93 protein-coding genes and 1 pseudogene are annotated in these 104,610 nt (G+C 62.0%); 36 read left to right on the plus strand and 58 right to left on the minus strand.

The features are described 5' to 3' along the window. Positions 1 to 399 precede the first annotated feature (399 nt). Positions 400 to 562: pseudogene (locus tag J2Y41_RS19820) on the plus strand (type III polyketide synthase); the annotation flags it as partial. Positions 563 to 614: 52 nt separating this feature from the next. On the opposite strand, the gene J2Y41_RS19825 reads toward J2Y41_RS19820, so the two are convergent. The 3 genes from J2Y41_RS19825 to J2Y41_RS19835 all read right to left on the minus strand — a co-directional run bounded on the left by J2Y41_RS19825 (position 615) and on the right by J2Y41_RS19835 (position 4,482). Beyond that, a complete protein-coding gene (locus J2Y41_RS19825; RefSeq protein WP_309931072.1) occupies positions 615 to 1,208 on the minus strand; it encodes an RES family NAD+ phosphorylase in 594 nt (197 codons plus the stop codon). After that, positions 1,190 to 1,918, minus strand: coding sequence for an antitoxin Xre/MbcA/ParS toxin-binding domain-containing protein (locus tag J2Y41_RS19830; RefSeq protein WP_309931075.1), 729 nt, complete (start codon positions 1,916 to 1,918; stop codon positions 1,190 to 1,192). The genes J2Y41_RS19825 and J2Y41_RS19830 overlap by 19 nt, the downstream gene beginning before the upstream one ends. An 800-nt stretch (positions 1,919 to 2,718) precedes the next feature. Continuing rightward, positions 2,719 to 4,482 carry a hypothetical protein gene (locus J2Y41_RS19835; RefSeq protein ID WP_309931077.1) on the minus strand — a complete coding sequence of 588 codons (1,764 nt, stop codon included), beginning with the start codon at positions 4,480 to 4,482 and terminating at the stop codon, positions 2,719 to 2,721. Between the two features lie 309 nt (positions 4,483 to 4,791). Between J2Y41_RS19835 and J2Y41_RS19840 the strand changes: the two genes are divergently transcribed. Continuing rightward, positions 4,792 to 5,286, plus strand: a complete 495-nt coding sequence (locus J2Y41_RS19840) for an aldehyde dehydrogenase family protein (protein WP_309931078.1) — start codon at positions 4,792 to 4,794, stop codon at positions 5,284 to 5,286. A 12-nt stretch (positions 5,287 to 5,298) separates the two neighbouring features. On the opposite strand, the gene J2Y41_RS19845 is transcribed toward J2Y41_RS19840, so the two are convergent. From J2Y41_RS19845 to J2Y41_RS19910, 14 genes are all read right to left on the minus strand, one after another. Further along, the gene (locus J2Y41_RS19845; protein WP_309931080.1) at positions 5,299 to 6,060 is read right to left on the minus strand and encodes a hypothetical protein; all 762 of its coding nucleotides are present in this window, start codon (positions 6,058 to 6,060) and stop codon (positions 5,299 to 5,301) included. Continuing rightward, positions 6,057 to 6,722: a hypothetical protein gene (locus tag J2Y41_RS19850; RefSeq protein ID WP_309931081.1), complete on the minus strand. Its 666-nt coding sequence runs from the start codon at positions 6,720 to 6,722 to the stop codon at positions 6,057 to 6,059. Before J2Y41_RS19850 ends, J2Y41_RS19845 begins: the two co-directional genes overlap by 4 nt. 341 nt (positions 6,723 to 7,063) lie before the next feature. Next, positions 7,064 to 7,540 (minus strand): heme-degrading domain-containing protein, encoded by a 477-nt coding sequence (locus J2Y41_RS19855; RefSeq protein WP_224094236.1) that lies wholly within the window; start codon positions 7,538 to 7,540, stop codon positions 7,064 to 7,066. After that, complete coding sequence (locus J2Y41_RS19860; protein ID WP_309931084.1) at positions 7,537 to 8,571, minus strand: Gfo/Idh/MocA family oxidoreductase; 1,035 nt, start codon at positions 8,569 to 8,571, stop codon at positions 7,537 to 7,539. The genes J2Y41_RS19855 and J2Y41_RS19860 overlap by 4 nt, the downstream gene beginning before the upstream one ends. A gap of 4 nt (positions 8,572 to 8,575) precedes the next feature. After that, entirely contained in the window at positions 8,576 to 9,475 is a 900-nt protein-coding gene (locus tag J2Y41_RS19865) for a biopolymer transporter Tol (RefSeq protein ID WP_309931086.1), read from the minus strand. Between the two features lie 12 nt (positions 9,476 to 9,487). Continuing rightward, complete coding sequence (locus J2Y41_RS19870; protein WP_309931088.1) at positions 9,488 to 10,489, minus strand: sugar phosphate isomerase/epimerase family protein; 1,002 nt, start codon at positions 10,487 to 10,489, stop codon at positions 9,488 to 9,490. A gap of 1 nt (position 10,490) precedes the next feature. After that, positions 10,491 to 11,699, minus strand: a complete 1,209-nt coding sequence (locus J2Y41_RS19875) for a Gfo/Idh/MocA family oxidoreductase (protein ID WP_309931090.1) — start codon at positions 11,697 to 11,699, stop codon at positions 10,491 to 10,493. 18 nt (positions 11,700 to 11,717) lie between these two features. Next, complete coding sequence (locus J2Y41_RS19880; protein ID WP_309931093.1) at positions 11,718 to 12,857, minus strand: Gfo/Idh/MocA family oxidoreductase; 1,140 nt, start codon at positions 12,855 to 12,857, stop codon at positions 11,718 to 11,720. Further along, complete coding sequence (locus J2Y41_RS19885; RefSeq protein ID WP_309931095.1) at positions 12,854 to 13,630, minus strand: sugar phosphate isomerase/epimerase; 777 nt, start codon at positions 13,628 to 13,630, stop codon at positions 12,854 to 12,856. Before J2Y41_RS19885 ends, J2Y41_RS19880 begins: the two co-directional genes overlap by 4 nt. A 74-nt stretch (positions 13,631 to 13,704) precedes the next feature. Further along, entirely contained in the window at positions 13,705 to 14,544 is an 840-nt protein-coding gene (locus J2Y41_RS19890) for a carbohydrate ABC transporter permease (protein ID WP_224094246.1), read from the minus strand. Continuing rightward, positions 14,537 to 15,550, minus strand: coding sequence for a sugar ABC transporter permease (locus tag J2Y41_RS19895; RefSeq protein WP_309931097.1), 1,014 nt, complete (start codon positions 15,548 to 15,550; stop codon positions 14,537 to 14,539). Before J2Y41_RS19895 ends, J2Y41_RS19890 begins: the two co-directional genes overlap by 8 nt. A 63-nt stretch (positions 15,551 to 15,613) precedes the next feature. Continuing rightward, positions 15,614 to 16,939, minus strand: a complete 1,326-nt coding sequence (locus tag J2Y41_RS19900) for a sugar ABC transporter substrate-binding protein (protein ID WP_309931099.1) — start codon at positions 16,937 to 16,939, stop codon at positions 15,614 to 15,616. Between the two features lie 42 nt (positions 16,940 to 16,981). Continuing rightward, positions 16,982 to 18,139, minus strand: coding sequence for a Gfo/Idh/MocA family oxidoreductase (locus tag J2Y41_RS19905; protein ID WP_309931101.1), 1,158 nt, complete (start codon positions 18,137 to 18,139; stop codon positions 16,982 to 16,984). Continuing rightward, positions 18,136 to 18,876, minus strand: a complete 741-nt coding sequence (locus J2Y41_RS19910; protein WP_309931103.1) for a sugar phosphate isomerase/epimerase — start codon at positions 18,874 to 18,876, stop codon at positions 18,136 to 18,138. The genes J2Y41_RS19905 and J2Y41_RS19910 overlap by 4 nt, the downstream gene beginning before the upstream one ends. Before the next feature lie 182 nt (positions 18,877 to 19,058). On the opposite strand from J2Y41_RS19910, the gene J2Y41_RS19915 reads away from it, so the two are divergent. Together J2Y41_RS19915 and J2Y41_RS19920 are read left to right on the plus strand one after the other, a co-directional pair. Further along, on the plus strand, positions 19,059 to 20,279 hold the full coding sequence (locus tag J2Y41_RS19915) for an ROK family protein (RefSeq protein ID WP_309931104.1): 1,221 nt from the start codon (positions 19,059 to 19,061) through the stop codon (positions 20,277 to 20,279). Positions 20,280 to 20,364: 85 nt separating this feature from the next. Continuing rightward, positions 20,365 to 21,558 carry an MFS transporter gene (locus J2Y41_RS19920; protein ID WP_309931106.1) on the plus strand — a complete coding sequence of 398 codons (1,194 nt, stop codon included), beginning with the start codon at positions 20,365 to 20,367 and terminating at the stop codon, positions 21,556 to 21,558. 192 nt (positions 21,559 to 21,750) lie between these two features. On the opposite strand, the gene aceB is transcribed toward J2Y41_RS19920, so the two are convergent. Both aceB and aceA read right to left on the minus strand, forming a co-directional pair. Beyond that, positions 21,751 to 23,403, minus strand: coding sequence for a malate synthase A (aceB, locus tag J2Y41_RS19925; RefSeq protein ID WP_309931110.1), 1,653 nt, complete (start codon positions 23,401 to 23,403; stop codon positions 21,751 to 21,753). A 91-nt stretch (positions 23,404 to 23,494) separates the two neighbouring features. Continuing rightward, positions 23,495 to 24,817 (minus strand): isocitrate lyase, encoded by a 1,323-nt coding sequence (gene aceA, locus J2Y41_RS19930; RefSeq protein WP_309931111.1) that lies wholly within the window; start codon positions 24,815 to 24,817, stop codon positions 23,495 to 23,497. A 144-nt stretch (positions 24,818 to 24,961) separates the two neighbouring features. Between aceA and J2Y41_RS19935 the strand changes: the two genes are divergently transcribed. Together J2Y41_RS19935 and J2Y41_RS19940 are read left to right on the plus strand one after the other, a co-directional pair. Continuing rightward, a complete protein-coding gene (locus tag J2Y41_RS19935) occupies positions 24,962 to 26,476 on the plus strand; it encodes a helix-turn-helix domain-containing protein (RefSeq protein WP_309931112.1) in 1,515 nt (504 codons plus the stop codon). 175 nt (positions 26,477 to 26,651) lie between these two features. After that, entirely contained in the window at positions 26,652 to 27,953 is a 1,302-nt protein-coding gene (locus tag J2Y41_RS19940; protein WP_309931114.1) for a serpin family protein, read from the plus strand. Positions 27,954 to 28,074: 121 nt separating this feature from the next. Here the strand turns inward: J2Y41_RS19940 and J2Y41_RS19945 are convergent, their stop codons facing one another. Further along, positions 28,075 to 28,716, minus strand: a complete 642-nt coding sequence (locus tag J2Y41_RS19945) for a TetR/AcrR family transcriptional regulator (protein ID WP_309931115.1) — start codon at positions 28,714 to 28,716, stop codon at positions 28,075 to 28,077. A gap of 278 nt (positions 28,717 to 28,994) precedes the next feature. Here J2Y41_RS19945 and J2Y41_RS19950 point away from each other — a divergent pair, with 278 nt between their 5' ends. Continuing rightward, positions 28,995 to 29,924: a cytochrome b/b6 domain-containing protein gene (locus J2Y41_RS19950; RefSeq protein WP_224166397.1), complete on the plus strand. Its 930-nt coding sequence runs from the start codon at positions 28,995 to 28,997 to the stop codon at positions 29,922 to 29,924. Here the strand turns inward: J2Y41_RS19950 and J2Y41_RS19955 are convergent. From J2Y41_RS19955 to J2Y41_RS19975, 5 genes are all read right to left on the minus strand, one after another. After that, positions 29,921 to 30,754 carry a hydroxymethylpyrimidine/phosphomethylpyrimidine kinase gene (locus tag J2Y41_RS19955; protein ID WP_309931119.1) on the minus strand — a complete coding sequence of 278 codons (834 nt, stop codon included), beginning with the start codon at positions 30,752 to 30,754 and terminating at the stop codon, positions 29,921 to 29,923. The two genes, J2Y41_RS19950 and J2Y41_RS19955, sit on opposite strands and share 4 nt — an antisense overlap. 64 nt (positions 30,755 to 30,818) lie before the next feature. Next, positions 30,819 to 31,784 carry a TAXI family TRAP transporter solute-binding subunit gene (locus J2Y41_RS19960; RefSeq protein WP_309931121.1) on the minus strand — a complete coding sequence of 322 codons (966 nt, stop codon included), beginning with the start codon at positions 31,782 to 31,784 and terminating at the stop codon, positions 30,819 to 30,821. Further along, complete coding sequence (locus J2Y41_RS19965; protein WP_309931122.1) at positions 31,777 to 33,192, minus strand: HAMP domain-containing sensor histidine kinase; 1,416 nt, start codon at positions 33,190 to 33,192, stop codon at positions 31,777 to 31,779. The genes J2Y41_RS19960 and J2Y41_RS19965 overlap by 8 nt, the downstream gene beginning before the upstream one ends. After that, a complete protein-coding gene (locus tag J2Y41_RS19970) occupies positions 33,189 to 33,851 on the minus strand; it encodes a response regulator transcription factor (protein WP_309931124.1) in 663 nt (220 codons plus the stop codon). Before J2Y41_RS19970 ends, J2Y41_RS19965 begins: the two co-directional genes overlap by 4 nt. Before the next feature lie 137 nt (positions 33,852 to 33,988). Beyond that, on the minus strand, positions 33,989 to 35,392 hold the full coding sequence (locus J2Y41_RS19975; protein ID WP_309931126.1) for an MFS transporter: 1,404 nt from the start codon (positions 35,390 to 35,392) through the stop codon (positions 33,989 to 33,991). 480 nt (positions 35,393 to 35,872) lie between these two features. Between J2Y41_RS19975 and J2Y41_RS19980 the strand changes: the two genes are divergently transcribed. Both J2Y41_RS19980 and J2Y41_RS19985 read left to right on the plus strand, forming a co-directional pair. Beyond that, complete coding sequence (locus J2Y41_RS19980) at positions 35,873 to 36,373, plus strand: isoprenylcysteine carboxylmethyltransferase family protein (protein ID WP_224166403.1); 501 nt, start codon at positions 35,873 to 35,875, stop codon at positions 36,371 to 36,373. 240 nt (positions 36,374 to 36,613) lie between these two features. Next, positions 36,614 to 37,324 carry a queuosine precursor transporter gene (locus tag J2Y41_RS19985; RefSeq protein WP_224094270.1) on the plus strand — a complete coding sequence of 237 codons (711 nt, stop codon included), beginning with the start codon at positions 36,614 to 36,616 and terminating at the stop codon, positions 37,322 to 37,324. Positions 37,325 to 37,355: 31 nt separating this feature from the next. Here the strand turns inward: J2Y41_RS19985 and tgt are convergent, their stop codons facing one another. The 8 genes from tgt to J2Y41_RS20025 all read right to left on the minus strand — a co-directional run bounded on the left by tgt (position 37,356) and on the right by J2Y41_RS20025 (position 45,051). Continuing rightward, positions 37,356 to 38,681, minus strand: a complete 1,326-nt coding sequence (tgt, locus tag J2Y41_RS19990) for a tRNA guanosine(34) transglycosylase Tgt (RefSeq protein WP_309931130.1) — start codon at positions 38,679 to 38,681, stop codon at positions 37,356 to 37,358. Positions 38,682 to 38,728: 47 nt separating this feature from the next. After that, the gene (locus J2Y41_RS19995) at positions 38,729 to 39,439 is read right to left on the minus strand and encodes an SRPBCC domain-containing protein (protein WP_309931131.1); all 711 of its coding nucleotides are present in this window, start codon (positions 39,437 to 39,439) and stop codon (positions 38,729 to 38,731) included. Positions 39,440 to 39,530: 91 nt separating this feature from the next. After that, positions 39,531 to 40,541, minus strand: coding sequence for a DUF6707 family protein (locus tag J2Y41_RS20000; protein ID WP_309931133.1), 1,011 nt, complete (start codon positions 40,539 to 40,541; stop codon positions 39,531 to 39,533). A 122-nt stretch (positions 40,542 to 40,663) separates the two neighbouring features. Continuing rightward, entirely contained in the window at positions 40,664 to 41,203 is a 540-nt protein-coding gene (locus J2Y41_RS20005; protein ID WP_224094275.1) for an NUDIX hydrolase family protein, read from the minus strand. 77 nt (positions 41,204 to 41,280) lie between these two features. Further along, on the minus strand, positions 41,281 to 41,889 hold the full coding sequence (locus J2Y41_RS20010) for an RraA family protein (RefSeq protein WP_309931136.1): 609 nt from the start codon (positions 41,887 to 41,889) through the stop codon (positions 41,281 to 41,283). Then, entirely contained in the window at positions 41,886 to 42,293 is a 408-nt protein-coding gene (locus tag J2Y41_RS20015; RefSeq protein ID WP_309931138.1) for a RidA family protein, read from the minus strand. The genes J2Y41_RS20010 and J2Y41_RS20015 overlap by 4 nt, the downstream gene beginning before the upstream one ends. Continuing rightward, positions 42,290 to 43,657 (minus strand): MFS transporter, encoded by a 1,368-nt coding sequence (locus tag J2Y41_RS20020; RefSeq protein WP_309931140.1) that lies wholly within the window; start codon positions 43,655 to 43,657, stop codon positions 42,290 to 42,292. Before J2Y41_RS20020 ends, J2Y41_RS20015 begins: the two co-directional genes overlap by 4 nt. Before the next feature lie 182 nt (positions 43,658 to 43,839). Next, the gene (locus J2Y41_RS20025) at positions 43,840 to 45,051 is read right to left on the minus strand and encodes a CdaR family transcriptional regulator (protein WP_224166410.1); all 1,212 of its coding nucleotides are present in this window, start codon (positions 45,049 to 45,051) and stop codon (positions 43,840 to 43,842) included. 137 nt (positions 45,052 to 45,188) lie between these two features. On the opposite strand from J2Y41_RS20025, the gene J2Y41_RS20030 reads away from it, so the two are divergent. Genes J2Y41_RS20030 through J2Y41_RS20050 form a run of 5 tightly spaced genes read left to right on the plus strand, consistent with a single transcriptional unit; the run spans position 45,189 to position 52,539 of the window. Beyond that, positions 45,189 to 46,520, plus strand: coding sequence for an MFS transporter (locus tag J2Y41_RS20030; RefSeq protein WP_309931142.1), 1,332 nt, complete (start codon positions 45,189 to 45,191; stop codon positions 46,518 to 46,520). Further along, positions 46,517 to 48,139: a thiamine pyrophosphate-dependent enzyme gene (locus J2Y41_RS20035; RefSeq protein ID WP_309931144.1), complete on the plus strand. Its 1,623-nt coding sequence runs from the start codon at positions 46,517 to 46,519 to the stop codon at positions 48,137 to 48,139. The genes J2Y41_RS20030 and J2Y41_RS20035 overlap by 4 nt, the downstream gene beginning before the upstream one ends. A 14-nt stretch (positions 48,140 to 48,153) precedes the next feature. Further along, positions 48,154 to 49,560, plus strand: a complete 1,407-nt coding sequence (locus tag J2Y41_RS20040; RefSeq protein ID WP_224166413.1) for a gamma-aminobutyraldehyde dehydrogenase — start codon at positions 48,154 to 48,156, stop codon at positions 49,558 to 49,560. A 7-nt stretch (positions 49,561 to 49,567) separates the two neighbouring features. Further along, positions 49,568 to 51,271 (plus strand): amidohydrolase, encoded by a 1,704-nt coding sequence (locus J2Y41_RS20045; RefSeq protein ID WP_224166414.1) that lies wholly within the window; start codon positions 49,568 to 49,570, stop codon positions 51,269 to 51,271. 11 nt (positions 51,272 to 51,282) lie between these two features. Next, the gene (locus J2Y41_RS20050) at positions 51,283 to 52,539 is read left to right on the plus strand and encodes a M20 family metallo-hydrolase (RefSeq protein WP_224166415.1); all 1,257 of its coding nucleotides are present in this window, start codon (positions 51,283 to 51,285) and stop codon (positions 52,537 to 52,539) included. 97 nt (positions 52,540 to 52,636) lie between these two features. Here the strand turns inward: J2Y41_RS20050 and J2Y41_RS20055 are convergent, their stop codons facing one another. Beyond that, complete coding sequence (locus J2Y41_RS20055) at positions 52,637 to 54,316, minus strand: collagen binding domain-containing protein (protein WP_224166416.1); 1,680 nt, start codon at positions 54,314 to 54,316, stop codon at positions 52,637 to 52,639. A 368-nt stretch (positions 54,317 to 54,684) separates the two neighbouring features. After that, on the minus strand, positions 54,685 to 55,404 hold the full coding sequence (locus J2Y41_RS20060; protein ID WP_224166417.1) for a hypothetical protein: 720 nt from the start codon (positions 55,402 to 55,404) through the stop codon (positions 54,685 to 54,687). Between the two features lie 99 nt (positions 55,405 to 55,503). On the opposite strand from J2Y41_RS20060, the gene J2Y41_RS20065 reads away from it, so the two are divergent. Next, positions 55,504 to 56,109 carry a YdeI family protein gene (locus J2Y41_RS20065; RefSeq protein WP_224166418.1) on the plus strand — a complete coding sequence of 202 codons (606 nt, stop codon included), beginning with the start codon at positions 55,504 to 55,506 and terminating at the stop codon, positions 56,107 to 56,109. Here J2Y41_RS20065 and J2Y41_RS20070 read toward each other — a convergent pair whose 3' ends face one another. The 4 genes from J2Y41_RS20070 to J2Y41_RS20085 form a co-directional block, all read right to left on the minus strand. Continuing rightward, positions 56,110 to 57,276 (minus strand): ABC transporter ATP-binding protein, encoded by a 1,167-nt coding sequence (locus tag J2Y41_RS20070; RefSeq protein ID WP_309931151.1) that lies wholly within the window; start codon positions 57,274 to 57,276, stop codon positions 56,110 to 56,112. Beyond that, the gene (locus tag J2Y41_RS20075; protein ID WP_309931152.1) at positions 57,273 to 58,874 is read right to left on the minus strand and encodes an iron ABC transporter permease; all 1,602 of its coding nucleotides are present in this window, start codon (positions 58,872 to 58,874) and stop codon (positions 57,273 to 57,275) included. The genes J2Y41_RS20070 and J2Y41_RS20075 overlap by 4 nt, the downstream gene beginning before the upstream one ends. Before the next feature lie 4 nt (positions 58,875 to 58,878). Further along, positions 58,879 to 59,940 (minus strand): iron ABC transporter substrate-binding protein, encoded by a 1,062-nt coding sequence (locus tag J2Y41_RS20080; RefSeq protein ID WP_309931154.1) that lies wholly within the window; start codon positions 59,938 to 59,940, stop codon positions 58,879 to 58,881. Between the two features lie 189 nt (positions 59,941 to 60,129). After that, on the minus strand, positions 60,130 to 61,287 hold the full coding sequence (locus J2Y41_RS20085) for a glycoside hydrolase family 76 protein (RefSeq protein ID WP_309931156.1): 1,158 nt from the start codon (positions 61,285 to 61,287) through the stop codon (positions 60,130 to 60,132). A gap of 90 nt (positions 61,288 to 61,377) precedes the next feature. Between J2Y41_RS20085 and J2Y41_RS20090 the strand changes: the two genes are divergently transcribed. Together J2Y41_RS20090 and J2Y41_RS20095 are read left to right on the plus strand one after the other, a co-directional pair. Next, entirely contained in the window at positions 61,378 to 62,211 is an 834-nt protein-coding gene (locus J2Y41_RS20090; RefSeq protein WP_224094298.1) for an SDR family NAD(P)-dependent oxidoreductase, read from the plus strand. Next, the gene (locus J2Y41_RS20095) at positions 62,211 to 63,482 is read left to right on the plus strand and encodes an acyl-CoA dehydrogenase family protein (protein WP_224095130.1); all 1,272 of its coding nucleotides are present in this window, start codon (positions 62,211 to 62,213) and stop codon (positions 63,480 to 63,482) included. The genes J2Y41_RS20090 and J2Y41_RS20095 overlap by 1 nt, the downstream gene beginning before the upstream one ends. 29 nt (positions 63,483 to 63,511) lie before the next feature. Here the strand turns inward: J2Y41_RS20095 and J2Y41_RS20100 are convergent, their stop codons facing one another. The 3 genes from J2Y41_RS20100 to J2Y41_RS20110 form a co-directional block, all read right to left on the minus strand. Beyond that, entirely contained in the window at positions 63,512 to 64,339 is an 828-nt protein-coding gene (locus J2Y41_RS20100; RefSeq protein ID WP_309931158.1) for a DUF1684 domain-containing protein, read from the minus strand. Between the two features lie 160 nt (positions 64,340 to 64,499). Beyond that, a complete protein-coding gene (locus tag J2Y41_RS20105) occupies positions 64,500 to 66,002 on the minus strand; it encodes an Ig-like domain-containing protein (protein ID WP_309931160.1) in 1,503 nt (500 codons plus the stop codon). Between the two features lie 90 nt (positions 66,003 to 66,092). Further along, on the minus strand, positions 66,093 to 66,788 hold the full coding sequence (locus J2Y41_RS20110; RefSeq protein WP_224094302.1) for a hypothetical protein: 696 nt from the start codon (positions 66,786 to 66,788) through the stop codon (positions 66,093 to 66,095). Between the two features lie 209 nt (positions 66,789 to 66,997). Between J2Y41_RS20110 and J2Y41_RS20115 the strand changes: the two genes are divergently transcribed. The 8 genes from J2Y41_RS20115 (at position 66,998) to J2Y41_RS20150 (ending at position 76,677) form a co-directional block, all read left to right on the plus strand. Continuing rightward, positions 66,998 to 68,587 (plus strand): sigma-70 family RNA polymerase sigma factor, encoded by a 1,590-nt coding sequence (locus tag J2Y41_RS20115; RefSeq protein WP_224166423.1) that lies wholly within the window; start codon positions 66,998 to 67,000, stop codon positions 68,585 to 68,587. A gap of 111 nt (positions 68,588 to 68,698) precedes the next feature. Further along, positions 68,699 to 69,613 (plus strand): PIG-L deacetylase family protein, encoded by a 915-nt coding sequence (locus tag J2Y41_RS20120; protein ID WP_309931164.1) that lies wholly within the window; start codon positions 68,699 to 68,701, stop codon positions 69,611 to 69,613. Positions 69,614 to 69,708: 95 nt separating this feature from the next. After that, positions 69,709 to 70,536: an ATP-grasp domain-containing protein gene (locus tag J2Y41_RS20125; RefSeq protein WP_309931166.1), complete on the plus strand. Its 828-nt coding sequence runs from the start codon at positions 69,709 to 69,711 to the stop codon at positions 70,534 to 70,536. Then, positions 70,533 to 71,810 carry a glycosyltransferase family 2 protein gene (locus tag J2Y41_RS20130; RefSeq protein ID WP_309931169.1) on the plus strand — a complete coding sequence of 426 codons (1,278 nt, stop codon included), beginning with the start codon at positions 70,533 to 70,535 and terminating at the stop codon, positions 71,808 to 71,810. Before J2Y41_RS20125 ends, J2Y41_RS20130 begins: the two co-directional genes overlap by 4 nt. Continuing rightward, on the plus strand, positions 71,807 to 72,934 hold the full coding sequence (locus tag J2Y41_RS20135) for a hypothetical protein (RefSeq protein ID WP_309931171.1): 1,128 nt from the start codon (positions 71,807 to 71,809) through the stop codon (positions 72,932 to 72,934). Before J2Y41_RS20130 ends, J2Y41_RS20135 begins: the two co-directional genes overlap by 4 nt. 43 nt (positions 72,935 to 72,977) lie before the next feature. Continuing rightward, positions 72,978 to 73,307 (plus strand): hypothetical protein, encoded by a 330-nt coding sequence (locus J2Y41_RS20140; protein WP_309931172.1) that lies wholly within the window; start codon positions 72,978 to 72,980, stop codon positions 73,305 to 73,307. Positions 73,308 to 73,424: 117 nt separating this feature from the next. Beyond that, on the plus strand, positions 73,425 to 76,223 hold the full coding sequence (gene ppc, locus J2Y41_RS20145) for a phosphoenolpyruvate carboxylase (protein WP_309931174.1): 2,799 nt from the start codon (positions 73,425 to 73,427) through the stop codon (positions 76,221 to 76,223). Between the two features lie 148 nt (positions 76,224 to 76,371). Continuing rightward, the gene (locus J2Y41_RS20150) at positions 76,372 to 76,677 is read left to right on the plus strand and encodes a hypothetical protein (protein WP_216921592.1); all 306 of its coding nucleotides are present in this window, start codon (positions 76,372 to 76,374) and stop codon (positions 76,675 to 76,677) included. 7 nt (positions 76,678 to 76,684) lie between these two features. Here J2Y41_RS20150 and J2Y41_RS20155 read toward each other — a convergent pair whose 3' ends face one another. Beyond that, positions 76,685 to 77,317, minus strand: coding sequence for a DedA family protein (locus tag J2Y41_RS20155; protein ID WP_224094316.1), 633 nt, complete (start codon positions 77,315 to 77,317; stop codon positions 76,685 to 76,687). Positions 77,318 to 77,370: 53 nt separating this feature from the next. Between J2Y41_RS20155 and J2Y41_RS20160 the strand changes: the two genes are divergently transcribed. Further along, positions 77,371 to 77,907: an O-acetyl-ADP-ribose deacetylase gene (locus tag J2Y41_RS20160; RefSeq protein ID WP_224094318.1), complete on the plus strand. Its 537-nt coding sequence runs from the start codon at positions 77,371 to 77,373 to the stop codon at positions 77,905 to 77,907. Here J2Y41_RS20160 and J2Y41_RS20165 read toward each other — a convergent pair. Beyond that, a complete protein-coding gene (locus J2Y41_RS20165; RefSeq protein ID WP_224094319.1) occupies positions 77,904 to 78,164 on the minus strand; it encodes a hypothetical protein in 261 nt (86 codons plus the stop codon). The genes J2Y41_RS20160 and J2Y41_RS20165 overlap by 4 nt on opposite strands. Before the next feature lie 36 nt (positions 78,165 to 78,200). Further along, on the minus strand, positions 78,201 to 79,130 hold the full coding sequence (locus tag J2Y41_RS20170) for an NAD(P)/FAD-dependent oxidoreductase (RefSeq protein WP_309931179.1): 930 nt from the start codon (positions 79,128 to 79,130) through the stop codon (positions 78,201 to 78,203). 77 nt (positions 79,131 to 79,207) lie between these two features. On the opposite strand from J2Y41_RS20170, the gene J2Y41_RS20175 reads away from it, so the two are divergent. Then, a complete protein-coding gene (locus J2Y41_RS20175) occupies positions 79,208 to 79,804 on the plus strand; it encodes a helix-turn-helix domain-containing protein (protein ID WP_224166431.1) in 597 nt (198 codons plus the stop codon). Between the two features lie 45 nt (positions 79,805 to 79,849). Here the strand turns inward: J2Y41_RS20175 and J2Y41_RS20180 are convergent, their stop codons facing one another. Then, on the minus strand, positions 79,850 to 80,779 hold the full coding sequence (locus tag J2Y41_RS20180) for a pseudouridine synthase (protein ID WP_224095132.1): 930 nt from the start codon (positions 80,777 to 80,779) through the stop codon (positions 79,850 to 79,852). A gap of 95 nt (positions 80,780 to 80,874) precedes the next feature. Here J2Y41_RS20180 and J2Y41_RS20185 point away from each other — a divergent pair, with 95 nt between their 5' ends. Both J2Y41_RS20185 and J2Y41_RS20190 read left to right on the plus strand, forming a co-directional pair. Continuing rightward, positions 80,875 to 81,510: a helix-turn-helix domain-containing protein gene (locus tag J2Y41_RS20185; protein WP_224094320.1), complete on the plus strand. Its 636-nt coding sequence runs from the start codon at positions 80,875 to 80,877 to the stop codon at positions 81,508 to 81,510. Next, positions 81,503 to 82,195, plus strand: a complete 693-nt coding sequence (locus J2Y41_RS20190) for an SRPBCC domain-containing protein (RefSeq protein ID WP_309931182.1) — start codon at positions 81,503 to 81,505, stop codon at positions 82,193 to 82,195. Before J2Y41_RS20185 ends, J2Y41_RS20190 begins: the two co-directional genes overlap by 8 nt. A gap of 78 nt (positions 82,196 to 82,273) precedes the next feature. Here the strand turns inward: J2Y41_RS20190 and J2Y41_RS20195 are convergent, their stop codons facing one another. Then, a complete protein-coding gene (locus J2Y41_RS20195; RefSeq protein WP_224094322.1) occupies positions 82,274 to 82,849 on the minus strand; it encodes a TetR/AcrR family transcriptional regulator in 576 nt (191 codons plus the stop codon). Between the two features lie 79 nt (positions 82,850 to 82,928). On the opposite strand from J2Y41_RS20195, the gene J2Y41_RS20200 reads away from it, so the two are divergent. Beyond that, a complete protein-coding gene (locus tag J2Y41_RS20200) occupies positions 82,929 to 83,432 on the plus strand; it encodes a DUF4188 domain-containing protein (protein WP_224094323.1) in 504 nt (167 codons plus the stop codon). On the opposite strand, the gene J2Y41_RS20205 is transcribed toward J2Y41_RS20200, so the two are convergent. Continuing rightward, positions 83,429 to 84,883, minus strand: coding sequence for a PLP-dependent aminotransferase family protein (locus J2Y41_RS20205; protein ID WP_224166435.1), 1,455 nt, complete (start codon positions 84,881 to 84,883; stop codon positions 83,429 to 83,431). The two genes, J2Y41_RS20200 and J2Y41_RS20205, sit on opposite strands and share 4 nt — an antisense overlap. Before the next feature lie 60 nt (positions 84,884 to 84,943). On the opposite strand from J2Y41_RS20205, the gene J2Y41_RS20210 reads away from it, so the two are divergent. Continuing rightward, positions 84,944 to 85,636, plus strand: a complete 693-nt coding sequence (locus tag J2Y41_RS20210) for a YitT family protein (protein WP_224166436.1) — start codon at positions 84,944 to 84,946, stop codon at positions 85,634 to 85,636. A 33-nt stretch (positions 85,637 to 85,669) separates the two neighbouring features. Here J2Y41_RS20210 and J2Y41_RS20215 read toward each other — a convergent pair whose 3' ends face one another. The 3 genes from J2Y41_RS20215 to J2Y41_RS20225 all read right to left on the minus strand — a co-directional run bounded on the left by J2Y41_RS20215 (position 85,670) and on the right by J2Y41_RS20225 (position 88,930). Then, entirely contained in the window at positions 85,670 to 86,614 is a 945-nt protein-coding gene (locus J2Y41_RS20215; protein WP_224166437.1) for a carbohydrate ABC transporter permease, read from the minus strand. After that, positions 86,598 to 87,539: a sugar ABC transporter permease gene (locus tag J2Y41_RS20220; RefSeq protein ID WP_309931187.1), complete on the minus strand. Its 942-nt coding sequence runs from the start codon at positions 87,537 to 87,539 to the stop codon at positions 86,598 to 86,600. Before J2Y41_RS20220 ends, J2Y41_RS20215 begins: the two co-directional genes overlap by 17 nt. An 80-nt stretch (positions 87,540 to 87,619) precedes the next feature. Next, positions 87,620 to 88,930: a sugar ABC transporter substrate-binding protein gene (locus tag J2Y41_RS20225; RefSeq protein ID WP_309931189.1), complete on the minus strand. Its 1,311-nt coding sequence runs from the start codon at positions 88,928 to 88,930 to the stop codon at positions 87,620 to 87,622. Positions 88,931 to 89,260: 330 nt separating this feature from the next. Here J2Y41_RS20225 and J2Y41_RS20230 point away from each other — a divergent pair, with 330 nt between their 5' ends. Beyond that, the gene (locus J2Y41_RS20230; protein ID WP_309931191.1) at positions 89,261 to 90,313 is read left to right on the plus strand and encodes a LacI family DNA-binding transcriptional regulator; all 1,053 of its coding nucleotides are present in this window, start codon (positions 89,261 to 89,263) and stop codon (positions 90,311 to 90,313) included. 8 nt (positions 90,314 to 90,321) lie between these two features. On the opposite strand, the gene J2Y41_RS20235 is transcribed toward J2Y41_RS20230, so the two are convergent. From J2Y41_RS20235 to J2Y41_RS20260, 6 genes are all read right to left on the minus strand, one after another. Beyond that, positions 90,322 to 91,152 (minus strand): DNA-formamidopyrimidine glycosylase family protein, encoded by an 831-nt coding sequence (locus tag J2Y41_RS20235; protein ID WP_309931193.1) that lies wholly within the window; start codon positions 91,150 to 91,152, stop codon positions 90,322 to 90,324. Beyond that, positions 91,145 to 96,055, minus strand: coding sequence for an ATP-dependent helicase (locus J2Y41_RS20240; RefSeq protein WP_309931194.1), 4,911 nt, complete (start codon positions 96,053 to 96,055; stop codon positions 91,145 to 91,147). The genes J2Y41_RS20235 and J2Y41_RS20240 overlap by 8 nt, the downstream gene beginning before the upstream one ends. 55 nt (positions 96,056 to 96,110) lie before the next feature. Next, positions 96,111 to 96,740, minus strand: a complete 630-nt coding sequence (locus tag J2Y41_RS20245; RefSeq protein WP_309931196.1) for a DUF4232 domain-containing protein — start codon at positions 96,738 to 96,740, stop codon at positions 96,111 to 96,113. 114 nt (positions 96,741 to 96,854) lie between these two features. Then, complete coding sequence (locus J2Y41_RS20250) at positions 96,855 to 97,592, minus strand: YcnI family protein (RefSeq protein ID WP_309931197.1); 738 nt, start codon at positions 97,590 to 97,592, stop codon at positions 96,855 to 96,857. Between the two features lie 100 nt (positions 97,593 to 97,692). Then, positions 97,693 to 98,313: a hypothetical protein gene (locus J2Y41_RS20255; RefSeq protein WP_309931199.1), complete on the minus strand. Its 621-nt coding sequence runs from the start codon at positions 98,311 to 98,313 to the stop codon at positions 97,693 to 97,695. Positions 98,314 to 98,446: 133 nt separating this feature from the next. Beyond that, entirely contained in the window at positions 98,447 to 98,998 is a 552-nt protein-coding gene (locus J2Y41_RS20260; protein ID WP_396133571.1) for an SRPBCC family protein, read from the minus strand. Positions 98,999 to 99,460: 462 nt separating this feature from the next. Here J2Y41_RS20260 and J2Y41_RS20265 point away from each other — a divergent pair, with 462 nt between their 5' ends. Beyond that, positions 99,461 to 100,741, plus strand: coding sequence for an MFS transporter (locus tag J2Y41_RS20265; protein ID WP_309931201.1), 1,281 nt, complete (start codon positions 99,461 to 99,463; stop codon positions 100,739 to 100,741). A 260-nt stretch (positions 100,742 to 101,001) separates the two neighbouring features. Next, complete coding sequence (locus tag J2Y41_RS20270; RefSeq protein ID WP_309931203.1) at positions 101,002 to 101,649, plus strand: hypothetical protein; 648 nt, start codon at positions 101,002 to 101,004, stop codon at positions 101,647 to 101,649. A 94-nt stretch (positions 101,650 to 101,743) separates the two neighbouring features. Here J2Y41_RS20270 and J2Y41_RS20275 read toward each other — a convergent pair whose 3' ends face one another. Next, positions 101,744 to 101,896: a hypothetical protein gene (locus J2Y41_RS20275; RefSeq protein ID WP_309931204.1), complete on the minus strand. Its 153-nt coding sequence runs from the start codon at positions 101,894 to 101,896 to the stop codon at positions 101,744 to 101,746. A 226-nt stretch (positions 101,897 to 102,122) separates the two neighbouring features. Between J2Y41_RS20275 and J2Y41_RS20280 the strand changes: the two genes are divergently transcribed. Further along, positions 102,123 to 103,820, plus strand: coding sequence for an FG-GAP-like repeat-containing protein (locus J2Y41_RS20280; protein ID WP_309931206.1), 1,698 nt, complete (start codon positions 102,123 to 102,125; stop codon positions 103,818 to 103,820). Positions 103,821 to 103,854: 34 nt separating this feature from the next. Continuing rightward, a complete protein-coding gene (locus J2Y41_RS20285) occupies positions 103,855 to 104,286 on the plus strand; it encodes a hypothetical protein (RefSeq protein WP_309931208.1) in 432 nt (143 codons plus the stop codon). Positions 104,287 to 104,610: the final 324 nt, after the last annotated feature.

The raw sequence follows: 104,610 nt of genomic DNA on the forward strand, positions 1-104,610 counted from the left end.
GTCATACGCGGCTCAAGGCGCTTCCGACCCTCAGGCATATTCGGAGCCTACAGCCGGAGGAGCTTTCTGTCATGAGCTAACACCGGCCCCGCCACCGAGCAGTATGAGTGCCGTTCACCGTCGGCAAATCACGGAGGCGGCTACTCCCGTCCCATGAATACCCGTGCATGCCAGTTTAAAATGACGGGGGAGGAGCCTGGAAATGCGACCGGAAGCACCGGCCAATAGGGTCTCTACCGGCCCCAGATCTACCATGTTGCTCCGATCCAGGCCCAGCACTTTTGGCTCTTGATGCCCGAGGCTGCTTTTCGAGGCCAGGTGCCTCCCCCTATTTTGCTGCAACTCGCACCTGCTGTAGGGAAACCTGCGGGACTTGCCATTCCGGCTTTAGTCCCGCGGATGGTACACGCGCGTTCACTAGAAACTGCAGTTCCGTCAACCCGGGTGATCCAAGACCGAAGCGCGTGATGTCTTTGTCACTCAGCCCGGGCTGAGTCGGCTTGGGTCGTGGCTCTTGACCTTCTGTTTCGATTCCGCAGCACTCGATACTCCGCTAGCAGCTCGTTGACTAGCTTGCATAGGCTAGATCAAGAAGGGCGACGGCGAGTGATCGTTTAACTCTCAAGGAGCTTGTCTAATGCATCCGCTGCATCGATGACGGCAGGATGATTTACAGAAAGCGCTTCAACGCTGATCGGTATCGGGTTGATGTCCCACAACCCCAGAATTCTCCAATGAGGACGATGGAAACTCCACCACTGGACACCGCTCCAAAGCCGATCGCCAGCATGGTTGGTCTCATTGAAGATTCTCAGAGCCCAACTTTGAGTTGCTGGCCGATTCCTTTCTATTACGGACGTGGGCTTCATGCCCCGTTCATGTAATGCGAAGGCCTGGTCCAGATCAAGTACCGGAAGATCATCGGGAAGGCGAAAGGTCACCAGGGAGCGGGTAGCACCCCGATAATCGGCACCGCTAGTGCCAAATTTGAACATTTCAGAGTTCCATGTAGGCCATTGTCCAAATATCTCTGCAACCGCGGCTGATGGCTCCCGCGCCAAATACCAGGCTCTGTACCTGCGGGGATTGTCGATACGACCTCGTCCTTCTGGGGCCGGGAGATACGTAGCGCTAAAACGCTCTCCTTCCTTCGCTTCCTCCTTGTACGGAATTATCCTGTAGGTAAGCATCAGGCAAAGGTTCCCCATAGCGAGGCGTCCAAGGCGGCAAGGACTTGCTCAGGCCCGTGCTTGGGAAGAAATTCGACAGGCGTGGCGCCATCGAGGTGTTGGTTGGGCGACCTTAGCCAGATTACGGCTGCTGATCGCGGCCAATACTCCACTGCGCGGGATACAACAGTTGCGACCTCGTCGGGAAAGTTACGCGCATCCCCGTCACGCTGGCCGGCGGTCATCATCCTAGTTACGGCATCGGTCCGGCTTCGACTGCCTAAAGCTTCCCCATAAATTTTCCAGCCCTCGGCGTATCGGACTTCATCGGGTAATGTCCCGACTAGATTAACAAATTCCTCTTCGTAGAAGGCTTCATCAAGTTCATATCCCGGGGTATTAGTGAACACGACTGAATCCAGCGCAAGCCCAGAGCTAGTAAGGATTTTCTTGCACTGCGCTTCAAACTGATCGACCATCTCCTGGTTTTCAGCATCCTTCGTGCCCACGAGGATTGCAGAAAGAATAGGGATGTTTTTCTTCTTGATACGCTGAGCGTGCGTGGACGTAATACTTGTAGGGCCGCTCATCGCTTGGATTACTAAAACAGCAGCATCAACGCCCGGAGTCTCGATTGTCGGCGCAAACAAGAGGGGCCTGCGCATGGATGCGGGAACCGGCGTTCGATCAAGGGCATCCTGGACTGCTTCAACAGCGAACTGGCCGTCCGCGAGTAAAGCGATGCTCAAGGCACCTCCTAGTGAACTGTAAGCTCCCCGCCAAGCTGATGATCGGACTTCCTCCATGTTCGGCTGACGCATCCAGCCTGTCAATGGACTCATGCGCTAGGCAGCATGTGGGTTGGGCAAAGGAACGCCCGAGGCTGTTGCTAGTACTGGCAGAAGCACGATTATCGGCGTTTAAGTAGGACGAGTGGAGGTAGGTGCGAGAATTCCCGTCCCATGACGAATCCGGCCTTTCCGGCATGGGCCGGTACGGCAAAGCCGGAGCAGAATAAAGTGGAACGTGCCAGCCGGATCGAAGCTGATGTCGGCACATGAATGTTCTACATAATGAGAGGTCGGGTCGGGTTTCGTGAGCGAAGAAGAGAACTCTGGCATCATGACGCCTCCGAAACAGCCGTGGAGCAAATGAAGGCTTCCTCTGACTACGCAGCCACTTTCAACAACCCAGTCAACAACGCTACATGATCGCCCGAAGCGCTGGGATAACGATCGGTGCTTTGATCGGAGGCCTAGGGCATCCTGCTCGACTGGCCGGGGGCTGGTGCTTGGGTGGGTGATGACCGTAGCTGCGATCACTTCGGCGGTGCAGTTGTTTGACGTGCCGCTTTGGCTCGTGCGCAGGAAACGCTGGTGGGCGGCCGGCGTCTTTGGAATGGCTCCAGTTGTTTTGCTGCCTGAGGGTAATCGGGCTCCGGCAGGTGTGATCATGATCGCTGGACCGGCAGGATTCCTGTCGATGATTCTGTTGAGTCATCGGCGGGCATCAGCGTCCAGCTCCTGGCCAGGTCGAGTCTAGGTCAAGCCTAGATAAGCCGCTGCACCTGTCCAAGGGAGTCGAGACAGCTCGTCGCTGTGTGACTGCCCAGGTCGCGATATGCTTCCATGCGCTTCTGGCCGTACCATTGCAAGGGCGTCGGATGGAACGGGAAAAGCGGGTGTTCTGCCCTGTATTTTCGAAGCTTTTCCGGAGCCTCGTTCGTCAACCCCAGTTTCATGACGTGAAGGTCGGCAGTCTTGCCGTTTGGATAAGTCAGGTTGCCGTGGACGTGAGTCGCGCGGTACGAGCCAGATGGAAGCGCCTTGAAAACGTCAAGATCGATCGTATGGCCGAGAATGTGCCCTTCCTTGACAGCAAGGTCAAGTACGCGCCGTAACTCGTCCGCAGACCCGGATTTGTCGGGGCTTGCGTCGACGCTCCAAATTTCGGCGCATCCGGATCGGATTAGTGCACTAAGACCAAGATTGTCGTAGTGACCGCCGTCCGTCACGTACATGTTGGCACCGGCCACACCGAACATTTCGGGGAGCAGGTCGTCATATCCTCGACCGAAAACCCGTCGATACTTGAACCGACTGGGCCCGTTCATGGCTTCCACTTCGGATCGACGGGACTTCAGGAAGGCATTAGGAAGCCACCAGCCGAGCCTCACGTTCACGGCCGCGAACAACGGGCGGAGGCTAGGTTGCGTACCTCGTCCCATGCTGGGCGCCAACGCTGCGCCCGTGGCAGCAACCGCCATGGAAAGGCTCACTGCGGGATCCAGGTCCTTCGACCATGACCGCCTCACTCGGCCATTTTCCAACTTCGATGTCTCGAACCGTGCATCAGTGCCGGGCACTCCACATACATCGTGCGAGAAGACGAACGGGGCGAACGCGTGACTACCTGCCGTGCGCGTCCGATGCCACACATTAGCTGTCGCGCAGATGAGGAGCTGAGGGTGGGAAAACGGCCGATGTTCACTGCCGACTTCGGACAGTAGCGCCGACGAAGCAGGCACCCCTGCCGAGTTTGGCCCATTGCGCACGACTCCAAAGCAGGTCCTGATACGGTCCTGATAGAGCCGCTGCACCGACGAGCGCTGCAATATTGGGTCGAGCACTAGCGGGGCGATGAGCACGGTAAAGAAAATCAAAATGTCGACTTCTGAGGATTCCCCGCGGAACCACGCTGCCAGGATCGGGTAAGTGGAGGATCCCGCGCAGAGTGCCATACCCGCGAAGAGCGCGCGCGTTGCCCAGCGTTGTGACCAGTTGGCTGCCGCGCTCAATCGGCCGTAGACCTTCAATTTGATTAGCACCCCCGTCACAGCAAGGGCCACGACCATTGCGCCGAGTGCTGCGATTAGCACCGGCCACCATCCGCTGATTGTGCGGAGCGAGGGAACGTCGGAGAGGAAGCGAAAGGTCGGTGGCCCGAAGAACCAAATACCAGCAAGGCCGAGCAACACGTAGAGTGTTTGCCTGACCGCCCCCACCGCGTAAATACCGCGTCCGAGCGCAGTCACGGACGCTAAAACCAAAACAGAGAAGGGTAGAACAGGTCCGAGTTCTGCAATGTCGCCCCAGCCGTCAAACGAAAAAGTCGTGCTCGTGCTAGGCCACAACCTCAGCTGTGTGACTTCGAGAGGGCGAACCAACTCGGCGACCGCCGCGAAATTCCCAAGCATCGTTCCGATCCAAACGACGATCGCGACGAGCGCAAGAATGTTAACCACGAAGAGCCCGACGATCGGCACGATCGTACGGCTCAAAGGTTTGATCAGGTAGTCTCCGTGGGTAAGCACATGCCGTTCCTCTGGGCTGCCCAGTGAAAGTGGACACGGCGTATCGCTTCCGCGCAACATCGAAGGATCAGTCAGCGCATTAGCATTCGCGACATATGCTGAGGCGATATAAGAACCGCCGGAGACCGCTGATAAATACCGTGCAGGGGCGCGGCCGAACAAAAGTCCGCGCCTTTCTTGGAGTACTTGGAGAACCCCTAAACCGAATGACGCTGCTCGCAGTCCTCCGCCCGAGACGCTGATTCCAACGCCCTCTGGGGAGGAACCATCGGACCGTTCCCACGGCAAGCCTGTCATCGCGCCAACCTCATGCGTTCAGTATGGCCGCAGTGCTCGGGTTTCAGAAACCACGTACAGCGTTCCTTACGAGCTCGGCGAAAAGACGAGCTGATCGCGCCAACAGGAAGGCATCGCCCTGACCAAACAGCGCGGCGCCTACAATTTGTCTTTGGAAGCGGAGCGATCGTAGGGCAGGCAACTGCCTCGCATCCGGATGTGGCTGCCGTGTCATTCACTGGTTCCAACAGTGTTGGAACAGTTGTTGCGCAAGCGTGTCACGCACGGGGAGCCCGCGTTCAAATGGAAATGGGCGGCAAGAATGCCTTGGTGGTCTCGCCATCTGCGCCGGTGGCCACAGCGGCGTCGATCGCTGCCCGCGGAGCCTTCGGGCTGACCGGCCAGGCATGCACAGCAACCTCCCGCGTGATTCTGCTTCCCGGCAGTGAGGACGCCTTCATCGCCGCGTTGCTTGAGGCAGCACGAAATTACACCCCCAGGAGACGGCTTGGACCCTCGCACCGGTGAACAGCGAGCCCTTTAGTCCTTGCTGGCCTGTGGAATGTACGGCTGCCCCTCAGCCCACAATCGCTCCAACTGTGCCTCGAAGTGGTTGAACCATGCGCGGTCAGCACCAGTCAAATATAAGATGGGCGCCCTTTCACTTCCATCTTCAGGAGAGAACTCGTTCATTTGCACCATAATAGATTTTGATGGATGCCCCAGGTCCATTGCATTGATACCGATACTTGGCAGGACTTGAGTTGTGCGTATCTCAAGTGACCCCTTGTCCGCCAATCGGAGTTGTTCCGCGCTTTTTAGCGCATACTCAATATCTGACCGAATATCTTCGGGTCGCTTAGGTGCGCGCGTAGCCGCAATCATCTCAAGCAGGGGCTTATATGTTGGATCTGGCAAGATTATGCGCACCAGACCGTCGCGTTTGAGAATTCGCGTGATATTTTCCTTCATCAGCGGCAGCGTCCGGTTCATTGTAGTGCCCGCGAAGAAATAGTTATGAGCAACCGTACTCTGAGCTGCTTTGTACTCAGGAGGAAAGTTCCATAACAAGAGGTCCGTCCTTGAACGATGCCACTTTTTTGTCACGTCTGAAACTTGTATCCGGCTCTTGAGCTGCGAAAACGCTAGGATGCCAAGCATGGCTACGATGGCGGGACTAAGGAGATTATCCGCCACTCCTGTGAGGCCGAGTACAGTCAGGGCCAAGGCTACGACAATCAGGGATACGACATCGGGGTCACTCTTGGCATACTTTATGACCCTGGTGAAGAATTTTTTCATTTTCCGCACCCTGTCTGGCCTCTGAGTTCTTGCTCAAGTCGGCCGAGGAGATTCATCTTCTGAGCCTTAGTCAACAACGGACGCTCATAGGAACTAGAGTGAATAACTTCTGATGAGTACATGGTCGCCTGAGCTGATCTGGGGTCCGATGTAACGAGGAGAGTCGCCACAAATGAACCTTCTCCGACATGCGTTTCGTGCGGTACGTCGGCAGCAACGGCGTGAACCCCACCATTGGTGGCATGCGTTGTTTTGACCATTCTTAAGAAGGCCCTACTAGGCGCAGTGAAGGAATCCTTGTCGACGAGGTAATTGATGGCCGCACTATTGTACTCCTTGCTTCCCGCCACTTCAGGGTCCGACAGCTCGTAAATCGTTTCCGAGTACAGCCCTGTCAAGATGCGGCTATAGAGATGCCACACATGGGTATGGATTGGTGCATCGTCGGGCCTAACAACCCTTCCGCTGTCCGGCCAAATGTGGAGACGTAATTTACCGAGCTTGTGATAATCGTCGAGATGGAAGACGGCGAACCCGTTGGGATGCCACCGGCTCTCCAAAGAAATCAGGCGATCAAGTGGAGTGGTTCCTAGGAGGTGTGCCTCTTGTTCAAGTGCGGCACTTGCCGCTTCACAGAATGCTCCGTACCCTGCATGTTCCATTTTGTCCCCGTACTCGTCGCGACATAAAGCCCAATGAAGGATATCGTCTGCGCGAGGAAGCTGGGGAACCACTAAACATCTTCGAAATGCCAGACTGACCTGCTAAACACCGGATTCGTTGATGGACGGGAGTTCTCGCAGCTACTTCTACTCCCGTTGTTTTAACGCCGATAACCGATGTTTCGTCAGCTGACCGCTGGCTGGAGCTGGCTGCAGAGTTGCCGTGGAATGCTCTCCGCGTTTCGCGACCCGAGCTTAGGGGGTTCGAGTGCTTCCTGGATGGCGGACGCGAAGGCCCGGGCAGCGACAAGAACTGATCGGGCAGCTTCGCCGAGCTTGCCCTAAACCGCCACCGTCTTCAGGTAACTCCGGATGCCATCAACCACCAGTTGGTGGTCCTCATCTGAGCTCAGCCCGGACACCGTGACAGCCCCGATCACGCCAGCGCCCCGCACGCGGATGGGGAACGAGCCACCGGCGAGCGTGTAATCCTCATGGGCAAGCCAGCCGCCTCCCAGAGGGCTGTGGGTGCGGGCGGAGAATTGTTCAGTCAGCAGGGCAGTGCTGTGCTCGAACCGCAGCACGGAGGCGGACTTCCGGCGGATCCACTCCTCCTGGTCGGCTGTGGCTCCGGGCAGGATGCAACGGAAGAGCACAAGGTTGTGCCGGCGGATATCAATAGCCACTCCGAATTCCGAGGCGATCGCGTGGTTGGCGATCAGTGAGCCGAGCCGCCAGGCGTCGTGGTGGTCAAAGCTTGCGAACACCAGCTCTTCTTCCTGCTGGCGCAACTCCACAAGGCGGGCAGATTCAGTCATTTCTTTGCACCTTCTTCTGAAACAACGGTGTCGGCGTCGTAGCGGAGCCCGATCTGTCGGCGGATCTCGTCCATAGCCGCCATGATCGCCACGCTCTCATCCGGCGGCAGGATGCTTCCAGCAGACTCACCGGCACGGATAAGGCGTTCCATCTCAGCTGCCTGGAACTGCATTCCCCGGCTCTTCACGGGCTGGTCGTAGCGCTCCACAACGGTGCCATCAACCCCAAAGACCGTAAACGGAACCGGGTTGTACCAAGTGTGCTCGATGTCGATCCAGCCCTCTGTCCCGATGACCATGGCCCGGTTGGCGCTGGCGGCGTCGAGTTCACAGTCAACCAGGGCCTGCCGGCCACCGGAGTACTCAAAGATGGCTGCGGTCTGCCGGTCAACACCGGTCGCCGTCATGGAAGCGCTGGCGCGAATGGTTTCCGGAGCACCCAGGATGTCGAAGGCAAAGGAGATCGGGTAGATGCCCAGATCCAGCAGCGCCCCACCGCCAAGGGCGGGATCGTTCAACCGGTGCGCAGGGTCCTTGGGCAGGCTCTGGTTGTGGCTGGCCACTACCTTCCGGACCTCGCCGATGGCGCCTTCCTGGAGGAGTTCGCGGATGCGGACCATGTGCGGAAGGAAGCGTGTCCACATGGCTTCCAAGGCCACAAGGCCTTTGGACTCGGCCAGGTCCACGATCTCCTGGGCTTCGCGGGCATTCATCGTGAAGGCCTTCTCCACCAGTACATGCTTTCCGGCGTTCAGGGCCATGACTGCGTTGCCGTGATGGAACGGGTGCGGCGTAGCGATGTAGACCACGTCAACCATCGGGTCCCCCACCAAGTCCTCATAGCTGCCGTGGGCGGTCGTCACCCCATGCAGCTCAGCGAAGGCTTTGCTCGATTCCAATGAACGCGAGCCAACGGCCTGCACAGTAAAGCCGTTTTCGTTCAAGTCCTGCGTCTGGAGACCGGCAATAAATCCTGTGCCGAGGATGCCCCAGCGGATCGTTCCATCGGAAGTGCCATTGCTGAGGGTCACGTGCTTAGTCCTTCGTCGAGTCAGAAAGCGGGTAGGCCACATACGCAAAACGCCGGGAGTCCGGCGACCAGCTGTTGACGTTGAGGGTACCTTGGCCGCCGAAAAGTGGCCATGAATGAAGGGCAGTAGTCCAGTCCTCGGTCGAAACAAGCATGACGGCGACCCTCAGGTCCGCGGGGTGTCCTACGGTTCCGCTGGGGAACCGGATGTAACTGGCGTACCGGCCATCGGGGGAGAGGTGGGGAAACCAGTCCACTGATTCGGATTCGAGGAGCCGCTGAAAGCCAGTGCCGTCCACACGAATCCGGGCGAGCTGCGCGTGGCCCTGCCTGGACGTAAAGGATTCTGTGTTCAGGTAAAGCCATTTCCCGTCGGGCGAAAATTCAGGGCCGTCGCAGTGGGCCGAGCCGACATCAAAGCGGCCGACATCAACGCTGGCGGGAGCACCGCCGTCGGACGCTATTGTCATCAGCCTGCCGGGCTGTGTGAAGTCTCCCGCTTCGATGCCCACGTACGCCAACTGCGCACCGTCGGGGCTGACGCCATGGAGGAAATGGAAGAAGCCGTCGTCCTCGGTGATGCGCGTCGCCGGTCCGCCGGCCAGTAAAGCACGGTAGATGTGGCCGTCGTTCGCGGAGACAAAGATGCCCTGGCCGTCAGGTGCCAGGACGTGATCGTTGTTCAGGTGCGGGACGCCGGTGAGGTAGATAGGCTCCAAGGAGCCCGCGTCCAGATCGAGACGCCACAGCTTCCCATCCCCGTTGAGGATGAGTGAGCCTCCGTCCAGGGTCCAGTTGGGTGCTTCAAACAACACGTCGTCCGAGCTGTAGAGCAGCTCAGCCTGGCCGTTGACCGACGCGATCCACACCTCGCAGCGCTGGCCGGATTGAAGGGTGCGGATCACGTCGGTCCTTTCTTAATCCTTGCTGCTGAAGGCGGCGTCGAAGCTGGTTTGGGAGGCGGGGAAGTCGAACTTCTTCAGGGCGGCGAGGGCTTCGGGGGCGCCATGCAGGCGGTCCATTCCGGCGTCTTCCCATTCCACGGAGATGGGGCCGTCGTAGCCGATCGCCGTGAGGGCCCGGAAGGAGGATTCCCAGGGCACGTCCCCGCGTCCGGCTGAGACGAAGTCCCAGCCGCGGCGGGGATCGCCCCACGGCAGGTGCGAGCCCATCACGGTGTTCCTGCCAGTGGGCCGGAGCTTGGTGTCCTTGCAGTCCACATGGTAGATCCGGTCCTTGAAGTCCCAGATAAAGGAGACAGGGTCAATGCCTTGCCACATGAAGTGTGAGGGATCCCAGTTCAGGCCGAACGCGGGCCGGTGTCCGATCGCTTCGAGGGTGCGGACGGTGGTCCAGTAGTCGTAGGCGATCTCGGAGGGGTGGACTTCGTGGGCGAAGCGGACACCGCATTCATCGAAGACGTCCAGGATGGGGTTCCAGCGGTCGGCGAAGTCCTGGTAGCCGGCGTCGATGACCTTTTCGGGGACGGGCGGGAACATGGCGACGTACTGCCAGATGGAGGAACCGGTGAACCCGACGACGGTGTCCACTCCCAGCGCGCGAGCCAGGCGGGCGGTGTGTTTCATTTCTTCGGCGGCGCGTTGGCGGACGCCTTCGGGTTCGCCGTCACCCCACACGCGCGAGCCGACGATTGCTTCGTGGCGGAAGTCGATGGGGTCATCGCAGACGGCCTGGCCTTTGAGGTGGTTGGAGATGGCCCACACCTTGAGGTTGTACTTTTCCAGGATGGCGAGTTTGGACTCGACGTAGCCGGGCTCGTCCCAGCGCCAGGCGTCCAGGTGGTCTCCGGAGACGGCGATTTCCAGGCCGTCGTAGCCCCAGCCTGAGGCAAGGCGGGCGACTTCCTCGAAGGGGAGGTCGGCCCACTGGCCGGTGAACAGGGTGTACGGGCGGGGCATGTCAGGCTCCTTCAGTAGTGGTGCTGTTTGGCTTCGGGGAAAGTTGGATGAGCGAGCTTTTGGCGGCTGCCGATTCTTCGATGGCGGCGAGGACGTGCTGGACGTTCAGGCCTTCTTCGAACGACGGCGATGGCTGGCTGCCGTCCCGAATGGCCAGGAGGAAGTCCCGGATCTGGTGCGTGAAAGTGTGTTCCCAGCCGATGATGTGACCCTGCGGCCACCACGCGCCCATGTAGGGGTGTTCGGGTTCGTTGACCAGGATCCGGCGGAAGCCCTGTTCCCGGACGGGCAGTGTGGCATCCAGGAAGCCGAGTTCGTTCAGGTTCTCGAGATCGAAGAGGATGGTGCCTTTGTCGCCGTAGATCTCGAGTTTGAGGGAGTTCTTCTGTCCCGTGGCTACGCGGCTGACTTCCACTGAGGCGATTGCCCCGGAGGCGAGGGTCAGCGTGGCCCAGGCGGCGTCGTCGACCGTGACATCTTCCGGGCCATTTGGCCCGGGGCGGCGGTCCACGAAAGTGTGCAGGCGGCCCGTGACCTCGGTGACGGCGTCACCTAGGAGGAACAGGACTTGGTCGATGGCGTGCGAGGCGATGTCGCCCAGCGCGCCGGAGCCGGCGGTTTCCTTGCGGAGCCGCCAGGTCATGGGGGATTCGGCGTCGGAGAGCCAGTCCTGAAGGTAGGCGGCGCGGACGTGGCGGACGGTGCCGAGGCGGCCTTCGGCGATGAGTTCGCGTGCCAGGGCGAGGGCCGGGACGCGGCGGTAGTTGAAACCGATCATCGACTGCACGCCCTTCTCGCGGGCAGCTGCGGCGGCAGTGGTCATGGCTTCTGCCTCCGCGATGGTGTTGGCCAAAGGCTTTTCCACGAGGACGTGCTTGCCGGCCTGCAGGGCGGCGATGGCGATTTCGGCGTGCATCCAGCCCGGGGCACAGATATCGACGATGTGGATGTCGTCCCGCTCAATGACCGATCGCCAGTCGGTGGCGGACTCGGTCCAGCCGTACTTTGCTGCGGCTTCAGCGACGGCATCGGCGTCCCGGCCGACGAGGACTTTTTGCTCGATGGCCGGGACGTCGAAGAAGCTGGCCACGTTCCGCCACGCGTTCGAGTGGGCCTTCCCCATGAAGGCGTAACCGATCGCGGCCACCCCCAATGTGCGGGTAGGTTGCGGGTTGCCCTGGCTCTGGTCAGTGTGGGCGGGGGTGCTCATGGTGTGGTTCCTCGTTACTTACGGAGTTGCGGTTGCCTGGAGAGTTGCGGTTTCCGGCGCCCAGTCCTCCGGGACTGGTTCGGAGGCGGGCGCGTTGCTGGTGACATCCACGAATGAGCCTGATTCCACGGATTCGGAAATCGAGACCATGGTGTCCAGTACGTGGTAGGCCAGTGCGCCGGTGGCGCGGTGCGGGGCGCCTGAGCGGAGGGCACGGGCCATGTCCAGCACGCCCAGGCCGCGACCGTTGGCCGGTCCTGTGGAGGGAATGATCTCGGGTTCTTCCGCGCCGGGACGCCAGAGCTTCAGGTCGCCGTCGAAATAGTTCGGGTCCGGCAGCGAGAGCGTGGCCTCCGAGCCGGTGATCTCCACGAAACCCATCCGCAGGCGTGGGGACTCGAAGGAGAACACGCTGTGCGAGGATGCGCCGCTTTCGAACTGCGCCATCGCGGAGACATGCGTGGGGACCTCGACGGCGAACTCCTCGCCGGCCTTCGGACCGGAACCGATCACGCGGGTCGCCTTGGCGGAGGAGCCGACGGCGGCCACCTTGCGGACCGAGCCGAAGGTCTGGATCAGTGCGGTGAGGTAATACGGGCCCATGTCGAACAGGGGGCCCGCGCCGTGCTGGAACAGGAAGGCCGGGTTCGGGTGCCAGGACTCAGGGCCCGGGGTCTGGAACGTGGTCATGCCGGTCAGCGGCGTGCCGATATCACCGCGCTCGATGATCCGGCGGGCGGTCTGCAGTCCGGCGCCGAGGAACGTGTCCGGGGCGGTGCCCAGGCGCATCCCGGCGGCGTCGGCGGCTTTGAGCAGGCCAAGTCCGGATTCACGGTCCAGCGAGAAAGGCTTCTCGGTCCAGACATGCTTGCCGGCATTGACTGCGGCCGTTGCAACCTCGACGTGCGCTGCCGGGATGGTCAGGTTCACGATGATTTCGACGTCGGGATGGTTCAGTGCCAACTCCGGCGCACCCCACTCGGGGATTCCGTATTCCTTGGCCCGTGCCTCGGCAGCCTCTTCGAAGAGGTCCGCGATCACCAGGACCGTCAAATCCGGGAACACCGTCAGGTTATCCAGGTACTGTTTGCTGATGTTGCCCGCACCGATGACCGCGACACCCACGGGCCCGTTCCGGGTGGAGGGAGAGAAGCTCATGCCCCTGCCTCCTGGGAAACAGCGCCCTCGGCTGCCCGTGCGCTGGCTGCGGCGGTCAGGAAGGCCAGGCTCTCGGTGATGCCCTCGAAGATGTCACCCGAGTAGTCATCGAACTCAACGACGCCCACTTCCAAGGACTTGGCAGCAGCGATGACGTCCAAGACCGGAATTGCTCCCTGGCCCGCAGGCTGCTGGGCCTTGGTGTCCGTGGTGGCCGGGCCGTCCTTGATGTGGATGAGCTTCACACGGTCACCCAAACGAGCCAGGAGTTCAACGGGATCCTGGCCACCCACGGCAACCCAGTAGGTGTCCACTTCGAGGACTACCTCAGGGTCCAGCAGACCCTCGAAGTACTCCAGGGCAGTCTTGCCTTCGATGGTGGACTCCAGCTCCCACGCATGGTTGTGGTAACCCACGCGGATGCCGTATTCAGCACCCTTCTTCGCAGCTGCATTCAACGCAGCAGCCGTGGCCTGGATGGTTTCTGCATCTTGCCAGTGCTCCTCAGGAAGGAAGGGATCAATCACGGTGGTGATGCCCAGTTCTTTGGCGGCCGCGAAGATCTCGTCCTGGTCCTGGCTTAAAAGCGGCGCGTGCCCGGACGGAGCGGTGAGGCCGTTCTCCTTCAAGGCAGCCCCGAGTTCCTTGGCGGTGGACACGAAGTTGTACGGTTCAACCTGCCTAAAACCGATCTCGGCAACCTTCTTGATGGTTCCAGGCAGGTCCTCCTGGATGGCATTGCGGAGGGTGTACAGCTGGAGTGAGTACGACATTTGCGTTCCTTTTCGGTGATCGCCCGGATAACGGTATTGCCTGTGCTGGCTGTTGGCTCTACTTAACACTGAACCTACTTAACTGCTCCTGACGAGAGCCCTGCCACCAGATGTTTCTGGACCAGGATGAACCCGATCAAGACGGGCAGGCTGACCACAACCGAAGCAGCCATGAGTTGGTTCCAAAACACATCCGACTCACTGGCGTAGGCCTTGAGCCCAAGCGACAAGGTCTTGGTTGCCTCATTGGTCAGTACGGAGGCGAACAAAACCTCGCCCCATGCCGAGATGAATGAATACACAGCCACCGCGATGATGCCTGGCTTGGCAACGGGAAGGATCACACGGAACAGCGCCCCCATCCTGCCGGTGCCATCGATCATCGAAGCCTCTTCCAGTTCCTTGGGAATCGAGGCAAAGTAGCCGCTCAGCATCCAGATGGCGAATGGCAAAGTGAATGTCATGTACGTGATGATCAGCCCGAGGTAGGAACCCTGCAGCTGCAGGCCGGTCATGTTACGGATCTGGGTGAAGATCAGGTAGAGCGGCAGGAGAAACAGGATGCCGGGGAACATCTGGGTGGAGAGGACAGTCAGGCTGAAAGCGCGCTTCCCCTTGAACTGCAACCGGGCAATGGCATAGGCGGCAAGGACGGCGACCGTCACTGAGCACGCTGTTGCGCAGACGGTGATGATGAGGCTGTTCTGGAAGTACTTGGCCAGCGGAACCGTGGTCCAGATGTCCAGGTAGGGTGAGGCGGTGATTTCGCGGGGTATCCACTGGAAGAGTCCGGAGACATCCTTGAGGGGTTTCAGCGAGGTGGAGACCACCACGAAGAGCGGAACCGCCACCCAGAGGGACAGGATGGTCAGGACCACGTTCCTGAGGATCCGGAAGTTGCGTGTCTCAATCATTGTCGGCTCCCTTGGGCAGCACCATGCGGATGTAGAAAGCGGAGGCAATGAACAGCGCGATCAGGAGCAGCACGCTCATTGCGCCGCCGAGGCCGAAGTTCCAACTGCCGAAGGAGTTTTGGTAGATCAGAGGGGAAATAAGGGTGGCTTCCTTGGGAGACGTGGCTCCGAACAGGACGAAGGGGACGTTGAACTGGTTGAACGTCCAGAGCGACATCACCATGAGCAGCACCCCGTTGGCCGGGCGGACCATGGGCAACGTGATGCGCCGGAACTGCTGCCAAAGAGTGGCGCCATCAATGGCCGCCGCCTCGTAGACGTCCGTGGGGACGTTCTGCAGGGCTGCCATCAACATGAGGAAGGCGAACGGCCACAGCTGCCAGACGTTGACGATCACCATGGCTCCGAAGGAGTTCTCGCCCAGGAGCCAGAAAGGGCGTTCGTCGCCGAAGAGGTGAAGGGTGTCCACCAGGATCTGGTTCACGGCACCGTCGCGTTGGTTGAACATGAAGGCCCAGGCAATGGTTCCGACGTAGGCCGGGAGTGCGTACGGGACCAGGAAGAACGTACGCAGAAGTGCACGTCCCCTGAAGTTGGAGGACAGGAAAACCGCGCCTGCCATACCGAGGACCCAGGAGAAGCCGACCACCAGGATGGTGTAGCCCAGCGTGCGGCCAACCGTGCTGAAGAAGGCCTGGCCGATGGTGCTGTCCGGGTTGAGCCCGTTGATGAAGTTCTGGAGCCCCACGAACGGTGCGTTGAGCCAATTGGTGAGGTTGAGCTGCGTCAGGGAGATGAACGCGATCCAGATCCCAAGGAGCATCGGGCCGATGTGGATCAGGAGTTCAAGGATCGCGGCCGGAAGGATCAAGCCGTAGGGGAGGAATGAGCGACGCCTTTTACGTACAGGCGGTGTGCTTGAGGCCCGTGATCGGCCGGGCTCTGGATCAACGGCAGCGGCGCTGCCTGCAGCGGCCGGGCCGCTGTCCAATGCTGAATGGGACATGGAAACTCCTTTGCCGGAGCGGGGACACCACTTTGTGCTGGTGTCCCCGCTCACTGGGCCTGGTTACTGGGCCGCAGCCATCTGGTTGTTGGCGTCCTTGAGGGCCGCCCGGATGTCGTCTTCGGAAACAGTTCCCGTTGCCGCCTTGGCAAAGAGGTTCTTGATGGCCGTGCCAGTGAGGGTCTCCATCTGACCCTCTTTGGCAATCAGCGGCATGGGCAGGGAGTGATTTGCCAGGGCGTCATTCTTGGCCTTGACTTCTTCGGTCTGGAAGGCTGCATCGCTCGACGCTGCGGTGACTACAGGCAGGGAGGAGTAGGCCTTGTTGAGGGCAATCTGCTCTTCGTCGCTGGTCAGGAACGCCGCCAGTTTGATGGCATTTGCCTTGTTGTCGCTGTTCTTGAACACACTGAGGTTGATACCGGCCACGTGGCTCTGGGTGCCGCGGTCACCGGTAGCTCCGGCGGTCATCATGGGGATGGGAGCTACGCCCCAATCCTTGAAGTCGCGGGCGGCGAAGTTCTTCAGGGGGCTCTGGTCAAACATCATGGCCGCCTTGCCGTTGATGAGGTTATCCACCTTCTGGCTGCCTTGGCTCAGTTCCGCGTCCGACGGCGACATCACCTTCTGTGTGGCCATCAGGTCCACGAATTGCTTGACACCCTCTACCTGGGGATCGCTGTCAAAAGTGGGCTTTCCGTCCTTATCGAACAACGTGCCGCCGTTTTGGAGGCCGCGAATGAATGCCTGGTGCGAGTTGGCGGAAACGGATGCTCCGGCTGCGGTGAAACCCCACTGATCGGGCTTGCCGTCCCCGTTGGTGTCCTTGGTGAGCTTCTTGGCATCAGCTACAAACTCGTCCCAGGTTGTGGGTGCCTTCTCGATGCCGGCTTCCTTGAACAGCTTGGTGTTGTAATACATGTTGTAGGCCAAACCGTAGAGCGGCACGGACGTGGGGGTCTTGCCCTCCGCGCCACCGGTCGACCAGCTGGTCTTAAGGAAGCGGTCTTTGCCGCCAACGGCCTCGAGCAGTTCACCCTCCACGGGCTCGAAAGCGCCAGTCTCCTGAAGGGTCACGGCCCACGTGTTGCCGATGTTGAGGACGTCCGGACCGTCACCACTGGTAACGGCCGTAAGAATGCGGTTGTAGAGGTCAGTCCAGCTGATGACTTCCAGCTGTACCTTTACTCCGGTCTTTTCGGTAAAACGATCCAGCGTCGGCTTCAGCTTGGCTGCGGTATCGTCCAGGCTGTTGCCTTGGTCCGATGCCCAGTAGGTGATGGTGTCGCTGCTTGCTTGTGGACTGCTGCCGCCGCCGCAGGCGCTGAGACCCAGTGCCAAGGCTGCCGTCGCGGCAACCGCCGATAGGACTTTCAGGGGATTCTTCATGATGCTCCGGTTTTCTCGTCGTCGAGTTGGTGCTTGCTGAAACTAGGCTGAAAGCGTTGCCGCCGTGGGGTCCCAATCCTCGGGTAGTGCGGGGACCTGTGCTGCAGAACTTTCCACGTCCACAAAGGCGCGATTGTCGATTGACTCTGCGATAGAGGCCATGGTGTCCAGGATGTGGAACGCAAGTTCGCCCTGGGCGCGGTGTGGCCGGCCCTCACGGATGGCGCGCGCCATTTCCAGGACGCCCGCTCCGCGGCTGGCAGTTGAGCCAACGGACGGGACGGTTGTCCAGTCGTCGGAGCCGAGCGTGCAGATCCGGATGTCGCCGTCGAAGTTGTTCGGGTCCGGCAAGGCGATGGTGGCCTCAGAACCGGTGATCTCCACGAAACCTGCGCGCTTGAGCGGAGAGTCGAAGCTGAAGATGCTCTGGGCAGATTCACCGTTCTCAAACTCCAGGATGGAGCTGACGTGCGTAGGGACTGTGACGTCGAACGTCTCGCCAGCCTTGGGGCCAGAGCCGATCACACGTGTTTCGCGGGACTTGGAGCCGAAAGCGCCCACCTTGCGGATGCTGCCGAAGGTCTGCACGAGCGTGGTCAGGTAGTAGGGGCCGATGTCGAACAGGGGACCGGCGCCATCCTGGAAGAGGAACGCGGGATTCGGGTGCCAGGATTCCGGGCCCGGGGATTGCATTAAGGTCAGTGCAGTCAGGGGTGTGCCAATGTCGCCGCGTTCGATCATGCGGCGGGCAGTTTGGAGGCCGGCGCCGAGGAACGTGTCCGGCGCGCAACCCAGCCTTACGCCGGCTGCGTCCGCTGCCTTGAGCAGGCCCAAACCACTTTCGCGGTCCAGGGAAAACGGCTTCTCGCTCCAGACGTGCTTGCCTGCGTTGACAGCCTGCGTGGCAACTTCCACGTGGGCAGCGGGGATGGTCAGGTTGATGACAATCTCCACTTCCGGGTGGCCGAGGACAGCATCAATGCCACCGTGCACGGGAATGCCGTACTCGTTGGCGCGCGTGGCTGCGGCCTCCTCGAACAAGTCGCCGATCGCCACAACGCGGACATCAGGGAAGCTTGTGAGGTTGTCGAGGTACTGCTTGCTGATGACACCTGCGCCGATGATGCCGACTCCCACCGGGCCGGAACCCACCGGGCTTGATGTCAGAGAACCAAAGGCGGCTCCTGCTGCGTGGCTCATGCGGACACCTTCCCGGAGTTGAGGTAGTTGTAGCTGTCTTCCACGGCGTCGAACATGTCGCCTTGGAAGTCGTCCAGTTCCACGACTGCTGCTTCAAGTGAGCCAGCGGCGCTCAACACGTCCCAAATAGGCATCTGGCCGGCACCAACGGCGAGCTGGCTCGACGGGTCCGAGGTCAGGGGACCGTCCTTGATGTGAATGAACTTGACGCGGTCACCAAGCCGGGCAAGGAGTTCGGCGGGATTCTGGCCACCTACTGCTGCCCAATACGTGTCCAATTCCAGGACGACCTCGGGGTTGAGGTGGTCGGCCAGGTGTTCGATCGCAGTTTTGCCGTCGATGACGGACTCAACTTCCCACCAGTGGTTGTGATAGCCAACGCGGACACCGTATTCGGACCCCTTGACGGCTGCGGCGTTGAGTTGTTCGGCAGTGGCCTTGATGTCCTCGATGGTGTTCCAGCGTTCAATCGGAACGTGTGGGTCGATGACGGTGCCGATACCCAGCTGCTGTGCGGCGGCAAAGATGGCGTCCTGGTCATCGCTAAGCAAGGGAGCGTGGCCGGACGGGGCGGTGAGGTTGTTCTCCGTCAATGCCCGCTTCAGTTCTTCGGCCTTGGCAACAAAACGGTAAGGCTCAACCATCGTGAAGCCGATGTCGGCCAAGCGCTGGATCGTTCCCGCCAGATCCTCTTCAAGGGCCTTTCGGACCGTGTAGAGCTGGATCGAATATGACACTGTCTCTCCTCGTCGTTGTGGGTGGAGGCAAATTGATGCCGTTGATTTCGGGCATCGAGGGGGTTGATGTGCTGCTCCTCACAACCTAGGGGGACTTTTGCCGAGCGTCAAGCAAAAGTTGAATTATTGCCGACGAACTTCTGCTGCATGACACGCATAAGCAATCGTGCTTCACTAATGGCATGACCTCAGAACCCGGACACCAAGGCGGAAAAGACGCCTCCGCCCAGGACGCCGGTAATCTTTCGCGTGCCGGGGACCTCTTCCAGCTCCTCCGGGACGGCCAAGCCCGGACTCGTGCTGAACTTGCCCTCACCACCGGACTCGCCCGCTCCACAGTCGCCTCCCGCATCGACGCCCTCATCGGATCCGGACTCGTGGGCCCCGCCGGTGAAGCCACCTCCAGTGGTGGCAGGCCGCCGTCGCGCTTCGCCTTCAACCCCGCCGCGCGCGTAGTCCTGGCCGTCGACGTCGGAGCGACCCACGTGATTGTCGCCGTCACCGACCTCGGTGGAAGTGTCCTGGCCGAACGGCGCCTCTCGCAGGAAGTCGCAGACGGCCCGGAGGTCGTGCTGGGCAAGGTCATCAGCGCGGGCCGCGAATTGCTCGCCGAAGCGGGACGGGAACCGGGCGACCTCGCGGGAATGGGCATTGGACTTCCCGGGCCCGTGGAACACGCCACCGGACGGCCGGTCAAGCCGCCGATCATGCCCGGTTGGGACGGATTCGACGTCGTTCCTTACGTCCAGCGCACGCTACCCGTTCCAGTTTTGGTGGACAACGACGTCAACATCATGGCGCTCGGCGAACGGACCGCCTACTGGCCTGACCACGAGAATTTCCTGTTCATCAAAGTCGCTACCGGTATCGGCGCAGGCATCATCAGCAGCGGCGAACTGCAGCGCGGGGCCAACGGCACTGCCGGGGACCTCGGCCACGTGCGGGTGCCCCGCGGCGACGACGTCCTCTGCCGTTGCGGCAACTACGGATGCCTGGAAGCGCTCGCCTCAGGTCCCGCCGTCGCCCGCCAACTCAAGGCGCAAGGTCTCGAAGCCGCCACGGGAGCGGATGTCCTCCGGCTTGTAGCCGAGGGAAATTTGCAGGCCATCCAGGCCCTCCGGCAGGCGGGACGAGACGTCGGCGATGTGCTGGCCACAGTGGTCAACCTGCTCAATCCGTCAATGATCATCATCGGCGGCAGCGTGGGGGAGGCTGGCGAACACCTGGTTGCCGGCATTCGCGAAGTGGTCTACCGGCGCTCGCTGCCCTTGGCCACCACGCACCTCCGGATCGGTATTTCCATGGCCGGTGATCGTGCAGCAATCCTGGGCGCCAGCCAGATGGTGACGCAGTATGTGCTGTCCCCGGCAGTGATCGAAGCCACGCTCCAAGCAGCGGGATAGTTGGATTTTGGTGCGGGTTGGCCGGTGACGGCGTGATAGCAATGAAAGTGATGAAAACGTTTCCCGCCACCCTGCAGCGCACACCATGAGCCAGTTCCTCGCCAAAGTTCCTCGCGGCTGGTTGATACTTGCCTGCATTGGGCTGATCGCGCTCAACATGCGCGGACCCTTTGTGGCCGTTGCGCCCGTGGTGGATTTGCTGCAGGCCGACCTCGGATTCTCGCCTGTTGAACTGGGTCTATTGACCGGTATCCCCGTGCTCTGCTTCTCGCTTGCTTCGCCTCTGGCATCGATGGCCGGCCGCAGGTTGGGTGCCGAATTCGCGGTGATGCTCACGCTGCTCGGCGTGCTGGCTGGCGTCGTGATCCGCTCCAGCGGCGGTGGCGTGCCGGTCATGGTGGGGACAGTCATCATCGGTGTGGCTATTACGATCGGCAATATCGCCGTGCCGCTCATCATCCGGCGCGACTTTGCGCCGCGGCGGCAGGCAACCGCAATGGGTGTCTACACAGCGGCGCTGAACATCGGGTCGTTCCTGACCTCGGTGGCCACCGCGCCACTTGCCGATCTTGTAGGTTGGCGGCTTTCCCTCGCGGCGAGTGCACTGCTGGCCTTGGCCGCCATCCTTTTCTGGGTGCCAACTGTTGGTGCGCGGCGGGCGTTTGTGCCAGCCGCGGTTCCGGCCGCTTCTCCTTCCGGGCCGGGGAAGGTTGCCGGCGTGGGGTGGCTGACGGCGGGCCTGACGCTTGGCTTCGCGGGCCAAGCATTCTCCTACTACGGCGTCACCGCCTGGCTGCCAAGCTTCCTGTCCGACGAACTCGGCATGGGAGCCGCCGAGGCTGGCGCGGGATCCTCGCTGTTCCAGATCTTCGCGATTGTCGGCGGGCTAGGTGTACCGCTCCTGGCCCGCTTCGCCAGTACGACGACGGTCGCGGTCACCTTGAGTGCGTTGTGGCTGACCGTTCCCGTGGGCTTGATGCTGGCGCCTGGTTTGTGGTGGATGTGGTCGTCCATGGGCGGCATTGCGCAAGGTGGCGGCATCACGGTCGTGTTCATCGCCATCATCAAGTTCGCCAGGGACCAAGCCTCGGCAGGGATGATGTCCGCCGTCGTCCAAGGTGTGGGCTATCTGGTTGCAGCCTTGGCGCCAACGGTCATCGGCTACGTCCATGGCGTGTCCGAGGGTTGGACCGTGCCGCTGCTGGTGATCCTCGGGTCGGTGCTCGCGTTCTGTGTGTGCGTTACGTTGTCCGTGCGGTGGGTGGCCCGGCAGCGGTAGGTGAGTGTCGCCGTCGGGTTTACCCAACTGAGTCGCAGTTAAGCGCGTTTTGAGCCGTCAAAACGCGCTTAACTGCGACCTAGTTGGGTGGATACTCCGCTGCTGGGCTGCCTCCCCGACCGTCGGGGTCACTTGTTGCGGAGAGTGCAGGCAGCCCAGCGTCGGGGATTGGTGTGTCGCTACCCAGTGGATCTAGGCGGCGACGAGTTCCTCTTCCGTGGCCTCTTCACGGGCTTCGGTGAGGAAACGGGCGTAGGCCGGGATGGTCAGGAAGGTGGGGAATTCCTCGGCCAGGGTGACTTCTTCGAAGATGGCGCGGGCGTCAGCGAAGCGGTCTCCGTCGAAGCGTTCCAGTCGGGCGTATTCCTCGTCCAGCATGTCCTGGACCCATTCACGGCTGATGATGTCGCCGTGTTCGGTGATGGCGTGGGAGTGGATCCATTGCCAGAGCTGGGAGCGTGAGATCTCGGCGGTGGCGGCGTCTTCCATGAGGTTGTGGATGGCGACGGCGCCGTTGCCCCTGAGCCAGGACTCGATGTAGCGGATGCCTACCTCGATGTTCAGGCGAACCCCGGCCTCGGTGATGGTGCCTTCGGCGCTGGCGATGTCGATCAGGGCGCGGTCGTCCGGGGTGACGTCCTCGCGGCTGCGGTCCAGCTGGTTCGGCTTGTCACCGAGCACGGAGTCGAACACTTCGCGGGCCACGGGCACGAGGTCCGGGTGGGCAACCCAGGAGCCGTCGAAGCCGTCGTTGGCTTCACGGGTCTTGTCGGCACGGACCTTCTCGAACGAGGCCTGGTTGGCGGCTTCGTCCTTGCGGTTCGGAACAGCTGCAGCCATGCCGCCGATGGCCATGGCACCGCGGCGGTGGCAGGCCCGGACGAGTTGTTCGGTGTAGGCGCGCATGAACGGCTGGGTCATGGTTACCTGGCCGCGGTCCGGGAGTACGAAGCGCGGGCCGCGGGTGCGGAAGTTCTTGATCAGGGAGAAGATGTAGTCCCAGCGGCCGGCATTCAACCCCGAAGCGTGGTCCCGCAGTTCGTACAGGATCTCTTCCATCTCGAACGCGGCCGTGATGGTTTCGATCAGCACGGTGGCGCGGATGGTGCCCTGAGGGATGCCGAGCAGGTCCTGGGCCAGGACGAAGATGTCGTTCCACAGGCGGGCTTCGAGGTGGTTCTCGATCTTGGGCAGGTAGAAGTACGGGCCCTTGCCCTGGGCGAGCAGGCGGCGGGCGTTGTGGAAGAAGAAGAGCCCGAAGTCCACTACGCCACCGGCGATCGGCTTGCCGTCGATGAGCATGTGCTTCTCGGGCAGGTGCCAGCCGCGCGGACGGACCACGATGGTGGGCAGGTCCCCTGCAGGCTTGAGCTTGTATTCCTTGCCCTCAGGGGACGTGAAGTCGATGCGCCGTTCCAGCGCGTCGGTCAGGTTCAGTTGGCCCTGGATGACGTTGCGCCACGTCGGTGTGGAGGAATCTTCCATGTCGGCCAGCCATACCTTTGCACCCGAGTTCAGGGCGTTGATGGTCATCTTCTTATCCACCGGGCCCGTGATCTCCACGCGGCGGTCCTCCAGGCCCGGAGCCGGGGGAGCGACGCGCCACGACGGGTCATTCCGGATGGCCTCGGTCTGCGGCAGGAAACGGGGATCCTGGCCACTGGAAATCTGGTTGCGGCGGGCATGCCGTGCCTGCATCAGCTCCTGACGACGATCAGCCGTAGCCCGGTGCAACTTGCCGATGAACTCAAGGGCGTCCGGCGTGAGGACCTCGTTCTGCCGGCAAATGGGCTGCGCGGTGATGGTGATGCCGTTGATAGTGAAGTTGTCGGTGAAGCTGTTCATGGGAGTGTCCTTTCAGGGACCCAACTGAGTCGCAGTAGATGCCGTTTTGGACGTTCATAACGGCATCTACTGCTACTTACTTGGGCAAGTTTTAGTGGAATTGGCCCTCTTCGGTCGATCCGACCAGTGCGAGGGTGGATGCGTTCGGGTTGAGCGCGGTGGCGATGTCGTCGAAGTAGCCGGTGCCGACTTCGCGCTGGTGCTTGGTGGCGGTGTAGCCGCGGGACTCGGAGGCGAATTCCTTCTCCTGGAGTTCGACGTATGCGCTCATGCCTTCACGGGCGTAGCCGTGGGCGAGGTCGAACATCGAGTAGTTCAGGGCGTGGAAGCCGGCCAGGGTGATGAACTGGAACGTGAAGCCCATGGCACCGAGTTCGCGCTGGAACTTGGCAATGGTGGTGTCGTCCAGGTGCTTGCGCCAGTTGAAGGACGGGGAGCAGTTGTAGGAAAGCATCTGGTCCGGGAACTCGGCCTTGACCGACTCGGCAAACTTGCGTGCCAACTCCAGGTCCGGTGTGCCGGTCTCCATCCAGATGAGGTCGGAGTACGGCGCGTAGGCCTTGGCGCGGGCGATGCACGGTTCGATGCCGTTGCGGACCTTGTAGAAGCCCTCGGCGGTACGTTCGCCGGTGATGAATTCCTGGTCTCGCTCGTCCACGTCGGAGGTGATCAACGTTGCGGCTTCGGCGTCGGTGCGGGCGATGACGACGGTCGGGGTACCGGCGACGTCGGCTGCCAGGCGTGCTGCGTTGAGGGTCCGGATGTGCTGCTGGGTGGGGATCAGGACCTTGCCGCCGAGGTGACCGCACTTCTTTTCGGAGGCCAACTGGTCTTCCCAGTGAACGCCCGAGGCGCCGGCGGTGATCATGGACTTCATGAGTTCGTAGGCGTTCAGCGGGCCACCGAAGCCGGCTTCGGCGTCGGCGACGATCGGAACCAACCAGTCCTCAACGGTCTTGACGCCCTCGGCATATTCGATCTGGTCTGCGCGAAGCAGGGCGTTGTTGATGCGGCGGACAACCTGGGGGACCGAGTTGGCCGGGTAGAGGGACTGGTCCGGGTACGTCTGGCCCGAGAGGTTGGCGTCCGCGCCAACCTGCCAGCCAGAAAGGTAGATGGCACGGAGCCCGGCCTTGACCTGCTGCACAGCCTGGTTGCCGGTCAGGGCACCCAGGGCGTTGGTGTAGCCGCCGGTGGGAGCTTCCTCGGTGAGCTGCTTCCACAGCTTATCGGATCCGCGGCGTGCCAGGGTGTGCTCTTCAGAGACGCGACCGCGGAGGCGGACGACGTCGGTGGCCGAGTAATCACGGGTGACGCCCTCCCAACGCGGGTTGGCGGACCACTCAAGTTCCAGCGCTGCTGCCTGCTGCTCTGCAGTCTGTGCGGACTCTGCTGGTTCAAATGATGCGGTCATTGCATATCTCCTTGGTGGTGCCCGGGCCGGCCTCCGCTGCGCCTTTGCTGCGACGGCCGGCTTACCGGGGGTCTGTATTTCTTTTCGTGAGACCTACTTTTCTGCACTTTCAATAGCCTTTCTAGAGGAAAACTATGGAAAGAAATGCAGTTCTTCGCGTATTCTCAAGAAATGTCGCCTGTGAGCTGGAATCGCGAAGTCGCGTCGCCGTCGTCGTCCCCTACGTCCCCCGAACTGGACGTCATCAGCCTTGGTCGCCGCGTGCGCCACTTGCGCAAGCAGGCCGGCCTGACGCTGGACGACTTGAGTGCCGCCGTCGGGACTGCGCCCAGCCAATTGAGCCTGATCGAAAACGGCAAGCGCGAGCCCAAACTCGGGCTGCTGCAGTCGCTGGCAAGCTCGCTCAACGTGAGCATCGACCGGCTGCTTGGTGCCGAGCCGCCGAGCCGTCGAGCGGCCTTGGAGATCGAGCTGGAACGGTACCAGCGCGGACCCCTCTACGAGTCGCTGAACCTGCCCAAAATCCGCATCAGCTCGCGGCTTCCGCTGGATGTGCTGGAGTCGCAGGTGGGGCTGCTCCAGGAGCTCGAACGCAAACTTAACGAGCAGGTTGCGACGCCGGAAGAAGCCCGCCGCGCGAACGGCGAGTTGCGTGCCATGATGCGTGAGCGCGGTAACTATTTCCCCGAGTATGAGGCCGAGGCGCAGAAGGTCCTTAAAGGGGTCGGCTACACCACCGGACCACTAAGCCAGCACGTCATTGCGGACATCGCCGAGAACCTCGGATTCACCCTTCACCACGTAGGTGATTTGCCGCATTCCACGCGGTCCGTGACGGATTTGAAGAACCGCAGAATTTATCTAACACAGAACCAACGCCAGGATCACGACCCCCGTTCAGTGCTGCTGCAGGCGCTTGGCCACTACGTCCTTGGGCACGAAACTCCGCGGAACTACGGCGATTTCCTGGCACAGCGAGTGGCCACCAACTATTTCGCCGCAGCTTTGTTGTTGCCCGAGCAGGCCACGGTCGAGTTCCTCCAAAAGGCCAAGGCCGCCAAGGAAATCGCCGTGGAAGACATCCGCGACGCCTTCGCTGTGTCCTATGAGACCGCTGCGCACCGCTTCACCAACCTGGCCACCAAGCACCTCGGCATCACTACGCACTTCCAGAAGACCCATCAGAGCGGGATCATCTACAAGGCCTACGAGAACGACGGCGTGACCTTCCCACAGGACCACACGGGCGCAATCGAAGGTCAGCCATCGTGCAAGGCCTGGACGTCGCGGGCAGTGTTCGATGTGCCGGACAAGTTCAGCGCGTACAGCCAATACACGGACACCCCGTCCGGTACGTACTGGTGTACGGCCCGGACCGAGCGCTCGGCCAGTGGGGAGTTTTCGCTGAGCATCGGCGTGCCGTACCAGCATGTGAAGTGGTTCCGTGGGCGCGAGACGACTGCCCGGGCAACGTCGACCTGCCCGGATCCGAACTGCTGCAAGCGGCCCCCGGCGTCCCTGGCCAACGAGTGGGCCGGAAACGCCTGGCCTTCCGCCCGCGCTCACTCACACCTGCTCGCCGCCATGCCGCCCGGCGCGTTCCCTGGCGTGGACGAGACCGAGGTGTACAGCTTCCTGGCGGCGCACTCGGCGCGCTAACCCGATGCTCGCTCACTTCCTGACCGTTTTTCCGTGATGCTCGCTCACTTCCTGACCGTTTTTCCGTGATGCTCGCTCACATTCAGGCCACATTCGGCAATCCCTCTCTCAGATCGCGTGAGTTCCGAAGGCAAAGCGTGCAGCATGTGAGGAGAACACCAAATGGGGGGGCGGCATGTATCGAGTTCGGAAAGTGGTCGCGGTAGTAGCGGCAGCCATGTTGGCGAGCGGTTCGGCGACAATCAGTGCCTGCGCGCCGCAACCAGCCGACGTCGGGCTCTTGAAGGCCGACGGCGTTACGCGGGTTTCGGTCCAGGCGGCGGATTACCCTGCCCAACGTGAGGCGCTGAATGCCTCTGCGCGCAAGCTCGGCGCGACACTGCTCGCGGACGGAGGGGATGCCGCGAACGGGAACGTTGTTTCGTCGCCCGCCAGCCTGTTGTTCGCGCTCGGCATGCTGCGAGCCGGAGCATCCGGTGAAACGGCCGCTGAGATGGATTCAGTCCTGGCGTTGCCCATCGAGGGTCGCGACGAAGCCATGAACGCCGTACTCGCGGCGCTGGAAAAGTATGACGGCGACCCCGGAAGCGTGGACGAGGACGACCCGCCACGCAAACCCGTCATGCACGCAGCCAACGGACTGTTCGTCGACAAGGGCATCCCCACCGGAAAGGACTTTCTGGCCACGCTCGCAAAGCACTATGGCACGGGTGTGTACCCGGTGTCCTTCCAGGATGAGGCGGCGACCAAACCTGCCATCGACCAATGGGTAAGCATGAACACGGGCGGGAGGATCAAGGAAGCACCCGCAAAGTACGATCCCGATAACACCTTCAGTCTGCTCAACGCGCTCTACTTCGCCGCGGCTTGGCAGACGCCCTTCGATGCCAACGACACGTCGGATCAGCCCTTCCGCAAGGCCGGCGGGGAAGTCGTCTCCGTTCCTACTATGCACGGAGGCCTCAGCATGGCGTACGCCGAAGGCGTCGGATGGAAAGCTGTGGACTTGCCTTACGCCGAAGGTTTCGTCATGCGGCTGGTACTGCCCGACGGCGGTACTCCGGGTTCCGAAAGTCCGGCTGCGGTTTCGCCGGAGGTGCTTTCGGACGCGGCAGCACGGTTGGGACGCGCGGCGCAGGACATGGTCCAGATCAGCCTGCCTAAGTGGGACCACAAGACCACGTTCGACCTGCGAAGGGTCTTCGAAACGCTCGGACTCAAGGAGACCCTCGCCACGGACACCGATTTCGATGTAATCCAACAGGGCATGAAACTGACGCAGGCGGCGCAAGCAGCCAACGTTACCGTTGCTGAAAAGGGAACCATCGCATCCGCGGTGACCCAGGTCAACGCCAAAGACTCCGCAGCCATGATTCCGGATCGTGAAATCGTCCTTGACCACCCGTTCCACTACCAGATTGTGCACGTTGAAACCGGCATGCCGTTGTTCACGGGTTGGGTTGCTGATCCACGCTGAGGGACGGGAAGTGAGAGAGCGATGGGGAAAGGCCGCAGGATGTGAGAGAACGATGGGGGAAACGCGTCGGGATGTGAGAGAGCGATGGGGGAAACGCGTCGGGAAGTGAGAGAGCGTTAAGCTAGCGAACCAGCCGTCCCACCAGCACTGCCGCAGCCTCAACGACGTCGTCCGCCTCCCGTTTGGACGAACTCAAGGCGACCTCGTTCCCAGCCAGAGTGACGATGTCCGTGATGACCGCGACCGTGAGCTTTCCCAGAGTGTCATCGCTGGCTCCCAGCAGCACGGAATTTTGCCGAACCCACTCGCGTCCACGTTCGCGCCGCAGTACCTCGAACCCAGGGGGAGTATCACCTTCGATGAAGACCCGCTCCAGGTCCCGGTGTTTCCAGGTGTAGTCGAAGTAGCTGCGGCTGCCCACGTTGAACAGGGCCAGCGGATCGTTCTCGCCTGACTTCCTGGCCTTTGCTACAGCCGCGGCGACGAGCCTTTCATGTTCGTTCTGATAGTCATCCCAGAGTGCCAGGAAGAGTTCGGTCTTGCCCCCGAAGTGGTGATACAGGCTCCCGACGCTTGACCCGGAACGGGCCACGACGTCCGAAACGCTGGCGTCGGTGAAGCCGTGCTCGCAGAAAACGTCCCTCGCCGCATCCAGGAGGTTTCGTCGGGTGGCGGCTGTCCGGGTCCATTGCCACGAGCCAGCATGGACTGCCGCGTTGGATGTTTTCCGAACCAAGGATGCTCCCTTCGCTGACAAGGACATTGCCGGAGTGTCGTCGGGCTTCTTTCTGGAATCGTACCTTCACCAATCTGAAACTTTAAGCAATCAAACCCCTTGACCGTCAATCAACTAAAGGAAACAATCTTAGAAGCTCGTTCTAGAAATATGTGTTGCGGTATGTATCCGAATGCTGCGATTTTTGACGTCAAACGCCTCGAAACCCGGGTGCCGTTTTTACCGTCGCGCTGCAACTGGTTGAATCGCTATGAGAGAGCGCCAACTGGTCGCACGCCAAACAAGCCAGAGAGGAACGCGGCCTGATGTCCGTTTCAAGCAAGTCGTCCGGGATCACGTCGAACAGGTGGTTCAAGCCCGTCGTCGTTACCGCCATAGCGTTGGTGGTGGCGCTGGTCCTGGTGCTCATCGCGCAGTGGCTGCGGACGCTGCAACCCGTCCAACAGTTCCTGGTGGACTTCCCTGGACATTCAGCGATCCCCGAAGGCACGCCCACAGGTTTCCCTGCCTGGCTCGGCTGGCAGCACTTCCTCAACATGTTCTTCCTGGTCCTGATCATCCGATCCGGCTGGCAGGTCCGCACCACCACGCGACCCGCCGCGAACTGGACCCGGAACAACAAAGGCTTCATCAAGACGAAGAATCCGCCCACAAAGATCAGCCTGGATCTCTGGTTCCATCTCACGCTGGATGCCTTGTGGGTGTTGAACGGCATCATTTTCATCGTCCTGCTGTTCGCGACCGGCCAATGGCTGCGGATCATCCCCACCGACTGGGACGTCTTCCCCAACGCTCTGTCTGCCGCCTTGCAGTACGCGTCGCTTAATTGGCCGGTTGAGAACGGCTGGAACAACTACAACAGCCTGCAGCTGCTGACGTACTTTGTCACCGTCTTCGTCGCCGCGCCGCTGGCAATCATCACCGGCCTCCGGATGTCCGGTGCGTGGCCGAAAAAGGCAGCGATCAACAAGTTCTACCCCATCGAGCTCGCCCGCCAGATCCACTTCCCGGTGATGATCTACTTTGTGGCGTTCGTGATCGTCCACGTCACCTTGGTCCTGGCCACCGGGGCCCTGAACAACCTGAACCATATGTACGCCTCGAACAACGACTACAGCTGGTGGGGCTTCGGCATTTTCGCGGCCTCAATCGTCTTTACTGCGGCCGCCTGGTTCCTGGCCCGCCCGCTGTTCCTGCGTCCGATAGCCTCGCTCATGGGCAAGGTCTCGCGCTAGCGGGATCCGCCCTGCCACAGGGCATCAAACGGAGCACCCGACGCCACGCGGTTCGCAATACCAGCGGTAACGAACGCCTTCGCGGTGCGGGCAGCTTCCAACGGCGTGGCACCCTTGGCCAGTTCAGCCGTCACCGCCGCAGCCAGGGAGCAGCCGGCACCGGACACGGCCACATCGCCAACCTTCGGAGCGCGCAGGACTTCCAACGTTTCGCCGTCGTAGTAAACGTCGACGGCGTCCGGGCCTTCCAGCCGCACCCCACCTTTGGCGAGGACTGCTGCTCCGCTGATCTCGTGAATGCGAATGGCAGCGTCCTTCAGGCTTTCCTCATCCGTGATCTGAAGCCCGGACAGTGATTCGGCCTCGAAATGGTTTGGTGTCACGAACGTCGCCAGAGGCAGGATCTGCGCTTTCAAGGCTTGGTCGGTATCCAAGGCGTGGCCAGGCTCCTGTCCTTTGCAGATCAGGACCGGGTCAAGGACCACGTTCGGGAAAGCGCCATCGGCCAACGCCCGCTCAACAGTGCCGATGGTTGCAGGGCTCCCGAGCATGCCGATCTTCACCGTATCCAGGACCGAAGGTGCGCCGGAAGCGGGACCGTAGGCCGCCGTCGTCGCTTCCAATTGGTCCGCGATGACTTGCTGGTCAACAGGGACAAAGCGGTGGTTCCAGTTGTCTTGGGGATCAAAGGAAACAATGCACGTGAGGTTCGCGATGCCGAACACTCCCAGTTCCTGGAAGGTCTTGAGGTCGGCCTGCGCGCCGGCGCCGCCGGTCGCTTCGGAGCCGGCGATGGTCAGTGCAAGGGCAGGTGCAACGGCTGAAGTCATGTCTTACATCTTGCCATTTGCCCGGTGGTGTCCCGATTTTTGGGGCACGGAGTCGGCGCACGCGTTAGCCGTGAAGTGTCCGATAGGCGGTTTCAGCCGCCGGGTGAAGGGGCACGCCCGCGGTGTTGATAAGCGTCTCAGGGCTGAGGAATTGCACTCCGGTGCTCGTCTTCGGGACCAGTTCCTGAGCCCGTTGCACCAGCAGTTTCACGGACTCTGAAACCAGGTGGTCGGCCAGGTCGCTGCGGCACAGGAGCAGGTTGGCCACACCCACGGTCCACGTTGCAGAGGCGTCCCCGTAGCTCTTGGCGGGGATCAGGACACGGTCATAGAACACTCCGTATTGTTCGCGCATGGCCTTGATGTGTTCGGATAGGTCGATCAGGCGGAGGCCAATTTCATTGGCCGTGGATGCGATGGCAGCGGTTGGCACGCCGCCGGACCAGAAGAGGGCATCGATGGAGCCATCGCGCAACGCTGCCAAACCTTGGTTCAGCCCGAGATTCACCTGCCTGAGACCCATTCCCGGCGGTGCTGCGGAGATGATGCGCGGCACGGTCAGCGACGTTCCCGAGCCCACCTCGCCAACACCGGCCGTCTTCCCGGCCAGATCGGCGAAAGAGCGGAGACCGCTGTCCTCCCGCACGATGCAATGAACATAGTTTTGATACACCTTTCCGAGCGCCACAAGATTCCCGCCAGGTTGAGGGGTGGCTGCAGCCTGGGCAGCTGCGTCGGCAAGCGCGACGGCGAACGTCGCCTCGCCGGACAACACGCGCCGGATGTTCTCCAGGCTTCCGCCAGTGGTCAGCGGCACGGCCGTTTCGGCTACACCCTCGCGTTGGAGCAACTCCGCGAACAAGGTTGCGAACTCCAGGTAAAAGCCACCTGGTTCACCCCCGGCGACCGTTAGCTTTTGCGGCTTCTCGTCGGGGGTGCAGGAGGTGGATACCGGTAGCAGTACGCCAGCCAAACCGATCGACAGCCCGGCTCTAAGAACTGCCCTTCTTGGCATGATCCTGCTACTCATCCCGGCCACCCTGCGGGTGTTGGAACTCAAGACGGGCCGTCAGTCCGTGCGGTTCTCTTCCCTCAAGCACAAGCTCACCGTCGTTCGCATGCGCCAAACGGTCCACGATCGTCATCCCCAAGCCGTTCCCGGCGATCTTGCTGTGCTGCGGCGCCCTCCAAAACCGCGTTGTGGAGGCGGTGCGCTGCTCGGCGGATAGCCCGGGACCGTCGTCGGAAATCTCGACGGCGACCCCTCCTTCTGTCTGGTTCGTTGCCACCGTGATCCGGGCGCCAGGGGCGTACTTGATGGCGTTGGCCAGAAGCTCACCCACCATGTGCGCCAATTCGTCCGGATTGCATGCGAGGGGGAGCGGTTGCTCCGGCTGCATCAGCATGATGGTCGAACCAGCGCGTTCAGCAGCAGGCATCGCCCGCTCCACCTCCCCCTGCAGGACAGGGAAGGGGTCGATGACCGTGTGGTGTTTGTGCCCGGTTGCACGATCTGCGCGGGCAGATCCCTCGAAAGCGCGGTGCTCGGCCGTGGCCAGCTTCAGCACGCCGTCGAGAATTGCCTCCACACGCTCAAGCTCAGCAACCACGCCGGCCGCGGCGGCTTTCTCGGGCTCCGACTTCAGCGCCAGTTGCAGCAGATCGATCCGGAGCCGCAACGCACCCACCGGGTTCCGTAGTTCGTGCGATGTGTCGGCGATCAGTTGGCGCTGCGAATCGATGCTATCCGTGACGGTGTTGGCCATCGCGGTGAACGAACGACTCAGCTCCCGCAGCTCGGGCGGACCGGCGTCGGGAAGGTGGCTCGTCTTGCCCGTCGTCTCAAGTTCGTGGACGGCGTTGCTCAGGCGATGGACCGGCCGCAGAACCCAGGCGGTGACGCGGGCCGCTGCCAGGAGCAGGAGTGCCCCGAGCGCCACTGCGGCAAGCCCGACGACGAGCCACCGCTCCCGCAATTTCTGCCGGGCCGCCTCGGGATTGACTTCAAGGACGGCCTCCCCAAGTACCTGGCTGGCTGTGCCGAAGGACCTCGAGATGACCTCCGTCCCGGATCCGAAGGGCCTAAGCGGGCTGAGCGTGGTGTCGCTGAGGTTCAAGCTCGCCCGGTTCAATGCCTCACCGACCTCGGCCCGGTCCTCACTGAGGCCGCCTGAGCGCACTGTCTGCGGCTGCAGGCGGATCAGGATCCCTTCACCGTAGAGCTGGGAATAGCGGTCCATTTCGCGTTGCAGCTGGGTGGTGTCATTGTCCAAAGACGCATCATTGGCAAGCTGGGCGAAGCGGTTCAATGACGTGACGCGGTTGATCTGGAGTTCCTGTGTGAGCTCCCTGCCGGCCGACGTCAGGATCACGCTGGACACGGTGACCACAATGAGCACTGCGATCACGCTCAGGATGGCCAGGACGCGGAGTTTCATCCCTGCTCCACGCGGTATCCCACGCCGCGGACGTTGATGATGAAACCGGGCAGCTGGAGTTTGGACCGGAGGCCGGTGAGGTGGACGTCGAGGGACCTCGAGTTGGCCACGAAGGCATCACCCCAGAGGGCATCGAGGATCTGTTCCCTTGTCACTACTGATCCTGCATTCCTTGCCAGGAGGCTGAGCAGTTCGAACTCTGTTGCGGTCAGGGAGAGTTCCCTTTCGCCAACAGATGCGATCCTGCGGTCCACGTCCACCCTGACGTCTCCCACTTGGATGCTGTGGGGTGCCGCATGCCCGGCACGGTGGGTCCGGCGCGTCACAGCTTCGATCCTTGCCAGCAATTCCACAAGCTTCACAGGCTTGACCAGATAGTCATCGGCACCGGAACGAAGACCCAGGACCACGCTTCGTTCGTCGTCGCGCGCAGTGAGGATCAGAATGGGGACCTGCGTGACCTGTCGCAGCTTCCGTAGCACTTCCAGACCGTCCAAGTCCGGCAAACCGAGATCGAGCAGGATCACTTCGTGATGCCGATGGCCCAGGAGCGCGTCCTCGCCACGGGACACCCTTGTGGCTTTGTGGCCTGCGGATGCAACGGCAGCGCTCAAGGCGGACGCCATGGCGTCGTCATCCTCGACGATGAGCACGTGCACGGTCTGATCCTTATGGGCTGGTTGGGCTTGGTTGGGCTGGTGGGCTGGTTCGCTACTAGAGCTTAACGTTGCGAGGCCCGCTCTGCGCCCTTCGGAGTGACCAAAGAGCGCAGAACGGGCCTCACAACCCAGCTGATTCAGGCGCGGGCGAGATCCTTCTTGTCCTCGTCGGCATCCCGCGAGCCAAGGTCCTTCGCGGCGAACGCGCTTCCCTGCTCGGTATCCAGGTGCGTGGCCTTCTTGTTCTTCAGCGCGAAGATGTACACCAGCAGCGAGATGAAGATCGCCGCAGTTACGTAGGTGAAGAACATGTCCACCTGACCGGATTTCTGCAGGGCGGCACCAATCAGCGGAACCGTGCCACCGAAGAGCGAGTTTGCGATCGCATATCCCAGGCCAACGCCCAGGGCACGGATCGAGGCGGGGAACAGCTCAGCCTTCACCAGTGCGTTGATCGAGGTGTAGCCGCCAACCATGAGCAGGCCGCCGAGCATCAGGAGAAACGCAACGAACGGATCCTTGGTTCCGGACAATGTGGAGAGCAGCGGCCACGTGAACAGCACACCGGTGACGCCGAACCAGATCAGCAACGGTTTGCGGCCGATCTTGTCGGAAATCAGGCCATAAACCGGCTGGAGCAGCATGAAGATGAACAAAGCCCAGAAGTTGATGACGGAGGTATCGGTCTTTGCGATGCCGGACGTATCGTTCATGAACTTCAGGATGAAGTTGGTGTACGTGTAGAACGCCACCGTGCCACCGAGCGTGATGCCAATGCAGATGAGCAGCGGCTTCCAGTGCTTGGTGAACAGGAGCTTCATGGTGCCCGGCTGTGCCTCGCCTTCAACCTTGACGTGGGCGGCGCGGAGCTGATCGGCGGAAAGGGTTTCTTCCATGGACCGGCGAAGCCAGAGGACAACCAACGCAGCCACGCCACCGATCGCGAAAGGAATCCGCCAGCCCCACGCGGTCAGGTCTTCTTTGTTCATGGTGTTCTGCAGGATTACCAACACCAGCAACGCCAGCATCTGCCCGCCGATGAGCGTCACGTACTGGAAGCTGGAGAAGAAACCGCGGCGCTTGGCAGTCGCGGCCTCGGACATGTAAGTGGCGCTGGTGCCGTATTCGCCGCCCACCGAGAAACCCTGCACAACACGGATAAACACCAGCAGGATCAGTGCCCAGAGGCCAATCACGTCCTGCGTCGGGAGGATTGCGATGGCGAACGATCCTGCCGACATCATGGTGACGCTGAGGGTCAGTGCAGCCTTGCGGCCCTTCCGGTCTGCATAGCGGCCGAAGAACCAGCTGCCGATCGGACGCATGAGGAACGACGTCGAGAAGACAGCCATCGCCTCAAGACCGGCCTGCAGATCGTCCGAGGAGTTGAAGAAGTGCGACTGGAAATAGGCCGCGAAAACCGTGTAGACGTAGAGATCAAACCACTCCACGAGGTTGCCCGCGGAGCCTTTAAGAATGTTGCTCACGGCCTTGCGTGTCTGTGCGGCCTCGCTGAGGGGCGCAGTTTGTTGGGTGCTCATCAATGAACCTTCCTGGACGGCCTGCGACAGCAGCCGTGTCTTGCATGAGTTCGTTCTGTCCATGAAGCTCGTGCTCATGGCGTCCTTGCGCATGGCTCTTCGTCGACTAAGAAAGGTCCTCCATGGGTGAAGAGGACATATTCCAAACTATTGGTGATGCACGGCACAACCAACGCCGGAACGGATTTCCTAACACTTCCTTAGGTTTCAAAAGGCCTGGACGCACGACGGCGGTACCCGGCTGCCGCCGTCGTGGGAGCCTTGTTTGCGGCCCACCCACACAAGCCGGGTGCTCTCTCACATCGTGCGGGGTTTTGGCGGTCGTTCTCTCACGTCCTGCGGGTTTTTGGCGGTTCTTCTCTCACATCCTGCGGGTTTTTGGCGGTTCTTCTCTCACGTCCGGGCGGGTTTTGGCGGTCGTTCTCTCAGATCCTGTCCCTTGCTGCGGACAAGAATGGGCCACGGGATTACTGTTCAGGCATGGGTACTTGGACCGCACTAAGGAGCGTGTTCGGCAACCTGCCCCTTCCTCCGGGACAGGTGACCGGTTTGATTGTCGACGTGGTCCTGAAGCGACGGTTCCCCTGGCCACTGCCAGGATCTGAAGCACTTCAAAAGATTGCGGGTTCTGGCCTGCTGGTGATCGGTGGAGGGCTGAATGCCTGGGCTTTGGCTGAGCGGGCCCGCCGTTCGGCGAGTCGCTTCGAGTTGGAGCGGCCGCAGGAATTGGTGACCAGCGGGCCATACGCACTAACCCGCCATCCAATGTATGTGGGGTGGTGGCTCATCCACTTGGGTGGGGGGATCCTCGCCGGTTCATCGTGGGTGCTCATGACTTTGCCGGCTGGAATCCTCGTGGAACACAAGGGCGTGCTCCGGGAAGAAGGCGAACTGTCGGAATATTTCCGTGAGTACGCCGAATACGCGACAAAGACTCCTCGCTACCTCGGATTCCAGCGTCGCCGCCCTGTGAACCGCTGACATCATCGTGTGATGTGACCGAGCGTTCCCCGGAAAGGGGGATTAGCTGAGTGAGGATCGGTGGAAGCGGGTCAGGATGTGAGTGAGGATCGGTGGAAGCGGGTCAGGATGTGAGTGAGGATCGGTGGGGTGGGAGAATGAAGCTGGTGTTGGGCCGGCGGCCCCACCAACCACAGTGCTAATACAGCCGGGTGCCTGAACCAACAGCGCCCGCGCGAACCACTACGAAATGGATGACCCATGCCCTCGCCTTCCGGCTCCAGCACCTTGAGCAAGCCTGCACCCCGCTTCGCCTCGATCGGCTCCCCGTACTTTGGCATCATGCTCGCCATCATGGCCGTGGTGCTGATCCTGTCCAATATCGGCGCATCCAAGGGCGTCGTGCTTGGTCCGATCATCACTGATGGCGGATTCTTCCTGTTCCCGCTGGCCTACATCCTGGGCGACGTCATGAGCGAGGTCTACGGCTTCAAAGTGGCCCGCAAGGCCATCATTACCTCGTTCGCCCTCTCCGTCTTCGCCTCGCTCTGCTACTGGGTGATCATCGTGCTTCCCGGTTTCACGGACGAGTATGGAACCGCCAAGCAGGCCGCTATCGAAGGCGCACTGGGACCGGTCCCGCAGATCGTGCTCGCTTCACTTCTGGCCTTCCTCGCCGGCCAGACCATCAACTCCTGGATCTTGGTAAAGATGAAGGAGCGCACGGGCGAGAAGACCCTGTGGGCCCGGCTCATGGGCTCCTCCGTGGTGGGCGAGTTCGTGGATACGCTGATCTTTTGCAGCATCGCGGCCTCGGTCATTGGCATCACGGACTTTGGAATGTTTGCGAATTACGTCCTGGTGGGCTTCGTGTACAAGACCGCCGTCGAGTTCCTCTTTGTCCCGATCACAGTCCTGGTAGTTGGCTACATCAAGAAGCGCGAGCCCAGCTACGGGGTAGCCGCAGCCTAGTCCGGCGGCGAAGCCGGTTCGCCAGCCAACGCTACGAGTAGTAGCGCCCCAGCGTCTCGGCTTTGAACTCGAAGAAATCCCCGGACTCGATGGCCAGCCGGGCGTCGTCCACCATCTTCACCACGAAGCGCTCGTTGTGGATCGAAATGAGCGTGGCCGAAAGCATTTCCTTGGCCTTGTACAGGTGGTGGATGTACGCGCGGGAGTAGTTCTGGCAGGCGTAGCAGTCACAGCCCTCCTGCAGCGGCCCGAAATCGGCCTTGTAGCGGGCACCGGACAAGTTGAAGCGCCCGGACGGCGTGTAGAAGGCTGAATTCCTGGCCACACGGGTGGGGGAGACACAGTCGAAGGTGTCGGCACCGTTCTCGATAGCCGTGAAGATATCGTCCGGTTCGGAAATACCCAGCAGGTGCCGGGGCTTGTTCTCGGGAAGTTCCTCGTTGCACCACCGCACAATGGTGCCCAGGTTCTCCTTCTCCAACGCACCGCCGATCCCGTACCCGTCAAATGGCATGGCGCCGAGGTCCCGGCATGCTTTGCGGCGCAGGTCCTCATACTGGGCACCCTGGATCACACCGAACAGCGCCTGGTAGGGCTTCCCCACCCGGGAAACCGTCAAACGGGCATGCTCTTCCAAACACCGTAGCGCCCAGAGCCGGGTCCGCTCCAACGACTCTTCCTGATACGCCCGGGAGTTCTGCAGGGTTGTCAGTTCGTCGAACGCGAACATGATGTCCGCGCCGATTTGGTGCTGGACCTGCATGGAAATCTCGGGGGAGAAGCGGTGCCGGTCGCCGTTGAGGTGCGACTTGAACCAGACGCCGTCGTCATCGATATGCGCCAGCCGTTCCTTGCCGGGCGCCACCGCGTCGTCGGGCCCGGAAGTGTCCACGTTCTTCATGTCGATGACCTTCTTGAAGCCCGAACCAAGGCTCATCACCTGGAATCCGCCTGAATCCGTGAACGTCGGCCCGGACCAGTTCATGAAAGCACCCAGCCCGCCCGCGGCGTCGAGGATTTCAGGGCCTGGCTGCAGGTACAAATGGTAGGCGTTGGCCAGCACAGCCTGCGCGCCGAGTGCGGCAATCGACTCGGGCAGGACGGCTTTGACTGTAGCTTTGGTCCCGACGGCGATGAACGCGGGCGTCTGGATGGTTCCGTGCGGCGTGGTGATGGTTCCGGTCCGGCCCAGGAAAGTGCCGCCGTTGGCCTCGACCAAGGCGTCCGACGGCGAACACGTTTCAGTCAGCCGCTGGCCCACTGAAAAGGAGAACCCGGATTGCCGTGAAGAAAGATCCGGCAGGGCACGGGCGGGTGTGGACGGGGGCGACGAGGGCAGGAAAGCGGAAGCTGGCACGCTACCAAGTGTGCCAGCTTTACCGCGGGTAACCTGCGGAACCCGGCCTAGGAACTGTAGTTCTCAGCCTTCCACTTGTCCCAGGAGGACCTGATGTCCGCCAAGGTGTGGGCCCCCAAATCGTAGGTGGAGGCAATCACCATTGAACCGCCGTCGGGCCTTTTCTCGGGGATCGGCAGTTGCTCTGCAACGATCAACAAACCATCGCCGTGCTCGGCGTAGCTATGTACGGTGAGGCCCACCTGGTGACGGCTCTTGAACCACACCCGGCCGGAGATCTCCTCGCCGGTTCCAAGTGTGAGGGAGTAGTCATCGCCGACCGGCGGGAGATCGCCCAGCCCCAGCTTTTGAATGGCCGGCCCACCACTTCCCGGAAGGGACACGAAGTGGGTTCGCCGTTGACCGTGTGGGTGTCTCTCGAGGGCGAAACGGAGTTGGTGCAGGAACGTGAGCCAGCCCTGGGTGATGTCCTCGTCCCATTCCGCCCACTCGGAATCGTGGTCCAGCGCGGCGCGCGTGACCTTCACTTCCGTGCCGCCGGAAACAGGGTGGAGCTCGAACTCGTCCCCGCCATGCACAGTCAACTTGATGTGATCAGGATTTTCCACCACATCCGGGTGGAAGTAGATCTGCTTGATTTCGTCGGCGAGGTCATCGGCCTCCCATCCGTGCCATTGAGCCACCAGGGAGGGTTCGCGCAGCATTGTCCAAACCTGCTGCGCGTCGGCATTAACCACAACGCTCAGATTGTTCGTCATGGCCCCGAATCTACCGCCGTTCCCGTCTCTAAAACAGGTCTTGAAGTTTAGAAGTGCCGGGATTAGGCGGACGTATCAGGACACAGCTGGTTCAGGCCCGCACAGCATCCAGTTCGATGCCGATGCGCCGGCCCAGTTCCTCTTCTCCCAGGGTCTCCGATCCACCGTGGGCCCGCAGGAACAGCAGCGACTCGAGGCGGAGGAACCGCCATTCGCGCTCGGCTTCATGATTGCCGTTATCGATCGCGCGGAAAATTTCCTTGTCGTACAGATTCGGTTCGTTAAGCGCGCGCTGGCGGACCTTGGCGGCGATGCGTGCCTTGAAGGGATCTGTTTCCTCCGACTCGTGCGCGCGCAGCAATTTCTCGTACACGGCAGCTCGTTCGGTTTGTCCGCCCTCACGGCAGATGAAGCTGGAGAGCGCCAGGGCGCGTTCGATCGACGCCCAGCGGTCCGGGTTGCCGTCAAAGGGCAGCACGTTCAGAAGATCCGCGACCGCAAGGGCGCTGTCCGGATCGCGCAGCACGATGCAGAGATCGAACGCCAGGTTGCTGAGGTCCCGGAGGCAGCTGCCGGACTTGGTGTTGATGCCCTTCGCCAGCCTTTCGGCGAGCACCTGAACGCCGTTCTTGCCCTTGTGATTGGCGACGGCGGCCCGCACCACAGCTTCAGGCGTCCCGTCCGGCTCGGGGATCAGCGCGAGTTCTTCGGGGGCCGGAGTGGTGACGGCTGGTGGCGTTTGTGGGCGTGGGGGGACGACGACGGCGGAGCCCGCGGCTGCTTGCACCTCGTCTTCAGTGGAGGTGCTGGAGTCCGCGTCGGCTTCGGATTCAGGCGGCAGGACGACTGCGGAGCCTGGCACGGCCGAGCCATCCGAAGCTCCGGCACCCACGGGCACGCTGGAGCCGGCAGCGATACGCGCGATGCCGCCGTCGACCGTTGTCACCAGCAACAGCGCGGCAACGCCGTAATCATCGTCCTGGACCTCGATACTGGCGATTTCCTCTGCGGGCCCGTCTCCGGGCAGGAACACAAAGTCTCCGGGTTGCAGGTCCCCAGCCTGCTTTTCGCGGTATTGCTGTGAGGCTGGGCTGTGAGTCATCGGAAGTCCTTTGGTTCTCTTGCGGTCCGCCGTCCAGTCTACAAACTCCGGCCGCGGCCAGAGGCGGGACCCGCTAAAGGGCGCCGCCTATCTACAGGGAGCCGCCGAACTACAGCGGCGAACTACAGGACGATGCCCGAGAACGCCAGCGCCTGGCGCACGAGGTTGCCGCGGCCGCCCTCGAACTCCTGCTGTACATCGTCACTCAGGACTTCCCGTGGCGTCATCCAGGTGAGTTCCAAGGCGTCCTGGCGCGGCTCGCATTCGCCTGTGACCGGAATGATGAACACAAGCGACACCGCGTGCTGGCGGTCGTCGGTGAAGCCGGTCTGCGAGGGCGCGGGGAAGTATTCGGCCACGGTGAAGGGAACGGGGCTGATGGGCAGTTGCGGGAACGCGAGGGGGCCGAGGTCCTTTTCCATGTGCCGCAGCAAGGCTGCCCGGATGGTTTCACGGTAAAGGACGCGGCCGGAGACGAGGTAGCGAACCATGTTGCCGTCGGCGTCGCCCTGCAGGAGCGAGCCGACTTCATTGACGTACCCGAGCGGATCAAGGCGGACGGGGACTGCCTCCACGTAGACCATGGGAAGGCGGCCGCGGGCTTCGAAGAGGTCTTCGTCGGAAAGCCAGCCTGGATACGGGTCGGGTGTACGTACGCTCATGGTTAAGTTCTACCGCATCCCCGGCCGAAGTTCCTTGGCAGCGAGGCCGTGGCCGCGCGGTTACGCTCTTGGCGGCATTAGACGGCCAGGATGGACTGGAGCGGCTCCCCGGATGCTATGCGCGCAAGGATGGCAGGCTCCGCCGCGTCCGATGCGAGCGCCTTCCCCAGAATGTTGCGCGCGGCTTCGGGCGCCAGGACGATCAGACCGTTGTCGTCGCCCAGGACCAGGTCACCTGGGTTGACCTCCACGCCTCCAACCAGCACCGGGACGTTTACGGCGGAGCCGGTTCCGTACAGGCGTTTAGTGGTGAGGCACGACGTCCCGCGGGCGAATACGGGCAAGCCGGTCTGCCGCAGTTCCAGGACATCGGTCGCCACACCGTCAACCACGACGGCGGCCGCACCTTGGGCGAGTGCTGCGGCTGCGGTTACGGCCCCCACGGGCGCGTGTTGATGGTCTCCGCACATGTCCACCACGAGGACATCGCCGGGCTGCAGTGCGAGGAGCGCGCGGTTCATGGCGATGGCGTCGTGGTCTGCGATCCGGACGGTGACGGCGGGTCCGGCGATCTTCACGTTTGCCAGCAGGGACTGGATGGTCGGGGAGACGAAGCCGTCTTCGAGGAAGTGGCCGATGGTGGGGTAGCTGACGGCTGTCAGGTCTTCAAGGAGTGTTGAACTCACGTGGGATCCTCTTCTTTCTGCGGAACAACTGCCACGCACTCGATCTCCAACGACACGCCCCACAGGCCCACGCACACGGTGGTCCGTGCAGGCTTGGCGGTGCCGAAGTACTCGACGTAAACGCGGTTGTATTCCTCAAGGTGGTCCTGGTTGGTCAGGTACGTGTTGACCTTGACCACGTGTTCAAGGCTGGATCCCGCGGCTTCCAACACTCCGGCGAGGTTTTCGATGGTCTGCCGGACCTGCCCTTCGAAGGTGTCCGGCTGATCGTCCAGGCCCGTGATCGCGGGGATCTGTCCAGAGGTGAACACGAAACCGTTGGCAATGACCGCCGGGGAGAAGGGCCCGACGGCGGGCGCCTGGCCGGGGATACCGGCCAGGCGCTCGATGGTGGTGACGGTCACCGCGCTGCCGCGGCTTCCGTGGAGGGGGCTTCTGCGGGTGCTTCGTCGACGGCGTCGATGTTGCCGTACCGGGTCTCTGTGAGCAGGAAGAGGGCAACCAGGGACAATCCGGCGGCGGCCATGATGTACCAGGCGATCGAGGAGCTTTGGTGTGTCATGCCCAGGAGCCACGTGGTGACGAACGGGGTGGCGGCACTGCCCAGCAGGCCTGACAGCATGTAGGCCACAGACAGGCCCGAGTAGCGGACCTTGGATCCAAAGAGCTCGGCAAGGAACGTGGCTATCGGTCCGTAGTTGGCGCAGAACGCGGTCATCATGGCGAGGTAGGCAACGAAGAGCAGTGCCACCGACTTGGTGTCCATGAGCCAGAACATCGGGAAGGCAAGGGCGGCCTCGGCAGCGACACCGGCGAAGATGATCGGTTTGCGGTCGTACTTGTCCGAAAGCCTGCCGAAGAACGGGATGAGGAAGAGTCCCAGGATGCAGGAGGCCAGAACCACCCAGAGCATGAGGCTCTCGGAGTGGCCCAGTTCCTTCTTGCCGTAGGAGACGCCGGAGGCAACCAACAAGGTGAACGTGCTGCCCGTGGAAAGGGTGGCGATGCCGCCCAGGACCACTTGCTTCCAGTACTTGGCCATCAAAGCGGCGAACGGCATCTTGGCCTTGGCCCCGGCGGTCTTGACTGCCTGGAAGGACGGAGTTTCCTCAATGTTCAGGCGGATGTAGATGCCCACCGTGACCAGGAGGACGGAGGCGAGGAACGGGATACGCCAGCCCCACGAATACAGTGCTTCAGTGCTGACCGTGGAGGCCACGATCAGGAATGCGACATTGGCGATCAACGTACCGGCGGGCACGCCAACCTGCACCAGGGAACCGTAGAAACCACGCCGGGTGGGAGGTGCATGTTCAACCGTCATGAGCACCGCACCGCCCCATTCGCCGCCGAGGGCCAGGCCCTGGATGACGCGGAGAAGAAGAAGCAACAACGGGGCCATAATGCCGATGCTGTTGTAGTCAGGCAGCAGGCCGATGGCGAACGTTGCCGCTCCCATGGTCAGCAGCGAAACCAGGAGCATGGATTTGCGTCCCAGCCGGTCGCCGAAGTGACCAAAGATGATGGCGCCCACCATGCGGGCAATGTAGGCGGAAGCGAAAGTGCCGAAGGCCAGCATGGTGCCGACGATCGGATCGAAGCTGGGGAAGAAGATCTTGTTGAAGACGAGGGCCGACGCCGTCCCGAAGACGAAAAGGTCGTACCACTCGACGGTGGTGCCAATAACGCTGGCAAGGGCAATCTTGCGCATCTTGGTCAGGTCCAACCTGGCTGTGGATGCGGAGGAAGTATCTACCGTGGGGGCCATCTGATTCTCCGGATGGGGTGCGGGGACGAATGTCCGGTGCAAAGTAGCTACAACTATGGTGTGTGCCCGATCACACCATCAATGGCATTACTTCCATCAAAACGCGGCTGGGAATGTGAAAACACACAGCGGAGCGATGCACCAACGCTCGGCATCAACTCCCGACGGCGGCACCTCCTCACTTAGGCCCACGCCACCACCAGCCGCGCCGTCTTCGCGGGAACGGCGAGGTCGATCCCGGTCAGCTCCTGAAAGCGGTTGAGTCGGTTGAGGATGGTGTTCCGGTGGCAGAAGAGTTGCTCGGACGTTACCGTGACGTTGCCGGTGGCCAGGTAGTTCCGGACCGTTTCCAGCAGGCGCTCGCGCTCGCCGCCCCGGCACTCCGCCAGGGCCTCTTCAAGTTCGGCGGCGAGGTCCAGGCCGGCGTCCTGCAGGTTTTGCTGGGCCAACCGGGCCCACGCGGAATCGGCTGACAACGGACCGGAATCCCGGGGTCGCAGCAAAGCGGCGAGGCTCTCGGCCGTGCGGGCGGCCGCGGGAAGGGAACGAAGGCCAAGGACTTCGGGAACGTAGCCGCACGGGACATTGACGACGCCGGGAGGCAGCTGTTGCGCGTCGGTTTCGGTTCCGTGCGCCTCGCTTCGGGATTCGGGACCACGTGTCCGCCGTGCAGGCAAGGCCCAGAAAACGTAGGTGTTGCCGCCGGATTCATGGAGGAACAAGCGTTGCCGGGTGTGCTGGCCTGATCCGAATTGGGATGCCGCTGCGCGCAGCCGTGCGCCTGGATCGCCGCTCGCGGCTACCAGTGCAAAGCGTGATTCGGGGTTGATACCCAAGGCCGAAGCAACCTGCGCGGAGGTCTCCTGGGACGGCGTGCTCTGGTTGAACAGGCGGGCAATGAACTCGCGTTGAATGCTCGATTCTTCCTGGGCCATCCTGACGCGTTCGGTCAGGTAGCTCGTGTGCGTGCGGGTTGCGAATTCATCTACGACGCGCCACACCTGATCCACGCGGGTAGCCAGCAGTGCGGCGTCCTCGGTGTGCGCGATCTCCAGCAGTTCAGCCCAGAGGATGCTGAAGTCCAGGCGGACAGCTGAGGTCAGGGACTCCGGCGGGATCCCGGCCCTGGCCCGCTTGGATCCGAGGTCGGAAGCGAAGTCGAGCAGGCCATCCTGGCTGTCGATACGCCCGTTCCTGAGGCCGCTGATCAGGCGCCGGAAGGTCTCGCGTGCGGTCTCCTGGATTTCCTGGACCGTCACCTGGCTTTCGCCGTACTCCGGGATCTCACGGACCCTGGTGGTGAAGGCCTGCGCCAGAGTGTCCAGCCGGCCTTCAAGCTGGTCCACCAGCTCAGTCCAACGAACGGCATGCCCCGAGGTTTCAGAATTGTGCATTCACACATTCTAGCGGCATGATTCCGTGGTGGATTGCTAGTCTTTTTGGGAAAAACTACTGGCACTATGGAACGAGTCACACAAAAATTGCCCGGGCATCCCCAACGTCCGGTCCCGTTCGCACTCATGGAGCAACAATGGCAAGCACCGTCAGCGGAGCCACGGACGCCAGTCCCACGGCAGTACGCATCGTCGATGAAAGCGTCACCAAGAAGGTGGCCCTGGCTGCCCTCGTGGGCACTGCGCTGGAATGGTACGACTTCTTCCTTTTCACCACAGCCGCTGCTTTGGTGTTCAACGCACAGTTCTTCGTATCCCAGGATCCCTTCGTCGCTGCCATGGGCTCCTTCGCCACACTCGCCGTTGGCTTCGTGGCCCGCCCGATCGGCGGCTTCATCTTCGGCGCCCTCGGTGACAAGGTGGGCCGCAAGAAGATCCTCATGGTCACGATCGTGGGCATTGGCATTGTCACCGGGCTCATCGGCCTGCTGCCGAACTACATGACCATCGGCCTGGCCGCCCCCATCCTGCTGGTTGCCTTGCGCATCGTCCAGGGCCTCGCCGTCGGTGGCGAGTGGAGCGGGGCGGTGATTATCGCCGTCGAAAATGCGCCGGTGGAAAAGCGTGCACGCTACGCCGCGCTTCCACAGATCGGTTCCCCGATCGGTACCATCCTGTCCTCCGGTGGCTTCTTCGGCATGCTGTTCCTGGTAGGCCAGACCAACTTTGACGCCTGGGGCTGGCGCATCCCCTTCATTGCCGCCATCCCGCTTCTGGCTATCTCGTTGTGGATCCGCAGCCGCCTCAGTGAATCCCCGGAATTTGAAGCCCTCATGGAGTCCGGCGAAACGGAACATGCTCCCATCCGCGGCGTCCTGAAGAACAGCTGGCGCCAGATCCTGGTGGGCATGTGCTCGGCACTGCTCGGCATCGGCGGTTTCTACCTCATCACCAGCTTCGTGGTCTTCTACGGCACCAAGGTCCTCAAGCTGCCCTCCGAACTCCTGCTCCTGGGAACCCTGCTGGCCGCAGCCCTCGAAATCGGCGCCCTGATCTGGGCAGGCCGCCTGGGTGAAAAGTTCGGCGCCAGCAAAGTCATCCTTTGGGGCGGTGTGGCCTCTGCACTTATTGCAGTTCCTGTCTTCCTGGCGATCGACTCCCGCAACCCCGTTCTGGTGGTCCTGGGCATGATGATCGGCGTCGCCGTCCTTTCCATCCCGTACGCAGTCTCCGGCACCGCGCTGACCGCGCTGTTCGCCACGAAGGTCCGCTACACCGGCGTCGCCATCACGTCCAACACGGCGGGTGTCATCTCCGGTTTCGTGCCGCTGATCGCCACCGCGCTTGTGGCAGCCAATAACTCCTTCTGGCCGGGCGCCATCATCCTGCTTGTCGTCTCGGCATTGACCGCGCTGTCCGGCCTGTTCCTCCCACGCCTTTCCATCGAAGAAGAAGGAATGAAGCATTGAGCACAACCACGGCTGGCCATCTGATTGTTGGCCAACTCGAACGGGCAGGCGTCAAGCGCGTCTACACCGTCCCGGGCGAGAGCTTCCTGGACGTCCTTGACGGCCTGCACGGCTCGCCGATCCAGAACGTGGTGGCCCGCCAGGAAGGCGGCGCGGGATTCATGGCACTCGCCGAAGGCCGCCTGACCGGGCTTCCCGGTGTAGCGATGGTGACCCGTGGACCGGGTGCTGCAAATGCCTTCATCGCCATCCACACAGCCCATCAGGACGCCACGCCGCTGATCCTGTTCGTTGGACTGATCCCGGTTGCCGACCGCGGCCGTGAGTCCTTCCAGGAGTTCGACATCAACGCCTGGTTCGGCAGCACCGCCAAGAAAGTCGTAACGCTCGACGACGCCGCTTCCGCCGCCCGCGTGGTGGACGACGCCATCTTCACGGCCCTCAGCGGACGCCCCGGCCCGGTAGTGATCGGCCTCCCGGAGGACGTGCTGGTGCACGTCGTCCCGGACGCCACGGTGGAGCCGCGCAAGGGTGCCCGTCCCGAGCCGGTTGCCGCGGACCTGGACGAGCTGAACCAAAAGCTCAGCACCGCACGCAAGCCGCTCGTCGTCGTCGGCGGCGAAGGCTGGACTCAGGAGTCCGGGGAGCAGTTGGCCGCGTGGGCAAGCCGCAACAGCGTCCCGGTGGTGGCCGACTTCCGTGCTTACGACGCCGTCCCGCACCGGAGCGACGCCTACGCCGGCTTCCTGGGGTACGGCCGCAGCGACGCCAACGCTGAACGCCTCGACGACGCCGACCTCCTCGTCTTTGTGGGTTGCGTCCGCGGCGACGTCCTCTCCGATGGCTACAAACGCGGACTCGACGCCGAGACCGTGGTGGTCAACGCCGACGCCAACCTCCTGGGCCACTTTGGCCGGGTGGACCAGCACATCATTGCCGACGTGACGGCATTCGCCAGCGCGCTGGCCGCCACGAACACCGCCGGCGAACGTGCGGAAGGCTGGTTTGCCAGCGCCCGCGCCGACCAGCTCGCGTTCTCCACGCCGCAGCCCGACGGCGGGATCGGCGTCGATCTGGGCGTCGCCATGGAGGTCCTCAAGAAGGAAATGGACGCCGACGCCGTCCTCACCTTCGGCGCCGGGAACCACGCCCTGTGGCCCGCACGCTACCTGGACCACAACTCGGCCGATTCGCTGGCCGCACCCCGCAACGGTGCCATGGGAATGGGAATCCCCGCAGCCGTGGCAGCATCCCTTGCATACCCCGGGCGCCAGGTCATCTCCGTTGCCGGTGATGGCTGCTTCATGATGAACGGCCAGGAAATCGCCACGGCCATGGGCTACGGTGCCAAGTTCATCGTCCTGGTGGTGGACAACGGCATTTTCGCCACCATCCGCGAGCACCAGGAAGCGCACTACCCGGACCGCCCTTCGGGCACGCACATGACCAACCCGGACTTCGCCGCACTCGCCCGTTCTTACGGCGGTTACGGCGAGCGCGTGGACCGCACGGAAGACTTCGCAGCCGCATTCCGCCGGGCCGTCGATTCCGGTCTCCCGGCCCTGCTGCACCTGCCGCAGGACCCCACCACGCGTTCCCCCAAGACTTCAACAAACTGACCGGAGCCCTCACTGTGATCCAGCTTCAGAACATCATCAACGGCGAGTCTGTTGACGCCGCGGCCAGCCTGCCGTTCTTCGACCCCGCCACGGGCCAGCAGATCGGCAACGCGCCGGACAGCGACGCTGCCGCCGTCGACGCCGCCTTCCAAGCCGCTGCCGCAGCTTTCAAGAGCTACAAGCGCACGACGCCGGGTACGCGGCAGTCGCTGCTGTTGCAGTTGGCCGACCTCATCGAGGCGAATGTTGACCGGCTCCTCGAGGCCGAGGTTGCCTGCACCGGCAAACCTTCCGCCCTTACCAAGGAGCTCGAAATCCTGCGCGGCGCCGACCAGTTGCGCTTCTTCGCCGGAGCGTGCCGGGTGGTTTCCGGAACTGCCCAGACGGAGTACGTGGAAGGTTTCTCTTCGACGATCCGCCGCGAGCCCATTGGCGTGGTCGCGCAGATCACGCCGTGGAATTACCCGTTCATGATGGCCATCTGGAAGATTGGTCCGGCTCTTGCCGCGGGCAACACCCTGGTCCTTAAGCCTGCAGACACGACTCCTTGGTCCACTGTGATTCTGGGCGAACTGGCGCAGCAGGTCTACCCGGCCGGCGTTGTGAACGTCGTCTGTGGCGGGCGTGAAGCCGGCGCTGCGATGGTGGAGCACGACATCCCGGAGATGGTCTCCATCACCGGTTCCACCCGTGCCGGTGCGCAGGTCATGTCCGCTGCGGCCAAGACGCTCAAGGACGTCCATCTGGAGCTTGGCGGCAAGGCACCCGCAGTGGTGTTTGCCGACGTCGATATCCAGCGCACCGCCGGCGAGATCGCCTTGGCTGCTTTCTTCAATGCCGGGCAGGACTGCACCGCCGTGACTCGGGTGCTGGTCCACCAGGACATCCACACGGAGTTCGCGGCAGCACTGGCCGACGCTGCTTCGGCGCTGAAGGTGGGCGGTTCCGATGCGGATCTCGGCCCGCTCAACAGTGCCGCACAGCTGGAGCGTGTGGAGGGCTTCATGTCCCGCCTCCCGGCCAACGCCAGGGTCCTTTCCGGCGGCAAGCGCACCGGAACCGGCTTCCATTTTGAACCCACGGTCATCGACGGTGTGTTCCAGACTGACGAAGTGGTGTGCGACGAGATCTTCGGCCCCGTGTTGACGGTCCAGCCGTTCGCCACGGAGGAAGAAGCAATCGAACTCGCCAACGGCACCAAGTACGCCCTCGCGTCCAGCGTCTGGTCCGAGAACCATGGCGTGGTGACCCGTGTTTCCAACGAGCTTGATTTCGGTGCTGTGTGGATCAACTGCCATCAGGTGATTCCGGCCGAGGCCCCGCACGGTGGCTTCAAGCACTCGGGCACCGGCAAGGATCTGTCCGTGTACGGCCTTGAGGACTACACGCGCATCAAGTCCGTCACCACGTCCCACCGCTAGACACATCATGAAACTTGATCTCCTGCTGCGGAACGCAGACATCATCACGATGGATCCGGCCCGTCCTATAGCCAGTTCGCTGGGCATCTGGCAGGGACGCATCGTGGGCCTCGACGAGGACCTGGACGGGTTGGATGCCCGCGAGGTTTTGGACCTTGGCGGCGCCACCGTCACTCCCGGCTTCATCGATGCCCATTGCCACACGACGTGGTTCGGGCTGGGGCTCGCGGAACTGGACGTGTCCGGTGCCCGTGGTTTGGACGAGCTGTATGAGCTTCTCCGCGGTGCTGTGACCAGCGACGGGGCCGAAGATGAGTCCTGGCTTTTCGCCACCGGCTTCAGCCAGACCCAGCACGGCGGTTCCTTCCCGGACATCGCCGAGCTGGACCGCATCACGGGGGAGCGGCCGCTGTTCATGCGGCACAACTCCGGGCACATGGCCGTGGTCAACACTGCCGCGCTGCGGCTGGCAGGTGCCGAGTCGCCGTCGTTCCCCGATCCCGACGGCGGAGCGATAGTCCGCGACGCCGCGGGACGTCCCACCGGACTCGTCCAGGAGACGGCACAGGAACTGATCCAGCAGCTGATCCTGCCGTATTCGTTGGACGACATCGAGGACGCTCTTGAACGGGCCACCCTGTACTACGCTTCCGAGGGCATCACGAGTTTCACCGAAGCCGGGGTGGGCGGGGGCTGGATCGGGCACAGCCCGGCCGAGCTCGCCGCCTACCAGCGCGCTGCCGCCAACGGCCGGTTGCACGCCCGTGCACAGGTGATGCCGGTGTTGGATGTGCTGCACGGATTGGACGGGCATTCCTCGGACAGCCCTGGAGTTGCACCTGCGGGGCTGGACCTCGGGATCACCAGCGGATTCGGGAACGAGTACCTGTCACTTGGCCCCGCGAAGGTCTTCCTGGATGGATCGCTTTTGGGCGAAACCGCTGCCGTGAGCCATGAGTTCTGCAGCCACGGACACCGGGACAACACCGGCAACGTTGGCTACTTCCAGGCCGATCCCGCCCAGCTGCGCGAACGCATCGAGGCCGCCTACGCCGCGGGCTGGTCCATCGCGGCCCACGCCATCGGTGACCGGGCGATCGACCTCGCCGTGGACATCATCACGGATTGCCAGGCCATGTATGGGCCGCGTCGCCTGCCCAACAGGATCGAGCACGCCTCCATGACGCGTCCTGAGCAGTTGGCCAGGCTCGCGGACGCCGGAATCGCCGTGACGCCGCAGGCAAGTTTCTTCCGCGATGGCGGGGACGGGATGACCGCTTCCCTCGGACCGGACCGCTTGCCGTGGGCGTACCGTGCGGCCAGTTTCCTGGAAGCCGGCGTGACGCTTGCGGGAAGCTCGGACCGGCCGGTCGCCGACGGAAACGTTCTCCGCGGAATGCAGGCGTTCATCGACCGCCGGACCGAATCGGGGGCCGTTTTTGGAAACCTCGCGGAACGCCTCACCCCGCAGCAGGCACTGGCCGCCTACACCAGCGGCGCCGCGGCAGCCACTGGGACGCTTGCCGGAAAAGGGACCCTTGAGCCGGGCAAACTTGCCGACTTCGTTGTCCTATCCGCCTCGCCCTTGGACGCACCCAACATCAGCGAACTGCAGGTCCTGGCCACCGCCGTCGGAGGCCGCTTTACGTACGAATCAACCGACTTCCACGCCGAACTTTCCCCTGAAAGTTCCTTCGCGGCCCACCGTTAATAGGGGAGACCATGACAACCACCACACGTTTCACCGCCCAGGACACCGCCTTCGTGCAGGACTTCCGGACTATGAGCGCGTTCGGCGCCACGGAGAACGGCGGCGTGGACCGCCAAGCCGCGACCATTCCCGACGGCGAACAGCGGCGCTGGCTGGCAGGACTCCTGGAAGACCGCGGCTTCACAGTCAAGTTCGACCATGCCGGCAACCAGTGGGGCCTCTACGAGGCTGTACCCGGTGCGCCCTTCGTGGTGGTCGGTTCGCACATGGATTCACAGCCGACGGCGGGACGTTACGACGGCGCGTACGGCGTCCTCGCGGCTGCCCACGCCGCGTTCCGCTTGGCTGCGCGCTGGGAAGCCGGCGCCGCAGCGCCCAGGTTCAATCTCGCCGTCGTCAACTGGTTCAACGAGGAAGGCAGCCGCTTCAAGCCCTCCATGATGGGCTCGTCCGTCTACACGGGGAAGCTGGAACTGGAAGACGCGCTCAACACCAAGGACGCTGCCGGGATTACGGTGCGCGACGCCCTGGACGCTATCGGTTGCCGCGGAACCTTTGAAGGGCCGGAGGCTGCTTTCTGCGCCGAGATCCACATCGAGCAGGGCCGCAGCATGGAGCGCGAAGGCATCACAATCGGCCTTGTCAGTTCAAACTGGGCAGCGAACAAGTACGAGTTCGTGGTCCATGGCGAGCAGGCGCATACCGGTTCCACCGTGATTGCGGATCGCAAGGATGCCCTCCTGGGTGCTTCCATGCTGGTGGTCGCCGCGCGCGAACTCGCGGATCGTTTTCCCGGTGTACTCCACACGTCCGTGGGCCAGCTCAACGTCTACCCGAACTCGCCCGTAGTGGTGCCTTCCCGCGTGAACCTGCTCCTGGACCTGCGCAGCGCCGACGAAGCCGTCCTTGCCGAGGCCGACGCCCTTCTGCATGCCCGCATCACGGAAATCGAACGGCTAGCCAACGTCTCGGTGGAGAAGCACCACTCGCACTCCTGGGCCGTGACTCCGTACCAGCCCGAAGGAGTGGAGCTGGCCGCCAAAGTCGCCGCCGACCTGGGGCTGTCCAACAAAGAAGTCATGACCCTGGCCGGACACGACTCCACCAACATGAAGGACCTCGTCCCCACCGTGATGCTGTTCGTGCCCAGCGTGGACGGCATCTCCCACAACGAGCACGAATACACGACGGACGAAGACATCGTGGCCGGGCTCACCATGCTCACCGAGGTTGTCAGCCGGCTCTGTGATGGGGCATTGGCGGACTAAATTCCTGCCCCCCGCACGGAAGCACCCCCGCCGCAGTGGGGGTGCTTCCTGGTTTAGGTGAATGATGGCCTTGGATCGGCCGGGATATCCGCTCCTGTTACTGAGGGATGTTCACGTTGGCCGGGTGGTCGCCGACCTTCTTGTCGTCGTAGGCAGCGCCACCGAGGGCGCAAACCTGTGCGGCGGTGAAGCCTGCCGGGGCTGTACCCAGCGAGGTGAGGTCGACGCCGTCGACCGTTACTGTGCTCGGATACAGCGAGTTGTCCGCGGACTTGCAGACAAGCACGATAATCCTGAAGTCACGGGGATCGGTAAAGGTCAGACTGACGGTACCGCCAGCTCCAACTGTTGCCCGTTGGTCCGCCGCTGTGTCATAGCCCGCAGGCGTGGTGGTTTCAACAACCCAGTACTCACCAGCCAACACGTCCGTGAAGGAGCAGTTTCCGCTGGCATCCGTGGTGCAGGTGACTCCTGTAGTGGTGTCTTCCGCTCCACGCGTTTCAAGCGGGGCAGCGTTGTTGAACAGTGTGAAGACGGCACCGGCCAGCGATGCTCCGCTGCCTGTTCCGTCGTCCCTCTTGTGGACGTTGATGGTTCCCTTTGCCGTGTTGGTGTAGGTGCAGTCAACACTGCCCTGGAAGCCCAGGACGATGTTCACAGTTGCTCCGCTGCGGCTTGTGGACGTGCCTGTTCCGGATGAGGTGCATTGCAGGTCCGTCAGCGTCCAGCCCGAGGGCAAGGTGCTTTCAGTGACGCTATAGTTTCCCGCCGCCACCGAGGTGCCGTAGTCACGGGTTCCGCCGTTGCTCAGGCTGAAGGTCGACGGCGTCAGCCCACCAGTGGTGGTGTAGCCGAACGTTCCGTCGCCGCCTACGGTGACCTTATGGATCTTGATGGAACCGCACTTGCTGAAGTTCAGCGGCACAGGTGCAATGAAGTCCTTCAAAGCCGCAGTGAAGGAGTCGGAGGACCGGCTCTTCAGGTAGGCTCCGCTGAAGGTTTCGCATGAACCGGCCGGGATGATGCCGGCATCGGTCAGGTTGATGGCGGCCTCGCCGAAGGTGCGGGCAGAGAGGTTGCGGGGTGCATTCGGGGCGATCGGGTCAACTACCGTACCGGACGGTGGGTTGTTGGCAGGATCGTTGATGGATCCCTCGAAGTTGCCGGTCAAGGGCTGTACGGGACCCCAGCACGGAGTGCTGTTTGCGGAGTCGCAGAGGGACTTGGATCCGGTGGCGACCCACCGGTGGAAGCCCAGAGTCGGGCTTGTGCCGCCCTGCGAGAGGTCGTACTTGATCAGGACGTCACCAGCGGTCCGGACCGGAGTCACACCATTGGCCGAAACAGCGGTGCTCTTGTTGAACTCGAAGTCCATGTTGGTGGTGCCCGTAGGCTCCTGGACCCGTTCCCATGCCAAGTAGGCGTAGTCCTTGCCGTTGGATTCGGTCTTCAAATAGGCGTAGAAGCGGAGCAGATCGCTCTTGTTATTCGGGATGGAGCCGGTGACCACAGCCGGGACTTCTGTGTCCTCCTTGGTGCCCTGGCCGAACGAATTATCGTTCTGGCCCGTCGCCAGGTCGATTCCGCAACCTGAGATAGGAGCAACGCAACTGATGGGGGCAGTGGCCCAATCTTGCGTTTCGTCATTCAGGACCAGGTTTCCGTCGGCCGCGTCAAAGGGGCTTCCGGTGAGGTTGGCTTGGGCGGCAGTTGCTGAGAGGACCAAAGCCAGACAGGCTGCGGCTGCGCCGATCGAGGTGAGTTTCTTGTTTCTCATTAGGGTGCCTGATTTCTAGTGAAACCGTACGGCCCGGACGGGGTTATCCGGAGCCGCGACATTCCCCCGGGTTTTGGGCAGCCCGTTTGCTTAAGCTGCCTTCTGTGATGAGTTACCGCCCCGAGACCGTGGAGCGATGGCGCTGCCGGGCATACGTCGCCGGCTGCGAAGATGCGTGATGCATGCGGGTGGTAGTGATGGTTCAGGACGAATCGCCCTTTGCGGGCGTTCACGTTCTCGGCCCCAAACGCCGAAAATTTCGTCCCGGCTGAGCTTCGGGGCGCGCGTACTGCATTCCCCCATCCTTCCCAGCCATTTGATACTAGGCTCGGAGGGGGGCAAAGGCAACGACTTTTCGTGCCGCGCTTTCAGGCCCGCGGTCGTTCCACCACGATTGACGCCGGTGCCGAGCCGCCCACCGAATCCGGGTTGGCGACGTACAGGACACCCTCGCTGATCCGGGCCTCAACCCCTGCTCCATTGAGCCTGTGCAGCAGCGGTTCCAGATCGCCGTCGTATTCAAAAGAGAGATCGCCGGACTCCGCCGCCGGACCGTGGATCACGCGCAGGATCCCGCCGTTTTTGGCGGTGAACGTCGCCGATTCGTCATCCGACGTCCGCGGGCGGGCGCCGATGTTGCGGAGCTCCTGCGCGGAGTCGTCGACGCCGGGACTCACCCACGTAGCTACCACGGCAAGGGCCGGGTCGGCTTTGTCCGACGTCGCCCAGGTGCCATCCCCGGCGCGCCGGGCGGGGTCCGCCAGGAACGTGAAGCCATCCCGGGCAGTTATCTGCACGGTCTGCCCATGCGAGGCCTCGGTGACTTCTGCGATGGTCCCGTCCTCCTGTGTTCGCCGGGCGAACTCTTCCAGCACTCCAACCTCGACGCCAAAGATCGTGACGCCGTCCTGCGTTATGCCGCTCATCGCCTGCGTGTGTTCCACGCGGTGCAGCGCCAGCCGACCCGAGCCGGCATCGAACTCCAACCAGTCGCCATCCTTGACTGTGTTGACCAGGCCCAGTGCTTCCAGCAGTTCAGTCCACTGATGCGGGCGGGAGGTGAAGTGAATGGGGCGGGCTCGCAACATGGGTCCTCCTGGGCTGGCTTCACTGGCACTCCGGGTTCTGCTGGCACTCCGGCTTCTGGCCTCCAGCCTATGCCGTCCGGTTTGCCGCAGAATGAATCCATGCCCATTGAGCTCGAAGAATTGATCGTCAAGGACGCGGCCGCATGGCGGGCGTGGCTTGAAGAACATGCTGCCGACAGTCCTGGCGTGTGGCTGGTCCTTCACAAGAAGGGCGGGAACGTCACGGAGTTGGACTACGACGCCGCGTTGGACGAGGCGCTGTGTTTCGGCTGGATCGACGGCCAATCGAAAAGCCGCGACGCCGAAAGCTACTTCCAGCGCATGACACCCCGGGGCCGCCGGAGCATCTGGTCAGCGCGCAACGTCGGGCACATTACGCGCTTGGACCAGGAAGGAAGGATGACAGCAGCCGGGTGGGCCGCCGTCGACGCCGCCAAAGCCGATGGGCGCTGGGAAGCTGCGTATGCCGGACCCGCCGATTCTGTGGTTCCTGATGATCTCGCAGCTGCCATCGCTGCTGTTCCGGAGGCGCAGGCCATGTTCGACGTCCTGACGTCCCAGAACCGTTTCGCCCTCATCCACCGGACCAACCTTGTCAAAAGGGCAGACACGCGGGAGAGGAAAATCGCTGGTTTTGTGGAGATGCTTGCCCGGCACGAGGCCCCGTACCCGCAGAAGAAGCGCCCCGCTTCCGAGCCCAGGTAGTCAGGCTTCGGGCGCGAACGCCACGCCTTCGCCCACGACGCGAAGGCTGAGCTCCGTGCCGGGCTTGGTGATGGACGCGTTCCAGTGCCGGATGGTGATGATCTCGCCGCCGCCGGGGTAGCGGTGGCCATTTCCGGATAGGACGCCGTCCGCCGCGGTGTAAGCGGCGAGCCTTATTCGGACGGTCGTTTCGGGACCGAAGTAGTCCGTATCCACAACGACGCCCCGGATCGGGCCGTCGGGTGCGATGCGTATTTGCTCCGGGCGGAGCATGAGCTGCACTTTGCCCTGTGCTGGTGGCCGGCGGACAGGAATCCCGCCCAGGGAACACGTGGCCAGGGACCCTTCCATCCACGCGTCCAGGATCACGGCGTCGCCGAGGAATTCGGCCGTGGCGCGGTCTGCTGGGCGGGTGTAGACCACAAAGGGGTTGCCAATTTGTGCCAGCTTGCCTCCGCGCATGATGGCTACCTGGTCGGCAAAGGAAAGGGCTTCGGCTTGGTCGTGGGTTACGAGGATGGTTGTAACGCCGGCCGCGTTGAGCACGTTAGCCACTGCCCGCCGGGTAGCTACCCGGAGTCCGGCGTCGAGTGCGGAGAACGGCTCGTCCAACAACATGAGCTCGGGTTCGCGGGCCAGGGCACGCGCCAGGGCGACGCGCTGTTGCTGCCCGCCGGACAACTGGTGCGGCCGCCGCTTTGCCATGGACGCATCCAGCGACACCATTTCGAGCAGCTCCTGGACGCGGGACGCTACAGCCCGCCGTCCGCCGTCGAGCTTTCCCGCATCCAGCCCAAAGGCGACGTTCTGTCCCACGGTCAAATGCGGGAAAAGAGCCCCATCCTGGGCGACGTATCCCACGTGCCGTTTGTGCGCAGGAAACCACACGCCATTGCCCGCAACCGTTGAGCCGTTCAGCGAAATAGTGCCGGTGTCTGGGTGCTCGAAACCTGCGATCAAGCGAAGCAGCGTGGTTTTCCCGGAGCCGGAAGGGCCAACAATGGCGGTAGTTCCGCCCTTTGCAACGGAAAGATTGACTCCCTTCAACACAGCCTGGGAACCGAAATTCTTTGTGACCTCAGCGATGTCCAAGTGCGTGTTGGTGGTGGGCACAATGGATGGCGCCACGCGCGGTGACGGGAGCCTGGGGGGAGATTGTTCGGTCACTGTCCGGCAACTTTCTTGGACTGTTGGAAAAGAAGGTAGGTCATCGGGGCGGAAAGCAGGATCATCAACAGCGCATAGGGCGCAGCGCCTGCGTAGTCGATCTCGCTGCTCTTGCTCCAGAACTCCGTTGCCAGGGTGCGGGTTCCATTGGGCGAGAGAAGGAGGGTGGCCGTGAGTTCGTTGACGATGGCCAGGAAGACGAGTGCAGCACCACCTGCCGCAGCCGGGGCCGTCAGCCGCAAGGTCACCCTGAAAAAGGACACCAGCGGAGTTTTGCCAAGGGATTGAGCGGCTTCGTCGAGCTCTTTGGGTGCCTGGGCCAGCCCGGAGCGGATGTTGACCAGCGCCCGGGGAAGGAAGAGCAGGACATAGGCGGCCACCAGCACCCCGGCACTTTGGTAGACGCCGGGAACTGCGCGGATGCTGACGGTGACGAAGGCGAGGCCCACAACGATTCCGGGCAGGGAGCTGGTCACGTAGTTGGACAGTTCAAGCATCTTGCTGAACCAGCTGGGATGCCGCACTGCCAGGTAGGCCATGGGAAAAGCCACGATCGTGGTAACTGCGGCACCGGCAGCCCCGTACAGGAGGGTCTGCAGCAACGCGGGCAGGAATTCGTCGGCGGCCCAAACCTCGGCGCCTCCGGCAGAAAGCCAGCGCAGGACGAACCAGACAGGAAGCCCAAACGCCAGCCCTGTCAGGGCCAGCAAAGCGAGCTGCGCCGGAGCTTGGTATCCGCCCAGGGGCGCCCGCGTTGCTTTCGCCTGGGCGCCTGAACCAATCCGCGCGTAGCGGGCTGTGCCACGGCTCTTGACTTCGGCGAGGAGAAGAAGAAGGCAGAGGAAGACCAGGACACTGGCCAGCATGTTTCCGGCGGCACCGTTGAACGTCGACTGGAACTGGACCATGATCGCCGTCGTGAAGGTATCAAAGCGGATCATCGCGAAAGCGCCATACTCCGCAAGGAGGTGCAACGCCACCAGCAACCCACCACCGGTCATTGCGATACGAAGCTGCGGGAGCACTACCCGGAAGAACACGGCCCAGGACCCCAGGCCAAGCGACGCGGCGGATTGTTCGATCGCCGGATCCAACCGCCCCAGAGTGGCGGCTGCGGGAATGTAGACCAAAGGGAAATAGGACAGGGTGGCTATCAGCACGCCGGACCAGATGCCCTGCAGGGAAGGTACGGCCGATACCCATGCGTAGCTGTTCACGAAGGCGGGAATGGCGAGCGGAGCAGCCAGTGCCACGGCCCACCAACGGCTTCCCCGTAGCTTGGTGCGCTCAACCAGCCAAGCGCCGCCCACCCCAAGAATGAGGCACAACGGCACGGTCAGGACCGTCAACATGATGGTGTTCAACAGCAGTTCGCCAACCCGTGGGCGAACAATGAGTTCGACGGCGGTGTCCCAGCCTGTCGCTGCCGTCATGAAGATGACGTAACCCAGCGGCATCAGGGAAAACAGTGCAATCAACACTGCCAGCAACGACACCGTGGAAACGCCGAATGGCGGGCGAGGGCGCTTGCCCTTGCCCGCCGTCGTCGTGCTCCCTGCCGACTGGGGAATGTCGGGAGCCGATAGATCAGTGGTCACAGAATTACAGGAGTCCTGCCTTGGTCATCAGATCGGTGACCTTGGTGGAGTTCAGCTTGGCCGGGTCAACGGTGGGCGCCTGCAGGTCCTTGATCGGGACAAGCTTGTCATTGGCGGCTACCTGCGAGGCGATGGCGTACTCGAACGAGGTACCGGTCTTGAGGACTTCCTGGCCCTTCTTGCCCGTGATGAACTTCAGGAAGGCCTGGGCATCTGCTGCCTTTTTGGACGACTTCAGGACACCGCCGCCGGAGACCGAGAGGAACGCGCCCGGATCCTGGTTCTTGAAGAAGTACGGCGTGACGTTCTTGGAGTTCTCGCCGGTCTTGGCCTGGTCGCCATAGTAGTAATAGTGGTAGATCAGTGCGGCGTCCACTTCACCGGCGTTCACGGCCTTCATGGCCGTGCTGTTGCCCTTGTAGGCCTTGAAGTTTTCCTTCATGCCCTTGAGCCATTCTTCCGTGGCGGCTTCACCCTTGAGCTCAAGCAGTGCTGCGACGATCGCCTGGAAGTCAGCACCCGACGGTGAAGCGGCCCACTTGCCCTTCCACTCAGGGTTCGCCAAGTCCAGCATGGACTTGGGCAGCTTGTCTTCGCTGATCTTGTTCTTGTCGTAGACCAGGACGGTGGAGCGGGCGGCGATGCCGGTCCACTTGCCCGTGGAAGGCCGGAATTCGGCGGGAACCTGGTCCAACGTGGCCTTGTCGACGTCGGCAAAGAGTCCGGCGTTCTCCACCTGCGCCATTGCGGGGGAGTTCTCCGTCAGGAAGACGTCTGCCGGAGAAGCAGCACCCTCCTGGACGATCTGGTTGGACAGTTCGGTATCCGAGCCCTGCCGCATGGTGACCTTGATGCCCGTTTCCTTGGTGAAGGCATCCACCCATTCCTTCGTCAGGCTCTCATGCTGCGCGTTGTACACCGTGATGCCTTCGCCGGAAGCAGCAGCATCTGACGACGGCGAACCGGAGGCGGCGGGGGTGCCGGCGTTGGAACCGCAGGCCGTGAGGCCAAGGGCGGCGGAGGCGAGCAGGGCGATTCCCGCCAGCGCGTTTTTCGAGAGCTTCATGAGGGCTTCTTTCTGCGAACAAAGACACGGAGTGCCAAGTTTTGGGGCTTGGTCCGTACGAGCGGGAAGGTTTGGGGGAGCCCGCTGAGAAAAGCGTAGGTTAGGCAAACCTATGCTTCCAAAGCCTGGAGGGCTTATGTGATAAGGATCACAACAATTACGGAACTATTGCGTGCCGTAATTACGGCGCTACGTTTCCAGCGTGGCCGCGGCCTCCAGCGCCATCCATGCCTGCAGTTGGGTGGAAAGCTCGACGGCGGCCCCCGCCGGATACGTCTCCGTGGCCGGACGCAGTGGGCTGGAGGAGAAAACGACGATTGGTTCTTTGGGATCACCGCCGGACTCCCGGCGGCCATCCCAGAAGGCCCCGGCTGTGCTGAGAACGAGGACCCCGGCTGTTTCGCGGGTTGCTTCCGGCAGGCGCTGATCCCTGGCCGCGAGAGCCAGGTACCGGATCAGGATGCCGGTAAAGAGGCCCCCATCCCCGGTTCCATCGCCGTGGATTACCTGCGTCCCGGGAACGATGAGCTCCCTCGCAACGGCTTCCACCAAGTGGGCGGCACGCTCCAGGTTCTCCTGTCCGCCCAGTTCCAGAAGTGCCCCAAGGATTGGGCCTTGGTTGTAGGTGTAGACCGCGTCCTCAAGGACGATCTCCCCATTCCGTATGCGAAGTCCATCCAAATACAGGGCGCGTTGCGGGTGCAGGAGCTTGCTGTTCAGCCAGTTCACCAGGGCTTGAGCCCGCTCGCGGCGATCTGTTCTTGCGAAGTAGAGTGCCACGGGCGCCGTTGCGGGCGTGTTCTTGAAATCCCGCTTGGTACTCCAGAACGTTCCGCCGCCCAGGTCGTCCGTGGAAGCCGAATCGAATTGCAGCGTTAGCTTCCTGCGGACGTACGCATTTCGGCGGCGTCCTGGCTTCCGCGTCTCCTCGGCCAGTTGTTCCAATCGAAGGGTGGATAGTGCCAGCCAGGCCATGTCGTCGTAGTAATTGTTGACGAACCTGAAGAAGTTCCGGAGCCGGATGGTGGTGACCAGCCGGGAAGCGAGTCGTCCCGCGCTCGGGCGGGAGTCGCCGTCGAACCTTGTTTTGGTGGCCAGTTCGCGGCGTCCGGTGTCCACCAGGCAATCCACGTAGTGCGCCTGCCACCAGTAATGCCACGGGTTGAAAACGCTGCGGAAGCGCCGCGGGGGGATGCTGACGGCGCCGATGTGCGTACCCGGAAGGAAGAGCAGCCGTCGGCCGAAAGCGTGGGTCACGGACCGTGCGGCCTCGTCTGCGCGAATCGCCCACACTGCTGCCTCCGCTGTGGGTGGTTGCTGGCCGGTGGGGTTGCTTTCGGTGGGCATGGGAACAGCCTATCCGGGGCCCAGGGTGCGCTCGATCACAATTCCAGTTAACATGCATTAACGGATTTGAGTCTGCATCAAGGAGGATGGATGGACATCAAGGGCACGGTCGCGCTGGTCACCGGCGGGGCGTCAGGCTTGGGCGCGGCAACCGCCAAACGCTTGTTCGACGGCGGAGCGTCGGTGGTGCTGGTGGACTTGCCAAACTCTGCCGGGGAAGATTATGCGGCGGAGTTGAACGCCATTGGCTCGGCGGTTGGCCCGAATGCGGTAGGTTCCGCCAGCGGCGATGCGGGTCCGCGGGCCGTCTTCGCCCCCGCCGACGTAACCAACGAAGCCCAGGTCCAGGCCGCCGTCGACGCCGCTGCTTCACTGGGAACCCTGCGAATAGTCGTTAACTGCGCCGGCATCGCGACGCCGGGCAAGGTCCTGGGCCGCGAGGGTGTTCTGCCGCTCGAGACATTTAACAAAGTCATCCAGATCAACCTCGTCGGAACCTTCAACGTCATCCGTTTGGCAGCTGCGGCCATGGTGGAAAGCGAGCCGGTTTCCACTGAATTGGGCGGCCCCGAACGCGGAGTCATTATCAACACGGCGTCCGTCGCCGCTTTCGAAGGGCAGATCGGCCAGCCTGCCTATGCCGCGTCCAAAGGTGCGGTTGCGGCGATGACATTGCCCTTGGCGCGCGAGTTCGCCCGCTCGCTGATCCGGGTTGCCACTATTGCCCCCGGCATCTTCGAGACCCCAATGATGGCCGGATTGCCGCAGGCTGCCCAGGAGTCACTCGGCCAGCAGGTACCTCACCCTGCACGGCTTGGCCGCGCGGCCGAATACGCCAATCTAGCCGCACACATCGTCGAGAATGCGATGCTGAACGGCGAGACGATCCGGCTGGACGGCGCCATCCGCATGGGTCTGAAATGATGGGCGACTACAGCGGTGGGCCGACTACTGCGGCTTTGGTGGGTCAGGTACCAGCATCTGTGGCGGACCTGCCTACGGCTGACTTCTTCGACTTTGAATCTCTCCTAAGCGTCCAGGAACAGCGGAAACTCAACGAGCTCCGTTCCTTCCTTGCCTCCGAGATCGCCCCCTACGCAGGGCAGTGGTGGGACAAGGCCGAGTTCCCCGAACAGATCCTGCCCAAGCTCGCGGCCCTTCGCCTCAGTGCTCCGGCCCAGCGCGGTTACACACATTTGTTCGCCGGGCTGGTCATAGCCGAGATGACGCGCGTGGACACCTCCATCGCGACGTTCTTCATGGTCCACCACGATCTCTTCGTTGAGTCGCTCTACGACTTTGGCAGCGACGCCCAACAGGACAAATACCTCGACGATGCCTCGAACCTCCGCACTACAGGCGCCTTCGCGCTCACCGAACCAGAGCATGGGTCCGACGTCGCGGGCGGCATGCAGACCACAGCCCGGCGTGTGGAAAGAGCGGCGTCGGACGGCGGCGATTACTGGGTGATCAACGGCGCCAAGCGCTGGATCGGCAATGGGACGTTCTGCGACTACATGCTGGTGTGGGCCAAGGACGAAAGCGACGGCGCCGTTCGGGCATTCATCGTGGACGCCTCCTTGCCAGGCATCACCCGGAGCCGGATCGAGAACAAGATCGCGCTCCGAACTGTGCAGAACGCCGACATTCTCTTCGACGACGTCCACGTCGCGGAATCAGACCGTTTCGCCGGAATCAGCAGTTTCTCGGATACGAACCACCTCTTGCGTGGCTCACGGATCATGGTTGCCTGGCAGGCGGTCGGCCAGCAGTTGGCAGCCTTCGATGTCGCGCGGCAATATGCGGTGGAACGGCTGCAGTTCGGTAAACCCCTTGCCAGGTTCCAGCTGATCCAGCAGCACCTGGTAGATATGCTCGGCAACGCCGTGGCGAGCATGGGGATGATGGTGCGGATCGCCCAACTACAGGAGGGCATTTCCCGGGACGCGCAGGGTGTCCGGCACGGCGGTGCCGACATGGCCCAGGTGGCCCTGGCAAAGGCATACTGCAGTGCACGGATGCGTGAAAGCGTGGCCTTGGGCCGCTCCATCCTGGGCGGAAACGGCATCGTCACCGACTACAAAATCGCGAAGATCTTTGCCGACGCCGAGGCCATCTTCACCTATGAGGGCTCATACGAGATCAACTCGTTGATCGTGGGCCGTGCCGTAACGGGCGTCTCCGCCATCGTGTAGCCACTTTCGCTGTCCGGGCGCCCCGCGCTCTACTCCTGAGGGATCTTTTCGCCAGCCTCAACGCGGACATCGATGGAATTTCCGCGGACCGGCATGGGGCAGGTGCCGTAAGGGGTAAAAGCGCTGGGGTAGTTGATGGCGCGGTTGAAATCGATCACCACGGATCCATCCGGGCGTGGGCGGGGGATGAAAACCTTCCGCCATTCATCCGTGGTGTCGCCGTTGGTCTCATCGTGGAACGTCACGTTCAAGGCACCGAGTTTCTCTTCCTCGGCGTGGAGGCGAACTTCATGAGCAACGCCGGGAACCCGGAACACCACTTCCCCGACCGAGCGATGGACGCCATCCACCAAGGGGTTGGCCGTTCCGATGGGTACATCCACCGGCTGGTCATAGGGTTCGAACCGGCCCTGAATCACCCAGTCCGGGCTGTAGTCGTAGGTGGGAACCCCAGCGAAGTCCGTAAAAACGGGCGAGCCCGCGTCCCTGGTCCGGATGGCATACTTATCCGCCCGCATCGCAAGCTCCACCACCACCTGTTTGCCGTCCTCGCCGCCGTACTGCACCCACATGAGGGACTCTTCATCCTGCAGGGTCGCCGTCACTGTGCCATCGACGCTTTCTCCGCTCTCAACGAGGGTCAGGCCATCCCCTCTGGTGGCTGTGAGGGTTGCAGTCGTGCCGTCCGTTGACCACAGCCCAGGAGCAAACTCGACTTCCGAGGGCTCCGGCTCGAGCCACTGAAACGAGGTCAGCGTCAGCCAGCCGTGATCGGAGGCCAGTGCTGCATTCCGAGACGCTCGGAACCGCTCCCAACGGGCAAGCTGGGCGTCTGTTGCAGCGGTGGGCGAGTTCATGGTTCTCCTCGGCAGATGTGAGCCACGGTTGGCGGCTTTGCAATCTCCTCAACTATGCGCCGCCGGTGTGCATTCCCGGAAGCGTGCGTTCCCGGAAGGGTGCGTTCCCGGAGGGCACCGATGGGCCGTGCACCCAATGCACGGCCCATCGGTCGGTTGGTCAGTGCTGTCGACTTGCCGAACGCCGGGCGCCCAGGAAAGCGAGCAGCGATCCCAAGGCCAACAGCGCGGCGGCTGCGAAGATGAACGCCGGGCTTTGAGCGCCAGTCGAAGCAAGGGGTTCTGGCGCCGTAACTTCTGCGGGCGGAGTGGGCTCGTCGGTCGCTACAGGCACCGCGGTGCTTGTGCTCGGCCTGGGTGTTGCCGTGCTGGCGGTCGGCGTCGGGGTTGCCGTCGGCGTGGGTGTTGCTGTGCTGGGTGTGGGTGTGGGTGTTGCTGTGCTGGTGGTCGGCGTCGGTGTGGGTGTTGCTGTGCTGGTGGTCGGCGTCGGTGTGGGTGTTGCTGTGCTGGTGGTCGGGCTCGGTGACGGGGTTGCCGTCGGCGTGGGTGTTGCGGTGGCGCTGGGTGTGGGTGTTGCTGTGGCGCTGGGTGTGGGTGTTGCTGTGCTGATGGTGGGCGTCGGCGTGGGTGTTGCCGTCGGTGTGGGCGTTCCGGTGCTGGGGCTCGGCGTCGGTGTGGGTGTTGCCGTGGGGCTTGCTGTTCCGTCGCCTGTTCCGTCAGCGTGGGTCCGCCGCGTTTCGGCGCCGACAGGGGTTTCTTCACCAGCAATGGTTACGGTTCCGCTGTTGGTGTACACGTTGAGCTTCCTGTCCGTCACTTTGGTGACGACGAACAGCTCCACCCGTTCACCCTTTGGCAGGCCCGTCCATCGCACCGTTGCTTCGTGGGGAGTGCACTCAACAGTTGCGGGGTATCGCTCGTTGTCCATTGGTTCGGTGATGTTTCCGGAGCTGCTGACAACTCTGCCGACGCGCGGAGTGATGTGGTCGCAATCGATTTCCATGCCAGCGGCGGGCGTGTCCGTCACAACGACGTCGTTTGATTCTGAAGGCATTGGAGGCATGTAAAAGATGGATTCAAGTTCAGTTTGCGGAGCGTCGGCCCACCACATCGACTTGCCCGCCGAAGTAGGGGGAGCGGGATGGCAGTCCTTGGTGCATGGACCGTCGACACGGACAGGCACGCGTACCACTGTTGATCCCACGGTGAAGTTCAGTTCGGTCGTTTCGCCGGTGCCCGGCTGCACAGCATATTGCGTGCTGAAATTACACGTCCCACCCACATTGTTGGGATGTTCCGCCACGAAGTCGGTCAACGTGAAGACCACTTGTCCGGCATCGTTGGCTGCCGCCTTGGCGACTGTTTCGCCGTCGGCGTTGTCAAGATCAAATGACGCGGCACCAAACCAGCGAAGTTCTGGTGGCAGCTGCAGGTTGAAGGTATCGCCCGGTTGCGAGTTGTCAGGGACGGACCACTGACAGGTCAGGTTTACTTGGTCCCATTGGCTCGTAACTACTGAATCCGTGCTGATGGTGACCGCTGCACCCGGGATCACGGCAGCATTGGCTGGCCCTGCCGACCAGGCGAGCCCGAAGGCTGTCACTACGACGGCCAGTAGTGCGGCCACCAGAGAGGCGGACTTTAGATGGAGCTGATTCTTCATGTGTTGGATAGTCCTTCGAATGCGGAAGCGTGTCTCGTCGCATGTGAGTGGCGGCTCGACGCTGTTCGTGACGGCACCAACAGGCTTCACTCACATTGCTTCGGGAAGGTAATCCTGAGGCGCTGGTTCTGAAGGGGAATTTGCCAACGGGAAGAACTGCATGCGCGCGGGTCGGAGGGCTCCTTCACCCAGGCTTTCCATGGCAGTCCTGCACTCCATGAGTTGCCCAAGGTTGCCTGCTGAGAGGGGCAACAGCACGTGGACAGCAGAGTTCTTATACATCGCCGTAGCACCTGTCCCGTGCAGCTGCCGTTGAACAGTTTCTCCGAGCCGCGCCAGAAGGGTCCAGCAATGGCCGCGGCTCTCAAGAGGTTGGGGCAGTGACAGGACCGCTAGAGCGTAAGGGTGGGAACATGCCACCCCAAAAGTGGAGAGTTCGTGGATACGTCGCTGGAAATGGGCTTGCGTGGCCAGCCCCGTCTGAACGTCCGTGCACGAAATCGGCGGTGCAGATTCGGCGGCCTCTGCCCATCCTTCAGCCAAGGATTGGAGAGCCTCGATGTCCATGTTCCGGTCTGCTGCAAGGAAGAGGGCGCGGAAATCCGTCATGGTTTCACTGATACCAACGCCGTTCCGGGCTCGCGCCGCGCCCAAGGATCTTGCTGTAGGAGGTGGAACACTGGCCCGTGTAGCCAGCGACGTCACCACCGAGCGGACCTCGGGCAGGAACCAGTCTGCGGGGAACCGCCAACCATGCTGATAACTGGTGGTCTGCCATCTGCGCATCAACAGGTGTCGGGAAAATGTACATTCAGCGAATGATTTTGTCCGGAACGATGTCATATCCGACTAGTGCATCCGAGTTGGGATTCATGACGAAAACGGGCAGGAGGTTCTCTTTAATAAACGTTCTGTACAAATTCGCGTCATGACTTGCAAGGGATGCCCACTCCGTCTATATGGGCACGATTTTTCATGTTGTGGGGGTGCCTTAAATGGCATCCGGGACAGGTACCGACAACGCTTCCAGCGCAGGAGTTGAGAGCGATGGTCATCTTATCGGGTTGGTGCGCGGCGGTGACATGTCCGCATTCGATGAACTGTATGAACGCCATGTGTCTGTCGCGTCCACAGTGGCCCGGCGAAACGTGGACAATCCAAGTGATGCCGAGGATGTTGTGGCCGAGGCTTTCCAAGCCGTATTGCAGAGCCTCGTTGCGGGACGGGGGCCGGACAACTTCTTCAGGGCCTATCTGCTGTCCACTGTCACCCGCCTGTCACATCATCGGAACCGGAAGGCCGGGCGGTCGCTGCCCAGTAGCGACGACGCCATTCTTGACCGTACGATGCCGGAACCCGATGCCGTAGTCAAAGCCTTCGAATCCCATACGGTTGCAAAGGCATTTCGCGCCCTTCCAGAGCGGTGGCAGGCGGTGCTTTGGTATCTGGACGTGGAAAGAATGAAGCCAGCGGCGGTGGCACCACTCCTGGGTCTGTCCGCGAATGCCGTGTCAGCACTGGCGCTCCGGGCACGGGAAGGCCTGAGGCGGCAATACCTGCAAGCCCACGTGGCGGAAGCACTGGACAGTGACTGCGCTGGATTCGCATCGAAACTCGGTACATTCATTCGAGGAGGACTGTCAAGGATTGCTGAACGCAAGATGCGTCAACACCTTAATGGTTGCTCGAAATGCACCCTTGCCCTCTCGGAACTAAAGGACGTTCAGGGAACCATGAGGGCTGTGCTTATCCCGCTCGTGACCGGCATACCTCTCGCCACCTTGGCAGCTAAGGGTGCCGGACTGGGTGTCTTGGGAGGGCTGGTCCCCATCAAGGCGGCGATAGTGGTGCCGGCTATTGGGCAACCAGCGGTAATGGCCATGGTTGCGGTGGCAGGATTGGGCCTCGCTCTAGGCGCGGTGGGAATCGTTGGTCGCTTGACGCCGGATGTCCCCATGGAGCAGTTGGCCGTTGAAACGAGTTCCTCCCGTCAGGAATCTTTCATCGGGACCCCGGCTCCGGTGCCCACGTCGAATCCAAGCCCGGCGTTGCCCGGTTCGCCAGTTGCGGGTGAGCCGTCACCGTCGAACGTCGCGTCTGAACCGTCCGCCGCCGCGCCCGAACCCTTGGTCGCTGCCCCGGCACCTTCTGGCGTGGAATCCCAGCCGTCGCCTCAACAGTTTGTTCCATCGCCCGTCCCCGCCTCACCAGCTGCAACAGCCCTGCCCGCGTCACTTGTGGCGGTGACAGCGTCGGTGCGGATACCCAAGGACCGTGGTTCCGGCATGACGGCCATGGAGGTGGATTTTGGGATCGGCGGCTCACAGTCCCTGGGGCCGGCCAAAGCCGTGTTCTCAGTAGAAATGGATGCACGGATCCAGGAGAGTTCGCTGCTTGCTCCGGAAGGGTGGTCCTGCTCCATGGAGGGGCGGACAGCCGTCACCTGCATCACAGCTTCGGCACGGCGGAGCGATCTCCATTTTCAGGTTTCCGCCGAATCCAAGCGTAAAAAGGGCGCCGGTGTCCTGACATATTCCCTGAGTGGGAGTGGCCTCGCAGCGGGTGAATTTGTGCACAAATACTGACAGCAAATCACTGCCGGATGCAGCGTCACGAACCTATTCCGCCGGCCACTAACTGAGAGGCAATGCCCCGAGAGGGCAGCCGCTCTTTTGTCTGTGCAATTTAGGGGAAATATGAAAGCAACGTTGTTGGCCGTTGCAGGCTTGCTGGGCGCGTTGGCGGCGGTTTGGGCTTTGGCCCCGATCGGTCAAAACTGGTTCGTGCGCAGGTTCAGCTCGCCGCATGGCCTCCGATGGGCCATGGCAAGTTTGGGCGCCCTGTTGCTGCTGTCACTGGTGGGATGCGCCATGGAGCCGGCGCACCGCCCGTGGCTTGAGATCGTAGTCCTGCTCGCAGGAGCCGGGTTGATTGTGGGCTTTCTTGTCGCGCCCGCCTTCAGGATTCATCATGGTGTGGCCTCGCAGCCCCGAAGGGTGCTGGCCATAGGAGCCCACCCTGACGATCTGGAATTGGCTTGCGGTGCCACCCTCGCCAAATTGGCCGATGCCGGCCATGAAGTCCGAACCATGGTGATGAGCTCGGGGGGAAAGGGTGGAGACAGTGCCATCCGTTTGACCGAAGCCGCGTCAGGCTCGGATTTCATGGGCGCCTCCAAAGTCCATGTCCACGACTTTACGGACACCAGCCTCGCCGAACATGGGGATGAAATGGTCCAGGCGATTGAGGTCGTGATGGGCGATTTTCGCCCCGACGTTGTGATTACCCATTCCCGTAACGATTACCACCAGGACCATCAGGCCGTACACAGTGCGACTATGCGGGCAGCCCGCCAGCACTCCTCCATCCTGTGCTTCGAGAGTCCTTCATCCACACGGCAGTTCGATCCCAGCGTCTTCGTGGATATCGCGGGGTATGTGGACGTAAAGATTCACGCCGTTGCCATGCACCGGAACCAAAAGGGCAAGCCTTACATGAGTGCAGAAAGAGTACGGAGCCTCGCAGCGTTCAGGGGCTCGCAAGTAAAGACGACATACGCAGAGGGTTTCGAACCTGTTCGGCTGCTTGGCTCTGCCGTAGGGGAGTTCTGATGGTTCGGGTACTCGTAACAGGCGTCGGAGGACCAGCTGGCTCCTCCTTGGCGCGCCAGCTAAGAGAACTGGGACATTGGGTCCTGGGCGTTGATATGCAAGCAGTGAACGGTTCCGCGGCTCACATGTTTTCCTTGGTATCGGCCTCCAGCTCTCCCGACTATCTCTGGGAACTGCAGGGACTCGCGGGCGTCCATGCCATCGATCTTGTGGTGCCCACCGTCAGCGATGAACTCGTCCTGGTTTCCGAAGCCAGGCAAGGCTTCGCTCCTAATGTCGAGGTCCTTATTGCGGACCCCGCACCCGTTCGAACCGCGAATGACAAATTCCTCACCATGGGATGCCTTGCCAATGCAGGCGTTGCTGTCCCGGATTTCGGGCTGCCCGGCGATTTCGCCTCTGTCAATCAGGCGATGGCTCGGCTAGGGGGATCCCTGGTGGTCAAGCCTCGGATTTCGCGCGGCGGACGCGGGGTGCAGGTACTGGAAAAGGCTGCCGACGGCGGCCGGAACGCCGCCCACGTCTGGTCCTCCTTGGACGATTCCTGGATTGTGCAACGATTCGCGCCTGGAACGGAGTACGCGCCCGTGGTCCTCCACCACAGGCCCGAGCCGGGTCAGGACGATCTTGTGGTGGTGCTGGAGAAGACAGAACTCAAAGAGGGACGCGTGGGTAACGCCGTGTCCGTCAGGAGGATCGAGGGAGCCGGGAGTGCCGACGTTGCTCAATTGGCTGATTCAGCCGTGACCGCGCTCGGGTTGACAGGGCCCATCGACGTGGACGTGCGCCGCCTGCAGGACGGAAGCCCGGTGGTACTGGAGATCAACGCGAGGTTCGGTGCAAACAGTGCGTTCGCCCCCGAACTCCTGGAGAACGTCCTGGGCCGATATGTCGCCGGTCGATTGACCGGAAGGCGTGCGTGACACCTCTTGATGCTGCCCTGGCGTTTGTCCAGGTTGGAGGCGTGCTGATTCTCAGTTTCGGTGTGGTCAAAATCGTCTACGTTCCACTGGCCTTGTATTTCAACCGGCTTTACCGTTCCAACTCCGCCAGGCATCGCTATTCCGTCATCACTGACCGGCCCCTGGTCTCTGTGATCGTGCCCGGCTATAACGAGGCCGTGGTGATCACCAGTTGCGTCGAGTCGATACTTGCCAGCCGCTATTTACGCCTGGAAGTGATTCTGGTGGACGACGGTTCCACTGATTCCACCGCCAGCATCATGGCAGGGCTTGCAGATCAATATGATCGGGTCCGGTTTCTCTCCCAAACGAACGCAGGGAAGGGAGCTGCGCTCAACTATGGCATCGCCAAGGCCAAGGGAGACATCCTGATGTTTGTCGACGCCGACGGCATTTTTGCCCCCGACACCCTGATGCGCATGCTGGAGGGTTTTGATCACACCAAGGTAGGAGCGGTATGCGGCGACGACCGGCCGGTTAACCTGAATCGCGTTCAAACGATGATGCTTGCTGTCCTAAGCCACGTCGGGACAGGCCTGGTCCGCAGGGCCTTGTCCTTGCTGCATTGCCTGCCAATCGTCTCCGGGAATATAGGTGCCTTCCGCCGTGACGTAGTCCAACTGGTAGGTGGTTTTCACGAGGACACGCTCGGTGAGGATCTTGAGCTCACTTGGCGTGTCTACAAGGCCGGCTACCGGGTGAGGTTCCAGCCCTCAGCCCTGGTCTATGCCGAGTCGCCGTCAACGATGGGCGGATTGTGGCGGCAGCGCGTGCGGTGGTCGCGGGGCCTGCTTCAGACGCTCCGGATGCATATCGGTATGCTGGGCCGGCGGCGTTACGGGCTGTTTGGCATGTTTCTTTTGTTCAACGCCATCACCATGGTGGTGATCCCTGTGCTGCAACTTGCCATCTTGGCTGTGCTGCCGTTCCTGTACCTCGCTGGTTCTGGTCCGGTACCCGGTGAAGTCCTCGCCATTCTTGGCTGGTTGGGACTGTTTGTGTCCCTGGCGCTAATTGTCTTCTCCATTGGCCTCAACCGTTCATGGAAGGACCTTCGTTTTCTATGGACGCTGCCCCTGTGGCCCCTGTATTCGGTATTCGTTGGCCTGGCTTTAGCCAGCGCAATCATCAAGGAGATCCGCGGCAGCCCTGCCGTCTGGAACAAGTTGCAACGGACGGGCGTCATTTCCGTAACTGCCACAGAATCCGGCCCCCGCTACGAGGCAGGGGTATGAAGGCTTTCGGATCCAGGATGCTGTTTGCCAGGCTAAGTGCTGCCCTGGTGGGCTCCGTTCTCCTTGGCGTTGCATTGACGGGTGTCGCCGCGTGTGGAGTAGAAACGGAGGTTCGTCCGATGGACCGCATGGTGAATCTTGGGTTTGAGGACGTCGTCAACGAGGACCGTTCACCCCTTGTGGACCTGGCGGAACGATTGGAAGCCGTGGACGCCACCGCCGTATCGATTTCCGTCGGACGCACAGATTGGACGGCCTTTCCCTGGTCCGGCCAAGCCGGCTGGGCCTCTTATGAGGTTTCCCGCACTGGACGGGACTTCGTGGGGGAGGCGATCTCAGCATTGGCGAAAAGCGGGAAGGAACGGGATGTGATCCTCACGATCGATGTCCTGTTGGACCGTGCGCTGAGTGAGGACCCCTCCCTGGCCGGTCGGAATATCGCTGGTGAGCCATCCAAAGCCTTCGCCAGTGTGTCGTCCCTGCGGCACGGCAAGGCCGGCGCCCGCTTGGCTTCCTTGTCTGCCGCCGTCGCGAAGAAGTACCGGCCCACAGCGGTGAATCTCACGGAATTGATGTTCGATGATTTCACCTTTGGCAGTGATGACTTCGATGACTTCAAAGCCACCACCGGAGAAGATGACTGGCCCAGAAACCATGAAGGCGGGATCGACCAGTCGGATGCCCGGATCAGCACTTGGCGGAGCGAAGCCATGGCTGACATCGTGCGCAGGGTGGCAGCCGCCGTCGAACCCTATGGTGTCCGGCTGGAGATGGATGTGCGCTCGCCGCGGGATTCACCGTCGGCGGACCGCTCCGACAGCGGCCACGATTACGACCTCTTGCTAAAGCAGCTCGACCGGCTCCACGTTTGGGAGTACGTAGGACTTAATGCCGAGCGCTCGCCGCGGACGAAGGACCTCGCAGAAGCCCTGACCCGCCGCGCGGGCTCCCGCATGTCATTGTCTATCGGGCTCTGGTCCGATGACGGCACGATCTCCCCGGAAAGGTTCGAAACGGCTTTGCGTGAGGCTTCCCGGGGCGGGGCCACCTCGGTGTCCGTGACACCCGTAAGCCTCATGACCGACGCGCATTGGGAGGTCTTGCGGAAGGCTTGGGTCCGGTAATTACGGGCTGTCCGGCGCTCATCCCGGGGCGTACCCTGAGCGCATGGGCATGGAATCCGTGATGACGGCAGTAGTAAGCCTTGCACTGATTGTCGGGTCGGTTTGGGCTGGCACGCGGCTGGTGCAGAAGGGTGTTTCCGCGAAGGGGGCAACGGGCACACTCGGGAGTGTCCTATCCATGATCGAGCCCGCCACTGGTGCGCCGACCAAAATTGAGGCCGCGGCAGCCCGCGAGGAAATGCGGCAGCGAAGGCACGAGAAATTGGTAGCGGGCCCGGGCACCGCAGAGGTCGGGCTATTCGCCGGGAAGGTGGTCCTGCCGCCGTCGGCCGACATGATAGCCAGGCAGCAATCCGGTGAGGCCAAAATCTGAGACGTATTCCCGAGGTCGAGTCTGGTGCGGGTAAGATCCCGTAGGAAACACTAGTAACCCGGCTCACAGTATCCAGCGCAGTGTACGAGCCAAACCAGATCCCGAAGGTAAGTATTTATGGTTCACACTGCCCATCAAGACACCGATCTCGCTGCAGAACTGCGGGCTGATGTACGCCGGGTTTCCACCCTGTTGGGTGAGTCCCTGGTGCGACAACACGGCCCGGAATTGCTGCAGCTCGTGGAGCAGGTCCGCTTGCTGACCAAGGAATCCAAAGAGGCCGCGCGGGGCGGGGCGGACGCGACCGGTCCATGGAGCGCGCACGACGTCGTAGCCCAGGTCCGCGAGTTGCTTGCCTCCCTGCCTCTGGACCAGGCGACGGATCTGGTTCGTGCCTTCGCGTTCTATTTCCACCTCAGCAATGCAGCCGAGCAGGTCCACCGCGTCCGCGGGCTAAGGACCCGACAGGAGAAGGACGGCTGGCTTGCGAAGGCCGTTACGGAAATTGCCGGCCAAGCTGGGCCGCAGGTCCTTCAGGACGTTGTTAATGAGCTTGACGTGCGGCCCATTTTCACAGCACACCCCACGGAGGCTTCGCGACGCTCAGTGCTGGACAAGGTCCGCAAACTCTCTGACGTCCTGGCCCAGCCCACGGAAGAGGGAACCACTGCCCGACGCCGCCAGGATCGCCAGCTCTCGGAAATCATCGACCAAATGTGGCAGACCGATGAGCTTCGCCAGGTCCGGCCAACGCCTGTGGATGAAGCCCGAAACGCGATCTACTACCTGAACAGCATCCTCACCGATGCCATGCCGGAGATGCTGACCGACCTTTCCGAACTCCTTGCCGAGCACGGGGTGGTCCTGCCCGCCGCAAGCGCGCCGCTGCGTTTCGGTTCATGGATCGGTGGCGACCGCGATGGAAACCCCAACGTTACCGCGGCTGTTACGCGCGAAATCCTGCAGTTGCAGAACCAGAATGCGGTCCGGATCAGTATTGCGCTGATCGACGAGCTGATCTCGGTGCTGTCCAACTCCACCGCCCTGTTCGGGGCCGACCAGGAGTTGCTGGATTCGATCGAGGTGGACCTCAAGAACCTCCCCGGTCTGGATAAGCGCATCCTGGAGCTCAATGCCCAAGAGCCTTATCGACTCAAGCTCACGTGTATCAAGGCCAAGCTCATCAATACGGGGCGCCGCGTTTCCGCCTCGACCTATCATGAGCCCGGCCGGGACTACGCCACCACGAGTGAGCTGCTGGCCGAGTTCGGCCTGCTTGAGGCGTCGCTCCGGAACCACGCTGCGGGCCTTGTTGCCGATGGCGCCTTGGCACGTGTTCGCCGTGCGATCGCAGCCTTCGGCCTTCACCTGGCAACCTTGGACATCCGCGAACATGCCGATTACCACCACGATGCAGTCGGACAGCTCGTGGACCGCCTTGGTACCGAGAAGCCGTACGCCTCTCTGACCCGCGAGGAACGTTTCGAATTCCTCGGTGCCGAGCTGGCCTCACGCCGTCCGCTCTCCGGCCACCCGATCAAACTCGAAGGCACTGCGGACGGCACCTACGACGTCTTCCGGAGCATCCGCCAGGCCCTGCACACGTACGGTCCGGACGTCGTGGAAACATACATTATTTCCATGACCCGAGGCGCCGATGACGTCCTGGCGGCAGCTGTGCTGGCACGCGAGGCTGGTTTGATTGACCTCTTCGGGGCAAAGCCGCACGCCAAGATCGGCTTTGCTCCGCTGCTGGAAACCGTCGAGGAGCTCCGCGCGTCCGCTGAGATTGTGGATCAGTTGCTCTCCGATCCGTCCTACCGTGAACTGGTCCGGCTCCGCGGCGACGTCCAGGAAATCATGCTCGGATACTCCGATTCCAACAAGGAATCCGGTGTCATGACCAGCCAGTGGGAGATCCACAAGACCCAGCGGAAGCTGCGCGATGTGGCTGCCAAGCACGGCGTCAGGGTCCGTTTGTTCCATGGCCGCGGTGGTTCCGTAGGCCGTGGTGGTGGTCCGACGTACGACGCCATCATGGCCCAGCCCAATGGTGTCCTCGAGGGCGAAATTAAGTTCACGGAGCAGGGTGAGGTCATCTCGGACAAGTACTCACTCCCCGAGCTTGCCCGCGAGAACCTTGAGCTATCCCTGGCAGCAGTCATGCAGGGTTCTGCCCTGCACCGGACTCCGCGTACCTCCGAAGACGAGCGCGTGCGCTACGCGAACGTCATGGAAACAATTTCCGATGCTGCCTTTGCACGCTACCGGGCATTGATCGACGACGCCGATCTTCCGGCATATTTCCTGGCGTCCACACCTGTGGAGCAGCTGGGTTCCCTGAACATCGGATCACGCCCTTCCAAGCGGCCCGATTCCGGAGCAGGCCTGGGTGGCCTCCGTGCGATCCCGTGGGTGTTCGGTTGGACGCAGTCCCGTCAGATCGTTCCCGGCTGGTTTGGCGTGGGCTCCGGCCTGAAGGCAGCACGGGAAGCCGGCGACGCTGATCAGCTGATGGAAATGATGGACCGCTGGCACTTCTTCCGTTCGGTGATTTCCAACGTCGAAATGACCTTGGCCAAGACCGACATGGAAATCGCGGGACACTACGTTTCCTCGTTGGTCCCGGAGGAATTTCACCGCCTGTTCCACATGATCCGGGACGAGTACGAGCTCACCGTGGCCGAAATCGAACGCCTCACTGGAGAGATTGAACTTCTGGACGCCCAGCCCACGCTGAAGCGGTCCCTGGAAATCCGTGACCAGTATCTGGATCCCATCAGTTACCTCCAAGTGGAGCTGCTGCGACGCGTCCGCGAGGAATCGGTGTCCGGCGCGGAAATCGATGAACGGCTCCAGCGCGCCATGCTGATCACCGTCAACGGAGTGGCAGCCGGCCTGCGTAACACCGGCTAGACGTTCTCTCACATCCTGCCGGTTTTTCCGGATAGTTCTCTCACATCCGGTCGGTTTTTCCGGAACGCTCTCTCTCCCTTCGAAATGTCGACGGGGCGGGGGAGCGTTCCGGCTTAAAGCACCTGTGCCTGAGCGTTAGGGTTGTTGGATGCCGTCGTTCCAGACCAAGTTGAAAATCACTGGCCTCAAGCCTGGCAACCCTCCCGAATCAGTCATGGCAGCGGCCATCGAAGCTTTGGAAACCCGCCATCATGTCGAATCGAACCAGCTCGATATCGTGGGAGGAGTCCCGCAGCTCAGCCTCCGCTTCATGGTTGACGCCCGCGATTACACGGGTGAGAACGACGAAGCCCGAACCTCGGCTGCCATGATGCGCGACGCCGTCGAACGGGTTGCGTTGACCGGGAGCCTTTACGTGCTGCGTCGTAGCCGCGGACGCTGGGCGCCGATTTAGGCTGGCGTCACTCGGGCTGTGGCAGGTCGCCGTCGAACGGTTCATCCACTGGGGAACGGCTCCCGCGCCGCCGCGTCACGATCAACCCGACCACCACACCGATGACCAAGCCGACGCCCACCCCAATCAGTGAGCTGGCCCAGAACGGCAGTTTGGTTGCAGAGCCTGTGAAATAGCCCAGGCCCACCTGCCAGACCGCCCACAGCACTGCGCCCAACCCCGCGCAGAGACTGAAGCCGCGGGCCGAGACGTTGGCGATTCCAGCTGCGGACGAGGTTGCGAGCCTGCCGCCAGGGACGAACCGGGCGCCAATAATGGCGCCGTAGGTGGAGGATCGGCCTGCCTTGGCGATAGCCTCGTGGATTCCACGGTGGACTTTCCGGCCCCATCCCCAGCGATCAAGTACATGGCTCACCCGCCGCTTGAACAGCACGTAGACTGCCATGTCTCCGAGCCAGGACGCGAAGGCTGCGAGTAGGAGGATGAGCCAGAAATTGGCGTGGCCGTCGGCCGCCAGCGCACCGCCGGTGATGACCACCATTTCGGACGGGATCGGTGGGAAGATGGCGTCGCCCAGCACGATGGGAACGATCCACAAGTAAATTGCGGATCCCCACGTCTCGGGGGCGATGAAGTCCATTGGCACAAGGTACCGCACTTGCCGCCATGGCCGCTCGGCGGGAGACTGGCGCAATGCAGATCGAAATCATGCACGGGGACATCACCACGCGCGATGTAGATGCGATCGTCAACGCCGCCAACTCTTCACTGCTCGGTGGAGGGGGAGTGGACGGTGCGATACATCGGGCCGCCGGGCCGGAACTGCTGGAGGCCTGCCGCGAGGTCCGTCGCACCAAAGTGCCGGACGGTCTGGCTGTTGGCGCCGCCGTCGTGACTCCCGGATTCAGGCTCCCGGCGCGCTGGGTGATTCATACCGTGGGTCCCAACCGGCGTGCCGGCCAAACCGATCCTGCTCTGCTCGCCTCTTGCTTCCGGGAAAGCCTGAATGCGGCCGTGGAGTTGGGTGCACGGTCTATCGCTTTTCCCGCGATCAGCGCTGGAATCTTTGGTTGGGATGCCCGGGAGGTCGCGGAAGTAGCGTTCGACGCCGTGAGTTCGTTTTCATCTGCGTCTGCAGTTGATGCCGGGACGGCCAGCGGCCTTGAGTTGGTGGAGTTCGTCCTGTTTTCGGAGGATACGACGGCGGTCTTCCGGTCCGTGTTCAGCTAGTTGGGCGCGCGTCGAGTAATCAGGTGGGCGCGCATGCGGTGCAGTTGGGGCATGAGGCCGTAGATGACGATCGGGACAGCGATGGTGGCCAGGATGAAGGTGCGCAACACAGGAGCCAGGGTTCCAAGCCATTCGCCGAGCACCGCATTGATCGCTACGAGGGTCGGGAATACAGCGAGCCAGATCATTAGCGCAAGTTGGTGCTTGTTTGGCGGCGGGACCTTTACGGGTGTGGTGGGGGCTGCAGGCTTTGTCATTGGTGCTCCTTAATTCTGTTGAGGAGGTTTGCCGGGTCAAAGACCCAGGTTGAAGGTTCGGACGGCGTTTCGGATGTCCTCATCTACGAGGTCGGCGTTGATGGCTATGGCCGAGGCGGAGCCTTCACCGGCAGCGGTAATGACCTGGGCTCGGGGGTTTGCAACATTGCCGGCGACCCATACGCCGGGAATGGTTGTTTGTCCGTGAACGTCCGTGACAGGCCAGCCGTTCTCGTCGATTTCGCAGCCGAGGCGAACGGAAAGCTCGTTGTTTGGGGCAAAGCTGGGCGGCACGAACAGTGCCTTGCGGGGGACAACGCGGCCGTCATCCATTTGGATTCCGGAGAGCTGGCCGTTCTCGACCAGGACGCGCTCCACTTTGCCTTCGACGATGCCGATGGATCTGGCGACCAGTTGGGAGCGCTGATCGACCGAAAGAGTGTCAGCGGGCGTGAACAGCACTACGTCTTCACTCCATTGGCGGATGATCTGTGCGTAGCGGACTGTGTCCTGAGAGCCACCCAGGACGCCCAACGCTTGGTCACGTACCTCGTAGCCGTGGCAGTACGGGCAGTGCAAAACGTCGCGGGCCCATCGCTCCCGAAGTCCCGGTATGTCCGGCAGCTCATCAGTGAGGCCCGTTGCGATCAGCAGGCGTCGGGCGGTAATCCGTTGGCCGTGTGCCAGCAGGACCGAGAACGCGGACTTTCCGCATTGCACGATCTCGCTCACCATGGCGTTCAGGATCTCGCCCCCATATCCCTTGACCTCGTTCCGTCCTGCTGCCAGAAACTCTCCAGGGGGCATGCCGTCACGGGACAGGAACCCTTGCATGTGGGCAGCGGGAGCGTTGCGCGGCTCCCCGGAGTCCACCACGAGAACGTTCCGGCGTGCCCGTGACAACACCAGTGCCGCGGACAGGCCGGCAGATCCGCCGCCGATAATGATTACGTCATAGTCGCTCATGTCTTCAAGGCTCCTCGGACTTCCCTAGTTCGACAACAAACGTTGCTGTTTTCGGGAATCTGACGTTGGATGGGGCCATGGATGACACAGCAACAGTGATCGCATCGGCGCTTGATCAGGTCGGCCCCAGACTCAAACGATTGCGTAACCAGCGCAATGTGACCCTGACCAGCCTCGCTGCTACGACCGGCATTTCGAAAAGCACATTGTCCCGGCTGGAGACGGGGCAGCGACGCCCCAGCTTGGAACTGCTCCTTCCGCTGGCGCACGCCTACCATGTGCCCCTGGATGATCTGGTCGGCGCTCCGGACGTTGGAGACCCCCGGATACGCCTCAAACCACGGCAGGCAAACGGGCGGACAGTAGTTCCGCTGACGAGGCACCCCGGGGGAGTCCAAGCCTGGAAGATCGTCATCCCCAACTCGAAGATCGAGCCGGAACTCAAGACCCATGAGGGATACGAGTGGCTCTATGTTCTCTCCGGCCGTATGCGGCTCGTTCTGGGTGACCATGACTTAACACTTGGGCCCGGTGAGGTGGCTGAGTTCGACACCCGGGTGCCGCACTGGTTCGGCAGTACGGGCGACCAGTCTGCGGAAGTGCTGAGCCTCTTCGGGCAGCAGGGGGAACGGATGCATGTCCGTGCCAAGTCCAGCCGGGAGCAAGGGCGCTAGCCCAGGCGCAGATCAGATTGGGATGGTGCCCGGAGGCGGGGGGACTCAGTCGAGTGCTTCGCTGAGCTCCAGCCGGCTACGGTATTCCACGGGCTTGTTGGTGATCGGATCCACGAAGGTGATGCCGCGGGCCAACAACTGAAGTGGCTTGCTGTAATCGTCCGGGGCTTTGTCCAGCAGGTCCGGGTAGAAGGCGTCGTTGACAATGCCCAGACCCAGCGAGGCCATATGCACGCGGAGCTGGTGCGTCTTACCGGTGTGCGGCTCCAGTCGGTACAGCGCGCGCTGGTGAGTACCGGCGTCGAACGTTCTTGTCTGTTCGATGCGCGTTTCCGCGTTCGGCAGGCCATCGATAACTTCGGCGAGCAGATAGCTGCGGGACTTGGTCATGCGGTTGCGGACCACTGTGGGGAACTCGACGGCGGGATAGCCTGCGGCGGGCGTCGCGGCGGACACGCACTCGTATTCCTTTTGGACTTGTCGCTTCTCGAAGAGGACTTGGTATTTTCCGCGCGTCTCCGGGTTGGTGGAGAGCAGCAGGATGCCGGCGGTCATCCGGTCGAGGCGGTGCATGGGGATGAGGTCCGGAAGATTCAGGAGGTTCCGGAGCCGGACCAGCGCGGATTCCTGTATGTACGTTCCGCCTGGAGTGGTGGGGAGGAAGTGTGGCTTGTCCACCACGAGGATGTGCTCGTCCTGGTGGAGGATGTTGATTTCCACGGGCAGCCGCGTTTCGGGCGGGAGCGTGCGGTAGTACCAAATGAAGGTGTGGTCTTCGAGTTTTGTCCCGCGGTCCAGGGGTACGCCGCCCTCGCCCACGATTTCGCCGGCATCGAACCGGTCCTCGATGCCCTGCGGATCAATGTGTCCCCAGCGATGCATCATGTAGTCCATCGCGGTGTCCCACGGCCCGTCATCCGGGAGGCGCAGGCGGGTCGCGTTTACGCCGTCGCGCACGGGAAGGGGGGATTGCATCACCGGACAATTCTACTGTGGCCCGACATCGCAGTCGCAAACCGACGATAAAAAAGTTCTTGACAATAAAATTTGTCGGTAGGCATACTGGAAGCATGTTGGACATCGAAGTAATTGAGGACGCGGCCGCGGCAGAGGCGTCGTTGGATCCGATCCGCACGCGCATTCTGCAGGAGCTCGCCGAGCCTGGGTCGGCCACTCAACTGGCCGCCAAGGTAGGGCTACCCCGGCAAAAGGTCAACTATCACCTCAAAGCCCTCGAGCGGCATGGCTTGGTGGAGCTTGTGGAAGAGCGCCGGAAAGGCAACGTCACCGAGCGCGTCCTCCAGGCGACGGCGGCCTCGTACCTGATCTCGCCCGTCGCGTTGGCTTCGGTAGCCCCGGATCCGCAGCGTTTCGCCGACAGGTTCTCCGCCTTCTGGCTCCTGGCGCTCGCCTCCCGCACTGTCCAGGAAATGGGCAAGCTCATTTCGGGTGCGGCCGCGGCCAAGAAGAAGCTCGCGAGCTTCGCGATCGACGGCGAAATTACTTTCCGATCAGCTGCGGACCGCGCCGCTTTCGCTGAGGAACTCGGCGTAGCGGTCACGCGCCTCGTCGATAAGTACCACGACGGCGGTGCTACCGCAGTGGCGGGCGGCGCACGAAAGCACCGGCTCGTCGTCGTACTTCATCCCACCCTCAAGACCTCGTCAACGGAAAAATCAGCAGAAAAGGAACAAGGCAATGACTGACAACCGGAAATTCGAGATCGTGGCGGACACCGAACTGCCGGGCACTCCTGAGCGGGTGTGGCAGGCGGTCACCAAGGACACGGCGGCCTGGATGTTTCCCACGGACCAGTGGCCCGATGTGAAGACCGTAGAGGAATTCCCCAACCATCTTGTGTCGCGGATGGAGGGTCCCAACGGTTGGTTCAACCAATTGGAGCATGTCCTGGAGCCGGTGGAGGGTGGCCGGGCAAAGCTCCACTATGTCCACAGCGGCATCTTTGACGACAACTGGGACGAACAGTACGACGGCGCCAGCAAGCACACGGAGTTCTACCTCCACACCCTGGGCCAGTATCTGCAGTACTTCGATGGGCAGCCCGTGGTCTTCACGGATATCCAGGCGCCTACTTCGTCGCAGACTCCCGACGGATTTGTGCAACTGAAAAAGGCCTTGGGCGTGGACGGCGTGGAAGCCGGTACGCCATTTGAGGTGGACGTCGACGGCGTAGGCCGGCTGAGTGGCGAGGTGGACTTCTCCAACGAGAACTTCCTGGGCTTGCGCACCGCAGATACGCTCTTCCGATTCTTCGGTAGGAACGCTTTTGGTGCACCGGTAGGAATGACCGTGCATGAATTCGGTGGCTCGGGGGACTCCGAACTGACGGCGAAGGCGTGGGGTGCGTTTCTGGAGAAGGTTTACGCGTAGGGGTTTCCCGCCCAACTGACTGGCAGTAGTTGTTGTTCCCAGCGCTGGGAACAACAACTACTGCCAGTCACTTTGCGTTTACGGGGCCCACGCGCGGGCGACACCGTCCAATGCTGCCTCGTAGATTCCCGCCCAATCCGTGCCATGGTTGTCCACTTGCGCCAGCTCCAGGCTGACCAAGCCGTGAACTTGCCCCCAAATCGACATGGCCACGGTAGCGGGGTCGTCTTGTCGGAGCCCTCCCGCTTGCTGCGCCTTGGTGACCGCCTCCACCAGGGGAAGCATGGAGGCTGAGGCGACCTCCGGCGTCGGGCTGCAATCAACATAGGCCGCCAGTGCGCCGCCGAACATCAGCCGGTAAAGGGCTGGATGCTGCAAGGCCCACTCGCGGTATGCGCTGCCCAGGCCGCGGAGTCCGTCTTTTGCCGCAGCCTGCTGGGACTCCCCAAAGGAGCGAAAACCGTCGTCGACGGCGGCCGTCAGGAGTTGCGCTTTCCCACCGAAGAGCGAGTAGATCGCAGAGGTGGACGTGTCTGCGGCTGTGGCAACATCGCGGAGAGTGACACGCGCGGGGCCTTCACGGTCCACAAGTTCGGCGGTCACTTCAAGGAGCCGTTGCTGGACGTGCTGATCGTGAACTATGGGTCTTGCCATACGTCCAAGTGTTTCATAACATTGTTTCATAACAACGTTATGAAACCGGGAATCCCGAATTCCCCACCAAAGGAGTGACATGGCACAGGAGATCTTTCCCGGCCGTTTTACGGCGGACATCGGGCGCGAAACAGTGACCGTCTTCCTGATCGGGATGCGCGCCAACCGGTGGTGGAAGATGGGCAAGGTGGGGCGGGTGGCATCAGCCATGCCTACGATGATGCGACATCTGGCCGCCAATCCCGAGGCAGGGTTGCTCGGCAGCGAGCAGTGGTTTGGGCGCACCACCATCCTGCTCAGTTATTGGGAAAGTCCTGAGCATCTGAGGCGCTTTGCCGCGGACCGCGATTCGCCACACCTGGGGCCATGGCGGAAGTTCATGAAGGAAATTGCCGGCAGTGGCGACATCGGGGTCTGGCACGAGACGTACCAGGTACCGGCGTCGGGCATTGAAGTGGTGTACAACGGGATGCCGCTTTTTGGCCTGGCCAAGGCAACTTCCCATGTTCCCGTCGGCCCGGGCAGCAACACGGCGAAGCAGCGCATGGGCTCAGCTGCCCGGACCTCAACGGCGGGCGCCTAGGCGATTGCGACGGCGGCCGGCCGCTCGGTCTTCAGGGTCCGGCGGAGTTGGGGCGAGGCGTCGAGCTTCTGCTGGGCGGCATGCAGTCCACTGACGGCGAATTCGAGTTGCGCGGGCGGCAGGGTGTAGGGGACGCGCAGGTAATGCTCGAAAGCTCCGCCGACTCCGAAGCGTGGTCCGGCCGCCAACCGTAGCCCGAAATCCGGCGCCAGCACAGTGAGGGCGGTGCTGCAGGCGCTGGGCAGGCGGCACCAAACCGTGAGCCCGCCGCGGGGCCGTTCCACTTCCCATTCCGGCAGGTGTTCTGCAAGCAAGGCCAGCAGCGATTCCCGATTGTGCCGCAACTGGTCCAGGCGGGCGTCGAGCGGTTCCGCGAAGGACCTGACCAATCGTGCGGCGGCCAACTGCTCAACCACTGGTCCGCCCAGGTCCATGGTGGTCCTCGTCGCCACGAACCGGGTGATCATCTCCTCCTCCGCCCGGATCCAGCCCGTTCTGAGTCCCGCCCAGTGGGATTTGCTGAGCGAACCGATCGAAACCACGCTGGGATTGAAGGCGGACATCGGCGAGGTCCGGACGCCGTCGAGGTTCAACCCCCGCAACGTCTCGTCCACCACCAGAACCGTTCCGGCGGCAGCGGCCGCCCGGGCCAAGCGGCGGCGCTGCAGGTCCGACATGATGCGCCCGGTCGGGTTGTGGAAATCGGGCACAAGGTAGGCCATTGCGGGGCGCTGATGGTTCATTGTGGAGACCATCGCATCAACGTCCCAAGCAGGTGAGGCGTGGGGCGGTAACGGCACGGGAAGCACTTTGCAGCCGGCTGCCCGGATGGCGTCCAAGGCATTGGGATACGTGGGGTGTTCCACCAGAACCCTGTCCTGCTTTCCCACCAGCGTATGGAGAACGATGTTGAGGGCGTGCTGTGCGCCGGACGTCACCAGGATCTGATCCGGGGTGGTGGGCACACCTTCCGAGGCGTATTTCCCAGCGATCGCCTGACGCAATGCCTGAACTCCAAGGGCGTCGTACCCGAAGCCGGGGAGCAACGCAGGCAGTTCGGTGAGGGCGTCAGCGAATGCCCGGTGGACAACTTCGCCGGCGGCCGGAAGTGATGCGTAGGCCAGGTCCAGGAGTCCCTCGGGCGCGGCAAGGCCCGGAATGCTCACAGGTGCGGCGCGGTGAGGGATGCTCGTCCTGCCACGGCTGCCCTGGCCCGAGGTGAGAAAACCTTGCTCGCGCAGGCTCGCATAGGCCGCGGTGACAGTGGTGCGGCTTAGGCCGAGGGTCTGCGCCAGCGCCCGCTCGCTGGGGAGCGCGACGTCAAGCGGGATGCGCCCATCCATGACCAGCAGGCGCACGACGTCGGCCAGCTCCCGGTAGGCGGGCAGGGCGCCGTTGTTCCAAGAGCCCAGGAGACGGACGAGTGCGGTGGGATTCAGTGAGCCGGGCATGGGACCAGTATTCCAAACTGGCTATGGAATGCAAGGCCAGTTTTCCACGACCATGGTTACATGATGACCCGAAGAATCACACAACTCCTGATCGGCCTCGCGATGTACGGCATCTCCCTGGCCATGTTTATCCGCGCCGGGCTTGGCCTGGATCCCTGGGACGTCTTCCACCAGGGCCTTTCGGAAAAGACTGGCTTCAGCATTGGTGTTGTGGTGATCGCGGTCAGCTTCCTCGTCCTCCTCCTCTGGATCCCGCTGCGGCAAATGCCCGGGATCGGAACGCTGGCGAACGCAGTGCTGGTGGGGGTCTTCGCTGATCTGGGTCTGTGGCTCATCCCGGAGTTCTCACATCTGGGCGGGCAAATTGCCATGCTGGCCGGCGCCGTGATCCTCAACGGAATCGCCTCGGCTTGCTACATCGGAGCACGCCTCGGCCCGGGAGCCCGCGATGGCCTCATGACGGGACTGGTTCGCCGAACAGGCTGGTCCGTCCGCCTGGTCCGGACGGGAATTGAAGTAGTAGTCCTCGCCGTGGGCTTCCTGCTGGGTGGCTCCGTTGGTGTGGGTACGGTGGTTTACGCGCTGGCAATCGGCCCGATCGTGCAGGTGCTCCTGCCGAAGTTCATGGTGCCGGAGCCAGCTAAGACCTTGGAACCGGCCAAGGTCCCGGAAACGGCAAACGTCCCGGAAACGGCCAACGCGACCACCCACGCGGAAGCCGTGGAGGCCGCGCCGGCCGCGCCAGCTGCCTGACGAACGGCCAGCAGCTTGGTCGTCTGGAATCCGTCAGTCCTTGATGGCTCCAAGCGAAAGACCCGATTGCCAATAACGCTGGAGGCTGAGGAAGGCCGCGATCAGTGGAACGATCATCAGTAGTGAGCCGGTAATGACCAAATTCTGGATGAGCTCGCCATTCCCTGCCGTGGAGCCCAGCTTGTTCCACTGGTTAATTCCGATCGTTAGCGGGTACCAGGCTGGGTCCTTAAGCATGATGAGCGGCAGGAAGTAGTTGTTCCAGATTGAGACGAACGAGAAAAGCAGCACGGTGACTGTTGCGGGCGCAAGCAGGGGAAAAGCGATCTGCAGGAAGATGCGCAGTTCCCCGGCGCCGTCGATCCGCGCTGCCTCGATCAATCCGTTGGGCACGGCCTGATCGGAAAATACCCACATAAGGTACAGGCCAAAGGGGTTGATGAAGGAAGGGATCAGGACGGCCCACGGCGTGTTGGTTATTCCGAGCTGGGCAAAGAGCAGGAATTGCGGAATGGCAAGTGCTATGCCGGGAACAGAAATGGAACCGAGCACGATGAGAAGGAATACGCGTCTGCCCACGAAGTCGTGCTTCGCGAGCGCATAGCCTCCCAAGGCGGCAAGGAACGTCGACACCAGTGCGCCGGCTACAACGTAAAGAATGGTATTCAGCAGCCAACGCGAAAAGATGCCGTCCTGGAAGGTGAACACCTGGACGATGTTGTCCCACAACGCGAACCGTTCGCCGAAGCCCAGCCCGAATGAGGAAACGAAATCTCCCTGCGACTTGGTGGCATTTATCACGAGCCAAGCCATGGGAATGAGACAGTAAAGCGCGAACAGCCCGGTCACAAGGGTCAGGGACGTGCTCTTCCTCGGGTTGGCCAGCGTGTACAAAGTCTTCTGGCGCCGCAGGGGAGCTTGGGGCGTAGGTGTTGCCCGGTCTGTCACTGGTGCAATGGGGCTACTTGTTGAGGACATTTTTCATTCCCTTGATTTGAACCACGTACGCGATGGCAATGGTGAAGATTGCCATGACCAGGGCAAGTGCCGCGGCGTATCCCTGCTGTGAGCCGGTGAAAGCGAGGCTGTACGCGTACATGTTCGGTGTGTAGTAGGAGGTTATGCCGCTGTTGGACACGAGCGTTGCGAGAATATTTGGTTCGTTGAACAGCTGGAAGGTGCCAATAATCGAGAAAATGATCGTCACGATAAGTGAACTCCGCAGCGCCGGGAGCTTGATGTGCCGGATGATCTGGAACTCGTTTGCTCCATCGATTGCCGCGGCCTCGTAGAGCTCGCGGGGGACTGCCCGGAGAGCAGCATAGAAGATCAGCATGTTGTAGCCGGTGAATCCCCACGTCACCATGACACCAATTGAAACCATCGTTGTTTCGGGAGCGAATGGATTGAAGGATGTGCCTGCAGCCTTGTTGAGGCTTCCTATAAGTCCATACCGGATGCCGAGCATAAAGCCCCACATAAGAGTTGAGACGATGGCGGGGATGGCATAGGGCAGGAACACCACGATGCGGAAGAACCGGGAACCGTGGAGCCGAAGGGAATCGATGGCAAGCGCCAGGGCGATGGCGCTGAACAGCATGATGGGGACTTGGATGGCGGTAAAAAGAACGACTCGAATTACGCCGTCATAAAACTGGCTGTCCTGAAAAAGCTTTACGTAATTGTCGAACCAAATGAAGACTCTTCCTCCGATCAGCTTGTTCTGGAACAGGCTGATGTAGGCGGAATAACAGATCGGGACGATGAAGACGAAGAGGAACAGCACACTGAAGGGCGCAATGAAGAGCAGGCCCACTTTGCGGCGTTTAGGCTGTCTGAGGGATTGGCGAACGGGTACGTTGTCTGAACCCTTTATGCGGTTCGTGAGCGTTTGCCTGCTCATGGAGGAGTCCTTCTTTCATGTTTCATCTGCAGTAACGGCCGGTGGGTGCCGCGTGAAGGCTCACGCGGCACCGCACGCCGCTAACGGACAGAGAATCCTTGTTCGTTGCCGTACTCGATGCTGCGCTTCTTCCAGGTCTCCAGGACCTCCGCAAGAGTGCCTTGACGGCTGTCGTACAAGGGGGCGGCAACGTCCTCGTAGCTTGAGCGCGCCCATCCGAAGAACGGCGGATACTGCCAGCCGGTGGCCACGTTCTTGGATGCGTCTGCGAGAACCTGGTTGTATTTCTGGTCTCCGAAGAAGGGGTTTGTCTTGCTCAGGAAAGCCTCACTGTTGAGGTTTGAGAGGTTGGGAACGAACGCTCCTGCGTCGATGCGCGGCTGGAGTCCGTCACCGTGGGTGAAGTACTCGAGGAATGCGTAGGCCGCTTCCTTGTTTTGCGCTGCCGCTGGAATGGCCATGGCGCTTCCGCCGTTTTCCCCGCCGGACTTTTCGCCGGCCTCCCACTGGGGGAGTGGGGCAACCCGGAAGTTTCCAGCTGCGTCGGGTGCGCGCTCAGGGAGGGTGGAGGTGAACCAGCCGCCGATGAGCTGCGTTGCAAGGGTGCCCTCGTTCAGTCCCCGGTTCCAGTCATCGGACCAGTTGGTTACCTTTGTGTTGACGAGGTCTTCATCGAGGAGCTTCTGCCAGAAGGCCACGGCGCGGCTGCTGCCCGCGTCGTTGAAGTCAATGGTCACCTCCGTCCCGTTCACTTTGAATGGGTGGCCGCCACCCTCCCACATCAGGGACATCAGCAGGAAGATGTCGGCAGAGTCATTGGTGATGTAGTGGTCCCCGCCGAGTGCCCGGACCTTCTTGGCGGCCTGATAGAACTCGTCCCAGGTTGTGGGAGGCGCAGGAACGCCTGCTTGTGCGAGGACTGATTGGTTGTAGAACATCGCAGCCGGGCCATAGTCAGACGGAAGAGCGTAGGGCTTGCCATCGATGGTCACGTTGCCCCAGGCGGCATCGACATAATCAGAAGCGAGGTCCTGGGCGCCATACGGCGATAGATCAGTGAGCTTGCCGGGGATAGCGAAGAGGGGGAGCGAAAAGTACTCGAACATTGCAATGTCCGGCACCCCTGATCCGGCCTGAATAGCGTTGTCCAATGCTGTGTACTCATCGGTGGATGAACCGGCATTGACCACATTGACAGTGATGTTCGGATGGAGCTTTTCGAACCCTGTCACGGCTTCCTTGACGGTACCGTCCCAGCTCCAGACGGTGAGGGTGATGGGTTTGTCGGTAGGAACTCCGCTCTTGGCCGAAGCGTTTCCTCCGTCCGAGCAGCCGCTTAAGGCTACGGCAGAGGCAATTATCGCCGCTGCCGCAAGAATCTTCTTTGGCATTTACATACTCCTTCGTATCGATGATTTTTGCCCGGGAGCTCCGCCATGGGCCAGGGTGAAACGCGATGGGTACAACGTTGTACCTTAGATGCAAAAGCATCCTTGGCACGTGTAGTTCGTGTGGCGTTCCACCGGCTCGGAGCAGTTCAGGGCTCAGTGCTCATGTGTCTTGCGGGTCGCGCAGAGGAGGTGAGCGTCTGTAGGTACAACGTTGAACCTCATGGTAGGTGGATGCTTGCGAGAGCGTCAAGGAAAATCCGGAAGATTGCGTGAAGCTATGATCTAGGCATTGCCCTCGCAGGAGATGCTGCAGGGTAGGAAGGGCATTGAATGAACGCGAATCCGACTATTCATGATGTGGCCCGGGCAGCCGGAGTCTCGATCAAGACAGTATCGAATGTCCTCAACGACAACCCAAAGGTCGGCCCGGCCACCAGGCTTAGAGTGCGGCAAATTGTGGATGAGATGGGCTACCGGCCCAATCTTTCGGCACGCGGACTGCGTTCGGGAAAGACCGGAGTTATTGGCCTCGCGGTTCCCTCCCTTCGTGAGACCTACTTCGCCGAGTTGGCGGATTCTGTCATTCGTGCTGCTGCCAAGCGACGGCTGCGTGTTCTCATAGAGCAAACCAACGGGGATCGTGAGCTGGAGATTTCGATCCTCTCCGGCGGACAGATGCGTTTCACCGACGGATTGCTTTTTAGTCCCGCGGCAATCGGACAGCAGGACGTGGATGTCCTCACCACGGGCGATCCACTCGTCCTCCTCGGCGAACGTATTTTCGGAGGGCCGACCGACCACGTAACAATGCACAATACGTCGTCCGCCCGGGCTGCGGTGGAACACTTATTGGACATCGGGCGAACCAGAATCGCGCTCATCGGGGCTCCAGAGGCCATAGCCGATGACGCGAGTTCGGCGAGTCTGCGCGAGCGGGGCTACCGTCAAGCTTTGGAATCTGCAGGCATCCAGTATGACCCCCAACTCGTAGTGAGAGGTGGGACCTGGGTCCGGGAAACTGGCGTGGCCGCCATACGGCGTCTGATTGCCGACGGCACCGGATTCGACGCGATATTCGCCCTCAACGACACCCTTGCGCTCGGTGCCCTCCGCGCTCTTGCCCAGGCCGGACTCCACGTACCCGACGATGTTGCCCTGATCGGATTCGATAACCTCGATGAGGGCCGGTTCTCCATGCCCTCGCTCAGCAGCGTTGACCCTGGCAGGCTTGAGATCGCAGAGACGGCAGTGGATCTCTTGGTGAACCGAATCCAGGAAAGGGACGGGAAATCACCACCCAAGACGGTCAAAGCAGACTTCAAAATCGTCAAACGGGAATCAACAGGATTTAAGGGCGACGACAACCTCGTGGGCGGTGGGTAGCAACACGCCTACGGAAGTGGTTGGCATCTGGGACAGAAGTAGATGTCCCGCTCTTCGGTTCCATCCGGCGCTGCGAGGACGTCGCGACGAACAGGTGTTCCGCAGCGCCTGCATGGCTGCCGGGCCCGGCCATAAACCCAGTAGCCGGGCCTCATCGCCCGGGGGCCCAAGGTGGTCCGCAGGCCTGGACCCAGGTTCTCGCCCAGGAGCCGCTTGGCATCGTTGACTGTCTTGGCGAGGTCCGGCACTGAGCCCACAGGCAACGCGGGGTGGATTCCGGAAAGGAAGCACGCTTCGCAGCGATAGATGTTGCCGATCCCGGCAAGCTTCCGCTGATCGAGCAGTGCGTAGCCGATGGGGACGTCAGGTTCAGCGTGGAGCCGGCGGAGGGCTTCTTCTTCATCCCAGTCAGGGCCGAGTAGATCAGGCCCCAGATGCCCGACGATCCGATCTTCCTCGCTGGTTGGGACCACCTCAAGAATGCCCAACGAGAACCCGACCGCGTCAACGGAAGCCGTTCGCAGCACGCAACGCGCAGTGTGGCCTGGCTTCGTCCAGCGGCCTCCCGGCGGGTAGACCATCCAACTGCCTTCCATCTTGAGATGGGAATGGATGGTCAGCTCACGCGGTTTCCTGCTCGCTCCGGGCTCCTCGTCCGCAGGTCCCACCAGGCGCATGAGTAGGTGTTTGCCCCGGGGGACCACCTCGGTCAGTGTCCAACCCGCTAGGTTCAGGGTGGCGAAACGCGGTACCCGGAAGTCTGAAGCTATTATGACCTGCCCGGCCAAGGCCGCGTTAAGGCGCGAAGCTGCGCGCCAAATGGAATCTCCCTCAGGCACGGATCCGCAGCCCCTTCGGGGTTGAGTAGGCTCCGGCAGCCGCAAGAGCAGCAGCAATCGGAGTGTCCAGGAGATCGTGACCGTTGACCTTTTCCATGAAAAGCTTGTCCACTGCTCCGCGTCGCACCACGTCCACCAAAGCTTGGGCAGCCGCCGCAAGGACGGTGTCGTCGTGGCTGAAGGTGAGAAGAGTCTTACCGCCGCGCTCAACATAAAGGACCAACGCGCCGTCGACCATCACCACCAGCGCGCCGGCCTTCCGTCCTGGGCGGTGTCCGGAACCGGCGTCGACGGACAGCGCCGGCCACGGCAAGGCGGCGCCGTAAGGGTTGGCCGGGTCCGTGGCTGCAAGTGCCAGTGCCGTGGGCTCTGCCTTGGTAATGCGCGCATCTTCGGTGAAGGAACGGAGCCTGTCCACCGTCGCGGGGACGGCGAATTGGGCGGCTCCCAAGTGCTCGATGAAGTAGCCGCGGCGGCAACGCCCGGCTTCCTCGAGCCGGGCCAGAACTTTGTACATGAGTCCGAAACCGCCGATGATATTCTCGGCCATGACCGAGCCCCGGGTGACCACGCCATAGCGGTCCAGCAGAAGCTCGGCGGTGCCGCGAGCATGGATGGTCGGGTCGAGTTCGGGGGAAGGCAGCGCGGACCAGCGTCCTACGGCCGATGGCGGGGCGGGAGCGGTGCCGGAGACGGAACCATAGCGCCCACCCGTCAGGCCGGGGGAGCCTAGAAGGCCCGTACCGTGGGAGCGCCCCAACCTGCTCATTCTCGGGGCACGCGCGCGGGGTGCCTTGGCAACCTGCCGATGTGCTGTGCGCCCACCGGCGATCATGGCGCGCACGGGAGCAAAGGTGTCACCCGTGACGCGGCCGGCCCACACCAGATCCCAGAGCGCCGAGACCACTGCATCATCGCTCAGCACAGAGTCCATTCCGCCTGCCACTTCAGTGAGCTGGCGGAAGAAGTAACCGCCACCTGCACCCAGGTAGTCCAGGAGCCGCTGTTGCGCATCCCCGGGTTCGAAGTCCAGGGCCGGATTGAGCGTCAACTCGGCGGAGTCAGCCACATGGAGACTGATCCAACCGTCGTTTCCGGGCAAGGCGCCAGCCCCGGACCACAACAACTCACCGGCAGCCATGAGCTCGTCCAACATGGCTGGTTTGTAGTCCGCCACGCGGCTGGAGAGCACCAATGGCTCCCATGCGGACGCGGGGATGGGAACGCCTGAGAGTTGATCAACCGCCGTGATGATGCCATCGAGTCCGCGCAGTGCCTGGCTTCGGGACTTCCCGGGTGCGGTCACGTTCTGCCATGCCGGCAGGAACCGCCCATAGGCGGCAGTGTCAACGGGCTCAACCTCTGCGCGCAAGGCGGCCAGAGAACGACGCCGGAGCTTCCGCAGGACCTCGGCATCACACCATTCGCTGGACGGCGGTGCGTCCGCCGACATGAGCTCGGAGTCCAGCGGCTCTTGTGGGGTGCTCTCCGTCGCCACGGCATGTGGCCGGAACTCGCCCTCCACGACACGGCCATCGGCAGCGAGCCGCTTCAGTGCAGTATTGACGACGGCGACGCCAAGTCCCAGCCTGGATGCGGCCTCGGCTGCTGTGAATGGTCCGTGCGTGCGCGCATACCGTGAGACGAGATCGCCCAGGGGATCGTGGACGGGCTCAATGAAGGCGAGCGGCACGCCCATGGGCAGGGGGACACCAATGGCGTCGCGCAGCCGGGCGGCATCTTCCACTGCCGCGAAACGCTCGACGCCGCCGATCGTTACTTTTAGCGCCCGGTTGGCTTTCTGGAGTGCGGCAAGGTGTGAGCCGGCGTCCGGCCCTTCCTCAAGGCGCTCCGCCACTTCCTCAACACTGAGCGGACCAAGCAACCGGAGGAGGTCAGCGACGCCTTCCATTCCCCGCACGCGACGGTCCGGCACCAGCCGCTGCAGCTCGCGTTCCGTGGCATCAATGACTGCGGCGTCAAGAAGCTCGCGCAGTTCCACTCTGCCCAACAGCTCATTGAGCAGCGTGGAATCCAAGGCGAGGGCTGCCGCCCGACGCTCCGCCAAGGGCGAATCGCCCTCGTAAAGGAACTGTGCCACATAGCCAAACAGCAGGGACTTCGCGAAGGGTGATGGCTGCTGGGTGGTGGTCTCCACAATGCGAAGCTCGCGACGTTCGACTGATGCCGCGATGTCCTTGAGGGCGGGCAGATCGTAAACATCCTGCAAGCATTCGCGGACGGTTTCGAGCACGATAGGGAAGGACGGGTACTTCCGGGCGACGTCCAGCAATTGGGCAGAGCGTTGACGCTGCTGCCATAGGGGTTGGCGCTTGGCTGGGTTTTGGCGGGGCAGCAGCAGGGCGCGGGCGGCGCACTCACGGAACCGGGAGGCGAACAACGCACTCCCGCCAACCTCGGCGGTGACGATCTGTTCGAGTTCCTCGGGATCGAACAGGAACAGTTCAGCACCGGGTGGCTCGTCCTCCATCATGGGCACGCGAAGAACGATGCCGTCATCGGCCGCCATGGCTGAACCATCCAAGCCGTATCGCTGCTGAAGGCGTTGTCCAACGGCCAAAGCCCACGGCGCGTGAACAGGCATGCCGAACGGGCTGTGGAGAACAACACGCCAGTCCCCGAGTTCGTCATGGAAACGTTCCACAACCAATGTTCGATCGCTGGGAACGATGTTTGTGGCCTGCTTCTGTTCTTCCAGATACTGCAGCAGATTGCCGGCCGCGAAGGCATCGAGCCCACTTGCCTGGCAGCGCTCCATGGCGGGCGCGGGGTCGGCCGCGGAGAGCTCGCGGATGAAGGCTCCCAAAGCGCGGCCGAGATCCACCGGACGGCCCAGCGAATCGCCCTTCCAGAAGGGGAGCTTTCCAGGCTGGCCGAAAGCAGGGGAGACCAAAACGCGATCATGGGTGATGTCTTCGATTTTCCAGCTGGTGGCTCCGAGGGCAAAGATATCGCCTACCCGCGATTCGTAAACCATTTCTTCGTCGAGTTCGCCAACGCGGCGTCCACCTTTCGCGGCACGGGCGGAGGCGCTGGGGCCTTCACCATCGGCGTTGGCCGGGGATGAGGATCCTTCAACTTCCGTGCCGATGATGTACACGCCGAAAAGGCCTCTGTCAGGAATGGTGCCGCCGGAGGTGACCGCAAGTCGCTGTGCCCCCGGCCTGCCTTCGATGGTGCCTGCATGCCGGTCCCAGATAATGCGTGGCCGAAGTTCTGCAAATTCGTCGGACGGATACCGTCCGGCCAGGAGATCCAGCGTGGCCTCGAACGCGGACCGGGGCAGGCTGGCAAACGGCGCCGATCGGCGCACGGTGCTGAACCATTCCTCGACGTCGATGCTGCCCAGGGCCGTGGCGGCGACGGTTTGCTGGGCCAGGATGTCCAAGGGATTGGTGGGGATGCTGAGGCGCTCGATTTGGCCGCTGAGCATCCGTTCCACTGTGACGGTGGTGTGAAGGAGGTCGGCCCGGTGCTTGGGGAACAACACGCCCTCGGAGATCTCGCCCACTTGGTGGCCGGCACGCCCTACTCGCTGCAGGCCGCTGGCTACCGAGGGCGGTGACTCCACCTGGATGACAAGGTCCACGGCTCCCATATCGATGCCAAGTTCCAGTGACGATGTGGCAACGACGCAGCGCAGCCTGCCCGACTTCAGGTCATCCTCGATCATTGCCCTCTGGTCCTTGGAAACCGAACCGTGGTGGGCGCGTGCCAAGACAGGATCTGCTCCGCTGGTGCTGCCAGCCTGGGCCATCATATGCGCCGGTGTCGCAGTGGACACGGGAGCTGCCCCCGCGGACTCGGTGGCCGGCCCGGTGCCCCAGCTTCCCGAATCCTCTGCCTTGCCGGCAGCACCCCACTCACCGCCGGCTGCGGCCAACATTTGCCGCTCGGCATGGATCTCGTTCAATCTGGCGGTCAGCCGCTCGGCCAGGCGGCGTGAGTTGGCGAAGACTATGGTGGACTGCTTGGAAAGGACAAGATCGACAATCTGTTCCTCAACATGGGGCCAGATGGATGCTTGCGGCTGAAGCCCGGAGGCCGGGCCGGAGTCAAACGCGCCCGCAGCCCCTTGGAGGTCCGACATGTCCTCCACAGGCACAGTGACTGTGAGGTTCCAGTTCTTCTTGGACGGCGGAGCCACAATTTCCACAGGTGCCTGGCCGGCCAGGAACTGGGCCACCAGCTCACGCGGCTGCACCGTAGCAGAGAGGCCGATCCGCTGGGCAGGCTTCGATAGAAGGGCATCGAGCCTTTCCAAGGACACGGCAAGGTGGGCGCCCCGCTTGGTTCCAGCTACAGCGTGCACCTCGTCGATGATGATGGTGTCTACTTCGCTCAACGTTTCCCGGGCACGGGACGTCAGCATCAAGAAAAGGGACTCCGGCGTGGTGATCAGGATGTCCGGCGGGTTCGATAACAGCGAGCGGCGATCAGCCGCCGTCGTATCTCCGGAGCGGACTCCGACTGTCACAAGAGGTGCCGGCAGTCCCAATCGTTTGGCGGTTTGCGTTATCCCGATGAGCGGTGAGCGAAGGTTCCGCTCCACGTCCACGCCCAGTGCTTTGAGTGGCGAAATGTAAAGGACGCGGGTCTTTGTTTTAGGACGTTTGGCTCGACCCTTCCCGTCGGCAACGGATTCCAACCCCGGCAACGTGTCCGACGGCGTGGAATGCAATCTGTCCAAGGCCCAAAGGAAGGCGGCAAGAGTCTTGCCGGAACCAGTGGGGGCCACCACCAGGGCATGCGAGCCCGAAGAGATAGCGTTCCAGGCGCCATCCTGGGCGGGGGTGGGCGCGGAAAAAGCGCCAAGGAACCATTCCCTGGTTGCCTGGCTGAAACGGCCGATGGCGCCCGTGGACGCCTGCTGCTCCTGCATTCCTCCATCATGCCCCACGGCTCAGACAGAATAAGCCCGAGCCGTGGGTTGATGGTTAGACGGTCTGGAAGGCAGTGATGGTCAGTAGTTTGATGCCGGTGTTGCTGCAGGCATCGTGCTGCTCGGCAACGAACAGTGACGCGGTGTCATTTGGCGGGTAGATGCGGTAACCGGCAGCAGGCACCTTGGTGCAGTCGCCGTAGTTTCCAGCCTGGGTGTAGCGCAGTTCAGCCCACGCCGATTTGCCCGGGGCAAGCTCAATCTTGGTGACCGGCGTGGTGGTTTCGCGGGTAGCAGGCTCGCCGATAGGGGCACCGTTGGCGTCGGCCGTCAAAGAAACGCCTGCGAAACCCTCAAGGGTACAAGGCGTGGTTCCGGAGTTCGTCAGGATCAGTTTTTCGTAGATGCTTCCGGCAGCGCCGCCGCCAGTGGAATCAGTGGCGGCAGTCAGGGAATCGGCCTTGCATTGACCTTCGGCGGCGGGTGCTGCGGAGCTGACCGTTCCCGACGGCGAAGGCGAGTTGCTCGCGCTGGGGGAAGCCGACGTCGGAGATGCCGAAGATGAGGTGGGCGGGGCACTGCTGCTTCCCGCGGGGCTTGGGCTTGGCCCGCAAGCAGCAAGGAGCAGCAGCGAGGCTGCCGCCGTCGTCGTCACAAGTCCGGTTTTGATGCGCTGAGTCCACATGGGCACCAGCCTTGCGCCGGGTGTGACGCGAGTCAATTGAGCCACGGCAAGGAAAGAGGATTGGCGTCCGGATCGTGATCTTTCCGGACGCCAATCCGCTAAAGGTTCGCCCTGTTACTTGGCGTCGACCTTGGCTGCTGCTGTCTTCGCTGACCGGCCGCGGAAGAATCCGGCGCCGCCCAGGCCCAAACCAGCGATACCGGCAACAAGGCCCGCCCAGCTGCGTGCCTGTGATCCGTCGTCGGTCACCGATGACGCCTGCTCTGTTGACACCGTGCCTGCTGCGTGGTGGTCACCTTCGGCTTCGGCCGGTGTGATGGTTACGGACGGGGCCGGGGCCTTGAGTTCGTGCTCGTCCTGTCCCTCCTTCGGGATCTCCGACCAGTCAGTCTGGCCCTGCTCGCAGGTCTGCAGAGTGGGGAAGTAAAGCGTCTTGCCGGCGGCGTCGGGCAGCTTGACCGAGAGAACCAAAGCATCACGAAGATGCGGGTCCAGCGGAGCCTTGGCTGTGTACACGATCTGGCTGGTCCGCTTGGTGATGGTGGTGCCATTGTCCAGCTTCTTCGGCTCGGCCAACGTCTCTGTAACTTTCTCGACGGTCCAGTTTGGGTTGACCGTGGGCTGGGCATCGGTCAATTCCTCGGGCAACGAGATAGCGACTTTTGTTGTGCCGAACGTGTCGCATCCGTGGGGGATACCGAACGTCAACAGGGCGTACGAGTTTGCGGCAGTCTTGTTCGGATCGGCCGATACGTGTGCGGATGCTCCGGCCAGGCCGGCCATCATCAAGGCGGCGGTTCCGCCAGCGGCAGCGGTCGCGGACAGGCTACGGCGGAGGGTGGACTTCTTCATGGGATTGCCTTTCAAGGGCGCCGGAGTTGGCGCCGGGTACGGGTTTATGGCCCGTCACCAAAGGCGTCTGCTTGGTGCGTTGCGCTGGTGCCGGGCGGAATCAGGGAAGAACGACGGCGGCGGGCGGGCCGCGGCGGCTGTCTTGCCTCAGGTTCCGCCAAGGGCGGGGCAGGAAAACGTCCGGTGCGCCGACGGCGATAGGGGAGGCGCCGGCGTCGGGCCTGAACAGCAGGGTGGGCAGCGCAACCAATGGACGCAGCCACGCCGCCAGCTGCCACAGCGCGTCCTCGCCCTTGGCCAGGATCACGGCAGAGCCGATCGTGGCCAGGATGTGGCCAGCCAACATCACGGCGCCCAGAGTTGAGTCCAGCTCATGGAGGTGGGGCGCCGCTGTGTAGAGCAAAGGATTCAGGGGCTCGGCCGCGGCGTGGTGCGCATTTCCTTGGGCTGTTGCCGTCACTGGACTCAAAGCTGTGAAGGCTTCGTGGAGTACGAACTGGCTGGTTCCAAGCAAGGCTGTCATGGAGGCGACGTTGAGTTTGAAGCGCGTGGCCAGCGTCGCGGCCAATGCCGTCAAGGCGACAAGTGCCAACAGGACCGGGACAACGGGAAGTTCGCCGCCGCCGATCACATGGGCTCCGGCAGCAAGAAACACGATAACGAGCGAGATCGCGCCGGACCGCAAGGCATGGAAGGGTGCCCGGGGCTGCGATAAGCGCACGGAGTCCTCCCTAAATAGCCTGCCTGGATGCTGCTGTTGTCAGCGTCCTGATTCTATCGGGAGTTCGGAGCTGGACTGGCCTCGGATGGGTGCCTATGTGGATACTTTGACGCTTTGTGGCGATGCCGGCGCATTAGGTGCGGACAAAGGTTGGTCCGGGTGGCTCCGGGATACGGCTGAGGTCCGCACCAGGACGACGACGGCGGAGCTCAAGTTTCAGGCTTTCCTCACCACGCGCCATGGCCCAGTGGTGGTTGGCCGAGAATGCAGGCTTCAGGAGCCAGCTCAGCCTGCGCAGGAGTGGCTTGGCGGCGCTGACCCGCCAGTCGTAGGTGATGACGACTTCAGGGCCGTCGGTTTCGAAAGTCCAGCGGCCAGTGCCGTTGAGGTCTCCCTCGGCTTTGAGCGCAAAGCTGTGCAGGGTAACGGGTTCGGTAACTGTGAGCCGCCAACGCAAGGTGTAAGGAAGCCAGCCCTTGGTGTGGAGGTCGAAGGATTTACCGGTGCCATCCGGGTTGCCCTCGTTTACCGGGGTGACTTGGAGATAGACGGCAGGCCACCACTGCTTGAGGGTACCCGCGTTGCCGAGGACATCCACCACTTCCTCGCGTGTTCCGGGCACACGCCACACGGTGACGAACTCGTAGTCGGTGCTTTTGCTCGTCTTATTGGTCAACCCGGCCATTGCTGCCTCCGCAGTGGGTGTGGCTCCGAGGGTGTCTTGTGGCATCCGTGATTAATGTACTGCTGACACGGCGGCTGTTCCTACGAAAAGTCGCTGCTGGGCGGACCTGTATGAGTAGGACTCCGGCGGGAAATAGCTGGACTGAAGTTCAGGTCATGGAAAGCACTAACATCCGTAAGATACTTAGTATCAAGCAAATTAGGTCTTGACCTTTAAGCACTAAGAAGATAAAAATGACGAAGTGCCAATAATCTTCACCACGTTCGGCACCTCGCCAGCCCCGCACTTGGGCCACGTTTGACGGCGAATTTGCATCTGTTGTTGGTAATTGAGAAGTCGCATGAGGGAGCCTCCAATGACGGAGGCCTATCTCTCGCCGTGGTTTGTCCAGCCGCCGATGACCGGTGGATGCCCCAGCTTCGAAAACTGGATTCGAAGCCCTCCCTACCTTAAGGATGTCCAATGGACACGACGAGCGAATTCAAGAAACAGGAAGAGGCAAAGCCGAAATGGTGGGTTCTGTTTCTTACATGCGCGGCTGTAGTGCTCGATGGTTATGACACGGTCGCGCTGGGTGTGTCCATACCTACGATTGCCAAGGATTGGGGGGTTCAGCCCTCGTTCTTCACTCCTGCCCTCTCGCTGACCAGCGCCGGAGTGGCTCTGGGATATCTCGCTGTGGGACGCCTCGTGGCCAGGCTGGGCACCCGGAACGTCATCCTTTCTGCAGTTGTGGTCTTCACTGTTGGTTCGCTGCTGACAGCGTGGTCGACTTCGATTGTGGAACTCACGATTCTGCGGTTCATAACGGGTCTGGGATTGGGAGCCGTTCTTCCAGCCGCTGTATCGCATGCAACCGCAGTCAATCCCGCACGCTTGCGTCAATCCATTGCAGTGGTCGTGATGACGGGCATCTCCTTCGGGGCACTCATTGCGGGTCTCACCGGCAGTGGCATTGTGGGCGCATTTGGGTGGGAATGGGTGTTCATTTTGGGTGCTATCGCCTCTGGCGTTCTCCTGCCATTCCTGTGGTTCGGGTTGTCAGGCAGCCAAGCGTCAGACCCGCTCCACGAAGCGCCCGAGGCCAAGCACCATGCGTCGGTTGCCCGCCTGTTCGATGCCTCTGTTCGAAGCAGGACGCTGCTCCTGTGGGCCTTTTCCTTCCTCATATTCGCCGTGTTCTACGTGTTCTCGTCGTGGTTGCCGACCCTGCTCACCAGTTACGGCTTCAGTGCCGGGCTAGCACCCTTGGGGTCAGCAGCTCTGGGCATCGGAAGCATCGTGGGTGCTGGCGTGCTGATTGTCGGATCGCGTCGATTCCGCATGACGTCCGTGCTGGCTGGAACCTCGGCCGTCGCCATTACGTTCCTTGTTGTTTCTGCGTTTCTCGGCCCCGACAAAACTCTGCTGCTGCTGGTCTTCGGTGGAGTCGGCCTGGGACTCCAGGCCGGAATGATCGGCGCTACGGCGCTGGCGGTCACACTGTATCCGCAAGCAACCGTGACGGCCGGCGTCGGATGGGCTGCTTCGCTGGGCCGACTCGGATCCGTGGTTGGGCCGATCTTCGGCGGGGTCCTCATTGGATTCGGCGTGGATACCAGCTTCATTGTTCTTTCAGTCTGTGTCCCTGTGATCATTGCTCTTGCCTTGGTGTTGGTTGTAGGGCGTATCACCGCATCAAGGGCCTCTACTCCGACACCAACACACCAGGAGAAATCGCCCCTGGCTTCGCCCCGTACGTAGAGCACGCTGTCCCTTATGGCTAGCCGCCGTCTAACCGCCTTCATACAGAGCCGATGACACCGATCTGCATCATGTTTGGGGGGTGCGGCCACGTAATTAGTAGTCGGTGCTTTTGCTGGTTCGTTGTGCTGAATCGTACCGAGAGATTGGTCTCCCCGCCTTAGCTTTCCGGGAGCGCCCCGATCTCGCTCGTGGTGACTACCAGAGCGACTCGCGGTGGCGGATTAAGAATGCCGATGCCGTTGTTGCCGACACTAGGCTTGACGATTGTGTACATAGGTCATTTCGCCGCAGCTGCGGTCATTCTCGCAGTTGCGCCTGAAACGCCCGCCTTACCCATCGCCGTGGCAGTCGCGTGGCCAGACATTGTTTGGCCTGGATTGGTTTTCGCTGGCAAAGAGTCGGTTAAAGTGGACCGCAATAATCCGCTGCAATCCCGCGTCAAATTCACCTCCTACCCGTACTCACATTCGCTGGTCCTCGGTGGTGCGCTCAGTATTGTGCCCGCACTGCTGGCCGGGCTGATTTATCAGAGTGTCCTTGTAGGTGTTCTTTTTTGGGTCGGCGTCCTGTCTCACTGGCTTCTGGATGCGGTGGTCCACCTCCGGGACCTTCCAGTACTTGGCTGGGGACGGAATGATCGCCGCGTCGGCTTTGGCCTGTGGGCCCGGCCCCGACTGGCGTTCGTGCTGGAGTATGTGTTCTTTGCCGCGAGCGTTCTTTTGGTGGCCCCACCTTCGATGTTTGTAGGGCTGCTTGGCGGAGGGTTGCTGCTTCATTTGTTCAATATCAACTCGTTCTTCGGCTTTACCAAGAAGAACCCAGTGGGCACGCCCAAACGCTTCGCTTTGCTGGCACTGGTTGGCTACGTCATCGCGATCATCTGGTTCACGATGTCATGGCAGTAGCAGTTGCCTCGCGCGGGAAAGAGTTCCGTTCAAGCTGATGTGGGACTGCATCGAGGATTAGTCTTCTGGAATGGAATCCTGGCACTGTAACCGGCTAAGCGTGAGCCAGGCCGAACTTGTAGAAAGCTGGTTGCCAGGTGTTCGTCTCCTCAAGGATCTCTCCTGGAATCTCGTAGATACCGCAGTCCTTGAAGTAGCGAACAGGCACCATAAGTACTTCGTACCGGCCCGAAGTGGGGGAGGTCACATCGCTCTTGGTACTGGCTCCCGGCATGCGACCGGCCCTCGGGTCCAAGAAGCCGTTTCCGGAAGTCGGCCAGCTCTTCGCGGTACCTATCCTGGATTTGTACACTCAATGCATAAATATCCACCCGGACAACTTGCCCGGAGCAACGCCCCGTGGGTGAACGTGGCACGGTTCATGTCATTCGGATGTGATTTTGGAGCTTCAGGCTAAAGGTAGGGTAAGCCACATGCGCACTCATCTGCTTGCCCGGCTAGGACTCGCGGCGGTCCTCACACTCTCTTTCGCGGCCGTCGATCAGGGTGTCGACAGTGCATTGGCAGCCCCTGAGGCGACGACCATATATGCAGTTGACGGCAGGCCCTCTGCCGTCGCCTATGACCCGGCGGCGCGAACGGTCTACGCTGCCGATCGGAACGGAAATACTGTCTCCGTTCTGAAGGATGGCGTGCTGACGGCGAAAGTTGTCGTCGGCAACTACCCAACCGGAGTCGCTTTGGACCCGGTTTCGCATGCCGTCTACGTGGTCAATTCCGCAAGTAATTCGGTGTCGGTCATCAGTGGAACGGTGGTGACGGCTACTATCCCGGTGGGTAACGAGCCGTGGGGGATCGCTGTGGATCCGAGTACCCGGAAGGTCTATGTCGGCAGCTCAGGAACTGGCACGGTCTCGGTCATCGAGGGCAACGCAGTTACCGGCTCCATCGCAGTCGGCGGCGGGTTTCTCAGAGGTCTTACCGTAGACACGTCATCTCATGCCGTTTACGTATCCAATTACAGCACCAACAGCGTTTCAGTCATCGTCGGAAACGCGGTGACGCAGGTCATCCCGGTGGGTAACGGACCGTGGGGGATCGCTGTGGATTCGGCGACCCATGACGTGTACGTGCCGAGCGTCTTCGACGGAAAGGTTACGGTCCTCAACGGCGGAGCCGTGGTGCGAACCATCAAATTCGACACGTACGACGCCTTCCCGCAGGACGTAGCAGTGGACTCAACGACAGGCACGCTGTACGTCACGAACCCCGGCCGCAACACGCTATCCGTCGTCAATGGCACCTCGGTGACACAAATGCTTCCCATCCAGCAGCCCGGCCAGCCGGTTGTGGACCCGGTGACACATACTGTGTACGTCGCCTCTGGCAGCGGCTCAGTGTCGGTCATTCGGGATCCATCCAACCGGGATTTCACCACGGACGGTCGTGCTGATGTGTTGGCCAGGGACACCAACGGAACGCTGTGGCTGTACCCAACCAACGGTACGGGAGGCTGGCTCGTTCCAGGCCCGGTAGGCCAGGGCTGGAACTCCATGACAACCATCATGGCGAGCGGCGACTTCAACACCGATGGACGCGCGGACGTACTGGCCCGTGACAGCAGCGGAGTGTTGTGGCTGTACCCGGGGAACGGAGACCGCGGCTGGCTTCCACGGGTTCAGGTCGGGCAGGGCTGGCAGTCGATGACCGCTCTTGCCGGTCCTGGAGATTTCAACAGCGACGGCTTTCCTGATGTTCTGGCCAGGGACGCTGGTGGTGTTCTGTGGCTGTACCCAGGCAACGGAGCTGGCGGCTGGTTTGCTCGTACACAGGTCGGTCAGGGCTGGAACGCCATGACGACGATTCTTGGTGGCGGAGACTTCACCGGAGATGGGGAAGTCGATGTTGTGGCGCGGGACTTGAACGGCATCTTGTGGATTTACCCCGGGGACGGGACCGGAGGCTGGCAGTCACGGGTCCAGGCCGGCCAGGGCTGGAACATCATGAGCGCCATCATCGGGCCCGGCGACTTCAATGGTGACGGCCGTTCCGACTTGCTGGCACGTGACACTGCCGGGATCCTATGGCTGTATCCCCGAGCCGAGGGCAACAACTGGATACCGCGCGTGCAGGTTGGGCAGGGCTGGAATGTCATGAACGCTCTTGTCTGAGGCCCACTTGTCCGCAGCAGATGCAGACTCACGCATGGAGATTGACGAAGGAGCCAGGCGTTGGCATGACCAGGCCGTCGCCGCGGGGGAGGAGCGAATTCTTGCCCGAACTGTGGACGGTGATCTCTACAGCTACCGCCGGGACGAAATCACCCTTGGCGGGAAATACGCGCCGACAGTGGCGCCTCTGTGGTTCATGACGACATTCGCCCTGCTGTTCGGTTCATTGACAGTTTTCGCCTTCGTGCTTTCAGTCGTATTCGCAGTATCAGATGGTCAACGGGGACGGCTGGCCCTGCCATGTGGCTTTTCCCTCTTCGCCTGGTTCCTCGCCTTTTGGGCGCGTCAGGACTGGGACGCCCGGGCACGGCGAAGGGAACGGGGTGTTCCTGAGCCAAAGACGGGCAAGAGACCGCTCAAGATTGATCTTCAATGGCCACCGCCCCGAACGCGGAAGGCTGGTTGATGCCCTTGCCGGTCGATGGTGCGTTCCCGGCTAATTTGTCCGTCTGCGGGCGCCCCGCGGCCGTGCGACAAATTAGGCCAGCTGCGCCGTGAATGGCCGGCTGCGTGTTGGACCGCTATCGTCGGACGGCTAATGGGCACTTTGAGAGCGTGGAAATCTGCTCGCTCGCATGTTCATTCGGCTACGTCAGCGAAGTACTGCCCGATGTCGTAATTGCCGATCAATCGTGCTAGCTGTATTGACCACGGACGTTGATGACGCTCGGCGTGGTTTGGTGACATGAAGAAGACCTCCGGGTGGAGTGGGGCTTGTCTAGAGTCCAAT

The sequence above is a fragment of the Arthrobacter sp. 1088 genome (genome assembly GCF_031455315.1).
Lineage (GTDB): Bacteria > Actinomycetota > Actinomycetes > Actinomycetales > Micrococcaceae > Arthrobacter.

What these genes read in the sequence shown, in the direction of transcription:
- J2Y41_RS20025 (WP_224166410.1), bottom strand. Translation starts at nt 45,051, where the DNA reads ATGCACAATTCTGAAACCTCGGGGCATGCCGTTCGTTGGACTGAGCTG.
- J2Y41_RS20110 (WP_224094302.1), bottom strand. Translation starts at nt 66,788, where the DNA reads ATGCGCAGATGGCAGACCACCAGTTATCAGCATGGTTGGCGGTTCCCC.
- J2Y41_RS20180 (WP_224095132.1), bottom strand. Translation starts at nt 80,779, where the DNA reads ATGCAATCCCCCCTTCCCGTGCGCGACGGCGTAAACGCGACCCGCCTG.
- J2Y41_RS19980 (WP_224166403.1), top strand. Translation starts at nt 35,873, where the DNA reads ATGGGTACTTGGACCGCACTAAGGAGCGTGTTCGGCAACCTGCCCCTT.
- J2Y41_RS20100 (WP_309931158.1), bottom strand. Translation starts at nt 64,339, where the DNA reads ATGAACTCGCCCACCGCTGCAACAGACGCCCAGCTTGCCCGTTGGGAG.
- J2Y41_RS20095 (WP_224095130.1), top strand. Translation starts at nt 62,211, where the DNA reads ATGGGCGACTACAGCGGTGGGCCGACTACTGCGGCTTTGGTGGGTCAG.
- J2Y41_RS20115 (WP_224166423.1), top strand. Translation starts at nt 66,998, where the DNA reads ATGGCATCCGGGACAGGTACCGACAACGCTTCCAGCGCAGGAGTTGAG.
- J2Y41_RS20215 (WP_224166437.1), bottom strand. Translation starts at nt 86,614, where the DNA reads ATGTCCTCAACAAGTAGCCCCATTGCACCAGTGACAGACCGGGCAACA.
- aceA (WP_309931111.1), bottom strand. Translation starts at nt 24,817, where the DNA reads ATGACCGCATCATTTGAACCAGCAGAGTCCGCACAGACTGCAGAGCAG.
- ppc (WP_309931174.1), top strand. Translation starts at nt 73,425, where the DNA reads ATGGTTCACACTGCCCATCAAGACACCGATCTCGCTGCAGAACTGCGG.
- J2Y41_RS19975 (WP_309931126.1), bottom strand. Translation starts at nt 35,392, where the DNA reads ATGAGCACCCAACAAACTGCGCCCCTCAGCGAGGCCGCACAGACACGC.
- J2Y41_RS19995 (WP_309931131.1), bottom strand. Translation starts at nt 39,439, where the DNA reads ATGACGAACAATCTGAGCGTTGTGGTTAATGCCGACGCGCAGCAGGTT.
- J2Y41_RS20005 (WP_224094275.1), bottom strand. Translation starts at nt 41,203, where the DNA reads ATGAGCGTACGTACACCCGACCCGTATCCAGGCTGGCTTTCCGACGAA.
- J2Y41_RS20055 (WP_224166416.1), bottom strand. Translation starts at nt 54,316, where the DNA reads ATGAGAAACAAGAAACTCACCTCGATCGGCGCAGCCGCAGCCTGTCTG.
- J2Y41_RS20030 (WP_309931142.1), top strand. Translation starts at nt 45,189, where the DNA reads ATGGCAAGCACCGTCAGCGGAGCCACGGACGCCAGTCCCACGGCAGTA.
- J2Y41_RS19945 (WP_309931115.1), bottom strand. Translation starts at nt 28,716, where the DNA reads ATGTCCTTGTCAGCGAAGGGAGCATCCTTGGTTCGGAAAACATCCAAC.
- J2Y41_RS20000 (WP_309931133.1), bottom strand. Translation starts at nt 40,541, where the DNA reads ATGACTCACAGCCCAGCCTCACAGCAATACCGCGAAAAGCAGGCTGGG.
- J2Y41_RS20280 (WP_309931206.1), top strand. Translation starts at nt 102,123, where the DNA reads ATGCGCACTCATCTGCTTGCCCGGCTAGGACTCGCGGCGGTCCTCACA.
- J2Y41_RS20265 (WP_309931201.1), top strand. Translation starts at nt 99,461, where the DNA reads ATGGACACGACGAGCGAATTCAAGAAACAGGAAGAGGCAAAGCCGAAA.
- J2Y41_RS20190 (WP_309931182.1), top strand. Translation starts at nt 81,503, where the DNA reads ATGACTGACAACCGGAAATTCGAGATCGTGGCGGACACCGAACTGCCG.
- J2Y41_RS19960 (WP_309931121.1), bottom strand. Translation starts at nt 31,784, where the DNA reads ATGAGTAGCAGGATCATGCCAAGAAGGGCAGTTCTTAGAGCCGGGCTG.
- J2Y41_RS19840 (WP_309931078.1), top strand. Translation starts at nt 4,792, where the DNA reads ATGCGTTCAGTATGGCCGCAGTGCTCGGGTTTCAGAAACCACGTACAG.
- J2Y41_RS20225 (WP_309931189.1), bottom strand. Translation starts at nt 88,930, where the DNA reads ATGCCAAAGAAGATTCTTGCGGCAGCGGCGATAATTGCCTCTGCCGTA.
- J2Y41_RS19940 (WP_309931114.1), top strand. Translation starts at nt 26,652, where the DNA reads ATGTATCGAGTTCGGAAAGTGGTCGCGGTAGTAGCGGCAGCCATGTTG.
- J2Y41_RS19870 (WP_309931088.1), bottom strand. Translation starts at nt 10,489, where the DNA reads ATGCCCCGCCCGTACACCCTGTTCACCGGCCAGTGGGCCGACCTCCCC.
- J2Y41_RS20105 (WP_309931160.1), bottom strand. Translation starts at nt 66,002, where the DNA reads ATGAAGAATCAGCTCCATCTAAAGTCCGCCTCTCTGGTGGCCGCACTA.
- J2Y41_RS20080 (WP_309931154.1), bottom strand. Translation starts at nt 59,940, where the DNA reads ATGAAGCTCTCGAAAAACGCGCTGGCGGGAATCGCCCTGCTCGCCTCC.
- J2Y41_RS20125 (WP_309931166.1), top strand. Translation starts at nt 69,709, where the DNA reads ATGCAAGCAGTGAACGGTTCCGCGGCTCACATGTTTTCCTTGGTATCG.
- J2Y41_RS19955 (WP_309931119.1), bottom strand. Translation starts at nt 30,754, where the DNA reads ATGACTTCAGCCGTTGCACCTGCCCTTGCACTGACCATCGCCGGCTCC.
- J2Y41_RS20245 (WP_309931196.1), bottom strand. Translation starts at nt 96,740, where the DNA reads ATGTGGACTCAGCGCATCAAAACCGGACTTGTGACGACGACGGCGGCA.
- aceB (WP_309931110.1), bottom strand. Translation starts at nt 23,403, where the DNA reads ATGAACAGCTTCACCGACAACTTCACTATCAACGGCATCACCATCACC.
- J2Y41_RS20175 (WP_224166431.1), top strand. Translation starts at nt 79,208, where the DNA reads ATGGATGACACAGCAACAGTGATCGCATCGGCGCTTGATCAGGTCGGC.
- J2Y41_RS20165 (WP_224094319.1), bottom strand. Translation starts at nt 78,164, where the DNA reads ATGACAAAGCCTGCAGCCCCCACCACACCCGTAAAGGTCCCGCCGCCA.
- J2Y41_RS20220 (WP_309931187.1), bottom strand. Translation starts at nt 87,539, where the DNA reads ATGAGCAGGCAAACGCTCACGAACCGCATAAAGGGTTCAGACAACGTA.
- J2Y41_RS19890 (WP_224094246.1), bottom strand. Translation starts at nt 14,544, where the DNA reads ATGATTGAGACACGCAACTTCCGGATCCTCAGGAACGTGGTCCTGACC.
- J2Y41_RS20135 (WP_309931171.1), top strand. Translation starts at nt 71,807, where the DNA reads ATGAAGGCTTTCGGATCCAGGATGCTGTTTGCCAGGCTAAGTGCTGCC.
- J2Y41_RS20230 (WP_309931191.1), top strand. Translation starts at nt 89,261, where the DNA reads ATGAACGCGAATCCGACTATTCATGATGTGGCCCGGGCAGCCGGAGTC.
- J2Y41_RS19825 (WP_309931072.1), bottom strand. Translation starts at nt 1,208, where the DNA reads ATGGGGAACCTTTGCCTGATGCTTACCTACAGGATAATTCCGTACAAG.
- J2Y41_RS20285 (WP_309931208.1), top strand. Translation starts at nt 103,855, where the DNA reads ATGGAGATTGACGAAGGAGCCAGGCGTTGGCATGACCAGGCCGTCGCC.
- J2Y41_RS19845 (WP_309931080.1), bottom strand. Translation starts at nt 6,060, where the DNA reads ATGAAAAAATTCTTCACCAGGGTCATAAAGTATGCCAAGAGTGACCCC.
- J2Y41_RS20120 (WP_309931164.1), top strand. Translation starts at nt 68,699, where the DNA reads ATGAAAGCAACGTTGTTGGCCGTTGCAGGCTTGCTGGGCGCGTTGGCG.
- J2Y41_RS20065 (WP_224166418.1), top strand. Translation starts at nt 55,504, where the DNA reads ATGCCCATTGAGCTCGAAGAATTGATCGTCAAGGACGCGGCCGCATGG.
- J2Y41_RS20170 (WP_309931179.1), bottom strand. Translation starts at nt 79,130, where the DNA reads ATGAGCGACTATGACGTAATCATTATCGGCGGCGGATCTGCCGGCCTG.
- J2Y41_RS20160 (WP_224094318.1), top strand. Translation starts at nt 77,371, where the DNA reads ATGCAGATCGAAATCATGCACGGGGACATCACCACGCGCGATGTAGAT.
- J2Y41_RS20020 (WP_309931140.1), bottom strand. Translation starts at nt 43,657, where the DNA reads ATGGCCCCCACGGTAGATACTTCCTCCGCATCCACAGCCAGGTTGGAC.
- J2Y41_RS20250 (WP_309931197.1), bottom strand. Translation starts at nt 97,592, where the DNA reads ATGAAGAAGTCCACCCTCCGCCGTAGCCTGTCCGCGACCGCTGCCGCT.
- J2Y41_RS20045 (WP_224166414.1), top strand. Translation starts at nt 49,568, where the DNA reads ATGAAACTTGATCTCCTGCTGCGGAACGCAGACATCATCACGATGGAT.
- J2Y41_RS20185 (WP_224094320.1), top strand. Translation starts at nt 80,875, where the DNA reads ATGTTGGACATCGAAGTAATTGAGGACGCGGCCGCGGCAGAGGCGTCG.
- J2Y41_RS20260 (WP_396133571.1), bottom strand. Translation starts at nt 98,998, where the DNA reads ATGGCCGGGTTGACCAATAAGACGAGCAAAAGCACCGACTACGAGTTC.
- J2Y41_RS20085 (WP_309931156.1), bottom strand. Translation starts at nt 61,287, where the DNA reads ATGCCCACCGAAAGCAACCCCACCGGCCAGCAACCACCCACAGCGGAG.
- J2Y41_RS19920 (WP_309931106.1), top strand. Translation starts at nt 20,365, where the DNA reads ATGAGCCAGTTCCTCGCCAAAGTTCCTCGCGGCTGGTTGATACTTGCC.
- J2Y41_RS19950 (WP_224166397.1), top strand. Translation starts at nt 28,995, where the DNA reads ATGTCCGTTTCAAGCAAGTCGTCCGGGATCACGTCGAACAGGTGGTTC.
- J2Y41_RS19855 (WP_224094236.1), bottom strand. Translation starts at nt 7,540, where the DNA reads ATGACTGAATCTGCCCGCCTTGTGGAGTTGCGCCAGCAGGAAGAAGAG.
- J2Y41_RS20060 (WP_224166417.1), bottom strand. Translation starts at nt 55,404, where the DNA reads ATGTTGCGAGCCCGCCCCATTCACTTCACCTCCCGCCCGCATCAGTGG.
- J2Y41_RS20050 (WP_224166415.1), top strand. Translation starts at nt 51,283, where the DNA reads ATGACAACCACCACACGTTTCACCGCCCAGGACACCGCCTTCGTGCAG.
- J2Y41_RS20210 (WP_224166436.1), top strand. Translation starts at nt 84,944, where the DNA reads ATGATGACCCGAAGAATCACACAACTCCTGATCGGCCTCGCGATGTAC.
- J2Y41_RS20195 (WP_224094322.1), bottom strand. Translation starts at nt 82,849, where the DNA reads ATGGCAAGACCCATAGTTCACGATCAGCACGTCCAGCAACGGCTCCTT.
- J2Y41_RS19900 (WP_309931099.1), bottom strand. Translation starts at nt 16,939, where the DNA reads ATGAAGAATCCCCTGAAAGTCCTATCGGCGGTTGCCGCGACGGCAGCC.
- J2Y41_RS19985 (WP_224094270.1), top strand. Translation starts at nt 36,614, where the DNA reads ATGCCCTCGCCTTCCGGCTCCAGCACCTTGAGCAAGCCTGCACCCCGC.
- J2Y41_RS20155 (WP_224094316.1), bottom strand. Translation starts at nt 77,317, where the DNA reads ATGGACTTCATCGCCCCCGAGACGTGGGGATCCGCAATTTACTTGTGG.
- J2Y41_RS20240 (WP_309931194.1), bottom strand. Translation starts at nt 96,055, where the DNA reads ATGCAGGAGCAGCAGGCGTCCACGGGCGCCATCGGCCGTTTCAGCCAG.
- J2Y41_RS20200 (WP_224094323.1), top strand. Translation starts at nt 82,929, where the DNA reads ATGGCACAGGAGATCTTTCCCGGCCGTTTTACGGCGGACATCGGGCGC.
- J2Y41_RS19935 (WP_309931112.1), top strand. Translation starts at nt 24,962, where the DNA reads ATGCAGTTCTTCGCGTATTCTCAAGAAATGTCGCCTGTGAGCTGGAAT.
- J2Y41_RS19880 (WP_309931093.1), bottom strand. Translation starts at nt 12,857, where the DNA reads ATGAGCTTCTCTCCCTCCACCCGGAACGGGCCCGTGGGTGTCGCGGTC.
- J2Y41_RS19850 (WP_309931081.1), bottom strand. Translation starts at nt 6,722, where the DNA reads ATGGAACATGCAGGGTACGGAGCATTCTGTGAAGCGGCAAGTGCCGCA.
- J2Y41_RS20090 (WP_224094298.1), top strand. Translation starts at nt 61,378, where the DNA reads ATGGACATCAAGGGCACGGTCGCGCTGGTCACCGGCGGGGCGTCAGGC.
- J2Y41_RS20150 (WP_216921592.1), top strand. Translation starts at nt 76,372, where the DNA reads ATGCCGTCGTTCCAGACCAAGTTGAAAATCACTGGCCTCAAGCCTGGC.
- J2Y41_RS20140 (WP_309931172.1), top strand. Translation starts at nt 72,978, where the DNA reads ATGGGCATGGAATCCGTGATGACGGCAGTAGTAAGCCTTGCACTGATT.
- J2Y41_RS19915 (WP_309931104.1), top strand. Translation starts at nt 19,059, where the DNA reads ATGACCTCAGAACCCGGACACCAAGGCGGAAAAGACGCCTCCGCCCAG.
- J2Y41_RS20205 (WP_224166435.1), bottom strand. Translation starts at nt 84,883, where the DNA reads ATGCCCGGCTCACTGAATCCCACCGCACTCGTCCGTCTCCTGGGCTCT.
- J2Y41_RS19905 (WP_309931101.1), bottom strand. Translation starts at nt 18,139, where the DNA reads ATGAGCCACGCAGCAGGAGCCGCCTTTGGTTCTCTGACATCAAGCCCG.
- J2Y41_RS19965 (WP_309931122.1), bottom strand. Translation starts at nt 33,192, where the DNA reads ATGAAACTCCGCGTCCTGGCCATCCTGAGCGTGATCGCAGTGCTCATT.
- J2Y41_RS19895 (WP_309931097.1), bottom strand. Translation starts at nt 15,550, where the DNA reads ATGTCCCATTCAGCATTGGACAGCGGCCCGGCCGCTGCAGGCAGCGCC.
- J2Y41_RS19875 (WP_309931090.1), bottom strand. Translation starts at nt 11,699, where the DNA reads ATGAGCACCCCCGCCCACACTGACCAGAGCCAGGGCAACCCGCAACCT.
- J2Y41_RS19885 (WP_309931095.1), bottom strand. Translation starts at nt 13,630, where the DNA reads ATGTCGTACTCACTCCAGCTGTACACCCTCCGCAATGCCATCCAGGAG.